Source organism: Paenibacillus sp. AK002 (assembly GCF_053903045.1).
In genome coordinates this window covers 215,172-330,514 of sequence record NZ_CP096377.1, presented here as the reverse complement: position 1 = coordinate 330,514, position 115,343 = coordinate 215,172, and the positions used below count along the sequence as shown (strand labels likewise).

General features: G+C 52.2%; 91 protein-coding genes, 1 tRNA gene and 1 other RNA gene (1 of these 93 only partly in view). 24 read left to right on the top strand and 69 right to left on the bottom strand.

Annotation, left to right across the window (positions count from 1 at the left end):
* Window positions 1–239: 239 nt before the first annotated feature.
* The 4 genes from M1D70_RS01505 to M1D70_RS01490 all read right to left on the bottom strand — a co-directional run bounded on the left by M1D70_RS01505 (window position 240) and on the right by M1D70_RS01490 (window position 5,035).
* On the bottom strand, window positions 240–1,853 hold the full coding sequence (locus M1D70_RS01505; protein ID WP_456288930.1) for a hypothetical protein: 1,614 nt from the start codon (window positions 1,851–1,853) through the stop codon (window positions 240–242).
* A gap of 32 nt (window positions 1,854–1,885) precedes the next feature.
* Entirely contained in the window at window positions 1,886–2,719 is an 834-nt protein-coding gene (locus tag M1D70_RS01500; RefSeq protein WP_009593380.1) for a carbohydrate ABC transporter permease, read from the bottom strand.
* 19 nt (window positions 2,720–2,738) lie between these two features.
* A complete protein-coding gene (locus tag M1D70_RS01495) occupies window positions 2,739–3,635 on the bottom strand; it encodes a carbohydrate ABC transporter permease (RefSeq protein ID WP_456288929.1) in 897 nt (298 codons plus the stop codon).
* Between the two features lie 86 nt (window positions 3,636–3,721).
* A complete protein-coding gene (locus M1D70_RS01490; RefSeq protein WP_009593392.1) occupies window positions 3,722–5,035 on the bottom strand; it encodes an ABC transporter substrate-binding protein in 1,314 nt (437 codons plus the stop codon).
* 269 nt (window positions 5,036–5,304) lie between these two features.
* Between M1D70_RS01490 and M1D70_RS01485 the strand changes: the two genes are divergently transcribed.
* Together M1D70_RS01485 and M1D70_RS01480 are read left to right on the top strand one after the other, a co-directional pair.
* On the top strand, window positions 5,305–7,032 hold the full coding sequence (locus M1D70_RS01485; protein WP_456288928.1) for a cache domain-containing sensor histidine kinase: 1,728 nt from the start codon (window positions 5,305–5,307) through the stop codon (window positions 7,030–7,032).
* Window positions 7,025–8,527 carry a response regulator transcription factor gene (locus tag M1D70_RS01480; protein ID WP_456288927.1) on the top strand — a complete coding sequence of 501 codons (1,503 nt, stop codon included), beginning with the start codon at window positions 7,025–7,027 and terminating at the stop codon, window positions 8,525–8,527. The genes M1D70_RS01485 and M1D70_RS01480 overlap by 8 nt, the downstream gene beginning before the upstream one ends.
* A gap of 290 nt (window positions 8,528–8,817) precedes the next feature.
* Here M1D70_RS01480 and M1D70_RS01475 read toward each other — a convergent pair whose 3' ends face one another.
* The 20 genes from M1D70_RS01475 to M1D70_RS01380 form a co-directional block, all read right to left on the bottom strand.
* The gene (locus M1D70_RS01475) at window positions 8,818–9,612 is read right to left on the bottom strand and encodes a sensor domain-containing protein (protein ID WP_456288926.1); all 795 of its coding nucleotides are present in this window, start codon (window positions 9,610–9,612) and stop codon (window positions 8,818–8,820) included.
* Window positions 9,613–9,811: 199 nt separating this feature from the next.
* Window positions 9,812–10,177 carry a hypothetical protein gene (locus M1D70_RS01470; protein WP_213579958.1) on the bottom strand — a complete coding sequence of 122 codons (366 nt, stop codon included), beginning with the start codon at window positions 10,175–10,177 and terminating at the stop codon, window positions 9,812–9,814.
* A 172-nt stretch (window positions 10,178–10,349) separates the two neighbouring features.
* A complete protein-coding gene (locus tag M1D70_RS01465) occupies window positions 10,350–10,946 on the bottom strand; it encodes a hypothetical protein (RefSeq protein ID WP_009593373.1) in 597 nt (198 codons plus the stop codon).
* A gap of 165 nt (window positions 10,947–11,111) precedes the next feature.
* Complete coding sequence (locus M1D70_RS01460; protein ID WP_012818510.1) at window positions 11,112–11,969, bottom strand: hypothetical protein; 858 nt, start codon at window positions 11,967–11,969, stop codon at window positions 11,112–11,114.
* A 668-nt stretch (window positions 11,970–12,637) separates the two neighbouring features.
* Window positions 12,638–13,243 carry a response regulator gene (locus tag M1D70_RS01455; RefSeq protein WP_456288925.1) on the bottom strand — a complete coding sequence of 202 codons (606 nt, stop codon included), beginning with the start codon at window positions 13,241–13,243 and terminating at the stop codon, window positions 12,638–12,640.
* Complete coding sequence (locus tag M1D70_RS01450; protein WP_456288924.1) at window positions 13,244–14,416, bottom strand: sensor histidine kinase; 1,173 nt, start codon at window positions 14,414–14,416, stop codon at window positions 13,244–13,246. It abuts the gene before it with no gap.
* Entirely contained in the window at window positions 14,417–15,160 is a 744-nt protein-coding gene (locus M1D70_RS01445) for an ABC transporter permease (protein WP_456288923.1), read from the bottom strand. It lies immediately after the preceding gene.
* Window positions 15,161–15,186: 26 nt separating this feature from the next.
* A complete protein-coding gene (locus M1D70_RS01440; protein WP_456288922.1) occupies window positions 15,187–16,092 on the bottom strand; it encodes an ABC transporter ATP-binding protein in 906 nt (301 codons plus the stop codon).
* Window positions 16,093–16,612: 520 nt separating this feature from the next.
* Entirely contained in the window at window positions 16,613–17,026 is a 414-nt protein-coding gene (locus M1D70_RS01435) for an HNH endonuclease (protein ID WP_456288921.1), read from the bottom strand.
* Between the two features lie 480 nt (window positions 17,027–17,506).
* Window positions 17,507–17,871: a transfer-messenger RNA gene (gene ssrA, locus M1D70_RS01430) on the bottom strand.
* A 309-nt stretch (window positions 17,872–18,180) separates the two neighbouring features.
* The gene (gene smpB / locus M1D70_RS01425) at window positions 18,181–18,660 is read right to left on the bottom strand and encodes an SsrA-binding protein SmpB (RefSeq protein WP_009593386.1); all 480 of its coding nucleotides are present in this window, start codon (window positions 18,658–18,660) and stop codon (window positions 18,181–18,183) included.
* A 151-nt stretch (window positions 18,661–18,811) separates the two neighbouring features.
* Entirely contained in the window at window positions 18,812–21,454 is a 2,643-nt protein-coding gene (gene rnr, locus M1D70_RS01420) for a ribonuclease R (protein WP_456290378.1), read from the bottom strand.
* 195 nt (window positions 21,455–21,649) lie between these two features.
* Window positions 21,650–21,880, bottom strand: coding sequence for a preprotein translocase subunit SecG (gene secG, locus M1D70_RS01415; RefSeq protein ID WP_009593367.1), 231 nt, complete (start codon window positions 21,878–21,880; stop codon window positions 21,650–21,652).
* 323 nt (window positions 21,881–22,203) lie between these two features.
* The gene (locus tag M1D70_RS01410) at window positions 22,204–22,563 is read right to left on the bottom strand and encodes a hypothetical protein (RefSeq protein ID WP_456288920.1); all 360 of its coding nucleotides are present in this window, start codon (window positions 22,561–22,563) and stop codon (window positions 22,204–22,206) included.
* Between the two features lie 159 nt (window positions 22,564–22,722).
* Window positions 22,723–23,172, bottom strand: a complete 450-nt coding sequence (locus M1D70_RS01405) for a PaaI family thioesterase (RefSeq protein ID WP_009593381.1) — start codon at window positions 23,170–23,172, stop codon at window positions 22,723–22,725.
* A gap of 101 nt (window positions 23,173–23,273) precedes the next feature.
* Window positions 23,274–24,950, bottom strand: a complete 1,677-nt coding sequence (locus M1D70_RS01400; RefSeq protein ID WP_456288919.1) for a long-chain-fatty-acid--CoA ligase — start codon at window positions 24,948–24,950, stop codon at window positions 23,274–23,276.
* Window positions 24,951–25,050: 100 nt separating this feature from the next.
* Window positions 25,051–26,841: an acyl-CoA dehydrogenase family protein gene (locus M1D70_RS01395; RefSeq protein ID WP_456288918.1), complete on the bottom strand. Its 1,791-nt coding sequence runs from the start codon at window positions 26,839–26,841 to the stop codon at window positions 25,051–25,053.
* Between the two features lie 594 nt (window positions 26,842–27,435).
* Window positions 27,436–28,626, bottom strand: a complete 1,191-nt coding sequence (locus M1D70_RS01390; protein WP_456288917.1) for an acetyl-CoA C-acyltransferase — start codon at window positions 28,624–28,626, stop codon at window positions 27,436–27,438.
* A gap of 343 nt (window positions 28,627–28,969) precedes the next feature.
* Complete coding sequence (locus M1D70_RS01385) at window positions 28,970–31,411, bottom strand: 3-hydroxyacyl-CoA dehydrogenase NAD-binding domain-containing protein (RefSeq protein ID WP_456288916.1); 2,442 nt, start codon at window positions 31,409–31,411, stop codon at window positions 28,970–28,972.
* The gene (locus tag M1D70_RS01380; RefSeq protein ID WP_456288915.1) at window positions 31,408–33,588 is read right to left on the bottom strand and encodes a heterodisulfide reductase-related iron-sulfur binding cluster; all 2,181 of its coding nucleotides are present in this window, start codon (window positions 33,586–33,588) and stop codon (window positions 31,408–31,410) included. The genes M1D70_RS01385 and M1D70_RS01380 overlap by 4 nt, the downstream gene beginning before the upstream one ends.
* Window positions 33,589–34,069: 481 nt before the next feature.
* Between M1D70_RS01380 and M1D70_RS01375 the strand changes: the two genes are divergently transcribed.
* From M1D70_RS01375 to M1D70_RS01365, 3 genes are all read left to right on the top strand, one after another.
* The gene (locus tag M1D70_RS01375; protein ID WP_009590197.1) at window positions 34,070–34,660 is read left to right on the top strand and encodes a TetR/AcrR family transcriptional regulator; all 591 of its coding nucleotides are present in this window, start codon (window positions 34,070–34,072) and stop codon (window positions 34,658–34,660) included.
* Window positions 34,661–34,698: 38 nt separating this feature from the next.
* On the top strand, window positions 34,699–35,466 hold the full coding sequence (locus M1D70_RS01370; protein WP_009590186.1) for an electron transfer flavoprotein subunit beta/FixA family protein: 768 nt from the start codon (window positions 34,699–34,701) through the stop codon (window positions 35,464–35,466).
* 271 nt (window positions 35,467–35,737) lie between these two features.
* Window positions 35,738–36,715: an electron transfer flavoprotein subunit alpha/FixB family protein gene (locus M1D70_RS01365; RefSeq protein ID WP_456288914.1), complete on the top strand. Its 978-nt coding sequence runs from the start codon at window positions 35,738–35,740 to the stop codon at window positions 36,713–36,715.
* A 185-nt stretch (window positions 36,716–36,900) separates the two neighbouring features.
* Here the strand turns inward: M1D70_RS01365 and M1D70_RS01360 are convergent, their stop codons facing one another.
* A complete protein-coding gene (locus M1D70_RS01360) occupies window positions 36,901–37,218 on the bottom strand; it encodes a MazG nucleotide pyrophosphohydrolase domain-containing protein (protein ID WP_192570056.1) in 318 nt (105 codons plus the stop codon).
* 216 nt (window positions 37,219–37,434) lie between these two features.
* Here M1D70_RS01360 and M1D70_RS01355 point away from each other — a divergent pair, with 216 nt between their 5' ends.
* Window positions 37,435–38,013 (top strand): LOG family protein, encoded by a 579-nt coding sequence (locus M1D70_RS01355; RefSeq protein ID WP_456288913.1) that lies wholly within the window; start codon window positions 37,435–37,437, stop codon window positions 38,011–38,013.
* Between the two features lie 184 nt (window positions 38,014–38,197).
* Here the strand turns inward: M1D70_RS01355 and M1D70_RS01350 are convergent, their stop codons facing one another.
* The 4 genes from M1D70_RS01350 to M1D70_RS01335 all read right to left on the bottom strand — a co-directional run bounded on the left by M1D70_RS01350 (window position 38,198) and on the right by M1D70_RS01335 (window position 41,296).
* Window positions 38,198–38,941: an SDR family oxidoreductase gene (locus M1D70_RS01350; protein WP_009590202.1), complete on the bottom strand. Its 744-nt coding sequence runs from the start codon at window positions 38,939–38,941 to the stop codon at window positions 38,198–38,200.
* A gap of 288 nt (window positions 38,942–39,229) precedes the next feature.
* Window positions 39,230–39,832 (bottom strand): TetR family transcriptional regulator, encoded by a 603-nt coding sequence (locus M1D70_RS01345; RefSeq protein WP_009590179.1) that lies wholly within the window; start codon window positions 39,830–39,832, stop codon window positions 39,230–39,232.
* Window positions 39,833–40,088: 256 nt separating this feature from the next.
* Window positions 40,089–40,817 (bottom strand): SAM-dependent methyltransferase, encoded by a 729-nt coding sequence (locus tag M1D70_RS01340; protein WP_456288912.1) that lies wholly within the window; start codon window positions 40,815–40,817, stop codon window positions 40,089–40,091.
* A gap of 98 nt (window positions 40,818–40,915) precedes the next feature.
* Window positions 40,916–41,296 carry a hypothetical protein gene (locus M1D70_RS01335; RefSeq protein ID WP_456288911.1) on the bottom strand — a complete coding sequence of 127 codons (381 nt, stop codon included), beginning with the start codon at window positions 41,294–41,296 and terminating at the stop codon, window positions 40,916–40,918.
* Window positions 41,297–41,393: 97 nt separating this feature from the next.
* Between M1D70_RS01335 and M1D70_RS01330 the strand changes: the two genes are divergently transcribed.
* Window positions 41,394–42,155, top strand: a complete 762-nt coding sequence (locus tag M1D70_RS01330) for a kanamycin nucleotidyltransferase C-terminal domain-containing protein (RefSeq protein WP_456288910.1) — start codon at window positions 41,394–41,396, stop codon at window positions 42,153–42,155.
* A gap of 160 nt (window positions 42,156–42,315) precedes the next feature.
* Window positions 42,316–44,082, top strand: a complete 1,767-nt coding sequence (locus M1D70_RS01325; protein ID WP_456288909.1) for a M28 family peptidase — start codon at window positions 42,316–42,318, stop codon at window positions 44,080–44,082.
* Between the two features lie 103 nt (window positions 44,083–44,185).
* Here M1D70_RS01325 and M1D70_RS01320 read toward each other — a convergent pair whose 3' ends face one another.
* On the bottom strand, window positions 44,186–44,632 hold the full coding sequence (locus M1D70_RS01320; RefSeq protein WP_009590174.1) for a DUF3888 domain-containing protein: 447 nt from the start codon (window positions 44,630–44,632) through the stop codon (window positions 44,186–44,188).
* A 236-nt stretch (window positions 44,633–44,868) separates the two neighbouring features.
* On the opposite strand from M1D70_RS01320, the gene M1D70_RS01315 reads away from it, so the two are divergent.
* Window positions 44,869–45,801 (top strand): alpha/beta hydrolase, encoded by a 933-nt coding sequence (locus M1D70_RS01315; RefSeq protein WP_302621992.1) that lies wholly within the window; start codon window positions 44,869–44,871, stop codon window positions 45,799–45,801.
* A gap of 153 nt (window positions 45,802–45,954) precedes the next feature.
* Here M1D70_RS01315 and M1D70_RS01310 read toward each other — a convergent pair whose 3' ends face one another.
* On the bottom strand, window positions 45,955–46,428 hold the full coding sequence (locus M1D70_RS01310) for an Lrp/AsnC family transcriptional regulator (protein ID WP_009590183.1): 474 nt from the start codon (window positions 46,426–46,428) through the stop codon (window positions 45,955–45,957).
* Between the two features lie 293 nt (window positions 46,429–46,721).
* Between M1D70_RS01310 and M1D70_RS01305 the strand changes: the two genes are divergently transcribed.
* Complete coding sequence (locus M1D70_RS01305) at window positions 46,722–47,402, top strand: alpha/beta fold hydrolase (protein ID WP_456288908.1); 681 nt, start codon at window positions 46,722–46,724, stop codon at window positions 47,400–47,402.
* Window positions 47,403–47,687: 285 nt separating this feature from the next.
* On the opposite strand, the gene phnX is transcribed toward M1D70_RS01305, so the two are convergent.
* The 5 genes from phnX to M1D70_RS01280 all read right to left on the bottom strand — a co-directional run bounded on the left by phnX (window position 47,688) and on the right by M1D70_RS01280 (window position 53,263).
* Window positions 47,688–48,506 (bottom strand): phosphonoacetaldehyde hydrolase, encoded by an 819-nt coding sequence (gene phnX / locus M1D70_RS01300; protein WP_456288907.1) that lies wholly within the window; start codon window positions 48,504–48,506, stop codon window positions 47,688–47,690.
* Entirely contained in the window at window positions 48,503–49,597 is a 1,095-nt protein-coding gene (gene phnW / locus M1D70_RS01295; RefSeq protein WP_456288906.1) for a 2-aminoethylphosphonate--pyruvate transaminase, read from the bottom strand. Before phnW ends, phnX begins: the two co-directional genes overlap by 4 nt.
* A gap of 22 nt (window positions 49,598–49,619) precedes the next feature.
* Window positions 49,620–50,615 carry an extracellular solute-binding protein gene (locus M1D70_RS01290; RefSeq protein ID WP_009590160.1) on the bottom strand — a complete coding sequence of 332 codons (996 nt, stop codon included), beginning with the start codon at window positions 50,613–50,615 and terminating at the stop codon, window positions 49,620–49,622.
* Window positions 50,616–50,901: 286 nt separating this feature from the next.
* Complete coding sequence (locus M1D70_RS01285; protein ID WP_456290377.1) at window positions 50,902–52,518, bottom strand: ABC transporter permease subunit; 1,617 nt, start codon at window positions 52,516–52,518, stop codon at window positions 50,902–50,904.
* Window positions 52,511–53,263: an ABC transporter ATP-binding protein gene (locus M1D70_RS01280; RefSeq protein WP_456288905.1), complete on the bottom strand. Its 753-nt coding sequence runs from the start codon at window positions 53,261–53,263 to the stop codon at window positions 52,511–52,513. The genes M1D70_RS01285 and M1D70_RS01280 overlap by 8 nt, the downstream gene beginning before the upstream one ends.
* A gap of 251 nt (window positions 53,264–53,514) precedes the next feature.
* Here M1D70_RS01280 and M1D70_RS01275 point away from each other — a divergent pair, with 251 nt between their 5' ends.
* On the top strand, window positions 53,515–54,279 hold the full coding sequence (locus M1D70_RS01275; protein ID WP_456290376.1) for a DeoR/GlpR family DNA-binding transcription regulator: 765 nt from the start codon (window positions 53,515–53,517) through the stop codon (window positions 54,277–54,279).
* A 317-nt stretch (window positions 54,280–54,596) separates the two neighbouring features.
* Window positions 54,597–55,655 (top strand): hypothetical protein, encoded by a 1,059-nt coding sequence (locus M1D70_RS01270; RefSeq protein WP_456288904.1) that lies wholly within the window; start codon window positions 54,597–54,599, stop codon window positions 55,653–55,655.
* 164 nt (window positions 55,656–55,819) lie between these two features.
* On the opposite strand, the gene M1D70_RS01265 is transcribed toward M1D70_RS01270, so the two are convergent.
* The gene (locus M1D70_RS01265; protein ID WP_456290375.1) at window positions 55,820–56,704 is read right to left on the bottom strand and encodes a GNAT family N-acetyltransferase; all 885 of its coding nucleotides are present in this window, start codon (window positions 56,702–56,704) and stop codon (window positions 55,820–55,822) included.
* A gap of 229 nt (window positions 56,705–56,933) precedes the next feature.
* On the opposite strand from M1D70_RS01265, the gene M1D70_RS01260 reads away from it, so the two are divergent.
* Window positions 56,934–58,052, top strand: coding sequence for an ATP-binding protein (locus tag M1D70_RS01260; protein ID WP_456288903.1), 1,119 nt, complete (start codon window positions 56,934–56,936; stop codon window positions 58,050–58,052).
* Between the two features lie 303 nt (window positions 58,053–58,355).
* The gene (locus M1D70_RS01255) at window positions 58,356–59,210 is read left to right on the top strand and encodes an alpha/beta fold hydrolase (protein ID WP_456288902.1); all 855 of its coding nucleotides are present in this window, start codon (window positions 58,356–58,358) and stop codon (window positions 59,208–59,210) included.
* A gap of 1,189 nt (window positions 59,211–60,399) precedes the next feature.
* Here M1D70_RS01255 and metG read toward each other — a convergent pair.
* Entirely contained in the window at window positions 60,400–62,040 is a 1,641-nt protein-coding gene (gene metG, locus M1D70_RS01250; protein WP_456288901.1) for a methionine--tRNA ligase, read from the bottom strand.
* A gap of 368 nt (window positions 62,041–62,408) precedes the next feature.
* On the bottom strand, window positions 62,409–62,729 hold the full coding sequence (locus M1D70_RS01245) for a sigma factor-like helix-turn-helix DNA-binding protein (protein ID WP_456288900.1): 321 nt from the start codon (window positions 62,727–62,729) through the stop codon (window positions 62,409–62,411).
* Window positions 62,730–63,122: 393 nt separating this feature from the next.
* Here M1D70_RS01245 and M1D70_RS01240 point away from each other — a divergent pair, with 393 nt between their 5' ends.
* Complete coding sequence (locus M1D70_RS01240) at window positions 63,123–64,040, top strand: ArsR/SmtB family transcription factor (protein WP_009590156.1); 918 nt, start codon at window positions 63,123–63,125, stop codon at window positions 64,038–64,040.
* A 204-nt stretch (window positions 64,041–64,244) separates the two neighbouring features.
* Here M1D70_RS01240 and M1D70_RS01235 read toward each other — a convergent pair whose 3' ends face one another.
* The 9 genes from M1D70_RS01235 to M1D70_RS01195 form a co-directional block, all read right to left on the bottom strand.
* Window positions 64,245–65,591, bottom strand: coding sequence for a glycoside hydrolase family 30 protein (locus M1D70_RS01235; RefSeq protein ID WP_009590147.1), 1,347 nt, complete (start codon window positions 65,589–65,591; stop codon window positions 64,245–64,247).
* A 111-nt stretch (window positions 65,592–65,702) separates the two neighbouring features.
* The gene (locus M1D70_RS01230) at window positions 65,703–67,346 is read right to left on the bottom strand and encodes a sugar ABC transporter substrate-binding protein (RefSeq protein ID WP_456288899.1); all 1,644 of its coding nucleotides are present in this window, start codon (window positions 67,344–67,346) and stop codon (window positions 65,703–65,705) included.
* A 95-nt stretch (window positions 67,347–67,441) separates the two neighbouring features.
* On the bottom strand, window positions 67,442–68,326 hold the full coding sequence (locus M1D70_RS01225; RefSeq protein WP_456288898.1) for a carbohydrate ABC transporter permease: 885 nt from the start codon (window positions 68,324–68,326) through the stop codon (window positions 67,442–67,444).
* A 23-nt stretch (window positions 68,327–68,349) separates the two neighbouring features.
* Complete coding sequence (locus M1D70_RS01220; protein WP_009590171.1) at window positions 68,350–69,342, bottom strand: ABC transporter permease; 993 nt, start codon at window positions 69,340–69,342, stop codon at window positions 68,350–68,352.
* Window positions 69,343–69,464: 122 nt separating this feature from the next.
* Window positions 69,465–70,484, bottom strand: coding sequence for a LacI family DNA-binding transcriptional regulator (locus M1D70_RS01215; protein WP_036671292.1), 1,020 nt, complete (start codon window positions 70,482–70,484; stop codon window positions 69,465–69,467).
* A 176-nt stretch (window positions 70,485–70,660) separates the two neighbouring features.
* Window positions 70,661–71,473 (bottom strand): phosphotransferase, encoded by an 813-nt coding sequence (locus M1D70_RS01210; RefSeq protein WP_456288897.1) that lies wholly within the window; start codon window positions 71,471–71,473, stop codon window positions 70,661–70,663.
* The gene (locus tag M1D70_RS01205) at window positions 71,466–73,685 is read right to left on the bottom strand and encodes a DEAD/DEAH box helicase (RefSeq protein WP_456288896.1); all 2,220 of its coding nucleotides are present in this window, start codon (window positions 73,683–73,685) and stop codon (window positions 71,466–71,468) included. The genes M1D70_RS01210 and M1D70_RS01205 overlap by 8 nt, the downstream gene beginning before the upstream one ends.
* Complete coding sequence (locus tag M1D70_RS01200; RefSeq protein WP_456288895.1) at window positions 73,682–75,019, bottom strand: ATP-binding protein; 1,338 nt, start codon at window positions 75,017–75,019, stop codon at window positions 73,682–73,684. The genes M1D70_RS01205 and M1D70_RS01200 overlap by 4 nt, the downstream gene beginning before the upstream one ends.
* Window positions 75,020–75,081: 62 nt before the next feature.
* Window positions 75,082–76,977 (bottom strand): TerB N-terminal domain-containing protein, encoded by a 1,896-nt coding sequence (locus M1D70_RS01195; RefSeq protein ID WP_456288894.1) that lies wholly within the window; start codon window positions 76,975–76,977, stop codon window positions 75,082–75,084.
* 139 nt (window positions 76,978–77,116) lie between these two features.
* Between M1D70_RS01195 and M1D70_RS01190 the strand changes: the two genes are divergently transcribed.
* A complete protein-coding gene (locus M1D70_RS01190) occupies window positions 77,117–77,779 on the top strand; it encodes a M50 family metallopeptidase (protein WP_009590185.1) in 663 nt (220 codons plus the stop codon).
* Window positions 77,780–77,988: 209 nt separating this feature from the next.
* The gene (locus M1D70_RS01185) at window positions 77,989–80,679 is read left to right on the top strand and encodes an S-layer homology domain-containing protein (protein ID WP_456288893.1); all 2,691 of its coding nucleotides are present in this window, start codon (window positions 77,989–77,991) and stop codon (window positions 80,677–80,679) included.
* A 157-nt stretch (window positions 80,680–80,836) separates the two neighbouring features.
* On the opposite strand, the gene M1D70_RS01180 is transcribed toward M1D70_RS01185, so the two are convergent.
* Window positions 80,837–83,605: a glycoside hydrolase family 2 protein gene (locus tag M1D70_RS01180; RefSeq protein ID WP_456288892.1), complete on the bottom strand. Its 2,769-nt coding sequence runs from the start codon at window positions 83,603–83,605 to the stop codon at window positions 80,837–80,839.
* Between the two features lie 147 nt (window positions 83,606–83,752).
* Between M1D70_RS01180 and M1D70_RS01175 the strand changes: the two genes are divergently transcribed.
* Complete coding sequence (locus M1D70_RS01175) at window positions 83,753–84,685, top strand: ArsR/SmtB family transcription factor (RefSeq protein ID WP_009590169.1); 933 nt, start codon at window positions 83,753–83,755, stop codon at window positions 84,683–84,685.
* A gap of 142 nt (window positions 84,686–84,827) precedes the next feature.
* On the opposite strand, the gene fhuB is transcribed toward M1D70_RS01175, so the two are convergent.
* Both fhuB and M1D70_RS01165 read right to left on the bottom strand, forming a co-directional pair.
* Entirely contained in the window at window positions 84,828–86,933 is a 2,106-nt protein-coding gene (gene fhuB / locus M1D70_RS01170; protein ID WP_036671295.1) for a Fe(3+)-hydroxamate ABC transporter permease FhuB, read from the bottom strand.
* On the bottom strand, window positions 86,930–87,964 hold the full coding sequence (locus M1D70_RS01165; RefSeq protein ID WP_009590159.1) for an ABC transporter substrate-binding protein: 1,035 nt from the start codon (window positions 87,962–87,964) through the stop codon (window positions 86,930–86,932). The genes fhuB and M1D70_RS01165 overlap by 4 nt, the downstream gene beginning before the upstream one ends.
* A 317-nt stretch (window positions 87,965–88,281) precedes the next feature.
* On the opposite strand from M1D70_RS01165, the gene M1D70_RS01160 reads away from it, so the two are divergent.
* The 3 genes from M1D70_RS01160 to M1D70_RS01150 all read left to right on the top strand — a co-directional run bounded on the left by M1D70_RS01160 (window position 88,282) and on the right by M1D70_RS01150 (window position 90,220).
* Window positions 88,282–88,500 (top strand): helix-hairpin-helix domain-containing protein, encoded by a 219-nt coding sequence (locus M1D70_RS01160; RefSeq protein WP_009590178.1) that lies wholly within the window; start codon window positions 88,282–88,284, stop codon window positions 88,498–88,500.
* A gap of 71 nt (window positions 88,501–88,571) precedes the next feature.
* Window positions 88,572–88,979, top strand: a complete 408-nt coding sequence (locus M1D70_RS01155) for an ArsR/SmtB family transcription factor (protein ID WP_456288891.1) — start codon at window positions 88,572–88,574, stop codon at window positions 88,977–88,979.
* A gap of 116 nt (window positions 88,980–89,095) precedes the next feature.
* On the top strand, window positions 89,096–90,220 hold the full coding sequence (locus tag M1D70_RS01150; protein WP_009590167.1) for an NADH:flavin oxidoreductase: 1,125 nt from the start codon (window positions 89,096–89,098) through the stop codon (window positions 90,218–90,220).
* A gap of 109 nt (window positions 90,221–90,329) precedes the next feature.
* On the opposite strand, the gene aroC is transcribed toward M1D70_RS01150, so the two are convergent.
* The gene (aroC, locus tag M1D70_RS01145; protein ID WP_009590146.1) at window positions 90,330–91,388 is read right to left on the bottom strand and encodes a chorismate synthase; all 1,059 of its coding nucleotides are present in this window, start codon (window positions 91,386–91,388) and stop codon (window positions 90,330–90,332) included.
* A gap of 109 nt (window positions 91,389–91,497) precedes the next feature.
* Between aroC and M1D70_RS01140 the strand changes: the two genes are divergently transcribed.
* On the top strand, window positions 91,498–92,382 hold the full coding sequence (locus M1D70_RS01140; protein WP_009590187.1) for a LysR family transcriptional regulator: 885 nt from the start codon (window positions 91,498–91,500) through the stop codon (window positions 92,380–92,382).
* Between the two features lie 162 nt (window positions 92,383–92,544).
* On the opposite strand, the gene M1D70_RS01135 is transcribed toward M1D70_RS01140, so the two are convergent.
* The 13 genes from M1D70_RS01135 to M1D70_RS01075 all read right to left on the bottom strand — a co-directional run bounded on the left by M1D70_RS01135 (window position 92,545) and on the right by M1D70_RS01075 (window position 110,621).
* Window positions 92,545–94,800 (bottom strand): FAD-dependent oxidoreductase, encoded by a 2,256-nt coding sequence (locus tag M1D70_RS01135; RefSeq protein WP_456288890.1) that lies wholly within the window; start codon window positions 94,798–94,800, stop codon window positions 92,545–92,547.
* Window positions 94,801–94,852: 52 nt separating this feature from the next.
* Window positions 94,853–95,680, bottom strand: coding sequence for a carbohydrate ABC transporter permease (locus M1D70_RS01130; RefSeq protein ID WP_009593652.1), 828 nt, complete (start codon window positions 95,678–95,680; stop codon window positions 94,853–94,855).
* Window positions 95,681–95,692: 12 nt separating this feature from the next.
* Complete coding sequence (locus M1D70_RS01125) at window positions 95,693–96,574, bottom strand: carbohydrate ABC transporter permease (protein WP_009593631.1); 882 nt, start codon at window positions 96,572–96,574, stop codon at window positions 95,693–95,695.
* Between the two features lie 211 nt (window positions 96,575–96,785).
* The gene (locus tag M1D70_RS01120; protein ID WP_009593645.1) at window positions 96,786–98,117 is read right to left on the bottom strand and encodes an ABC transporter substrate-binding protein; all 1,332 of its coding nucleotides are present in this window, start codon (window positions 98,115–98,117) and stop codon (window positions 96,786–96,788) included.
* Between the two features lie 152 nt (window positions 98,118–98,269).
* On the bottom strand, window positions 98,270–99,076 hold the full coding sequence (locus tag M1D70_RS01115; RefSeq protein ID WP_009593658.1) for a response regulator: 807 nt from the start codon (window positions 99,074–99,076) through the stop codon (window positions 98,270–98,272).
* A 70-nt stretch (window positions 99,077–99,146) separates the two neighbouring features.
* Window positions 99,147–100,931: a sensor histidine kinase gene (locus tag M1D70_RS01110; protein WP_009593654.1), complete on the bottom strand. Its 1,785-nt coding sequence runs from the start codon at window positions 100,929–100,931 to the stop codon at window positions 99,147–99,149.
* Between the two features lie 300 nt (window positions 100,932–101,231).
* The gene (locus tag M1D70_RS01105) at window positions 101,232–103,082 is read right to left on the bottom strand and encodes an S-layer homology domain-containing protein (RefSeq protein ID WP_456288889.1); all 1,851 of its coding nucleotides are present in this window, start codon (window positions 103,080–103,082) and stop codon (window positions 101,232–101,234) included.
* Between the two features lie 298 nt (window positions 103,083–103,380).
* A complete protein-coding gene (gene eno / locus M1D70_RS01100) occupies window positions 103,381–104,670 on the bottom strand; it encodes a phosphopyruvate hydratase (protein WP_009593642.1) in 1,290 nt (429 codons plus the stop codon).
* A gap of 49 nt (window positions 104,671–104,719) precedes the next feature.
* The gene (gene gpmI / locus M1D70_RS01095) at window positions 104,720–106,264 is read right to left on the bottom strand and encodes a 2,3-bisphosphoglycerate-independent phosphoglycerate mutase (protein ID WP_009593641.1); all 1,545 of its coding nucleotides are present in this window, start codon (window positions 106,262–106,264) and stop codon (window positions 104,720–104,722) included.
* Window positions 106,265–107,017: a triose-phosphate isomerase gene (tpiA, locus tag M1D70_RS01090; protein WP_012818438.1), complete on the bottom strand. Its 753-nt coding sequence runs from the start codon at window positions 107,015–107,017 to the stop codon at window positions 106,265–106,267.
* 79 nt (window positions 107,018–107,096) lie between these two features.
* Window positions 107,097–108,278: a phosphoglycerate kinase gene (locus tag M1D70_RS01085; RefSeq protein WP_012818437.1), complete on the bottom strand. Its 1,182-nt coding sequence runs from the start codon at window positions 108,276–108,278 to the stop codon at window positions 107,097–107,099.
* Between the two features lie 195 nt (window positions 108,279–108,473).
* Window positions 108,474–109,478 carry a type I glyceraldehyde-3-phosphate dehydrogenase gene (gene gap / locus M1D70_RS01080; RefSeq protein WP_009593640.1) on the bottom strand — a complete coding sequence of 335 codons (1,005 nt, stop codon included), beginning with the start codon at window positions 109,476–109,478 and terminating at the stop codon, window positions 108,474–108,476.
* A gap of 99 nt (window positions 109,479–109,577) precedes the next feature.
* Complete coding sequence (locus M1D70_RS01075) at window positions 109,578–110,621, bottom strand: sugar-binding transcriptional regulator (protein WP_009593661.1); 1,044 nt, start codon at window positions 110,619–110,621, stop codon at window positions 109,578–109,580.
* A gap of 257 nt (window positions 110,622–110,878) precedes the next feature.
* Here M1D70_RS01075 and M1D70_RS01070 point away from each other — a divergent pair.
* Both M1D70_RS01070 and clpP read left to right on the top strand, forming a co-directional pair.
* A tRNA-Arg gene (locus M1D70_RS01070) sits at window positions 110,879–110,953 on the top strand.
* Between the two features lie 162 nt (window positions 110,954–111,115).
* Window positions 111,116–111,712 carry an ATP-dependent Clp endopeptidase proteolytic subunit ClpP gene (gene clpP, locus M1D70_RS01065; protein ID WP_009593635.1) on the top strand — a complete coding sequence of 199 codons (597 nt, stop codon included), beginning with the start codon at window positions 111,116–111,118 and terminating at the stop codon, window positions 111,710–111,712.
* Window positions 111,713–112,319: 607 nt separating this feature from the next.
* Here clpP and M1D70_RS01060 read toward each other — a convergent pair.
* The 4 genes from M1D70_RS01060 to M1D70_RS01045 all read right to left on the bottom strand — a co-directional run.
* Window positions 112,320–113,393 carry a PdaC/SigV domain-containing protein gene (locus M1D70_RS01060; protein WP_096777145.1) on the bottom strand — a complete coding sequence of 358 codons (1,074 nt, stop codon included), beginning with the start codon at window positions 113,391–113,393 and terminating at the stop codon, window positions 112,320–112,322.
* 139 nt (window positions 113,394–113,532) lie between these two features.
* Entirely contained in the window at window positions 113,533–113,787 is a 255-nt protein-coding gene (locus tag M1D70_RS01055; protein ID WP_456288888.1) for a hypothetical protein, read from the bottom strand.
* Window positions 113,788–114,020: 233 nt separating this feature from the next.
* Entirely contained in the window at window positions 114,021–115,073 is a 1,053-nt protein-coding gene (locus M1D70_RS01050) for an ABC transporter substrate-binding protein (protein WP_009593633.1), read from the bottom strand.
* Window positions 115,074–115,138: 65 nt separating this feature from the next.
* Window positions 115,139–115,343: the final stretch of an ABC transporter permease gene (locus M1D70_RS01045; protein ID WP_175320787.1), read on the bottom strand. The gene runs 557 nt beyond the window's last position; the window shows 205 of its 762 coding nt (coding positions 558–762); its start codon lies beyond the right edge, outside the window; the stop codon is at window positions 115,139–115,141.

The window sequence follows — 115,343 nt, the reverse complement described above, 5'->3', positions numbered from 1 at the left end:
CATGATCTTCTTAATGGGCGAATCTCAGCATTTAGCATGCCTCTTCCGTCCGCATAAAGCGAGAATGGGCCGATTCCCGTAAAATAACCGATCCTCTGTCCTCGTGATCTTCTTAATGGGCGAATTTCAGCATTTAGCATGCCTCTTCCGTCCGCATAAAGCGAGAATGGGCCGATTCTGTAAATAAGGGACCTCCATCCACTTGCCCACGGAAAGCGATGCTTTCTTGTTCAGGCAGTTTAACGCCACCATTCGTGATCTCTTGTACCTGCCCCCAAGACGGCTTCGCCGTTCCAGCTGTAATTCCGGACCTCCCCGGCAATCTTCCACAAAGAAGGACAACTGTTATACATCCAGTCTAACGGCTCCGCTGCCGGAAGCGGACGGGAAGCAGCCTCAAAGGCCTGCCGCACCTCCCGCTTCTGCAGCAAGCTTAACTCCTTCTGGTCGACCGACACGAAGAGCGGCGTGCCGCTGTTTGCCAGCAGATCGAGCCACTGACGATTGAATTCCCAAGGAACGCTGGAGGTGATGCCTACGCAATCCGCATCATGGCTGAACAAGGTTCCATGCTGAGGCATTCGGAAGGCCAGCGTATTCACGCCCATTCTGCGCGTTCTTTCCCACGATCTGCCGCTGGTATCATCTCCGGTGCGCTGAATTTCAAACAAGCCTGCCGCCAGATGCCCAATCGTATTGCAGCCGATAATCAGACTGTCTTTCGAAGCCTCAGCAATCGTCCGGTACAAGTCGAGGACGATTTCGGCGGTGGTGCGGGTGGTATCCCCCAAGGCGTACGGCAGTGCATGGGCTTTTCCCTTCATCTGAAACCCCCATTGCCCAAACAGATCGAAGGTCGAAAAATCATGCTTGATCAGCTCATAACCCCATTCATTCATCCGACTCATCGTGTCCGCGACATATTCCAGCACATCCGGGCAGCTCGGATCTAAGAAATGCCCGCCTTTCGTATAACGGATCCAGGATTCCGGCACCTTCTCCTGCGTCAGCAGTGGACGACACCAGATGCCGGGTCTAACGCCAGCCTGCTTCATTTCATCCGCTAGTCCAGCCATGTCGGGAAAACCACGATTTCCTATCCATGGACCACCGTTACAGGTGCCGGAACTGATCTGCCAGCCGTCATCGATGACCATGAACGGACGATTCGTTAAGCCCTCCGCCATGGCGGAAATAAACCGCGAATCTTCTACTATTCGATGGTGGGAGCTCTTGCCGTAGGCATAATACCAGTTGTTGCCCCCATACACCGGAACGCTCGGCAGCACCGGCTGCTCGCACATGGAGCTGCACAGCATCCGGGTCGTCTCATACGGCGTCATGTTCTCGCCTCCATGGACCTGCACGAGCTCGGCGAATTTGAGAATCCGCTTTCCAAGGGTGACGCCTTGACTGCCGCTGCTTACATCCGCCGTCAGCGTCACGCCATCGGCGTCCACCTGCCAGCAGCACATCGATCCCGCCCCGGTTTTCACTCCGAACCCGGCCGTCGATGAGCCGTCGTGAATCATGAAATACCATGGCATCGCGCGCTCCGGCTGCAGGCCGGACCAGCCCATGTCTCCGTAGCCGCGTTCCCAGTGATCTCCGAACAGCGTTACCGGTTTCGCGAAGCGGTGGTTCCAACGAATGCGGATGGTATATACCGCCAGCTTTGTAGATTCCAGATAAAGTCCCATATCCGCTGCCGTTTCCCGCTGCTTCATGGTCACCGCGACGTGTCCCGCGCTCCACACCGAATCCGCCGCAGGCATCAGCTTCTCCCAGCCCTGTTCGGTCTCGGCCAGCACCAACGAAGGTGAATTGAATATATTAAAATCCAACCTCTTCACTTCCTTCCAAGCTTGTTAACGTGTTGACAAGGTTATCCCTTGATTCCTGTCATCGCAATGCCTTCAATGAAGTACTTCTGGGCGAAAAAGAAAAGGATGAGCACCGGAGCGCTGACCATGGTCGCAGCTGCCATCATCGCTCCCCAATCGCCGTCCCCGTACTGGTTCTGGAAAGAGCTGAGCCCTACCTGCACGGTACGAAGCTCGTCGCTATTCGTGACGATCAGCGGCCAGAAGAAATTGTTCCATGTCCCCATAAACGTGAATATCCCCAGCGTCGCTACAGCCGGCTTCAGAAGCGGTGTTACGATCGAAGCCAGTATACGCATATGACCTCCTCCTTCAATCAGGCCCGACTCAATCAGCTCTGTCGGGATGCCCGTAATGAACTGCCTCATCAGGAAGCAGCCAAAGGCGCTGGTAAGACCGGGAATGATCAGGCCTGCATACGTATCCACCCAGTTCATTTGCGAAAGAATCATAAATACCGGAATGATCGTTACCTGCGAGGGTACCATCATCGTCCCGATGTAAGCCAGGAAAAGCGTCTTTCTCCCCTTGAATTCCAGCTTGGAAAAGGCATATCCGCTCGCAACGGACGTGATCAGAACGCCTGCCACGGTACTCACTGTATAGAAAACAGTATTCAAAAAGTATCTATTCCAGGGTGCCATCTCCCAAGCCGTTTTGTAGTTGGACCAGGCAAATTCGGTAGGAATCCACTTGGGGGGATACACAAATACCTCTCCCGGCGTTTTGATTGAAGTCGTAATCATCCAAACTAATGGCAGCAGGGTGGTCACAACCGTCAAAAACAGGATCACGTACACGACAAGCATCCCGATTATGTGTGTTGGTCTTCTCATCCGTTAAACCTCCTGCAACTCAATCCTCTTTCTTCTGATACGAGTTCCACTGCCAGATCGTGATGGCGAACAGCAGTATAAACAGCAGCACGCTCACCGCCGAAGCCCTGCCGATTTTGAAAAACTCGAACGCGTATTGGTAGATGTAATAGGCAATCATATTCGTCTGGTTCATCGGTCCGCCGTTCGTCAAGGCATAAATCTCGCCAAAGGTCTGGAAGGAACCGCTAATGGATGTAATCAAGATGAAAAATGTGGCTGGTCTGAGCCCCGGAATCGTAATGCGGAAAAATTTCTGGATGGCATTCGCGCCGTCGATTTCCGCAGCTTCATATAAGGATCTGGATACGCCCTGCAGCGCGGCCAGGTAGATGACCATGTTATAGCCGAACGACTTCCAGATCGAGAAAATGATGACCGACAGCATCGCCGTATCCGGCGAGACAAGCCATTGAAAGGGATGGCTCGGGTTTCCGACCCCTATTTTCTCCAGAAAATAATTCAGGAGTCCGTAACTCGGTTCATAAATCCATATCCAAACCTGCGCCACGGCGATAATCGGCAGGATGGAAGGAAGAAAGAATGCCGAACGCATGAGCTTTCGGCCTTTGATTTTGCTGTTGAGCAGCACGGCCACCACGATCGCAATAGCCATGGAGAAGGCCACCGTAAATATCGTAAACACGGTCGTATTAACGATGGACTTAGTGAACACGGGATCCGCAAAGGATTGCGTGTAGTTATCCAGGCCCACGAGCGTGAATTGATTCGCGAATAAATCGACCTCGGTAAAACTCAAATAAAACGAATAAAATATGGCGAACAGCGTAAATACCGCGATCCAGATGACATTTGGCGCGATCAGCATCCATGCGACCGCCGCATCCTTGCCGAACATACGCTTAAACCGTTTCATGTTTGCACCACCTCGCACGCGCTTAATCAGGAAAGAAGGAAGGAGACAGATGACGTATTATTACACCCAATCTCCCGCTCCTGAGCCTATTTAGATGAGGACCATGTTTTCAATAATGGCTTGCTTTCCTCATACGCTTTTTTCATGGCCTCTTCAGCCGTTTCTTTGTTATGCATGGCAGCTTCGATATGCGAAGTGATAACTTCGGTGATCTCCGTAAGAGTGAGCACGTTGAAAGGCTGGTATCTGCCGTACTGGTACCCGTCGATATGAACCTGAATATCCGGATTCTCTTTGACGAAGTCCTTCCAAACAGCGGCATCCGAACTGCTCTTGCGAATCGGAATCGAACCGTAGCCGACCGCGAATTCAGCCGTTTTTTCCGGCGTGGACAACCAGGTCAGAAAATCCCAGGCCGCCTTTTCCTTTTCGGGAGTCGTTTTGAAAATGAAATTGTTCGTGCCGCCCAAAATCGTCGCCTTGCCCTTCGTTCCTTCCGGCAGCGGCGCAATGCCGTAATCCAGCTTTTCGTTGGCGTTCAGCGTTGGGATCGACCAAGGCCCCGATATGCTCATGGCGATCATGCCGGACTGGAATCCGTTCTGCGGCGGCGATAGGCTGGCCACTTTATGCTTGTTGATCAGGTCGGCGAAGAACTGGGTTGCGGCAATGCCGCCTTCTCCGTTAAACTGCAGCTCCGTACCTTCCGCATTGACATAGTCGCCCCCGGCCTGCCACATAAAGGGTGCCCAAGCGGCATCCAGCGCTCCGCCCTGCGTCGTCGGCAGGGACATTCCCCATCTCTTTTTAGCTGGATCCGTCAGCTTCTGTGCCGCTTCGACCAGCTCATCCCAAGTTTTCGGCGGGGTAAGGCCCGCTTCTTCAAACAGCTTCTTGTTGTAATAGAGCGCACGATTGTTCGTCTCGATCGGAATACCGTAGGTTACTCCGTCAAAACGCACGTTACCGTCAATCAGACCGTTCAGGAAATCATCCTCATTCCACTTATCCGGCTCGGCCTGGATGTATTCATCCAGCGGTTTGACGACATCCTTCAGCGGTCCGAGCCACATCGGCCACATCAGCATCCCGACTTCCGGCAATGCATTGCCTGCAGCCGCCGCGGTTAATTTGGTCACCATATTGTCCGTGTCCACGAATACGAGCTTTACCGTGGCGCTGGACTGCGATTCGTTATACTGCTTAACGATATTTTCTAAAAATTTCGCGCTCTCTCCGGATGCACCATGCCAGGCCGTAATCGTCACTCTTTTACCTGCAGCCGGCTGATCCGTACCGGAAGCTCCCTCTTTGCCCGAAGATCCGGAGCACGCCGATAATAGGGCCAATAGCATAGCTGCAATCAGCGTTAATGCAAGTCCTTTGAAGTTTTTGATCACTCGAAGACCCTCCCATTCGTAAATCTCGCGCAACTCTTTTTTCGATGCGCTGTTCTGCAGTGCAGCGCATGAATAAAGCGTTGATTAAAAACTGATTTTACTGTAGATTAACGGTACCGTATCTACTTTTGACAGAAAACCCAGTATTGTAAGCACTTACATTGAATGTGATGAGTTCATGATATACAAAATCCCTCGGCTGGAACACCGACGAATCTTAGCATTAGGGTGGAAAAATCTTAGGTGCTTTAGGTACAGGAGGTTAGGCTTTGATTGGAAAAACGCATTTTTTCAATTATTTATACCGCAGGACGGTCGCTTACATCGTCTGTTCCGTCATCGTGATTACCGTTCCCCTGCTCATCATGCTTTCGGTCTACTCCAGGAACGAGATCATGAAATACAATAACGAAGCCATCAGCCTCATTAACGATCAACTGGATTCGTTCTTTCGGTCGGTGGAAAACACGCAAAACATCATTACGACCGACAACAGCGTCGTTCTGCCGCTTACGCTCTATTACGCGGTTCCCAATTACGATTCCAGCGCTGCCACCCATGCGTTCCGCAGCATGTCCACCACGCTGAAGAACATGACCATGTTTCAGGACGGACTGCAGTTTTGCGTCGTGGGTCAAAAAGGACATTTGCCCGTCAATTCAACGAAAGAAGACATTAACGATAACTTTATCCCGATGGACGCCGTTTGGTACGAGACATTCGAACAAAATCCGGAGAAGAGCCAGTTTTTCTTCAATAATGAGCGTGATTACTATATCTCGGCCGAAAAAGCCATCTCCATCATCAAACCGATTCCCGACATCCAGACCCGAAAGCCGATCGCTTATGTCATCATGGATATTACCTACCCGGATTTCAGGGATATGGTCGAACGGATTCATCCATCGATTCCGATCCGGATTCACGATCCGTCTGGAGAGATCTTGTTCAGCAATATGGCCCCTGAGAGTCAGCCGTCCTCGTCAGACAGCAAGTTGTTCAGCCGCCAGATTTCGCCGTTTACGGGCATCACGATCGAGAGCTACGTGCCGGAGCAGCTTTTTATCAAGCAGATTAGCATGATCATCGTGGTCATTCTGGCGATCATGGCTGTGTATCTGTTCATTATTTTCATCATTTCGCTTGTTTCCATGAAGCGGTTTACACGCCCAATCTATTTGCTGATGAAAGCCATGAAGCAGGTGTCCAGAGGCAATTTGGAAGTTACCGCAGACTATCAGGGAAACATCATCGAGCTTCATGACCTCAAAAATTCCTTCAATATTCTCGTTGCCGGCACCAAGGACCTCCTGAAGGAAAACTACGAAATGAATCTTTTGAAGACGCAGGCGGAGCTGGATGCCCTGCAGCAAAAAATCAATCCGCATTTTCTATATAATGCCCTGGAGACCATCTCCAGCCAGGCGATCATCGACGGCTCCAAAACCGCCAGCATCATGTGCCAAAAGCTCGGAGCTCTGTTTACCTACAGCCTTCAGCCTCAGGACATCGTGACGCTGGAGCAGGAAATCAGGCATCTGAAAGATTATGTGTATATCGCCGAGATCAGCTCTTTTTATCCGCATATCCACGTGGACATGAGCCTCCATCCAGATACGCTGCACCAGCTCATACCCAAAATGGCGCTTCAGCCCCTGCTCGAAAACTGCTTCAAGCATGGGTTCGGCAAACAGCCGGGCAATTCCCCCTTGATCCAGATCCAGAGCGGCATTCAGGATGGCTATGTCCGCATCGCAGTGAGCGATAACGGCAAGGGGATGTCCTCCGATGAACAGATCCGTTTGAGAGAAAGCCTGAGACAGGTGGAGAAAAGAACGCTGGCTTCTCCAGACACCTCCATCGGGCTGCGACATGTCCATTCCCGACTCGCTTTATTCTATGGGGATTCCTACGTTATGGACTTTCAATCCGCCCCTTTACAGGGAATGCGAATGGTATTATTAGTTCCGATCCGAAAGGAAGATGCTTATGTATAAAGTCATAATCGCGGACGATAACCCTATTATTTGCAAAGCCCTGGAGAGTCGCATTCCATGGGACGAGCTTGGCCTGGAGCTTTGCGGCGTTTGCCATGACGGCAGCGATGTTCCGGATCTGATTAGAAGCCAAGCGCCGCATATCATGATCACGGATATCAAAATGCCCATCCTGGACGGAATCGCGCTTATCGAGCAGCTGCGCTCCCACAGGTATCCCCTGCAAATCATCATCATCTCCGGCTATAACGATTTTATATATCTGAAGAAAGCTATCGATTATGACGTGGCAGGTTATTTGTTGAAGCCGATTCAGGACGAAGAGCTATTGAACAGTTTGCAAAAAGTGATCGGAAATTTAAAAGAGCAGGAAACATTCTCGCAAATGAGCCGCTCGGCCCGTATCCTGGAGATGCTTGAATCCAAGCGGATCGCCAGCGGGCTATTGTCTGCCATCATTCGGGGGGCTGATTCTTGCATACAATCAGGTGAAGCTTTAGCTGATCTTTCTTTTCCTTCCTCCTACCAATGGCTCCTGTTTCAACTGCCGCTTCAAGAGGATGGGAGATTATGCGAATTCTCCATCGAAGATATCCTGGAGTTTGAAGATGCCCTCCGTCATTCTTATCGTCTGGCATGCCATTTATTCCTTCCATCGGACACCATGCTCGCTGTCATTTCTCCATATGAACATTCCGATTCGGTTACGGACCTGGTTTCGCAGCTACTTCGGGAAGACGGTATTCGATCTTCGCATGCGGCCAGCAAGCCCTTTCGGTCGCTGTCCGGCATGCAGCTGGAGCTAATGGAAACGATCAGCGGTTTATACGGGCAGCTGTATCCCGGCCGATTCACGGCAGCCCCTGCAGGGCATGCCCCTTTCTTGACCCTGAAGGATCAGCAGGCCATCGGCATGCATCTCTCCTTGCATGATTACAAAGGCGCACTCGCTTATGTTACCGAACAGCTCGATCAATGCCTCGCCTCAGCTCCGACACCTGGTCAACTCGATACCTTCATCAAAACCGTGATCAAGTGGTATTCGGATTATGACGCTGCCTATTATGACATGCAGGAGCAGATGGATGCAGCACTGCTGGCCGCGCTTGCCTTTTCCTCGAGACAGGACATGCTGGACGCGTTGGCCCCAATGGCAGAACCGGCCTCCGATTCGGGAAGCAAAGCGACGTACGTCATCCAGTATATCGAGAATCATCTGAATCAGCCCTTGACCTTGAACATGCTGAGCAAAATCTTTCATCATAACAGCATCTACCTTGGACAGCTGATCAAAAAAGAAACGGGAATGCCGTTTAATCAGCTGGTGAACAAGCTGCGCGTCGAGCGGGCCGAAGAGATGCTCCGCCGCAATCCCGATGTGAAACTGGCGGATTTGGCCTATCAGCTGGGCTTCTCGGACAGTAAATACTTTTCCAAGGTTTTCAAGAAAATTACGGGAAGACCGCCAAGCCAAAGTGCGGAGTCCGAAATGTAGAAAGGGTGCCACACCGATCTTCGGACCCTTGGAACACCCCTTTTTGCCAAGACCGAAACCATAACACGCTTAAATACTAGCGGGGGTACTCCTAAAAAATTATAAATAGGCAAATGAACCTCAACCGATGGGTTCATTTGCCTATTTAAAAATGGAGAAAACCCGCTCAGTGAGCGGGTTCTATGCATGGAGGCGTCGCGGCTGTGTAAAACCACAATTCACCGCCAAGTATTCCATTTCGTTACTCGTCTATCAAACACCAAGTACTAGGTTTGTATAAAAGAGAGCTTCTAAAGCTCTCTATGGGCTGGCTGCATCATCCCTTGAGTGGGGTGATCCTCTGGGTACTCGTAATATTGCGACTGAACGGGCGCATGGATTTGTGCTTCCATCGGCGGCACTGACGGCTGCTGATAGGGCTCATCCACATACATGATTCTGCGCAGAATTTGCATAAGCCCATTCACAACGCGCAGCGCAACCCAGAACAGGATAAGGCCTACGCCTATATACAGCAGGTATTGCTGATTATAGGTCCAATCGATATGAAAATAACTGAACAAGCTATTCTCCAAAATATCAAGCTGCAGTTCATTCATCAAAATGATATGCACGACCGGAAGAGCAATCAATCCGAGTCCCAGTGAAATCACCGTCACCATAATAACAAAGAATACGATGCCTGTAACAAATCTTAGTAATACGAGCAGCAGATTTCGAATAAAGAGCGCTCCGTCAAATCCGCTAACCATTCGTTTCAACCAATTCTGCCCAGCTTCAGACTGGTGATTGTAGGTATACGATACAGTAGGATTAGGTAAACCTAAAATTTGTCTAATCATGCTTTGTTCAAAAATCACAATCCCATTCAACAGCTTAGCTACTCCAAAAAACAGCGGTATTCCGATAAATATCGGAGTCAAACCGATGGATAATGTAAGTCCCGTTATCGCTACTGTAAAATAAATAATCCCTAACGGGAGAGATAGCAATAAATAGAGAATCGTTGCATAGGTTTTCGGATTAAAAAGCACCCAATTCACCTTGCCTGCCCGCGACATGGCAGTCGCTTCTGTTGCCTTCATATTCAAACACCCCTTATGGCTTTCATAAGTCACGCTCCGAGTTATAAATCCATTATATCCGCGTTATTTGGCTGACATAACCGTCTTAGGGGGTATCTGAACCTAGACTTTAGGCTAGGAATGGGCCTGGCTCTGATGAACTTATTGAAGCGAAGACACTATGACCAACTCGCCGAACGACATTTAAACACAATATTAACTATAGTGAAAAATCGGTAACGCCCTTCTTATAGGCATACTTCAGAGTATAGGTTTCTTCTTCTTTTCCATAGGGCATGGTAGCCATTTTTATGCGGGTATAATCAAGCCGACTCTCTTTTATCACTCTTTTTACCAAGGCTATACCCCGTTCTTCCTCCGTAACAACACAAAATATATTAAGCGCATACTTCTTCGGGTCGGACATGCATGTCCCCATATCAAAGCCGTCGACATGGCCTAAATCGGCATCCGCTAGAGATAATTCTAAATATTCCATTACTTTTTCTCTTAACCAGTGGTCGCGCTGGCTGCCTTTTGCACTTTTCAGAGGATACTGTACCACTAACCAGAATTTTTCGCTCATTCCAATTCACCAGCCAATCTTCAGTTAATGTGGACATTTCGGGTTATTATACCACAAATGGAAAAGTCACCAACCCGAACATCGGCTGATGACTTTTGCATACATTTTATGGACAATTCATACTTCTAAATCAGCAAATAATCTTTGAGTGGGGAATGGAACCTCTGTCCTTTCAATTTTTGTAGGTGGCTTCAAGTTCCTTTAAATCCTCGTCAGAAATGTCTTGGTAAGCCCCGTCTTGTTGGGGAAAAGCCAAACTCGCGATGATGTCTGCCTTGAACGTCAATCCTCCATTCCCGTTGTCTCGCTCCGGCGAGATCCTGACCAGAACCATTCCGGACGAATACCCATCCTGTTTACGAACGACGGTGACCCATGAGGTTCCAATTTCGGCGAGATCAGCAGGAGGATCCCCGCAGAGAGGGCTCCAGTAAAATTGCTCTCCCGCTTTCCTTGAGGTTCCCGTCTTGCTCATGCTTTCAAGCCTGCCTTTGATTTCCGCGCATAAGTAGTCGGTATCGCCTGATATGTCATACGTGATTTCATCACTGCCGCTCAGTTCAAACGGAATGCCCCGAGTGACGCTGATAGCCGGTGACCATCCTTTATTCCAAAGTATGGCGATCATTTCTTCCGCAGGTACGTTTACAACCTCCGGCTTCACATCTTCCTCCGTCTTCGGAGCGCACCCGGCGCCAAGCAGAATCAATCCCAGGCCCGCACAGATGAACAGTAATTTAAGTCCGCCGACTTTGATTATGTTGGACATCAACCCGGCACCTCCTGTGTACGAATAAGGGTAAAATCAACTTCAAATCACCGATAAATTGAAAAGGAAATTCCTTTGAATCCAAAACCTCCAAGAAAAACAATTCCATTCCTTAGGATTAGCTCTTGACGCAGGCGACTACTGGAAAAGAATCGCCTTTTTCACTCAAATTGAAAAATCAATCTTGTCAGGCTGTGGACCGACGTTTTTAGGCCAATAGATGATGTAATAAATGGAGCTATTGTAGGTGATGTCTCCTTGATAACTTACATTATTGTAGGAATATTCATTTGTCCAAGTTTTATACCCAGGCGAAGAATAATTCCATCTCAAAGGATTCGTCCCTCCTGGCTTATGAGTCCAATCCGAAGCCGTCGTCGTTCCTTTCATGAAATGGTAATCGACGCTTCCTTTTCGGATTGCCACCACACGTTCATAATTAGCTAACGATGATGGTTTAGTCGCTGTCTTATAACCCCAATATCCAAGGGCCTCCAGATCATCAACGACTAAATCTGCCATACTTGCAATCGATAGATTCATGTTGAAGCTCTGATTGGAATGATAGCCCGGATTTTGAAAGACATGCACGCCTATGGAATACCCGTAGCAATTATATCCTGTATAGCTGTTCGACCATGTTCCTATTACCGTACTATCTTTTAACGTATAGTTCGCTAAAGCAGATATGCTTTCTTGCCCGGACACATCCAGGATTCTCTTGGCCAGCTCCGCTAACTCCGTATAGTTATACGGTATGCGGTCTACGGTCGTTACTCCTCGTTGAATATCAGCTACGATCGTTTTTACGGCATTTACCGTATACTCGTCCTGTTCAAATGCTTCAGGCAATACGAGTCCATTTTCTAAAAGGGCGTCTAACTGTTCTTCACCGCTTAAATACGACAGCTTTTCGATTGCAACCGGATCACTATCGGCGTTGGCCTGGGCTGCCGGTATAAAGGAAATGAATAGTATGACGAGCGCTAATAACCCAGAAAGTGTTTTTAAACTTTTTTTCACAAGCGTTCCTCCTAATATAGAATTGAAATTTGCTTTATTTTCCTATGTATTGACTGATTTGAGAGCCGCGCACCAAAGTCTTCTTGTTTTAAATAGCAAAAAACTGTTGTATTATTCCATAATATGGGTCACCTCCTGTTATTTAGTATATACTATTTTAGATAAATTGGAATATTTTCCCTCGAAAATCTATTATTTGAACTCATATCAAATTAAAAGATTGCCCAATGATAAAAAGACGTTCTTCTTTTAACTTATACAGAACCATAAATACAACGAGAAAAAACCCGCTCAATGAGCGGGTTTTTATGGGGTATGAAGGGAGAAGGTATAGTATCACATCGGCTTCTACGAGCAGTTTTGATGTCACCCAAGAAACTCCCCGGTACATGGGCAATGAAGAGCGAGAGCATATTTAGTATTTTGAGAGCTCGGAGACATTGCCTCTTCACAGCAAGAAAAGCGACCGATAACGGTCGCTTTTCTGATGGTATGTATGGAGGCGAACCGTGGCTATGCAAATCCACAATTCGCCGCAGTGTATTGATTAGGTTACGGTATGCTAAGCAGCGGATCATAAAAAAGAGAGCTTCTAAAGCTCTCTATGGGCTGGCTGCATCATCCCTTGAATGGGGTGATCCGCTTACCTCCATACCTCGGAGTTCTCCTTAGTCCAACCATCCCTTGCTACGTGCGATATCGATTGCCTCGATCCGTGTATTCGCCCCAAGCTTCCCAATCGCCTCTGACATATAGTTACGTACCGTTCCATAGGATAGAAACAGCTGTGCTCCAATATCTTGAAGAACTAAGCCTTGGGCAGCCAACTTCATGACTTCACGCTCCCTGGGTGATAATGGACATGGATCATCCCATACCGCGAGCGATAATTCTGAATTGATGACACGTTTCCCATCATAGACTCGACGAATTGCATCGGCCAGTTCCTCGCTGCCCGTATCTTTAAGAAGATATCCATAAACTCCTGCCTGCATAGCCCGCTGGAAATATCCAGGACGCGCGAATGTCGTCAAGATGATGACACGACAAGCTGACTTATTTTTTTGAATTAATTCCGCAATATCTAGCCCCGTTTTCAGCGGCATCTCAATATCCAGAACAGCTACATCGGGTTCATATTGCTGAATCATGGACATCACGTCTTCCCCATTTTCAGCTTGACCGACGACTTCAATATCATCTTCTAACGAGAGTAACGTTGCCAGTGCTCCCCTTAATAACTTTTGATCTTCTGCCAAAACAATACGAATCATCTAAGCACTACCTACCTTTTCATTTCGTATTACCCTAGGTATATGTAAGGTGACTTTCGTCCCCTTGCCTGGGGACGAAGACAGCGACATACGACCATCGATCATAACCAACCGTTGCCGCAATCCGGCGAGGCCATTACTGCTAGTATAGAATTGATCCATATCTGCCCCAATACCGTCATCACTTACGGATACACGAACTTCCCCTTCCTGAATGTCGAGGAGAACGCTGCATTTTGTTGCTCGGCTATGTCGAACCACATTAGTAATCGTCTCGCGAAAACACATCGCTAAAATCGTCTCCTGCAAGGGTGTTAAAGGAAGCGGATTGTTCACTAAAGCGTCTTCCGTCCCTACATTAGAAGGTCTGGGATCTGAAATCGATTGATATTGAAATAAAAGCGGTATGCCCGCTGCTGAACATAACGATACAGCATGCTTATATTCGTCAGCGAGATATGTAACCTTCATCTCCGTAACCAATTCCCGCATTTGTTTCAAGGCTGCGCGTGCCGTTTCTCGTATTTCACGAGCCTCTTCTATCGCTCTCTCGGGTTGACGATTGACCAATTTCTCAACGACCTCGCCTTTTAGTGCGATCAATGACAGCGTATGTCCCAATGTATCATGCAATTCTCGTGCGATCCGCTGGCGCTCCTCCTGCTGTGCCATTCGTTCGGCCGTTTCTGCCCGCAGCCGCGCAGACTTCTGTTGAAATCGGGTCGACGTTCGAATAATATACGGCAGAATACAGATGCCAAACATAGGCACCAGCCCTATCCATACTAGGCTGCCCATCCGATCCAAGTAAGGAACAGCGATAAATCCCATAGCTACAGTAAAAACGATCGTTATAGAGAGTAATATCGGCAGCTTTTGTTTGCTCAGCGGAGCAGCTATCATAAAACCCATAAACGTATACATAGGGTGAAATACAGCTGCTAAAATCAAAAGTATACCCACCTGAACGATCAATATTGGCGTGGCCCACTTTAAATAAAAGTAGGATTGTCGAAACAATAGAACGAATATGCCTAACAGAACAAAGCCAAGCCACTGTATACTTGATGGCTCATAGAGTAAAAAGTACATGGGTATCATTACATTTGTTAACAAAATATAAGGAGCGACTCCTTCCGATTTTGGAAAGAGACGCCACTTTTCTCTATTCAATTAGACCGCATCCCGTCGATTATATATATAGATTGATAGTAGCATAAAGAGGAGACCGCATCCTGTCAAAATTATGAAATCGATACTTGCTGGATTTTGTCCAGCGATCATATTCCATGCCCCATTGGCGTAACGGTGAGATGGAAGCCATTCCCCGACCGAGCCCATCCAACTTGGCAAAGTACTAAGCGGCATCCAAAGCCCCCCCACAATGGCAAGCCCCATCTGTAATACATTTCCGATGGCAACGGAGGTGTTCGCATTTTTAAGCGTTCCTAACAAGGCACCAAGCGCCAGAAAAGATATGCTCCCAATCCATAACCATAGTCCGCATAATATCCATTGCCCGGCTGTCAATTGTATATCATGAACAAGGCCAGCAGATACAAATATAACAACAATGACGATCAAGTGAACAGCCATTTGCGATACGATTTTGCTGCCAATCCAGACTACAGGAGATAGTGGAGTCAACTTCAACAAGCGTACCCACCCGTCTTGATGCTCGAACGATAGACGGATACCGAATTGAGATACGGCTGTACCAATCAAACTGAATGCCGTCATTGACATCAATGAAAAGACACCCCAAGTTGTGGATTGAATCGATTGATCTACCCCATTCATACTCGCAAATAAAAAGTAGAAAGCAAGCGGCATCGCAATAGAGAAGAGCAAGAAGAATGGACTACGGATAATTCGTATACTTTCTGCTTTGGTCTGGGCAACAAACATATGTAACATGGCTATTTTCCTCCTAAAAATGTTTATTATCGTATAATCGTTGGTTTATTTGAACCTGTAAGACTTCGGAATGTATCTTCTAAACTGGCGGAATGTATATCAATATTGGAAATTCCCCATTCAGACTGCATCAGTGTAAATAACAATACATCGGTCTCTTGAGCATACAGACGAATTCGCTCGCCGCTACACTCTGCCTTTTCTACACCAGGTAATGTGAGCCATTCCTGCTGGGCTGGCGCGTTCGCCGCTCGAAATGAAACGGTTCTAAGCGCTGTTTGAGCCTTTAAACGTTCTGGAGTCCCTTCCGCAACAACCTGTCCACTGGCGATTACCGCGATGTGATCTGCGACAGCATCAGCTTCCTCTAAATGATGTGTAGTTAAGAGCACAGTACGTCCGTCACTTGCCAGCGCTTGGATGGTGTCCCAAAAGCGACCTCGAGCCTCGATATCCATTCCGACTGTTGGTTCATCCAGCAGGAGAAGCTCTGGATTTCCCGCCAAACTTTGGGCGAAGGCTAATCTACGGCGTTGTCCTCCAGACAGGGAGGATGCGCGTCGTTTCTGATCCGCGTGCAGACCCGAAATGTCTAACAATCGCTCTAGCGACATCGGATTACGATAATAACTGCGGAACAATTGAAGCACTTCTTTGACCGTAAGTCCATCTGCTGCTTTAACATCCTGCAAAAGCGCTCCAACGCGTTGCCGTAATTCTTTTGTTCCAGACGGCATCCCCAAGACCCTGACTTCTCCTGATGTTGGCTTGATCATTCCGAGTATCATGGAAATGGTTGTTGTCTTCCCTGCACCATTCGGTCCGAGCAATGCTGTTATTTGACCTTTCTCAAATGATAGATTCATATGATCAACGGCACAGTAGTCGCCGAATTTCTTCACTAGATTTATACATTCAATCGCCTTTGTCATTTTGTCCTAACCTCCGCTAATTTCTTCTTTCGTTACTTGATGTCCTCATTATATTGAAAAAGCGCGAGAACCAATTAGTGTGGGTTGTCACAAGCCGGTTATGACAAATGTCAGAAAAAAGAAAGCAAAAAAGAAGGACCTCTAGGCCCTTCTTCAGCATAACGTGCATTTAACGCTCTTTGAGTGAGGTGTCTTGCTTTGCAAACTTATGGCTAAGGATTTACATTTTTAAACGTACACAGCAAAAACCACAACTTCATGTGGTTGTGGTTTTACATGGTTAGAACGTGAGATGGAAGCAGATTTCCCGAATCTGCTATCCATCACCTCAATCTTCCGCCTTTGGCGAAGATGCTTATTCTAGCACTGGTTAATATTTGTTCGTTATAATGGACTGCACCTTAGAATGGATACGAAAAAGCCGAAGATTTTACTGTAGATATGGTTAATCATCAATTCGATCGTTAAAAACGGCTGCAATCATTGAAGCTCATTAGATCACGATTCCCGAATCATAAATCTACGCTTTACTTACGTGTCCCTTTTTCATTAGACGATGTTTGTATTTAGCTTTAAAGATACGCCAGTAGAGCTTCATAAGATTTGGAACAAGGTTCGCGTTTTCTTTGAGATAGGATAATGCAGAACGGTCTCCTCGTTTAGTATTGCATTCGCTGCATGAAGCGATCAGGTTATGCGGAAGATCCGAGCCGCCTTTGCTTGCAGGGATAACATGGTCCACTGTCGTGGCGTATCGTCCGCACCACAAACAAGTGTGATGATCTCGTTTCAGTGCGGCTTTTCGATAGTGCCGAAATAAGAACGGATTATAAAGTAGTTGGATCGTCTGCTCATCAATCCAGACAGCTCGCGATCGCTCAACTTCCCGCCAAGCCCGATGGGGCAAACATGGCGTTAGTTGTTGACCATCCATATTGAGTACCGTTATCAGTGGTTCCTCTCCATCATGACTATGATTCATCGATTTCACTCCACCTGTAAGACATGTTCTTGCCTATAGTATTAATATAAAACAAAAACACCATCCTCATACGGATGGTGTTCATCATGGTGGAGGCGAGGGGAGTCGAACCCTTGTCCGAAGATAACGTCATAACTGGTTTTAGCTTATTCATGATATTCGAGCTCATGTCGTTTTCCGGTTGCAGCATAGATGAGATTTCGAACTTATTTCCGTTAGCATCCTCGCGTACTCGTTTATTATTCTTGATATAGTAAATGGATGCCCCTGGCTTCTTGCGTGCATGTTGATTCGCTTTTTTTCAGAATTTCTTGAAGCTGCTCTCGATTGGCAACCATCCTGAGTCCCCTCCAGTTTTCTAATTACGCTTATTATATCATAAACAGAAGAGCCACCAACCAGATCACTGGCTGATGGCTCTATCATTGTTATGTATGGAGGCGAGGGGAGTCGAACCCCTGTCCGAAGATAACGACAACACAAGCTTCTACGGGTGTAGTGACAGATTTAATGTCACCCTAGGAACTCCCTGTCACCGGATTCCCTTCAGGTCAGCCTGATTGTCTTCTTCAGCTAGCCCCAGGCGGAGACTAGACAGCGTATCCCACTAAAGTTGAGCCCTCATCCCGGTACATGGGCGATACAGAGCGAGAGCACGCTCACAGGTTATTAAGCTGCGAAAGCGTAGTTGTTTTGTTGTTTGCCGTTTAATTGGCTTTAGCGTTGATGAAGTGGACGCGTCCCCACTACCCGCTACTCATGCCCGAACTATCCCCGTCGAATCCAAAAACGCCCCCTTAAGTTGGAGAAATGCCGATGCTTCGCACCTTAGCGTTCCTGCCAAAAAGGGCTATCGGATTAAATCAAAGAATATTCAGCCATAGCAGTCGATTGATGCCGCACACTCTTTCCCTCCAAGAAAGAAGAATGCGCCAACTGTATGCCGATTGTCAAAGATCTTATTGATCTCTTACATCACTTAGTATATCACATTCGACATCAAAATGATATATACATTGCAGGTAACACAGCTAAAAGCTGCCATCCCACTGTTAACATTAAACATTATGCTGATTTCTTAAACAGCATACCACGAATAACCGTGATTACCGTGCAATCTTCTGCTTCTCGCGCAGCGCACGCTGGATATCGCGTTGTGCGTCCTTCTTGGCGGCATCGGCACGCTTGTCGTACTGACGCTTACCTTTACCAAGGCCCAGCAACAACTTCGCATAGCCGTTACGGATATAAATCTTCAACGGTACAATCGCGTAGCCATCCTGCTTGGACAGGCCCAGCAGCTTGCGGATCTGCTCCTTATGCAGCAGCAGCTTCCGTGTCCGCGTAGGGTCCGTCGGGTTGTTGCGGTTCCCCTGCTCGAACGGGCTGATATGCATGTTATGAATATGAATCTCGCCATTCCGAATGGTAGCGAACGCATCTCCAATATTGGCACGGCCGTTCCGTATGGATTTGATCTCCGTTCCGGTCAACACCATCCCGGCTTCATACGTATCCTCGATGAAATAATCATGGGAAGCTTTTTTGTTCTGGGCCAGAACCTTCCCGTCACTTTTCTTACCCATGGTCTCACCCCTTGTCATCAACAATGATAATGGAAAAAGGACTTCCGGCAGACCGCCAATTGCAATCTCACCAGAAGTCCATTGTATCAAACGTCCGCCTCCAAAAGCAAGGCGGGGCAAGCGACTCCCTCGATGGATCAGGAGAGCATTCTTACTTTTTCTTCTTGCGTACAAAAGCGGCCGTGCCGTTTCCGCCTTGGCTCTTCCGTTTACGGCCACCGCCGCCTCCGCCGGAGTTCCCTCCAACGTTGCCGCCTGGAGTTGGACCTTCGCCGATGAAAATGCCGCTGCCCGACGTCTTCTTGCGTCGGTTCTTCCCACCGGCACCGCCAGAGCTGCGTGCATTGCGGTCAAAGCCGAGAGCGCCGCCCCCAGCGGAGCTGTATCCGCCTTTGCCGGAGCCAAAGGCGAAGTTCGACGCCTGCTGCTCGCCTGCGCCTGCGCCAGCACTCGCACCTGCCGGCGCCTCGCCGCCGCGCTTGCCGCGGCCGCCCTGGCCTCCGGCGCTGTCACTGCGGCGCCCGCCTGGCGCGCCGCCTTCAGCCGCGCCGCGTTTGCCGCCGCGGCCCTTGCCCCCGCGGGCTGCGCCATCGCGGGCACCAAATCCGCGGCCGCCATTGCCGCCGCGGTCGCCTTCGCCGCGCCCTTGGCGGCGCGGCTTCATGTCCACCATCTCAAAATCGATGGTGTGATCGTCCATGTTCACCTTCGCCACGCGAACCTTCACATCATCACCGATGCGGTATACCTTCGAGGTCCGCTCCCCGATCAGCGCCATATGGCCCTCATCGAAGTGATAATAATCGTCGGTCATCGCGCTGAGACGAATCAAGCCTTCGACCGTATTCTCCAGCTCAATGAACATGCCGAAGCTGGTCACGCTGCTGATAATGCCTTCGAACTCTTCGCCGACCTTATCCAGCATGAACTCGGCTTTCTTGAGCGCTTCCGTATCGCGCTCCGCATCCACGGCTACACGCTCGCGCTCCGAGGATTGCTGAGCGATGTCAGCCATCCGACCGGCCAGATGCTCATGGCGCTTCTCATTAAGCGCGCCGCCACTCTCCAGCACTTCCCGGATGACCCGGTGAATGACCAGATCGGGATAACGCCGAATCGGAGACGTAAAGTGAGAATAATATTCGGCCGCAAGACCGAAGTGGCCCGTGCTCTCTGCATCATATTTCGCCTGCTTCATCGATCGGAGCATCATCGTGCTGAGCACCGTTTGCTCCTTCGTGCCTTGAATGGCTTCCAACAGGTTTTGCAGCGCACGCGGATGGATCGAGTTGCCCCGTCCCTTCACCTGATGCCCGAAATTGGCCGCAAACGCCATAAAGTTCTGCAGCTTCTCCTGATCCGGATCCTCATGGATCCGGTAGATGAACGGTACCTTCAGCCAGTGGAAATGCTCAGCTACGGTTTCGTTGGCCGCCAGCATGAATTCTTCAATGATCTGCTCCGCGATGGAGCGTTCTCTTTTGACGATATCCACGGCTTTGCCGTTCTCATCCACAATGACCTTGGATTCCACAAAATCAAAATCCACCGCACCCCGGCGCATCCGGCGGTTCCGCAGCTTCAGCGCGAGCTCGCGCATCAAGCGGAAATCCTCCACGAGGTCACTATAGCGCTCGATCAGCTCCGGATCCTCATCCACCAGGATTTTTCTCACATTGTTATACGTCATCCGTTCTTTCGTACGGATAACACTCGTAAAGATATCGTGCTTCACGACTTTCATCTGATCGTTGAATTCCATCTCACAGGACATCGTCAGACGATCCACCTGCGGATTCAAGCTGCATATGCCGTTAGACAGGCGGTGCGGCAGCATCGGAATCACCCGATCCACCAAATACACGCTGCAGCCGCGATTGTAAGCTTCCTTATCCAGCTCGGAACGCTCGCGGACGTAATAGCTGACATCGGCAATATGGACGCCTAGACGGTAATTCCCGTTCGGCAGACGTTCCACATTTACCGCATCATCGAGATCCTTGGCATCTTCACCGTCAATTGTCACAATGTTCAAGCCGCGCAAATCACGGCGTCCCTGCTGCACAATCTCATCTTCCGTAATGGAATCCGGCGCTGCATCCGCCTCAGCCAGCACTTCCTCCGGAAAACCTTCCGGCAGCTGATGCTTGCGGATAATGGACAGAATGTCGACACCCGGATCATCCTTGTGACCCAGAATCTCCACCACTTCGCCCTCTGCCGCAGCTCTTCCTTCCGGATAGCTCACCAGCTTCACCACGACCTTCACGCCATCAACGGCTCCGTTCATCGCATGCTTCGGAATAAAAATATCCCGGTTGATCCGCTTGTCATCCGGCAGCACGAAGCCATAGGCTTCATGGTTCTGGAATACACCCACGACTTGGGTGACGGCGCGCGTCACGATACGGACCACTTCGCCTTCCATTTTGCCGCCGTCGTTCTGTTTGGAACTGATCCGGATAAGCACGATATCTCCATTCATCGCACTCTTCAAGTCATTGGCATGAATGTACACATCCGGGTGCTCGCGATCATCGGGAATCAGAAAGGCAAAACCCTTCGCATGTGCCTGCAGACGTCCGCGCAGCAAATTCATCCGTTCCGGCACGCCATAACGCTCGGTGCTGGTCAGAATGATTTTTCCGGATTGCTCAAGCTCATTCAGCAGCTTCAGGAATTCCCTGAATTCATGGGCATCCTTAATGGCAAAATGCTGCTCCAATTCCTGGTACGTCATCGGTTTGTATGCAGTTTCCCGCATAAAATTCAGTAATATTTCTTCAGTTATCATCATTATCACCTCGGGGAACCTGCAATTTCATCGTTCCGCTATCCATTCTTTACCTTCATATACTCATACCCTAGTATACACGAATTTAATCCCCGGTATCCTTCCGAACACCGCCCTTACCTATGTATTCCGAAATTCAGGCAATAAAAAACCCCCGCTCTTCCAAGAGTGAAAAAGCGAGGGTAACATTAATTGTTATTTCAACATAGCAACAACGATGGCCAAAATCATAAATCCTGCTGCAAGACCTACCGTTGTACGCTGCAGTACGAGATCCATACCGCGAGCCTTCGTTTTACCAAAAAGATGTTCCGCACCGCCGGAGATGGCACCGGCAAGACCTGCGCTTTTCCCTTTTTGGAGAAGAACGACAGTAATCAACCCGATGGAGAAAATAACAAGCAACACTTCAAAAAATACAACCATGACTTCCACCTCCTACGTATGTAAACATCTGAATTTATTATCTGAAGAGACATTCTAGATTCTACATGAAAAACAGCATTTTTATTATACCACAGCTTTATCGACCTGACAAGGAGTAAGGGTGAATCACTCCAACCAGAATCATATCATCCTGTTTCTCGGTTATAAGTCACAGCACCTAAATCAATCAGTGTGCATTCCGGATCGTTAGAACAACTTTTCGTCTGACAGAACCTTACCAGCCTGATCCTTAGCTTGAACTGAAAGGCTTAGTGGAGTATCTTCCCAGATATAATACCATAGAGCAAAATCGCTTTCTCTTACTAAATTACCTTTTTCCCATTTACCTCTATTGTCGTTATTTGAGGGTTGGTAATTGTCCCGTAAACAACGCTAAATTGTTCGGACTCAGCAACTTCATATGTAAAACCTTTATTTGAAGCAATCGGTATACCTCCTACTATGTTCGCTTTCATCATTCTATTGTTCTCTAATACACCTAATCCAAGTCCAGGGTAAGTGTTATATACTGTATTTGTATAAAAGGCATAAATATTATTGTTTTTCATGTCATAATGAACCAATTCTTTAAACGTATTATCTTGAATAGTAAGCTGTTCAACAATCTTTGTTTCAATAGATTTGCTGTCGAAAATAATGAATTGAAGAAAGATTCCGAACACGAATAATAAGGTCAATAATGAGATGATTACTTTTATTCTCAAAGTGATTCACCTTTTTCTTCTGTATTCCCTTTAGAGTAGCTGCAGCTCACCAAAAAAATAAATGGCCTGCCCCTCCAGCGTTGGCAGACCACCTGTTTCATAGCAGCCAAGGCTGCTTTATTTCACTCGGAACGATCCTGTGCTGATCGCGACCAGCTCGCCCTTATCGTTCGTTATTCTGCATTCCGTCGTGACCGAACGGTGCGTCTGATGCACGATGCTTGCCGTAACCGTAAGGACCCCGGCCCTGGCCGGCATGACAAAATGCACGTTCAGATTGCTTGTCACCGTCGATTCGCCGGGACGCTCCAGCATGACGGCAATGCCCATGGCGTTATCCATCAGTGAGGAGAGCACACCGCCATGCACGATGCCCATCATATTCATATGATGAGGCTGCGCATCCAGCGTGACAACAACCGCCTCCGAGCTGGCTGACGCAAGCTTGCAGCCGAGATATCCCCAAAAGGTGGGCTCCGCCGCTTTGGTCATGGCCTCGATGTACGCCTCCCGGTCGAATGCCGGCTGTTCGGCCTTCGCGTCGGGGTTGACATTGGTATGATTCATTAGGCCGCCTCCTTTTTTCTTCTGACGTTGTTAGATACTGTATCCATTCCTGCGGGAGAACATGAATCGTAGGTCGTGCCTGCCGCGGCTGTTCTTTCGCTTCAGCCCGTTCTGCCTTCCTCTTCCTCCTCCAGCAGCTTGCGGCGCAGCACCTTGCCTACCATCGTCTTCGGCAGCGAATCGCGGAAGACATATTCACGCGGCACTTTATAGGCCGCCAGCTGGCTGCGGCAAAACTTCTCCAGGCCCGAAGGGTCCGGAGACGCGCCATCCTTCAGTACAATATAAGCTCTCACGGTTTCGCCGCGATAATCGTCCTTCGTTCCGACCACGACGGCTTCCTTCACGGACGGATGCTCATACAGCACTTCCTCGATCTCCCGAGGATAAATATTGAAACCGCTTGCAATGATCATGTCTTTCTTGCGGTCGATGATCGTAAAATACCCCTCTTCGTCCATCGTGGCCATGTCGCCCGTGAACAGCCAGCCGTTGCGGAGCGTATCAAACGTCTCCTCCGGCCGGTTCCAATACCCCATCATCACCTGCGGTCCCTTCACGATCAGCTCGCCAGGCTCGCCGACCGGCATTTCTTCGCCCGTCTCCGGATCCACGACCTTCGCGTCCGTATCCGGAACGGGGACGCCGATGGTGCCGATCTTCCGCCTCCCCCATATCGGATTCACATGGGTAACCGGGGACGCCTCGGTCAGGCCGTAGCCTTCGATCAGCCGACCTTTGGTCAACTCCTCGAACTTATCCTGCACCTCGACCGGAAGCCCGGCAGAGCCGCTGACGCAGGCATTGATCGACGACAGATCGTATTCCTTGATCCGCGGGTGATTTATCAGCGCGATATACATGGTCGGGGCGCCTGGGAAGAGTGTCGGCTTCATTTTTTTGATCAGGTTCAGAATCATCGTCACTTCGAACTTCGGTACCAATATCAGCATGCCGGCACGGTAGATCGCCTGGTTCAGCAGTACGGTCAACCCGAATACGTGAAAACAGGGCAAAACCGCTAAATAGCGCTCCTTCCCATCCTCCACCTGAAAGCACCAGTTCGCAGACTGCACAGTATTGGCGATCAGATTCATATGCGTCAGCATGACGCCTTTGGGAACACCGGTCGTGCCGCCTGTATATTGGAGCAGGGCCAAATCCTTCTCCGCTTTCACGGATTCGCAGACGGGATCATTCGGCGCGCCAGCAAGCAGCTTTTTGAAGGCATGGACGCGGCTTCCGTAGTCGACGACCGGAAGAGGGCCTTCCTTCTTGGCTTTGATCGGGTAGAGAAGATTCTTGGGGAACGGCAGATAATCCGCCACGGACGTGACGATCATATGCTCCAGTTCCGTCTCCTCGATGACTTTTTCAACGCGGGATACGAACATATCCATCGTAATGATGATCTTGGCACCGGAATCCTTCATCTGATGCGCAATTTCCCGCTCCATATAGAGCGGGTTGGTCATGACGGCCACGGCTCCTGCGAGCAGCACGCCATAATAAGAAATAACGACCTGCGGGCAGTTGGGCAGCATAATCGCTACCCGGTCGCCCTTCTTGATCCCTTTGCTGCGGAGCGCATTCGCCATCCGGTATGACGAATCCAGCAGACTCCTGTAGTTGATCGTCTTTCCCATGAAATACAGGGCCGGACGATTCGGAAACTTCTGCGCCGACGTTACGAGAAATAATGCCAAATTCTGTTTCGGATAATCAAAAGCGGGGGCTACTTCGGGCGGATAAAACGGCAGCCAAGGCTTTGTATCCATACAAAACCAACCCTTTCCTAAGGAATGCTCCTTCTTTCCTACTCCAAGAAAAATCTCTCTCTTTTGCGGTTACTTGCATCGTATTGGCGTTGACGCTTAGTTACACCGTGTACCGCTCGTTCTTGACCACGCGGGCTGCGATGCTGCGCTTGAGGGCCACCGTATCGACCGGCGTGCAGCGCGTCAGCTTCTTGAGCACCGACAGCTGCATCCGCAGCATGTCGCCGGTTTCCACCGAAGCCAGCGTTTCTTTGGCGAGTGCTTCAATGCGCTGGAACGCCTCGTAAGCAAACACCTGCGTCATCTCGATCATGCTCGCTGCTTTTTCCTCCGAGGTGCGTTCGATTTGCTTGCGGGTGCGCAGCAATGCGCTTTCGAGGGCATAAATATCAATCATCATATCCGCCAGGTTGGACAAGGCCTCCTGCTCCTTCTCCAGCTTCGCGCCGAACTTCTGAACGGCCAGACCGCCGGCGAGGAGGAAAATCTTCTTGCTCATGTCCAGGAAATGCGCTTCCTGCTCCAGCGTTCCTTCAAAGGTTTGGCCCGGTACCAGCTGGAGCAGCTCCCCTTGCAGGCCTTGCGCTTTTTGCAGGAGCGCGATTTCGCCTTTCATCGCCTTCTTCACGAGCGTGCCCGGAATGAGGAGCCGGTTGATCTCGTTCGTGCCTTCGAAGATGCGGTTGATGCGGGAGTCCCGATAGATGCGTTCCACTTTATACTCTTGGATGTACCCATAGCCCCCGTGAATCTGCACCGCTTCGTCTGCCACGTTATCCAGTCCTTCCGAACAGAACACCTTGTTGATCGAGCATTCGATGGCATAGTCGGAAATCGCGGCCGCCGAGTGGATGCCTGCATCCTCGCTGTTGTAATCGATGTCCTGCATCGCTTCGTCCAGCAGTCCTGCCGTACGGTACACCATGCTCTCCATCACGAAGGCGGTGATGTTCATCTCGGCCAGCTTCTTGCGCATGAGCGGGAACTGCGAAATGGGCGTATCGAACTGTTTGCGGGTGTTAGCATATTTCGCGCTCAGCTCGATCGATTCCTTCGCTGCACCGACAGTACCAGCCGCCAATTTGTACCTGCCGATGTTCAGGATGTTGAAGGCGATCCGGTGGCCCTTGCCGATCTCGCCGAGCAGGTTCTCCTTCGGTACCTTCACGTCTTCGAAGAAGAGCGGACGCGTCGACGAGCCCTTGATGCCCATCTTCTTCTCCTCCGGCCCGAGCGTGAAGCCTTCCATCTCCTTCTCAACGATGAACGCGGTGAAGTGCTCTCCGTCAATCTTGGCGTAGACGATAAAGATATCCGCAAATCCGGCGTTAGTTATATATAGCTTCGATCCGTTCAAAATATAATACTCCCCGTCGTCGGACAGGCGTGCCGTCGTTTTGGCGCCCAGCGCATCCGAGCCGGAGGTCGGCTCCGTCAAGCAATAAGCCGCAATTTTCGCACCGGTCGAGAGATCCGGCAGGTACTTCTGTTTCTGCTCGGTCGTGCCGAAGAACACGATCGGCAGTGTTCCGATCCCCACATGAGCCCCGAAGGAAAGCGCAAAGGACGATCCCTTCGCCAAGTTTTCGTTAATAATCGTAGAGCTGACCTTATCCAGTCCGATCCCGCCGAACAGCTCCGGCACATCGGCTCCAAGCAGGCCCAACTCGCCTGCTTTGCGAAGCAGGTCTACCGTCATCTCGTAATTCAGCTTCTCCAGCTCTTCATCGTGCGGCACCACTTCGCCGTCGATAAAATCGCGCACCGTCTCGCCGATCATGCGATGCTCTTCCGTAAAATCCTCTGGTGTCAGGATGCGCTGCATATCGGGATTGTCGATGACAAAGCTGCCGCCTTTGATTTTCGGTTCTTTGGTTTGGTTATCGCTCATGATTGGTTTCCCCTTTCGGAATTGGAATAAGGTGGAGTGCTATGAAATGCCTTGGTGTTGCTGTGGGGTATCTTTTTCTGGGTTGAGCATAGAGGCAGAAATACCTTCACTGCGGCGCAATATTGGCGCTCCGCGTGCGGATTGTACTTCCGATCGCTGTTGAGTTTGGATTTCCGGGAATGAATTGATCCATAGTAGAAATCCAAACTCAAAGGCGACCACTTCGTTTCTCCAGTACAATTCCGCCCTCTCCGCTAGGTTGGCGTGCACTATGAATCTCCTAGTTCAACACCTTACCCCGGTTATCATTGCACTCCACCTGTGGTTGGAGTGAGTGGTGCCGTGTCCGGTCCGTGTACGGAGCGGACACGGGTATATCGTGCGCACTGCTCCCTGTGCGCACGGTGCGTGGTCCAGGGCATGCTTGGATTGGCTGTCGCCCCTGGTGACCTTGGCGGGCCACAATTCCCTCCTCGGGACTTGCTCCGCCTCTCCCCCAGTCAAAGAAGGAGGCTGCTTCCCTGGGTCTGACAACCGACAGGATTGGTTTTTATTTCAATAACGAACGAGTTACGACTCCTACGGAAGAGGCAATTACGCCCCGGCGGCATGCACCTCGAACACTCCCGCTGCGCCCATGCCGCCGCCGATGCACATACTCACGACGCCGTAGCCGCCGCCGCGGCGGGCGAGCTCGGAGACGAGGCTGACGGTCAACTTGGCGCCGGTGCAGCCGAGCGGATGGCCAAGCGCAATGGCGCCGCCGTTGACGTTGACCTTACTCTCGTCGATCCCCAGCGCGCGGATGATGTGGAGGCATTGCGAAGCGAACGCTTCGTTAATCTCGAACACATCCACTTGATCCAGCTCGATGCCCGCCATGCGCAGCGCCTTCGGGATCGCTTCCACGGGGCCGACGCCCATAATTTCCGGCTCCACGCCTGCCAGGGCAAACGATTTGAAGGTAGCCAGCGGGTCAAGGCCCAGCTGCTCCGCTTTCTCGCGACTCATGACGGCTACCGCCGCCGCGCCGTCGCTCGTCTGCGACGCATTGCCCGCGGTAACCGAGCCGCCGAGGGCAAAGGCCGGCTTCAGTCTGGCCAGCACATCCGGTGTTGTGTCTGGCCGAACTCCTTCATCCGTATCGATGGCTAAGGTTTTGCTGCGCACCTTGCCCTGCTCATCGGCGGCAGCCAGCGTTACGTTCACCGGTACGATCTCGTCCCGGAACTTGCCTTCGGAGATAGCGGCTGCGGCCTTGCGGTGACTGCTGGCCGCGAAGGCATCCTGCGCCTCGCGGGTGATGCCGAAGCGGCGGGCTACCTCTTCCGCCGTATGGCCCATGCCGATGTAAACCTCCGACATCTCTTCGACGATCGTCGGATGCGGTGCCGGCTTGAAGCCGGTCATCGGCACATGGCTCATGCTCTCGACGCCGCCGGCAACGATGACCTCGGCATGGCCGAGCATAATGCGTTCCGCAGCAAAAGCGATCGCCTGAAGTCCGGACGAACAGAAGCGATTGACGGTCAAGGCCGGCACCGTGACCGGATAACCCGCATACAAGGAAATAATCCGCGCAACGTTAAGGCCCTGCTCGCCTTCCGGCATCGCGCAGCCGAGGATAATGTCCTCGACGTCCTCTTTTTTCAGGCCCGGCGCACGCTCAATGACGGCTTCCAGTACGGCTTTGCCGAGATCCTCTACGCGCGTCTGGGCAAAACTGCCCTTCTTCGCCTTCCCCACCGGGGTGCGAGCAAGGGATACTATGACTGCTTCTCTCATGCCATTCACCTCATCAACTAGAAATGGTTGGATCCAATACCGATATGATTGCTGGCCGTTCATCGGCCTTGAAATGAGTACGTACCGGGTGGAACTGATTAAAGTGCCTCATCACCCAAACATCCAGCAGTGCGGGCAATCTGCCACATGTATCGTATGCACGTTCGATTTGATGAATCGCAAAACGAATGATAGCTAATCTGTTAGCTGTGATGCTTTAAGGCCTATACCAACATTAGCGTTCTTCATGTCCTGATTGCTTTTCAAGATGCCGAAGGCAAGGAGAGACCGGAAGGCAAGACGCTCAAAATTTCCAAGGAAGTACAGTCCAAGCTGAACCGTCTTAATTCCGCAGCGGCTTGCCTTTTGCCAGCATATGCTGCATGCGCTGCTGGGTCTTGACCTCCCCGAGCAGGCTGAGGAACGCTTCGCGCTCCAGGTCGAGCAGATGCTGCTCGCTCACGACCGTTCCCGCAGGGACGTCGCCGCCCGTCAGGATATGCGCCAGCTTCTTCGCGATCAACAGATCGTGATCGCTGATATAGCCGCTTCGCTTCATGTCGATCGCGCCCATTTGGAGCACGGCCCGGCCATCGCGGCCGACAACGCGGGCTTTGCCCGGCTGCGGCGGCACATAACCCGCCCGGTCCATCGCTAACACGGCCTGCTTTGCTTCATGGATCCGGTAATCCTGATTCATGACCACCGTATCCCCGCTGCGTCCATACCCCATGCGGATCGCTTCATGTCCGCTAGTCGATGCCTTGGCCATCGCCACCATCTCGAAGATTTTGTTGATCTCCGGCTGGAGGTCGCTGTCCTTGTCGGGATGGCGGTTGCTGGTCATTAGCGCCAGCTCCTTGCAGCCGCCGCCTGCCGGAATGAGGCCGACCCCCGTCTCCACCAGCCCGAAATAGGTCTCCGCCGAGAAAATGATCCGGTCCGCCGGCAGACACGCTTCCACGCCGCCGCCCAGCGTCATCCGGTGAGGCGCGGCGACAACCGGCTTCTCCAGGCCCTTCAGCTTCATCATGCTGCCCTGGAACAGACGGATGATGTCATCCACCTCATCCCAGTCGCCGCTCTGCGCTTCCATCAGCATGAGCATCAGATTGGCGCCGACGCAGAAGTTCCGGCCTTCGTTCGCCAGCACCAGCCCGCGGTAATTGGCCCTGACCTCTTCCACGCTCTGCTGAATCATGACCAGAATATCGGCGCCGATCGCGTTGTTCGGCGAAGTGAATTCAAGGCATGCAACGCCATCCCCAATATCGATCAGATTCGCCCCCGTATTCGAGCGGATGATCCGGTTTTGCGATTTGAGCGCTTGCAGCGAGATCAGCTCAGGCTGAACCTCAACGCCCTTATACTCGCCTTTGAAATAATGGAACACCTCGCCGTCCTTCTCCTGATAGAAGGATTTGTTGCCTTCGGCAACCCACTCCTTCACCCACGCCGGGACGGTCAAGCCCTCTGCTTCCATGCGCTGCACGGATTCCGGCAGTCCGATCAGATCCCAGGTCTCGAAGGGACCGAGCTCCCAGTTGAACCCCCATTTCATCGCGTTGTCGATGTCCTGGATGGAATCGGCGATCTCTCCCAGCTTGCCGGCCGCATAGACGAGCACTTGCTTCAATACATTCCAGGCCAGCTCCGAGTAACGATCCTGCGTCCCCAGGAAAGCCTTGATCTTCCGCTTGGCTCCCTTTACCGCTTTAGCAGCTTCGATGGAAGCGGAGCTCACTTTGGCGCTCGGATTGTACTCCATCGTGGACAGATTGAGCGATAGGATTTTGCTGCCTTGATCCCCTTTTACTTTTTTATAGAAGCCCTGGCCGCCCTTCTCCCCGGTCCAGCCGCGGGCGACAAGCTCATTCATGACGTCGGGCACCGTGAACACGTCTTTCTCCTCGCCGTCCGGTACGGAGTCGTACACGTTTCTGGCCACATGGACAAACGTATCGATGCCAACCAGATCCAGCGTGCGGAAGGTGGCGCTCTTTGGACGTCCCAGAACAGGACCCGTGGCCGCATCTACTTCCTCCACGGTATAGCTGTTCTTCACCATCTCCTGCAGCGTGACCAGAAGTCCGTAGGTGCCGATCCGGTTCGAGATGAAATTCGGCGTGTCCTTCGCAAGCACAACCCCTTTACCAAGGCGCTTCGTGCAAAATTCAACCATAAACTTCGTAATGTTCGGATCGGTATCAAAGCCCGGAATAATCTCAAGCAGCTTCATATGACGCGGCGGATTGAAGAAATGGGTTCCCAGGAAGTGGCTGCGGAATTCCTCGCTGCATTCTTCGACCATCGCATTGACGGAAATGCCCGAGGTGTTCGTGCTGACGATCGATCCTTCCTTACGCACGCCTTCAATCTGCTTGAAGATACTCTTTTTGATTTCCAGGCGTTCCGTAACCACCTCGATGATCCAGTCCACATCCTTCAACAGGCTTAGATGATCCTCGGTGTTTCCCGGCGTGATCCGATCCGCAAAATCAGCGCTGTAGAGCGGAGCGGTGCTTGATTTAGGCAGAGCCGCTATCGCCTTGGCGGCAAGCCTGTTTCGTACCTTCGGATGATCCAGCGTCAGGCCGGCCTTTTCCTCCTCGGCGGTCAAGGCATTCGGAACGATGTCGAGCAGCAGGCAGGGAATGCCTGCGTTGGCAAGATGGGCGGCGATCCCCGATCCCATGACGCCCGAGCCGATCACGGCGGCTTTAGTGATGTTTCGAATTGCGACCCCGGAACCGCTGACGGCTTCTTTGGTAATGGTATTACTCATTGCACAACGACCTCCTGTTCATGGATTTCGGATAGACCAAATACGGATAACTCCAGAATTTCCGCAATATCTCGCGTTTTCACGCTTTCTTCCACTTCCTTCAGCTTCGTGCCGTCCTCCAGCATCGTCAGGCAGAACGGACAGGCGGAGCTGATCATCGTCGGGGATACGGCCAGCGCCTGTTCGGTACGCGCCAGATTCACGCGCTTGCCTGCGTCCTCCTCCATCCACATCTGACCGCCGCCGGCGCCGCAGCACATCCCGTTCTCGCGACTCCGCTCCATCTCCAGGAGCTCGACGCCGGGAATGGCGCGAAGCACGCTGCGCGGCTGATCGTATACGTCGTTATACCGTCCCAGGTAGCAGGAGTCATGATAGGTGATTTTCTCCTGAACCTGATACTTGGGCTTAAGACGCCCTTCCTTCATCAGTTGATCCAGCAGCTCCGTATGGTGGACGACCTCAGCCTCCAGTCCAAATTCCGGATATTCGTTCTTGAAAATATTGAAGGTATGAGGGCAAGCCGTGACGATTCGTTTCACATCGTATTTCTGAAACGTCTCGATGTTCTCCATGCACAGCTGCTGGAACAGAAATTCATTGCCCATCCGGCGCGGAGTGTCGCCCGAGTTCTTCTCCTCGTTGCCGAGAATGGCGAAGTTGACGCCCGCTTCATTCATGAGCCGGACGAATGCCCGGGTGATCTTGCGGCTGCGATTGTCGTAGGAACCCATGGAACCGACAAAGAACAGAATGTCGAAGTCCGGATTCTCCTTCACGGTCGGGATCTTCAGATCCAACGTCCCTTCCGGATCAACCTCCTTCACCCACTTGCTCCGGTCCGCGCGGCTGATTCCCCAAGGGTTGCCTTGTCGTTCGATGTTTTGCATGGCTCGCTGGCCTTCCTGCGGCACGCTGCCCTCCATCAGAACGAGATGTCGCCGGAGATCCACGATTTTGTCGACATGCTCATTTGCGACCGGACACTGATCCTCGCAGTTGCGGCAGGTCGTGCACGCCCAAATCTCTTCCTCGGTCATGACGCCGCCAATCAATTGAATATCCTTCGGGTCTACGCCCTCGACTTGGTGCCAGGAACGCTTCTGCACATCCATCGTCGGTCCGATGTCGGTGACCCCCTCGCCCTTCCAGCCGACAAGCGCCAGATCCGTTGCGCCCATGGAGTGGACGCCCGGCGACCCAAACACGGAGGCAGGCATCCACGCCGATTTGGAGGTGAGCGCAGCACCTTTTTCCGTGAGATGGTCTCTCAGCTTCACGATCATGTGCATCGGCGACAGCAGCTTGCCCGTGTTCGAGGCCGGGCACACGTTGGTGCATCGTCCGCATTCAACGCAGGCATAGAAATCCAGCATCTGCTTTTGCGTGAAGTCCTCGATTTTGCCTACCCCGAATTCCTCGGCTTCTTCATCCTCCAGGTCCAGCTTGCTGAGCTTGCCCGGGGGATCCGTGCGACGAACCAGAATGTTGATCGGTGCCGTAATGAGGTGAAAATGCTTCGATTGCGGCACGTAAATGAGGAACGACAACAAAATCAGCAGGTGAAGCCACCAGAATACGTAATAACACACCGTTATTGCCACCGGCGGCATCCAGGCAAACGCGGCCGCGATACTCGAGGAGATCGGTGCCATGGCCGACCACGCCAGACCTTCCATGAGCCGTTCAAAAGTCATCGTCAGGAGCACCGAAGCCATCAGCGTGGTGATGAAAAACACGACAATGCTTGGCTTCCAGCCTCGCTTGAGCCGTTTCAGCTTCTCGCCATATCGGCGATATGCCGCATAACCGATGGCCAGCAGAATCAGCGCAACCGTAATCTCCTGCATGAGGATGAAGCCCGCATGGCCCGGAATCGGCAGGTTGTGGCCCGACAGCCCTTTCCAGATGATATCGAGCGCCCCGAACTGCAAAATGATAAATCCGTAAAACACGATAAAGTGCATGATGCCGCTCTTGCGGTCCTTAAACAGCTTGCTCTGTCCGAACACCTGGATGGCGAACTGGCTCAGGCGCTCCTTCAGATCCTTCTTCAGATTCGCCGGCTTGCCCAAACGGATATATAGGTAACGGCGATACACCACGGTGGCGAACATGTGCACTGCCCAGCCCGTGATCAAGACAAAGAGCAGCGCGTTGATTAATGTTGGAATCATCCCTCTCAGCCCCTTGCGTTAAAAGATCCTTCTTCCACACCCTTCATTTCGTCTCTGCAGCGTCCAATTCTACAGCTCCTGTCACTCCTTCCAAAACCGGCTCGTCATTGTGTCAAGATTGGGAATATATGAAGCGCTTTCATTATAGAGACAAAAACAAGACCTCCACATCGTGCCGTGCCGACCACTCTAAACCGAACATCATGACTGCTAGCTGCATCTCTTCATCTGTACAACGCTACATCCGTATTTGTGTACTTGCCTGCGGATACCCAGCTATTCGTTTCTTCCGGTTAAACTGCCGTCTATTGCTCTGATATGAACGCCTTATTTTGCTGCTCTTCCAGGTCTGCTTCATCCATTTTTCGCGTCTTCGATAACCCATCGTTGACAATGACATGAACGTATTTTATGATGGATACAAGAAATGAATGAGTATTCATTCATAATTTTAACTGTATTCTAACACCGGGGTGAGCATATGACAAGTAAAAAAAATGAAAAATACCACCTGATCCTCCAGGGCGCCCTGAAAGTTTTTGCCGAAAACGGCTATCACCGGTCCCAGGTATCCAAGATCGCCAAGGCTGCCGGCGTGGCCGACGGCACCATCTATCTGTACTTTAAGAGGAAGGAGGATATCCTGATCCGCCTGTTCCAAGAAAAGCTTGGGGAGCTGGTCGGCAAATTCCACGAAAGCGTGGAAGGCACCACGGACGCCGTGGAAGCGCTGCGGACGGTGTGCAGCATCCATTTCTCGGAGCTGGAGAGCAATCCCGAACTTGCCTATGTCACGCAGATTGAGCTGCGGCAGAGCGATTTGGAGCTGCGCAAGGAAATCGGCAGCGCGCTTAAGCCATATATCGTACTGATCGAGAATATCCTGGAACAGGGCATCCAAGAACAGAAATTCCGTTCCGATCTGAACGTCAAGCTGGTCCGCAACCTGATTTTTGGCGCGATGGACGAAGCGGTAACCTCTTGGCTGATCTCCGGCCGTAAATATTCGTTGTCCGATCAAGCGGATGAGACGCTAAGCTTTTTTCTGAGCGGTGTTTCCGGCGGACAATAAGTCCTGCTGATATTCATATTGAAGGGAGAGTTTAACCGATGAAGATTGTGGTATTGCTTAAACAGACCTTTGACACGGAGGAAAAAATCACGATTGAGAATGGATCGATTGCCGAGGATGGGGTGAAATTCGTCATCAATCCGTATGACGAATATGCGGTAGAAGAAGCCGTGAAGCTTCGGGATGACCACGGCGGCAGCGTGACGCTCCTGTCCGTCGGACCCGACCGTACGGCAGAAGCCCTCCGGACCGCCCTTGCGATGGGGGCGGACGATGCGGTGCTGATCTCCGACGAACGGATTCCGGACGATGAATATGCGGTATCGAAGGTGCTGCATGCGTATTTGTCCAAGGAAAGCCCGGATCTGATCCTCGGCGGCAACTTCTCCGTGGACCGCGGTTCAGGCCAAGTGGCCATCCGCCTGGCACAGCTTCTCGGCATTTCGCACACCGGCTCCATTACCAAGCTTACCCTGAACGGGACCACCGCTGAAGTGCACCGGGATGCGGAAGGCGATCTGGAAGTGCTTGAAGTCCAGCTGCCGGCCATCTTCACCGCACAGCAGGGATTGAACGAACCCCGCTATCCGTCGCTGCCGGGCATCATGAAGGCCAAGAAGAAGCCTTTTCAGACGCTGACCTTGGATGATCTCGGGTTATCCGAACCCGATATTCAGCCGGCAACGAAGCAAAGCGAGCTGTCCTTGCCGCCGGAGCGAAGCGCCGGGCGCATTCTGAAGGGGGAGCCTGCCGAAGTGGCGCATGAGCTGGTATCCTTGCTGCGAACGCAGTCGAAAGTGATTTAATAAAAGGACAAATGAACCTGTGAATTCCTTCGATTCTTATTGTTGAATGCGATTACATGACAGCGGCAGCGCCCCTGCCATCGTGCCTTATGTATTCTGATTGTATGGTTTACGGGATGTCCGTCATGCACGCTTTTCGCTTAATGCGTCTTGGAAATCGGGGGCAGCAGCGATTGGAGGAATGACCGCATTCGCTTTGGACGCTCAGGCTGGCCGACATCGTCAAACTCTCTTTACTTTCAACCCTAAATGGATCTTAGGAGGTTATGATATGAGCAAAACGATATTAGTGTATGCCGAGAACCGGGATGGGAAGCTGCGTCAGGTTGCTCTCGAGACGCTTGGCGCTGCCCGTTTAATTGCAGAAGATGGTGACAGCATCCGTATTCTGGTTGCAGGCTCCAACATTACGGAGGCCGTATCGGCCCTGAACGGCTATGGTGCCGATACCATCTATGCCGTCGAGCATGAGGATCTAGAGAGCTATAATCCCGAAGCTTATATGGCCGCCATCGAAGCGGTAATTAGTCAGGCACAGCCCGATGCCGTCCTCTTCGGGCATACGGCCATCGGCCGCGACTTGGCACCGCTTGTCGCCGCTTCCCTGAATGCCGGGCAAATTTCCGACGTAACCGCGATCGAGACTGAAGGTGGAGAAGCGGTATTCACGCGTCCGCTCTATGCGGGTAAAGCCTTTGAGAAACGCGTCTTTCAGAACGGACCGTGGGTGGTCACGGTTCGACCGAACAATATTCCCGCCGCGGAAGCCATCGAAGGCGCCAGCGCCGGCATTGAGGACATCGCTTACCCGGCTCCTTCCCTCCGCTCCGTGGTAAAGGACGTCGTTCGCAAAACCACGGGAAAAATCGACCTATCGGAAGCCAAAATCGTCATCTCCGGCGGGCGCGGCGTGAAGAGCGCGGACGGCTTTAAGCCGCTGGAGGAGCTCGCCGACCTGCTCGGCGGGGCGGTCGGCGCATCGCGCGGCGCCTGCGATGCCGGCTACTGCGATTACGCGCTCCAGATCGGGCAGACCGGCAAAGTCGTCACGCCCGAGATCTATATTGCCTGCGGCATTAGCGGCGCGATCCAGCATTTGGCGGGCATGAGCCAATCCCGGGTCATCATTGCCATCAATAAGGACCCGGAGGCACCGATCTTTAAAGTTGCCGATTACGGCATCGTCGGCGATCTGTTCGATGTCGTCCCGCTGCTGACGCAGGAATTCCGCAAGGTGTTGGTATCCTAGGACTTCTTAACGATTTATCATATTCAAAAAAGGCTGCTCCACGAGGTCCGAGGGACTTGGAGCAGCCTTTTTTACTACGTAAGTTCTCCGTGCCTGAAGCGTGTTCCTTCGCTTAAGAAGCATTCCGGGGGACTGCCACGTCACACGTCAACTGGATGCGAAACGGGTTCACAAGCCTGTCACCTTTAAGAACCAAACCGTTTCAACAGCTTCTGCTGATGGGCCGTAAACGCTTCTTCCAGCGAAATATCATAGAGATCCGCCAACAGCGAAATATTGCCGAGCACGTCCCCGATCTCCTCCACCAGATCCTGCTTGAGCCGTTCCCTCGACTGAACCTCCTCATCGGGGCGGTCCCTGCCAATCTCATACGCGCGAACGGCACGCGCCGTTTCCCCTGCTTCCTCCATCAAAAATCCAACCCGGATAAAGGGGCCGTAACCGGCCCAGCCTCTTTCACCGTAGAACTGTTTAATCCATTGCTGAGCTTCATTCATATCCATGACGTGTGTTACCTCCGCGATTTCTTGGGATGACTGCATCCTTCTTTTTACACAATCCGAGATTAAATCCATGATAAAACGAACATGCATGCCATAAAATAAATAAGGTGCTATGTCGGCGTCGAAAGGATAGGCCGAACATTCCATGACACAAATCACTATATATAGTATAATTACTCGAACAAAATATCAACATCTTGGTAAGGAGTGTGCAGATTGAAATCCATATGCGTATTTGCAGGATCGAACATGGGCGAGCATCCGGACTATAAAGCAAAAGCGGCCGAACTTGGCAGGCATATTGCCCACAACCAATACCAATTAGTATACGGCGGCTCCAACATCGGATTGATGGGTGAAGTAGCCAACGCCGTATTGCAAAATGGCGGCGAAGTGATCGGGGTCATGCCGAGAGGGCTGTTCAAGGGGGAAATCGTACATACCGGGCTGACCCAGCTCATTGAAGTAGCCGATATGCATGAACGCAAAGCGACGATGGGCAAGCTGGCCGACGGGTTTATCGCCATGCCGGGCGGTTTTGGAACCTATGAGGAATTGTTCGAGGTGCTGTGCTGGTCCCAAATCGGAATTCATCAGAAGCCGATCGGGCTGCTCAGTATCCGCGATTATTTTGAACCGTTCATGAAGCTGATTCAGTACAGCATTACCGAGGGCTTCTCCAACTCCTCGCACTTGAACCTGATCAACATGTCCGATGATCCGCTCAAGCTGTTAGAGCTTATGGACAGCTACACGCCTCCGACGCTGGACCTGAAGTGGAAGGACCTGGATTAAGGCTGCCTTGAGGGGCTTAAAGTGTTTTGAGGGTCTTGAGGGAAATAGCGCCCTCTAGAGAAAAATCCTTGGGTATAAAAATGGGTTGAAGGTCATTATGACGCATTGGCGTGGCCTGCCGCAATTCAAAAATGCACCGGAATCCCGGTGCATTTTTATTTTTTCCTTAGCCATAACGCTGATATTACACGAACCCGCCGTTCACGCGCAGCGTTTGACCCGTGATCCATTTTGACTCTTCGCTGGCCAGGAACAGCACGACCCCTGCAATATCATCCGGTTCGCCCAAGCGCCCGAAGGAGTTCATGCTCACGATCCCAGCAATCTGTTCCTCCGATTTGCCAACGGTAAATAGCTCCGTATTAATCGGCCCGGGCGCCACTGCATTAATCGTGATCCCTTTGGGCCCGAATTCCTTGGCCAACTGACGCGTAAACTGCTCTACAGCTCCCTTCGTCCCCGCGTATACGCTGTAAGTCGGGAACATCTGCCCAGCGACCGACGTCGAGAAATTGATAATGCGCCCGCCGGAGTTCATATGGTGAAAAGCCTGCTGGATCGCAAAATAAGTCCCCTTCACGTTAATCGCGAAATGTTGATCGAAATCCTCCTCCGTTATGGCCGCAATCGGCTTGGTGGTCATGATGCCGGCATTGTTCACGAGGATATCGATTCCGCCATAGGCTTCGATCGTTTCACGAAACAGCCGTTCGATCTCCGCTACCTGACTAATATCGGCTTGAATGGCCCGGGCTTCGCCGCCGCCCTGCTTAATGCAGCCCACCACTTCCTCGGCTTTAGCCGGACTGCTTGCATAGTTTACGACAACCTTGGCTCCGTTCTCCGCAAGTCTCTCCGCAATTTCGCGCCCGATGCCTCTCGATGCTCCCGTTACGATAGCTACCTTGCCCGATAAGCCCTTTGTCATGATAAAACCTCCCGCATATGAATTGAGAAACACGAATCTCTCCCCAGATGGATGTTCTGATCGGCAATCTCTTATTAGTAATTTGATTATAGATCTCTTCATAACAAATTACAAGTGACAGATTTATAACTTTGTCATTTGTAAACGAATCAAAACTAAAAAGACGCTATCCTATGCGAGTATCGCCAAGAATAGCATCTTTTTTACATAAGGAATGATCTCATCATGCTAGCTCCCAAAGTGCCCTGCCGCATTCTGATGACGGCGGTTGGCCATATCCCTATTCCGCTAACCGTTCGTCGAAATCCCGGCCAACAATAACGTCCAAACCGACTCGAAGGCGGCTTCGATCCCATCCGAAGTCCATTGATAGGCATGGGCCGGATGGTGAAACAAGGAGGTTGCCATGAAAAAAGCCTTCGCCGCCGACTCCGGCTGGCCTGGCTTGAATTCACCGGCACGCATCCCTTGATCCATAATCTGGGTGATCTGCCCGATTAACAAATTCACATGCGTATCAATGATCTTGACAGCTTCCAGTGTCACGGACGCGTACATGGCAAACATCTCGGGATCCTCGAGAACGTAAGTCCGCTTAGCCCGGATCAGGGTATCCGTCCATAACCGCAAGCGATCGGTGGCGCTGCCATTCGTCCCGTCTGCAATGATCTGCAGCGGATCCGCAATCCGCTGAAGCCACCGCTCCGTGACGGCTTCTCTGAGAGCGGCCTTGCTGGGAAAATGCCGATAGAGCGAGCCGTGGCTCACCTGCAGCGCTTTGGCCACATCGACAACCGAGGTCTTGTCTGGGCCATAACGTCGAAGCGTCTGCTCGGCCGCGTCCAATATGGCTTCTTTCGTTAATGGTTGGTCATGTGACATAGGTTCCATGAGCAACGGGATTCCGTTCGCCCGCTGCCCACCTTCACGCCCCCTCTCTGTTGAACACATTATAGCAAACAACCTCATCATATCAATATTGAGTTTTTGTCATTTGTCCTTTCCACCATGAAAACCATTCTCCGTGCTCCTGTAGGATTGAAGCATATATGGGATCAATGAAATACGACAGATCCTGCTGCTCTGGCGACAATCACCATCCCCAGAAAAAAAGAGGAAACCGACACATTGCCGGCTTCCTCGCTTCTTACCTTCTAAACTTCTGCAACTTGCGAATGCGTAGCAGCGAATTGCCGTTCTTCATAAACTCATAAGGTACTTTAACTTCCGCTATCCGGAAGCCTTCTGCCTCCAGCTCATGAATCAGACGGTCCAAATGGACGTAGCGGCTCCCCGATAAATCGGTCAACGGGAAGATGCGCACCTCTTCCGAGGCCACTCGCAGCAGCTCCCGGACCGTCTGGACATGAAAGTCATAATCCAATCGGTCGCTGTACATGAACAGAAAATGGGCGGACAGCACCAGGTGAAACTGTTCGTTATCAAAAGGCAGCTCCGGCAGTACCGCAGCGACATAGCGATCCGGAAACTCCCGCATATCCCTAACGCAATCGCGGAGCGCTTGCTCGCGATGCCGGCGGAGCCCCTCCACATCCCCGTAATAATCCCAGACATAATTGCTTTTCGCCTGCTCCATCGTTTCCATGGCATGCCCGATATCCTGCAGTCCCTTGGCCTCCAGATCATCCGGCTTGTGATCATAAGCAATATCACTGGCCGTTATATCGAGACCCTGCTTCGAACCGTGAGCGGTGAACGAACACGCGCCGGAAGGGCAATCCAGCACCCTTTTACCGGCAAGCTCCGGCATCTTCAAATCAAACATGTTCGCGTACTCTTCAAACGTGCGGCCAATGAATACAACCCGGTCCAATGCCTGCTTGGTCTTGCCTCTACTCTGCTCAGCTTTACTCATCTCTTCTCACCTCAGCTATAGATTGGCTGCGGATGCGGCAGCTCCTGCCCACTCCGCAAGGATATATTACCATAATATGGAGTATAGGCATAAGAATATTATGATCCCTGCCTGATCTTTTCAAGAAAATCTATAACCTCATTTAAGTCATCCGTTTTCAAGACGATTTCTTTATCATTCACCAATACAACAATCGGAAATCTGGTTAGTCCTATAACATCCGCCGTTTGCCTGCCGGTCTCGTCCCTTACATTATGTAAAATGGTAGCTTGCAAAACCTCTCGATCGGCATCGGACATATGGATCTCTTCACTCCACCATGCAACATGCGTCTGCTCATTCGGCCCATTCGCCGCATTCGCATCTTCATAGAAATAATGAATTCGTAATTCGTCTTTTTCCGCCAGCAGTTCCTCAGGAACTTCTATCTTGCTCAAACCGGAACAACCGATCACCATCGCCAAGACGAACCAAGACATAACGCTCCTAAACTTCAATAACCCGTCACCCCCTGATACACTTATCCTGTTTATACTATAATATAGATAACTAACTTTCTTCGGAGGGGATTTCCTTATGCTATCTTATCCTGCGGCTACGACCAGAGAAGAGAAAATGAACATCATTCATCACATCAAAGACCGGCTGCTTCACTTGCACGGCGATGACATTCTGGCCATCGGCCTGTACGGCTCGATTGCGCAAGGGATCGATGGTCCTTACTCGGACATTGAGCTTCGGATTGTTACGCAGGACGGAGTCTCCCTGCCCGGGCACGAATTCATATATCCCCCTTTCAAAATCGAAATCGGAATGAAACAGAAACAGGACATCTTCAAGGCTGCTGCGTCTGTGGATGACTCCTGGGCAATTAAGGCCGGCGCCTATGTACACCTGCAGGAAATCTACGATCCGGGGAACCTGCTCGCCGAGATTCGGAAGCTGCCCCTCGAGGTTTCGGAGGAAGCGATCAAAGAAACGATGCGGGAATTCATGATTTGGGAGCCCTACGAAACGATGGGCAAAATCCGAAACAACGTCCAGTCCGGGAACCTTAACTATCTCCCGCTTGGCGCTAAGGACCTGACCTGGCAGACGGCCAAGCTGATTGGACTTGCCAACCGAACCTTTTATCATACAAGAGCGCGGACGTTGGAGGAATCCCTGTCCCTCCCGTCCCGACCTTCCGGTTATGACGAGCTGGCGCAGCTGGTCATGCGCGGACAGCTTCTCCAAATGGATCATGTCTATGAGCTCTGCGAGCAGCTCTGGACCGGACTAAACGCATGGTATGAACAGATGAATATCGAATATAAATTAAGAGAGCTTCCATTCTGATGGAGGCTCTTTTGTTAGGTAGGGAGCCATCGTTCTCAATCTTATATTGACACATGTCATATTCTGGAACTACGCTGTGTAAGGGCCTATTTCTTACATATGATGAAAGATCACACCGCGAATGACCCTGAATGATCCTAAAAGGAAGTGAGTATTGATCATGCAAATTCAATTGAGCAGACCGCCGGACCGCAGACCGCCTTATTGGCTGCCGCTTACAACCATCCTGGCCGTCATACTCTTTATCTCCCTCATGCTGTGGTTCGAGAAGCCGCCGGAAGCCAGAAAGATCGATGCACCCGCAACTGAGTTCTCCGCAGAACGCGCCATGGCACATGTCGAGCGGATTGCCCAAGAGCCCCACCCGATGGGGTCCCCTGCCAATGCGGAAGTCCGGGCTTATTTGGTGGAACAGATGAAGCAGCTCGGCTTGAACCCGGAGGTTCAGGAGTTTAATGACCGTCTGACAACCAAGTACATCGACGCCGACGTGCAGCTTACGAACATTCTCGGCGTCATTAAAGGAACCGGATCGGGGAAACCGCTCCTACTGATGTCGCACTATGACTCGGTCCCTACCGGACCGGGAGCGAACGATGCTTCGGTCAGCGTAGCTTCCTTGCTGGAGACGGCAAGAGCGATCCAGGCCGGACCTCCGCCGCAAAATGACATATGGATCCTGCTGACAGACGGGGAGGAAAGAGGCCTGCTAGGTGCTGAGGTGTTCTTTCAGGATCCGGCGCACCGTGAGATTGGCATGATTGCGAATTTTGAAGCCCGGGGATCGAAGGGCTCGTCTTTCATGTTCCAGACCAGCGACAGCAATGGACGGATCATTGAAGAATATGCCCGGGCCGTATCCAATCCTGTCAGCAACTCCCTCTTGGTGGATCTCTACAAACAACTGCCGAACGATACCGATCTGACGGTGGCGCTGGAGCATGGCCTCCCGGGGCTGAACTTTGCCTATGGCGACGGGTGGGTAGCTTACCATACCCCGATGGACAACACGGAGAATGTCTCCCTTGAGACCATGCAGCATCAAGGCGAGAATGCGCTCGCCATGGCAAAGCATTTTGGCAACCTGGACTTGGCTGACCTGACCTCCACAGGCGACCGCATCTATTTCAATCTGTTTGGCCTGCTGATTCACTACCCTGCGCAATGGGCAATTCCGATCACCGTAGCGATCGCAGCGCTATGGCTGGCTTTTGCTTGGTTGTTTGCCCGCTTCTCCCTGCTTACCGTTAAGGGAGGGCTGATCGGGCTCGGAACTCCGATTCTAGCCGTCGTGCTCTCAACCGCGCTCAGCTACGGCTTGTGGACGCTCATCGATGCGTTGTGGGCAGGCAAAATGACGCAGCCTACAGGCGCAACCTATGATTCGCTTCTGTACAGCGTCAGCTTTGTCCTGGTGACCCTCATCGTTCATGTCGCGCTTACCCGCTGGGTGGTGCGGAAAGCAAATGAAGTGGAGATGCTGCTTGGGGGCGCACTCCTGTTCCTGCTGCTGCTCATCGGCTCGACTTGGTTCCTGCCGGGCGCAAGTTATTTATTCGCGATACCGCTGCTGGTTCATTTCGCGGCTCTGACGTGGGCGGCATTTACCCGGGACCCGCGCGAAACCTTAATCCATCCGGCCGTCGTGTTGGGAACGTCGCTTATCCCGGTTCTGATGTTCACGTCGGTCTTTCACATCGTATTCCTCCTGCTCCCGCCGGGGATTCATCTATTCAGCGTTGTGCTCATCGGACTGATACTGGCCCTGATGTCCCCGGCAGTCCGAATGCTCGCGCATTCTTGGAAATGGGTGCTGCCGGCCGCTTTCATCGCCATCGTTGTCCTGCTCGGCATCGGCTGGAGCCAAGCTGAGCCCGGGCCGGATCGGCCGGTTTATGAAAATCGGCAGGCCCCCCTAAAGCGCTAATCGTTCTTGTTGCACCGATAAGCGCTTGTCCCCCTGCATGCCAAACAAGCAAACGCGAACACTGCGTTTGCTTGTTTTTTTACATTGAACAGTTCAGCCGCCGTTACTTCACGATGTCTTGCCAATGCGAAGGAAGCTCATATGTCTTCAGATGCTTGTATTCCAACAGCTTCACCATACTGCCGGGAATCGTCGGAGCCACCTCAAAAACCAGGTGGTCCTTTCCCACCGGGATATGGGGACCGACCACCGGGCGGGCCTCCAGCGTGATGACGAAATGAAAGCCGCGGAATCCGTTCACTCTCTTCACTTGGATTACGTCCACGAAGTAGGGATAGACAACCGGAAGCTCCTTCAACGTATGGCTATAATGCCGATTGACGACTTCATCGATATGGGGAAGCAGAAACAGCATCAGCATATCCTGATACTGCAGTTGGTCACTGTCTTTTTTCGGTGATGTATAATCGGTCACCTCGGCATGGGATGGCAGCGGCAAGCCGAAAATCGTGACGACCGCAAGGATCAAGCTGATAAAGTATTTATTCATGTTCCTCTCTTCGCACCTCCTGCCACAGCTCTTATGAATTAGGTTCTCCCAACCGATAAGATTGATGTAACGCCATCCGAATCGAACGTGATTAGCCATATAGATGAATCAAGTTACGTACGATATGATAGGTGGTAGGAAGCTATCGATTCGGCGCATTCCTTCCTCTCGGCATGCCTTCGGCGCATACGATCAACACCGGCGGGAGGAAACACATCATTAAGAAAAAAAGGATTATGACCATGTCTGCAGCTATTATCGCATTACTAGCGATCATTATAATTTCAGCCAGCTTCTACTTCTATAACGTCGCTATTGCCCGGGCCGATAAGGCTTTCCTGAACGGCAACCCGGACCTGGAAGCCAACTCGAATATCGATAACCCCTTTGCGGATAGTAAGGATTGGTGGGCCAAGCAAAGCTTCGAGGAATGGAGTCTTACCTCAGACGACGGCTTGAAGCTGCATGCGTACTATATACCTGCCGAAGTGCCCACGGATAAAACCGTCTTGATCGCGCACGGATACTCCGGCCATTCGGAGCAGATGAGCGGATTCGCCCAAATGTATCATGAGGACCTGGGCTACAACGTCCTTCTTCCCGATGCGCGTGGCCACGGAAAGAGCGAAGGCGATTACATCGGCTTCGGCTGGCCGGAGCGGATGGATTATCTCAGATGGATTGAACGTGTCATCCGGCATACAGGGGAAGACGCCCAGATTGTCCTGCACGGCGTGTCCATGGGCGGGGCTACGGTGATGATGACCAGCGGCGAAGAGCTTCCGCCCCAGGTGAAAGCCATTGTCGAGGACTGCGGGTATACCTCGGTCACGGATGAGTTGACCTATCAGCTGAAGCGCATGTATAAGCTTCCATCCTTCCCGCTGGTTCAATCCACGAGCCTGCTCACCAAGATCCGGGCCGGATACTCCTTCGGCGAGGCCTCCGCGCTGGAGCAGGTGAAGAAATCCAAGACGCCCACGCTGTTCATACACGGCGGCGGGGATCTGTTCGTCCCTACCGAGATGGTGTATGAGCTGTACGAGAACGGTCCGGAGCAAAAGAAGCTGTTCATCGTCCCCGATGCAGGCCACGGCCTAGCACGCCAGTTCGATCCAGAAGGGTACGACCGGGAAGTGAAGGAGTTTATCGGCACGTATGTGCAATAAAGATGAAAGAAGGGTAAAAAGAGCAGTCCATGCGGACTGCTCTTTCTTAGCGGAATTGTGTTAGGTGATAGTGTACAAGCAGTGCCGAAAATATCATTTGCTTGGTAATTCCTGCTCTATTTCTAGAGATCTTGCTGCTCCAACGATACCAGCTCAAATACCCGGCGGATTAATGCGTGGAATGGTGTTCGATGCATCCTGGCTTGAGACCAGACTTTTATCCTCGAATCGTGTGGACAGAACGACATGCGTCGATGAATGGCCAAACGTGTTGCACGTTTCAAGGAAGGTTTCCAAGCTTTCACTCGTTGCGGTGACGACCTTCAATAAATAATTGTACTCTCCACTCGTCCTGTAGAAATCGACGATCTCCGGAGCCGACTCTGCGTATGCCTCGAACTCCCTGCAGTTATTCGATTTAAACAGTACGAACGCAGTGGTATACTTGCCGAGTTTCGATGGGGCAAGCACTGCACGATACCCCGTTATAACTCCCTGCTCCTCCAGCTTCCGAAGCCGTTCCGTCACGGCTGGCTGGGACATCATGATTAATCGGCTCATCTCGGAGATTGTTATTCGAGCATTTCCGTGAAGGATCGATAAGATTTTATTGTCTATGTGATCCATAATCCATGCACCTCATTTTTTAAAGTTAATGGCGTAAGCAACGTAATTATTAAGTTTTTTGACCCCAAACTCCTTTATAACTCCATTTCGATTGTAAAATAATTCAAATATAATTTCATTATGAACCGACAAGGGAGATGGAGAATATGACCACGAAGTTACATGAGGGCACAATGATAAACGGGTTAAACTTTTTCACAACCATTGATGGAGTTAGAATTGCTTATCGAATGGATGGTCCAGCCGGTAAACCGGTACTGATGCTGGCGAACTCAATTGCAACCACAATGCACATGTGGGACGGCCAAATAGCTGATCTTTCTGAGCATTTTCTCGTGCTTCGCTACGACTATCGGGGACATGGCGAATCGGATACACCTGAGGTTCCCTATTCGTTCGATCGACTGGGGCGGGATGTCATCGAACTGCTTGACTCGCTTCACATTGACCGCGTGCATTTCCTTGGGCTATCGTTAGGCGGCGCGGTCGCACAATGGCTTGCGATCCACGCTCCAGAGCGGATCGACCGGCTCGTCCTAAGCAATACATCCTCTTATCTGGGACCGGCTGAGCAATGGCAAGGTTTAATCACATCTGTGCTGCAACGCGAGAACCTTCCAGAGTTCGCCGATACATTCATGAAGAACTGGTTTCCTTCACATATGGTGGAGTCAGAAAATGAGATCGTTGCTTCTTTTCGGGAGATGGTGCTGTCGACTCGCCCACATGGAATCGCAGGAAGCTGGGCTGCTATCCGCGATATGGATATGCGCCGGACGGCTTCCCTGATCAGCAGCCCAACACTCGTCATTAGCGGGCAGTATGATACTGTGACGCTTCCGAGCCACGGTGAATTGATCGCTAAAACGGTGCCGAATTCCAAGTTCGTCTTGTTCCCATCCGTACACTTAACGAATGTGGAGTATCAATCCGAGTTCCTGAGTACTGTGTTGGAGTTTTTGCAGTCGGAATAATAAAGTGAATTACGAGGTGGGTATACGTTGATATCATAAAGAACCAAGTATGGGATCGTATACTTGGTTCTTCTATCATTTCTGGGGCGATTGACCATTCGTTTCAAACGCATACAAGATGGCTGTTGAGTTCTTTCTTTCCCGACAGTCTGAGCAGTCCATGTGGACTGCTCTTTTTTAGCGAGGTGAGAGGTACCCTATAGCACCGTTCTCTTTCCTTCAGCGTGCTCGGGTTATATGTTCCCGCAATACTGTACCGGCATATCGATAGGCCTTAATGGTTCCCTAGCGCTGAAACCCCGGTCTTTTTCCCTCAGCCAGCATGCCGTTAATGCTCTCGATTAACTGCGGCAGCTCGCTCATCGTCCGGATCGTAAAATCCGCCCCGTTACGGATAAACGTCTCTTCGGTTTTCGAGATCGCGGTTTCCCGGTCCGACTCTGACAGGGCATGGAACTCTTCCAAGCTCAGGCCCATTTCGGAGCTGCCAATTGCAACGCCAACCGACCACACGCCAGCGTTCACGCCTTCTTTCACGTCGGAGACGGTATCGCCCACCTTAACGACTTTCCATGAAGCCGATAATCCAAGAAACTCCATGTTCCGGTAGATCATGTAGGGATAAGGTCTTCCTTGAGAGTGCGTGTCATCCGGCGTGAAATAGACATCCGGGCTGTACCCCTTTTGCCGCGCATTGGCAACCACGACCTCCATCATGCTGCTCGTATAACCGGTCGTGGAACCGATTTTCAAGCCTTGCTCCTTCAGCGCTTCAACCGCCTCAATGACACCCGGAATCGGGTCCGTGTACTCGGATAAAGAGACCATCAAAGCCGGCTCGAATTCCGCATACAGCCGTTCTACATCCTGCTCACCGAAAGCTCTGCCGTACTTCGCCTCCCATAGCGCAGACACTCTCGGCATAGACAGCATGGCACGAATATGGTCGATCTTCAGCATGCCCATCGGCGCTCTCGCTTCCTCCATGGTTACCTCAATACCCGCATTCTTGAAAATATCGACAAACACGTTCACGGGCGCAAAACATCCAAAATCCACGGCCGTTCCGGCCCAGTCCAATATAACGCCTTCGATTCGGTTCATCGTGCCGTCACCCCCATATATTCTTCAATAATCGTACATAACTGCTCGATATCCTGCTCATAGATCTCCCCGATATTCCCGATGCGGAAGGTATCCACGTCGGTCAGCTTGCCCGGGTAAATCACATAACCTCTTTCTTTAATATAAGCGTAAAAATGCTCAAAGCTGAACCCTTCGCTCGGGAATAAAAACGTGGTGATGATCGGGGATTGTTTGTCATCGGTGATATATGCCCGGATGCCGATCTCCGCCAATCTCTCCCGCAGCAGGCGATTGTTATTCCGGTAACGGCTGAACCTGGCAGGGACGCCACCTTCTTCATTCAGCTCATCCAACGCTTTGGAGAAAGCCGCCACGACATGGGTCGGCGAGGTATAACGCCATTTGCCGTCCTTGTCCATGCCCTTCCATTGGTCGTACAGGTCGAGCGACAAGCTCCGTGCTATCCCTTCGCAGACTGCAAGCTTCTCCAGCTTGGCGATCACGAAGCCAAACCCCGGAACGCCTTGAATGCATTTATTCGCGCTGCTGATCAGGTAATCGATGCCGAGCCCGTGAACATCGATCTCCATGCCGCCAAAGCTGCTCATCGCATCAATAATGAGGGTTTTTCCATATTCCCTGGACAGCTTCGAGATCATCTCCAGCGGGTTCAGAATGCCGGTGGTCGTCTCGCAATGAACCATCGCGATATGCGTAATCCGCAAATCCTCATGGAGTATGGCCCGCAGCTCATCCTCGCTTGGATGTTCATCGTAATTCACCTTGTACTCCGCGTAATTCATTCCGATGTACTCCGCCATTTTCACGATCCGCTCGCCGTAGGCACCGTTCGTTACGATCAGTACCTTATCGTCTTTCGAAATGGCGGACGTCATGACGGCTTCGACGGCAAACGTGCCGCTTCCCTGCATCAGCACGGCGGTGTACAGCTCTGGATCCGCTCCGGCCAGTGCCAGGAGCTGCGATCTGATTTTTTGCGTAATCGATTTGTATTCATCATCCCACGTGCAGCGGTCAAAGAGCATTTCCTCTTTTACCGCCTTGGTTGTGGTCAAAGGTCCCGGTGTCAAAAGCTTGTAGGTTTTCATGTCGCATCGCTCCTAAGTCGGCTTATTCTTTGGATCCGTTGAAGAATTGCTGATGCTCTTCCAGCAGCTCCACGGTCAGCGGCTTCTCGAAGGTCATCGAGTATGCAGGCTTGTTGACTTCATCGACGGTCTCCCCTTCGTACAGGGCCACCGGGTAGTTCGCAATCAGATCTTTGCGGGCATCCTTTACGATGGTCTCGGCCATCTTCATCGCTAGATCGGTCGTTGCATTCTTCTTGTCCACGACCGCAACCGATTCGGTCAGCGAGAAGTTTCCTTCGACCGGATCCACGTAGTCAATCGGTGCACCGGCGGCTTTGGCCGCTACCGCCTGATGGCGGAGTCCAAACCCAGCCGCCACTTCGCCCGCCTGCACTTTCTTGATCGGACCGGAGCCCGAGCTCTCCAGATGCGGTCCCACGTTAGCAATCAGGTCATGAAGCACTTTACGTCCCGCATCTTCGCCGTACTGCGTAATAATGGCCTGAACGAGCAGCCAGCCGGTGGAAGAATCCATGATGTTCGGAATCGATACAAGTCCGCTGAATTCCGGTTTGGTCAGGTCCGTGATGGAGGTAGGCATCGTCAATCCTTTGTCCTTCAGCACTTCCGTATTCACGAAGATGGAGCCGGTATTCGCCAGAATCGGCGTGTAATATGCCGGATAAGAACCGGTAGCGCCTGCGTCAAAAGCCAGATCCTTAAACATCGAATGCTTGCTCTGCGAGCTTTCGATGAAGTAGGAGCTCATCGTGACGAGATCGGCCTCGATTTTGTTCCCCTCCGCCATCAATTTGCCCCCAAGTTCGGAGGTGCCCAGGGATTGGACAAGGTACTGTCCTTCATATCCGGCATTCTTCAATGAGGTCTCCATTGCCGCAACGGCTTCTTCATCCCCATTGGTGTAGATGACTACCTTCTTCGCTTCCCCCGCACTGCCGCTGCCGCAGGCGGCCAAAGCAAACACCATACTGACTGCGATCAATGACAGCAGCATTCCCTTCAGCGTCTTCATCATGATTAACTCCACTCCTTGAATTTTTTTATTTAGTAATGATTTAAAAAAATGAATTAGCCTGCGCATTCCGCGTCAGAATGGCTGGTGGCGATTTCGAGCAAGGAGTTGCTCCTCACTTCAAGTGTCAATACCCAGCGGAGAGGACGGAATCGTATTGGAGAAGCGAATGCGTTCGCCTTTGTATTCGGATTTCTACTGCTTAATCATCTCAATCCGAGAAATCCGAAGACAACAGCGATCGGAAGTACGATCCGGCATCGTAGCGGACAAGCGTAATGGGGCACCTTTAGCGCTGCGCCGTTCTCCTCTGCCATGCGTCGCACACCAGCTTGATGATCAGATTCGTGAAGAAGATCAGCATCGACAGCACGAAGATCTCATTAAACTTGGCGAAATGCTGCAGCTCTTTGATTTTGCTGGCGACGAGCGACGTCTGGGCCGATACGAGAAAAATGATGCCGCTAATCGTCACCATGGCATTGATGAAATAGTAGCTGAACATCTCAATGACGGTTGAGGCCGAGTTCGGGAGGACCACCCGATACACGGTCTTGAACCAGCTGTCCCCCAGCAGTTCTCCCGTGGTTTCCCAGGAGGGATTCATCTTGGACAGAGAGTTCTTGGCCATCAGGTACGGCGTCGTAAAGAAATGAACGATGTTGCACAGAACGATAATGATAAAGGTCCCCTTCAGGCTGCTCCCGTTAAAGAAGAGCAGGTAGGATATCCCGAGCACCATGCCGGGCACGGTATTGGTTATCATGGATATGATGTCTACCGCGGACCGGGCTTTTAACGATGTACGCACATTGAGCAGCGCGGATAAGTACGCCATCAAGGTACCGAACAGCGCCGTCAAGAAGGCGACCCAGAGCGAATTGCGATAGACCCCCGTCAAATCACTCGATTGAATCACATCCCGCACATGCTGGAACGTGAAGGTCATGTCATAGGGGTAACTGCTCAACCAAGGAGCGATGAACATCACCGCAAAAATGGACAGCATGCCCATCACAATGGCCGACGACATCACGCCGAAGGCGATATCCCGAACGCGCTGCCGCGGCAGCTCGATATCCGACAGCTTGTCATAGTGGAAATTCCACTTTTCCAGATAATTCAGCAGCCAGATGCCGAACACGGCCGGAATCAGCATCATCACCGCAATGACAGCGCCTTGATTGAAGTCAGGAATGGAACCCAGCATCACCTGGTACAGCTGCGTCGCCACGACCGGATAGGTACCGCCGACGGAAGCCGGAATCCCAAAATCCGTAAAGCTTAAGATAAAGGACAGCACAAAGGCCCCTCCAAGGGCTCCCGCAAGGGGACGCAAAATCGTATTCATGAAACTTCTCATCGTACCGTCACCCATTAACTTGGATACGATGATGAATTTTTTATCAATGTACTTAAACGCGTTATGGATCAGCAGGAATACCGGCGGCAGCGTGTAAATGACGTAGCCGATGAGCAGCCCGTTCCATCCGTAGATATCGAACAGATTGCGCCCGGCAAGCCGGGTGATCAAGCCCTGGTTACCGAACGAATACATGATGGCGAACCCATAGGTAATGGTCGGGAGCAGCATGGGGACCATGATGACGGTTTTCAGCAGGCCTTTGACGGGCCGGTATATTTTGGTGCAATGAATGGAATACGCGAGTATGAACCCCAGAACGGTCGTGATCACGGCCGTTACGCCCGATACCTTCACGCTGTTGCCGATCGCCTCGACGAATTCCCGATTCGCCCCTATGGATGCATAGTGTCCAAGGGTAAATCCCTGATCGGATCCGAAGGAGCGGATCAGCAATATGAGCAGCGGCAGGAACAGAAACACGGCGAACAATAACAGGATAACGGTAAAGATAACCCACATTTCAGGCTTCGCGCTACGCATACTGTTCACCGAACAGGTTGTAGATGTTCTGCCTTTTGATATGCAGCTGCTTGATAATGAACTGCTTCACAAAATCATTGCTCGGATGATGGACAATCTCCTGAGGCGTGCCGAATTGGGCAATCTGTCCCTGATGGATGATCAGGATTTTGTCCGAGAGCGTCAGCGCCTCTTCCGGGTCATGCGTCACAATGATCGTGGTCAGCTTGAATTCCCTGGCGATCGATTGGATCCGCTGCTTGATCGATTCCTTGATCACGCCGTCCAGCGCGCTGAGCGGCTCATCGAGCAGCAGAATTTTCGGTTTCGTGACCAGCGTTCTGGCCAGCGCCACTCTCTGCTTCTGCCCCCCTGACAGTTCGCCGATCCGCTTGTCCAAGTGGGGCTGGAGCTCGAGAAAATCGATATATTCCCGGACCTCCTGCTCGCTCGCGGTTCCCTTCTTATTGCGCAGGCCGTATACGATATTGTCGTAGGCATTCAAGTTGGGGAATAAGGCATAGTCCTGAAACACGATATTAAATCCCCGCTTCTTCATCGGTATGTTGCTCAGATCTTGACCCTGGAACACGATTTTTCCCTGATCCATTCGGGTGAGTCCCAAAATAATATTCAGCAATGTGGTCTTCCCGCTCCCGCTCGGACCGAGCAGCGATACAATCTCGCCCGTGCCGATTTCTACGTTGATGTCATCCAAAACCACTTTATCGTCGAATTGTTTGCAAATATGCTCTAGCTTCAGCAAACGGCTCACCTCCTTAAACACATCCTCAGTATAAAAACCATATGTAAATAAGAATCATGGGAACTGTTAAATGTAAGTAAATTATGCATACATCATTCATAAATCAATACTAACTATTGACCATATTCATCCTTAACAGATGCCTAACTTATGAATAATGTAGGTAACTGTATTGAACATGGCCGTACGAATCGGTAAACTAGACATGAATACAGGCATCAACCACTAATGCGGATTGAATGGGTGAGCGAATGTTTCCATTGGAGAGGCAAAAGAGAATACTTGAGCTGCTTACGATTCGAAAAGTACTGAAGATCACGGAGCTTACGGATGAGCTGAACGTCTCCGTGGATACGCTGCGACGGGATTTGAACACCCTGACCAAGCAAGGGCGGATTGAGAAGATCTATGGCGGGGTAAAGCTCGTGGAGTCCCGGTTCGGCGAATCCTCCATGGATGAGCGCATGGTCAGCCAGCTGGAAGAGAAGGACCGGATCGCCCGCAAATGCAGCGAATTCGTTCATGACGGCGACTGCATCTACATCGACAGCGGCTCGACCACGTACCAAATCGCCAAATACGTGAAGCATAAGAAGAAGCTGACGGTGGTTACGAATTCACTTCCGGTTGCGATCGAGCTGATGGACAGCGACGTGGAGCTAATTATGATCGGCGGCAAAATCCGGCGGGAGGAGCAATCCGTCGTCGCGTATGAATACATCTTCAACTTTCATGAGCTGAATGTGCTGAAGGCGTTTATCTGCTGCAGCGGCATCACCATCGAAAAAGGCATCTCCGACTACAACCTGGAAGAAGCCATCACGCGCAAAAAAATGATCGAGCTGTCCAAAGAGGTGATTGTCATGGCGGACAGCACCAAGTTTGGCAAAGACGTTACCATTTCCATCGCTCCGCTCGACAGAATCGGTACCATCGTGACGGATGCGAACGTCCATCCAAGCTTTATTCCAACATTCAAGAAGACCAATACAACGCTTGTGATTGCAGATGAATAGAATAGAGAATCACAACAAAAACGGACATTTCCGATCGCCGAACGACAGCGAGTATGGGAAAGTCCGTTTTTTATTTCACACTTGCGGAGACCGGTGCTAGCCTATATGTATCGAGCCTTTTCCAGTATCCTGCATCCATAAGGATTAATCTTCTCTTTGCATGCATCTCCATCTCTTTATTATGTGGATGACGGACCAAGCCCCCTTTGTAAGCGGTTGTACATTAGAAGGGAAGTCCATATAATGATTAAGGAATGAAAATCAGGATATTTTTGTTATTTTCTGCGACATTATGCAGGTAGAGGAGGAATCTGATTATGAACGTTGGATCAGCACGAGCAGCGGCAACAGATTGGGTCTTGCAGCATGCAAGCAGGGAGCCTGGATTCATGGGTGCCTATTTCAGCGGCTCCACGGTCGGCAAGCCGGACGATGCCCAGATGGCTCCGTCATCAGACATTGACGTCGTTGTAGTCACCGCGGATCCGGAGCCCCCGCTGAAACCGGGGAAGTTTATCTACCAGGATGCCTTGATCGAGGTCACCTATCTGTCCTGGCAGGACCTAGCTTCGCCCGAGCAAGTATTAACGTCCTACCATCTGGCCGGCAGCTTCCGCGTAGACACCCTGATGTCCGACCCGACCGGGCAGCTGCGCAAGCTGCAGACGGACGTCTCGCGGCATTTTGCCGACCGGATCTGGGTCACCCGCCGCTGTGAGAACGTGCGCGAACGTATCATGAACGGTCTCCAATCCATAGATCCTACCGCTCCTTGGCATCGCCAGGTAACCTCGTGGCTGTTTCCTACCGGCGTAACCACCCATATGCTTCTGGTCGCCGCGCTTCGCAACCCCACGGTCAGACTCCGCTATGCGGCAGTTCGCGACGTGCTGAAGGAATATAACCAAGAGGAGGTCTACGAGGAGCTGTTACGTTTGCTGGGCTGTAAAGACCTGACTGCCGAGCAAGCCATGAATCATCTCAACGGACTGGCCCGAACCTTCGATGCTGCTGCTGCGATTGCGAAGACACCCTTTTTCTTCAGCAGTGACATTACGCCGGAGGCAAGACCGATTGCCATTGACGGCAGCCGCGAGCTGATCCTAAACGGAAGCCATCGGGAAGCCGTCTTCTGGATGGTGGCCACCTTCGCCCGCTGCCACAACATCTTGGAGGTTGACGGGACTCCCCAATTTCAAGAACAGTATGCTCCCGCTTTCGATGCGATCCTGGCCGATCTCGGCATAACGTCTACCGATGACCTGCTCCGGATGGCCGAAGAGACCCTCCGTTTCCTGCCGAAGCTGTGGGATGTCACGGTAGGCATTCTGGATGCCAATCCGAATGTTTCCGGGGGCGAAGAATCAACCTCATAACTTTCAATTTCGTATAGAAAAGACCACGCCAGGATTCGTTCCTGGCGTGGTCTTTGTATTGTACATCTTGCGTATTACTCCCTGTGCGTACGTTGCGTGGTCCGAGGCATGCTTCGATGGCTGTTAACCAACATGCTTGTCGCACGCATGGCTGTCGATCCTTTTTAGTGGCTTTCCTGCTCCAGCGGCAGGTAAAACCGGTGCTCCTCTTGGTCTATGGCAAAGCCGACCGACCGATACAGCGATAACGCCGTATCATTGGCTGCCTTTACTTGCAGCTTGACCGTGGCGGACCCATGCGCCTGAAGATAAGATATGGCGCGGCAAAGCAGATGTTTGGCGATCCCCCGCCGTCTCCACGGTTCCCGCACAAACACATCTTCAATCACGCCATCCCCCTCCTCCTGCCATGCCATGGTACTGCCGACGATCGTATCCCCTTCCAAGACATTCATGGCGATCCAGTTGGAATGCGCCTTATATTCCCGTAATCGTTCGAGACCCAGCGGCGCTTCCGGCCAAATCTCAGCTTCGAGCTTTAAATACTCCACTTCCTCTTCCGCAGACTCGATCCTCCACAACCGATTTTGATAGCGATCATCTAACGGCAAGGCAGGAATAGGCTCCTCCAATGATCGTTTCATGGCATAAAGGTTCTCCAGCGGCTGAAACCCCTTCTTCACCGTAAAAAAAGCGTTATTGGCGCTCTCATGGACATAATTGCCCACGCACAAATACGTCTCGTACGTCTTCGGCAAAGTCCTCATTAAGACAACCGCCCGTTCATACAGGACCTGATACAATTCGTCCAACAGGCCATCATCCCGCTCACGATGCGGAACCGCCTTGAGATTCACGTAAATATGATGCTTGCAGTTCGGGGCACGTCCCGGCGGAATCACGTTCATGATCCCGACCTGACCCTTAGCTACCATCTTCCCGTCTTCGATAACACAGAACACGTTTTCCCAATTCTCCCGGTCACCCACCCACCAGAACAGCGCATTCTCGGCGGATACCGCCTGATATAACTCGCCTAGCAGAGGCATGTCGCCCTGCCCAAAATTACGAATGATTCTTTCGCTCAAATGAATGTCACCAGCCTTTGCGTTCATTGTAAGGCGATCGGAGTGCCACCAACAGAGAAAAAACAACTATAGACAAACAAGCCGCTTTTTCAAACAACGATCTCCTTATAATGGGTGTACAATAATGGAATTACGTAATATAATAATTACGTAATAACATAATAAACTAAAGTGAGGTTGATGATTCCACATGACACGTGATCTGACCCAAGAGATGGATGTCTTAAAGAATCAAATGGCGGAGCTGCAGCAGCTTGTTTATCAAGCTCTTATGGAACGAAAACCTGCATCCGCATCAAACCCATACCGCCAAGAAATCGCAACAGCGCCCACCATAGATGAACCCAATCCGGAAGATGGCTCTGTCTTCTACTCCGGGCAAGTGCACCTGAACGGACAAAACATCCGCTGGGAGCCACAGCAACGCCGATTAAATCAATTGCTGGACATGAATACCGAGAAGGCGGCCAAAATCCTCGCTGCCCTGGGCAACAAGCAGCGCCTGGATATTTTGAAGGCCGTCATGGCGGAGCCACTATCGGGCTCCGAGCTGGTGGAACGGTTGAACATGGGGACGACGGGTCAGCTGTATCATCATCTCAAGGCGCTGCTCGGCGCAGACCTGCTCGTCCAGGAGCAGGGGGGCCGCTACGCTCTTCCCCAGCATCGAAGCCTGCCGTTCCTGCTGCTGTTGTCCGCTGCCGGCGATCTGCTCGATGCCAGCGATTACCTGGAGATGTCGGAAACCCGCAACAATGCAGGGATGTACTTCGGGCCCTCGCATGGCTTTGATATTCATCAGCTGCTTTGGGCCGTGGTGGAAAATTCGATTTTGGAGCATACGAGCGGGTATGGCGATCAGATCGGCATTTTTCTGCATGAGGATGGCAGCGTGACGGTGACCGACAACGGAAGGGGCATTCCGGTGCAGGCCCTCCCAAATTCCGATGTCCCCGTTGTGCAGTCGATTCTGACCGGTGTCCACCGGTTCAACAACAGCGCGCACTTTCTGGTTCCCGGCGCGGAAAAAGGCATCAGCATTGCCGTGGTCAATGCCCTCTCCAAGCAGCTGTCCGTGGAAATTCGGCGTGACGGGAATATATACCGGCAGGAATACCGGCACGGCATTCCACAGACGGGTCTTTTGACGGTTGGTTTGACTCAAGAGACGGGAACCAGCGTGACGTTCAAGCCCGAGCCGGAATTGTTCAGCTCGGCCTTTGAATTTGACCGCATCCTCGAGCGCAAGGACGCGATTGCCGCGGATTATCCTGCACTTGCCCTGACCCTTCGGAACACCGCTGAATAAGTGGCCTTTCGAAGCGGTCCGAACTTGTATACTTTGCTTTTTTTCAGCAGCGGCAGATATGGTTGGCACCCATCCAAGCATGCCCCGGACCACGTGCCGTGCGCACAGGGAGCAGTTTTGTACGATGTACGAAAGCCTGGTATCTGTTACACCGAGTACCTGTGCTCCTATGCTATACTGAGCTTGAACGAACGCTAATCGAGGTGATTTAGAATGCTGGAACGTTCTATGGAGAATGTAATGGAATCCGAACAGGAAAGGGGCTGGTGCGATTAAAAATTATACGAAACGAGGACGATACAAATGAATACACGAGAAACGATAATGAGCGAAGGTTTTGCATTGAATGTTTCCATTCGCGGAAACGGCAAGCCCATATTGGTGGTGGGAAGCAGCGTTTACTACCCCCGCTTGTTTTCGGAGCAGCTATATATGTCATTTCAATTGATTTTCCTGGACCATCGAGGCTTTGTGGAGCCTCCTCGGACACTGGAACCCGAAGACTATACGCTGAATAAGGTTCTGGATGATATCGAAAGGGCAAGACAAGCGCTGGGACTGGAGGATTTTATCATATTGGGGCATTCGGGACACGCCTTTATGGCGCTGGCGTATGCCCAAACCTATCCGGAACATGTCCGCAAGGTGATCCTGCTGAATACGGCACCCTCCAATAGATCGGAGCGGCAGCAGCAGAGCATCGCTTTTTTCAATGAGACGGCAAGCCCTGAGCGGAAACGGCAGTTCGAAGTGGATATCGCCCTGCTGGAGGAGGATATCCGAAGGGAGCCTGAACGGCGGTTTGCTCATATGTGCATTCGGATGGGAGCCCACAGCTTTTATGATTATGCCTATGATGCGGCTTGGATGTGGGATGGGGTCTTCACCAGCATGCCCGTCTTGGATCATTTATGGGGAGAAGCCTTCGCGCGGCTGAATCTGATCGATTGCCTGGAAGAGGTCAATATCCCCGTCTTCATCGGTCTTGGACGGTACGACTATTTGGTCGGCCCCGTGTCGCTATGGGATGCCGTAGACGGCTCGCAAGCAAACGTCAGAAAGGTCGTTTTTGAGCAAAGCGGCCATAATCCGATGTTCGAGGAGCCTGAGCTTTTTAACGCCGTCTTGACGAATTGGATTCACGAAACGGATCGCTGATCTTGTAAAAGCTTAAATGAAGAGGAGCCCGCGGCATTCCCGCTAGGCTCCTTTTTGTATCCGCCAGTGCTTCAAGCGGCGTACTCTCGCTTCATAAGGCTTCAAAGAAGCATCCTCCGATGCTCTACTCGCTCAAAGTCGCTCTTTTTGGGGTCGACTAGTGATTGCCTGGGGCCGCTAGTCGGCACTTCGATGCGGACATAGGCTTAGGATGCGCTATTTGCTGATATTCGGTCCTTTTTTGGGGTCGATCCGTGGACACTAGTTCCCCTATTTGCTGATTTTTGGGCGGCTTTTGGAACCAACAAGGACTTAAACCTGATTGTCAGATGGGATGTGCATCAGTCTGCGATCAGGTCTTCTTAGAATCCTTTTGGCAGAAACCACTCTGTTTTTGAATCTATGCGGACACTGGTTCCGCTATTTGTGAATATTCGGGCAGCCTTGGGGCCAATGCGGACATAGGATCCGTTAATGCAGCTTTTACACGGTTGGATCCCAGTAAATTTTGAATATAGCGGATCTCCTGTCCTCAAATCCCTGCAATATGGCTAAAAACATAGAAATAACGGAACCATTGTCCTCCAAACGTCACAAATCCAGCCCCATCCAAACCGCAAACCTTCAACACTCACGCGACGTTGCTTCATCAATTTTCGCCCATTGTCGAAGCTCCTCTAGTACTTTGTTCCATCGTTCCTCGACTCATGTTACTTTGCTTCCTCGACCCCCTGCTCTTGTTACTTTGCTTCACCTATCCTTAACCCTTGTTACTTTGTTTCATCGATCCCCAACTCTTGTTACTCTGCTTCACCGTTCCTCGACTCATGTTACTTCGCTTCCTCATCCCCGACCTTGTTACTTTGCTTCACCGATCCTCGACTCTTGATACTCTGCTCCAACAATCCCCGACTCTTGATACTTTGTTTCCTTGCTCCCCACCCTTGATACTTCGCTTCCTCGACCCCCTCCTCTTGTTACTTTGCTCCCTCGATCCTCGACTCCCATACTCTGCTTTCTCATTCCTCGACTCTTGATACTTTGATTCCTGGGTATCCCCGACTAGTGATACTTTGCTTCCTGACTCCCCAACTCTCGATCCCTAGACCCCTTGATCTCTACCCACCTCACAGGGTCCTGGCACGAATACGAATCTGACCCTATGGGTGGGCAGCCGTGAGTTCCCCCATTAAAGGGACAGCTCCCCCAGCCGACGGCTCTCCTCCTCAATCCGGCTTGGATCGATCCGCTCAAACAACAGCTCCACCCCATGAATCGGCCTGCCGGCCGGAACGTGGCACCACTTCCACGCAGGCGGCTCCAGCGAGAGAAAGTCGCGGATCCTATCGCAAGAGAACGGAATGAACGGCTGCAGCAGGTTCGCCAGATTGGCCATAATCAGAATGCAGGTGTACAGCGTGGTCCCGCAGGCGGCCCGATCCTCCTTGACCTGAATCCACGGCTTCCGTTCATCGAAATATTTGTTCGCCTGGCGTACCACGCTGAAAATCAACTCCAACGCTTCTTTCAGTCGCCCCTCCTCAATAAGCGCCCCGGCCTGCTGATACAATGCCTCCAACCGGCCCTGCCACTCATCGGATATGCTACCCTCAGGCACTTTCCCGTCAAACGATTTGTTCGCAAACACCAAAGTCCGGTTGACCAAATTCCCGAACGCTCCAAGCAGCTCGCCGTTATGGCTGTGAATGAACTCCCTCCAGGAGAAATCCGCATCCCGCTTCTCGGGACCGTTCGCAATAAGGAAATACCGAATCGAGTCCGGCTGATAGCGGCGTAACAAATCCGGCACCCATATCGCCCAATTGCGACTGGTTGAGAATTTCTTCCCTTCCAGCGTCATGTACTCGCAAGAAATGATCCGATCCGGCTGATGCAGATCCCCGGCCCCCTTCAGCAGCGCGGGCCAAATCAACGTATGAAACGGAATATTGTCCTTCCCATGAACATAGTAAGCGGTCACCTCGCCCTGACCCTTGCGCCAAAAGGGCTCCCAATCGCCGCCCGTCTCCGCGGCCCACTGCTTGCTGGCGGACAAGTAGCCGCTGACCGCTTCAATCCAAACATAGATTTTCTTATCCTCAAAGCCCGGAACCGGGACGTCCATGCCCCAGGTCAGATCCCGCGTAGCCGCTCGGTCCTGAAGCCCTTCCTCCAAGTATCTTCGGGTCATGTGCACCGCATTATCCCGCCAGCCTTGGGCGTGACTCAAATCATCCGCCAGCTCAGCTTGGAAATGCGACAGCGCTACATAAAAATGCTCGGTGGGCCGCTCCACCGGCGGGTTCCCGCACATTTTGCAGGTCCTGTTCGTCAGATCGGAAGGATCAAGCATCGTGGAACAGGCGTCGCACTGATCCCCGCGGGCCCTGCTCCCGCATACGGGGCAATCTCCTTCCACATAACGATCCGGCAGAAACCGCCGATCGGTTTCGCAATACGTTTGCAGCACGGTTTTACGGTACAGATGACCGTTGTCCAGCAGCTTCAGGAACAGCTCTTGTACTACGCCATGGTGAAACGCCTGATCGGTTCGCGTATATAAATCGTAAGAGAAACCCAGCTGTGCAAAGGACTCCGCGAACTCCGCATGATACCGATCGGCAATATCCCCCGGCGTTACGCCCTCTTGGATCGCTTGCACCGCCACCGGCGTGCCGTGGCAATCGCTGCCCGATACATACAAGACGTGATCTCCCTTCGCGCGGAAATAACGTGCCAACACATCGCCCGGCAGGAGGCTGGCAAGCCTCCCCAAATGTAAAGACCCGTTGGCATATGGCCAGGCACCGCCGATAAAAATGTTCGTCATATCGATTTTCCTCCTTTTTTTATGGACAACAAAAAAAGCCCTCATCCCAAAGGGACGAGAGCTTATGGCTCACGTGGTACCACCCAATTTCATTCATGCCTTGCGGCATTCACCTCTTCGGGTACGACGCCCATATATCGCGTGTATACCCTAGCACGGTAACGGGTGCGGGTTCCGGCACAGCCTACAACCCATGCAGGGTTTCGGTGCACAGCTCAGAGACCATATTCCCGAGGCTCCTTCTTTACCCCTTTTCACCTGCCGGGGCTCTCTGTTCAAAGACGCTGCCAAGGTACTCTTTCTCTTCATTGCTTTTGTCTCACGTTATTCAAGTTACTGGAAATCATACTCGATCTTCACGGAAGAAGTCAAGAGGACGAATAAGCAGCTTTTCTTGCCCTTTCCCGGCCGTCCCGTATCACGCCCAGCTTCTTGCCCAGCATCATTTTAAGCTTCTTGCGGGCTCTGCTCATGCGGTTCCGGACATTTTCGGGCTCAATCTGCAGCACTTCGGCAATTTCCAAGGTGTTGAAATCCTCGTAATAGTACAAATACATCGGTTGTCTTAAGGTTTCGGGCAGCATGAGCACGGCAGACAACAGCTCGTCATGGCTTCCCTCGTTATTCATTATCGATTCAGGCACCTGTACGGCGCACTCGCTTAAACGATTCTCAGCCAAAAGGTCCATTCATTTTCAGCTCCTTTTTTCCACGTGTATGGATATGGGTCGGTTCTTCCTCGTTCCCGTTAGTTCAAATTTTGAGCCCTTTTCTTGACCGGCTGAAATGGACGACTCTTCGCTGGTAAGAAGCGTGCCAACAAACTCACTCGATCATGCGCATATTTCCAGGACTCTCCAGCCTCTCGATCGTAACTCCACCTGCTGCTGCTTGATGAGAGATTCCACAATGAACCAATTGGTCATATCCAGTCACTCCTTTTCCTCCGTACATTAGTTCATATTTTTTTGAACTAATAATTTAAGTTCAATTATATATGAACTTTATTAAAGTTCAATATTTATTTTCCCTAAGATGTGGTAACATGAGACTGGAATGATAAGTACCGGAGGAGAATGCTCATGACCTTTATCAGAGTTGACTATTCGCCTGTTCACGAGCTGATCACCAGCTTGTTCGCATATACGGATAATAAAAATCAAATGCATGATCTGGGGAGTAAATGGAGGAAAGAGATTCAGAAGAATCTGCCCGTTTGGTTTACGGATAAGCTGGAAGGACTGGACCTGTGCGAAACCATTGCTTATCTGCACCTGGTCATCGCAGACAGCCCGGAGAAAGACAATGTGGAGCGCTTTCTTGCCTGGTTCGCCGATTTAGGAGAAGGCCATTTGTACGAACTCCTGGCGCCTTATCTGGAAGATGGATTTCCGATGGGACTAAAAACCTTTCGGGAGCTGAGCCATGAAATCATGTCGGAGTGGCATCGAGCCTATCCCATCACGCCGGAAATTCACGAGCTGTTAGGGCGTTCCGCCGCCCGCATGGAGCTGCTGAGCCGGGAGCTTCCCTACATTGATTTGATCGATGAGGCAACAAGCGGGATCGTGCTCGATCCCGAAGACGAATATAACGCCATTCTGCTCATTCCCACCTATCACATCAAGCCGTTAAACCGGATGGATTACGTGAGCAACCGACAGCTCATCATCAGTTATGCCGTAGACGATGAGCAGCTGGACGAAGATACGCCGACCCATCAGCTGCTGCGCATGACCAAGGGATTAGCAGACGAGAAGAGGCTCGTGCTGCTGCACATTCTCGCTGACGGTCCTGTCACGTTTACGGAATTACAGCAGAAGACCGGTCTTTCCAAGAGCAACCTGCACTATCATTTGTCCCTGCTTAAAACCGCGGGCCTTCTGCGCATGCACTTCAAAATGCCGAATGAACGATATAAATACAGCGCGAGGCCCGAATCTTTCACTCAGCTGAAGGCTTTCCTGGAGTCTTACGTGTTCGGTCTGACAAAAGAATAAGCGCTGCGTAGTCCCCCACCGAATTCGGGAGCACAGCGATAGTCATGTAAGAATAGGACGCAATTGTCTTGCGAGATCAGGGCCACAAGCTGATCTCTAACGAAAACAGAAAAAAGCCTGGAACCATCGTTCCAGGCTTTTTATCATCCAGTTATAAAGGTCGCAACTTTCAAGCAGTTGCTGTTATGACGCTGCAGCCTCCAATCAGTTGCTCTCCATCTTGACTGTCAGCGCACTCTTCGCCGGCATTTCCAGCTGCAACGCCTCTTCCCCGCGCAGCTGGATCGCCACGCTCTCCGAAGCCTCGCTGTCGTTGAACAACACGACGGCAATCGAGCCGTCCGTGTTCTTGAAGGCTACCGAACGGATGGACTCATGGCTGGTAGATGCCACGCGCCGTGCTTTGGGACGGATCACCTTGCTAAAGTGTGCCAGCGCGTAGTAATCCAGCGTATAGGTAAGCTCCTTCGTCTGCTGATTCACCGTCACGATGCCGCGGCAGGTGCTTTTGCCAAAGCCCGGCACGGTAGGTCCGTTCTTCTCGTCCAGCGCCATATTCCATAGCACATAAGACTTGCTGTGATTGCGAAGAATCTCGATTCCGGTTCGCATCACATTGGAGAAGGCTTGCTCAAACGGCGGAATCCACTCCCCGCCCGATCCTTCCGTAAAATGAACCTCTTTCCCCGGGAATGCCTCGAAGACTTCGGATTGGGCCGACGGTTTACCGCCGTACCAGTGCCAGGCAACCCCATCCACAGCGTCGGCCGCTTGCTCAAAGACGGTCAACGGATAGTCGGGCTTGTCCCAGTTATGGTCATAACAGAGTATTTTCGTACCGATGCCGTTCTTTACGAATTGCGGCTTCAGATGGTTCTTGATAAAATCGCTCTGCGCTTCGGGCAGCATGATCATGCCAGGATAATGACCAGGCGAGTATAATGCCTCATTTTGCGGTGTAATTGCATAGATTGGCAGCCCGTTGGCTTCATACCCCTGGATATAACGCACAAAATAATCAGCATACACCGAATAGTATTCCGGCTTCAGCTCTCCGCCGATCATCGACCCGCTCGTCTTCATCCAGCCGGGCGGACTCCACGGGGAACCCATCAGCTTCACGTCCGGATTCAATCTCGCCGCTTCCTGCAGAAGAGGAATGATATCTTCCTCGTCATGCGCAATGGAGAACTGCTCCAGCTCTACATCCGTCTGGCCCTCAGGCATATCATTGTAGCTGTAGAAGTCACGCGCGTAATCCGATGCCCCCATCGGCTGGCGGAGTACGGATAACCCGATCCCTTCGTTTGGATCGAACAGCTGGGTCATGAGCTCGGAACGCTGCTTCGTCTCCAGCACCTGATGGATCAGATAAGCAGCGGAGTCCGTGAAGGACGCGCCGAAGCCGTCCATCTCCTGAAACGTCTGCTCCTCATCGATGACAACCGAATGCTTCGCTGCACCCGTAGTTACGGGCGTCAGCTGCGCCTTGTCTTTCTTCACGAATAATTCTTCTTCACCGTTTGACTGGTAGATGGTGATGTTCAGCATGTTGTTTCCCTCCAGGTTTCTTGTGTCTTCCTACCCATGGCTTACCGAAGATAACTTGGAAAGAGCCCCTCTCCTGTCAAGCAAGGGGCCCTTCCATCCATTAACGCAAACTTATTTCAGCCCCAGCTTCTCTTTGTTCGCTTTCATCTTCTCGTTGCGGACTTCGACGATTTTATCCCAGTTGTTATCGTCCAGGAACTTTTTATATTCGTTCAAGAGGCTATCGAAGGCTGCGTCGTCCTTCGAGCGAATCATGCTGACGAGCGTGGAGTTCCATTTCGTATTGATGGCCGTCAGGGAGCGCGCTTCCGGCGTGCCCTGATCCGGGTTGATATTCTCCAAAATAAAGTGCGGCGTCAGCTTGCCTTTGCCCCATTCCTGCATTTGCTTGATCGCATCCGGGAACGCATCCCCGCTCAGGGCCTTGTGGCGGTCATGTCCGAAGAACATGAATTCGCCCATGCGGTAGTCCTTCTTGAACGTATCCGGATTGTTCAGCTGAAGCTCCTTCACGTCCGGCAGGAATTCCACCGTGCCGTCTGCGTTCACTTGGTAAGTCTCGCCTTCGATGCCATAGTTCATCAGCATTTGTCCTTCTTCGCTTAACAGGTACGTGAAGAGCTGAATGGATTTGGCAGGGTCTGCATTCTCTTTCGTGATAAAGCTGATCATCCAGCCCGTAATACCGGATTGGTTCAGGGTCGGCGCATGTCCGACCGTGCTTTGCGGTCCGTCAATTGCGATGTACTCTTTGCCTTTGTTGTTGCTGTAGAAGCTCTGCAGGTTTCCGCCCTGCTGCGGCGTGCCGTCCAGCATGATCGTTGCGTATTTGCCCGCCTTCACCTTCTCTTCAAAAGCCGTTCCGTCATCGGCAAAGCTGTCATCGCTGATCGCGCCGTCACGGTATACGGTATTGAACGCCTTCACCCAAGTCAGATAGTCTTCATCCAGGTTCCGGTTATAGAAGCCGCCGTTCTCGTCTTCCAGCGGCACGCCGATGAAATCCTGCAGCACGTCGCCGAGCGAGCCCGTACCTTCGCCGATGGAATTGAAGCCCAGTGGAATCAGGGCAGGGAACTGCTTCTTGATATCCGCGAGAGCAGCCCGGAACTCCTCAGGCGTTCCCATCGCAGGCTTGCCGATAGCCTCGTACACGTCCTTGCGGATGATAAATGCCGTTTTGGCAGGAATGTTGCCGCTGTCATAGTCTTCCTGCGTATTGGAATAATTCGGGTATCCGTACGTTTTGCCGTCCTTCAATTGGAACCAGTTGAGGGTATCCTGCGCCGCTACCTTATTGAAGTAAGGGTCATATTTCTCGGCCAGATCGTTCAGCGGCAGCGCCCATGTCGCCGCTTTCTGCACGACCGGGGAGTTCGAGTCAAACGTCGTGATCAAATCCGGCATCTCCCCGCCGGCAAAAAACGTATTCAATTTGGTATCGTCGCCCGTAATGAATTTGATATTGATATTCAGGTCTTCCTTAATTTTCTTGGTGACAACGTCCTTGCCGAAATCCGTGTTCCACCAGTCTGCATTCACGTACCAAGTCAGCTCGGTGGTCTCTTCTTTTTTGTCCAGCTGCCAAGCCGGCTTTTCCGGATCCGGTGTATACCGGTCCTCGATCGAAATCCAATTCTCCTTCTTGGAGCCGGACCCCCCCGATCCGCCGCAGCCGCTCACAACCAGCACAACGGCCATCAATGCCGTAAGCAGCGTAAGTCCTCTCTTACCCATAGCTTTGTTCATTAACATCCTGTAACCCTCCCTTTTAATAAAAGCGCTTTCTCAATAACCCCTGTCTTTACAGGCTTGCTTCTGTTCCACTCCCTTAAAGAGCTGCAGCTTCGCTACTCTTTAACAGCTCCGAGCATCATGCCGGAGATAAAATATCTCTGTAATATTGGATACATCACAACAATCGGCAGCGTCGTCACGACAATTGTTGCTAGTTGGACCCCTTTGGTCGTCGTCTGAATCGCGACCGAACCGATATTTTGCATCGATTGGGTCTGGGACTGCACAATAATCTCATACAGCATCATCTGTAACGGATACAGCGACTGATCCGTGATATACAATTTGGTGGTCATAAAATCGTTCCATTGCCCGACTCCGTTAAACAGGGCAATCGTCGCCATAGCCGGCATGGAAAGAGGAATGAAGATGCTGAGGAATATTCTCCAGTCGCCCCCGCCGTCGATCTTCGCCGACTCTTCCAGCGAATCCGGCACGTTGCGGAAGAAGTTCATCAGAATGATAACGTCGTAAAAACTTAACAGAGCCGGGATGATATAAACCCAGAAGCTGTTTAGCAGCCCCAAGTCTTTGATCAACAAGTACGTCGGAATCATGCCGCCCGAGAAAAACATGGTAACGACACCCATCGCCACGTAGAACTTGCGGCCGCGGACGTATTTTTTACTTAAGCCGTATCCCACCATCGCACAGAAGAACACGTGCGTGATGACCCCGATCACGGTTTTGGCCACCGAGATGAAGAAGGCATTCCATATGCCGGCATCCCTGAACACGGCCTGATAATTCTCAAGCGAGAACTCGGTAGGCCAGAAGATGAACCCACCCTCGGCAAGGGACCTGCCCGAGCTGAAGGATGAGACGACGACGTTCCATAACGGAACGACGATGATGATCGTAAACGTAACCAGTAAAATGATGTTGATCGTATCAAAGATCCGGCTGTCGAGATCTCCTTTTGCTGCTTTGAAATTCACCGTTATACCCCCTTCTGCATGACCTATAGAACGGATTGATTATCGTTTAATTTACTGGTCACCTTATTCGCCGTAACGAGCAGAATGACGGAGATGATGGATACGCCCAAACCAACGGCTGTGGCGTAAGAGAAATCTCCCTGCGTCATACCCATCCGGTACACGTACGAGTTAATGACTTCGGCCTTTTCCCGGTTCTGCGAATTCATGAGCACTAAGGTTTGATCCAGATTCGATCCCAATAAACCGCTTACAGTCAGGATCAAATTCAAGCTGATAATCATCTTCATGTTCGGCAGGGTGATGTTCCAGATTTGTCTCAAGCGGCTGGCCCCGTCGATTCTTGCGGCCTCGTAGTAGGTAGGATCGATCTTGGCCATGATCGCCAGGTACAGAATCGTTCCCCAGCCGGCCTCTTTCCAAATATCCGACAGCGTTGCAATCCACCAATACTTGCTTGGATCAAGCAAAATGTTTTGCGGCTGCGAGATCAGCCCCAGAGCAAGCAAGATTTCGTTGAACAGGCCGGATGTCGAGAACCAAGTAATGAGCATGCCGCCCAATACGATCCAGGACAAGAAGTGGGGCAGGTACGAGACGGTTTGGACGAATTTTTTGAAGCGCCCCATGCCAACCTCGTAAATCATAATGGCCAGAATAATCGGAATGACAAAGCCGATCGCCAGTTTCAAGAAGCTGATGCCCAGCGTGTTGACGACGGAGTCCCAGAAATACTTGTCCGACATAATGATCTTGAAATTGTCCAGGCCAACCCACGGCGCGGAATCCAGCGTATCGATAACGGTGTAATTTTTAAACGCAATCGTCAAACCGTAAATCGGTATGTAGCAGAAGATGAACATGAAGATGACGCCGGGAATGATCATCGATTGAAGCTCCCATTGCCGCTTGTAATCAATAAAGAATTCCTTGATCCTCTGCCCCATCGGCTTCTTCCCGGTGGGTTGAACCGCTCCCTTTCCGGTTGACTGAACTGCTGCAGCTGTTTTGCTCACCTGCTTAACCCCCTTTGATCAAAAACGTTTCATATAATAAAAACGTTTTTATTTTCCGCCAAAAAACCCCGAATTTATAAAACCATTTTTAAAAAACCGTTTGATTCGATCCTTCCCCACGGTTAAACCGGTTCATTCCGATTCATCTTCACGTGACTGGAGCCGCGAACGACCAGTTCTCCCGGCAGCTTCTGAATCTTGCCCTTCTCTTTCTTCTGAATCATGCGCACCAGATGATCCACGACCAAAATCCCCTGTCTGGCAATCTGGTTGCGAACGGTCGATAGAGGCGGCGTAAAATACTGCGCGATATCGATATCATCGAAGCCCACGACGCTGACGTCTTGCGGAACCTCGTATCCGTGGGACTTCAGGGCCCGGATGCAGCCGATGGCGCTCACGTCGTTACCGGCGAGAAAAGCATCGGGCACTTTGCCTGGGTGTAAGTGAAGAAACGATTTGACGGCGTTATAAGAACCCTCTTCCTCGAAATAGCCTTGCAGTATGTAGTCTCCGTCGACCGGGAACCCGCACTCCCGGAGCGCAGCCAGATACCCTTCCTTCCGCTGCACGCTGTCAAACATCGTATCCACGCCGGAGATGTAGGCAATCTTCTTATGCCCCAGGCTGATCAGGTACTTGGTTGCTTCATAACCGGCTACGTAAGAGTCGAATATGATGCTGCCCATCGTTTCGTTCTGAACCTCGCGATCCAGGAATACGGCCTTAATCTTATCCTTCTCCATGGCAGCGATGTCTTTGTCGTCGATCTTCAGCTCTTCGAAGATAATGACGCCGTCCACACGGCCGCCCATAATATTGCTCATGATCACCTGCTTATCCTTCGTCACAAACACGTTCAAACCATAACCCAGACGGTCACATTCCCGTGACATCGACTCCACCAACGTGTAGAAGTAAGGCCCTGACACGCTTGTTGTAAAAAAGCCCAGCATCTTGGTCTTGCCCGACTTCAACAGCTTTCCGTTCAGGTTAGGTACGTAATTGAGCCGCTCCGCCACCTTCAGCACATGGGATTTGGTCTCCGGGTTCAATACATCTACGTCGTTCAATGCATTCGAAACCGTAGAAATGGAGACTCCGGCTTCTCTTGCCACATCCTTGATCGTTACTTTACCCATATAACCATTCCATTTCCTTTGCGATAAAAACGTTTTTATGTTCATAAGTTACCACATATGTGAGGTGAACACAATGCTTTTTTGGAAGGGGTTACAAATATTTTTTTCAGTTATGCTCAACGACTATTGGGGGATAGATATGAAAAAAAAGCAGACACTCTTCAAATCGGTACCCTTCACCGGTACCACTCTTCGAAGTGTGCCTGCAGAAATTGAATCTCTCGTTCGTAATGGGCCACATGCCCCTCATCGATCATGTTCTGGTAAGCCTTGTTTCCTTGTGCCGCACCGGTTGTAAGTGTATCGCATAATGCCTTCAGGCGTCTTATAGTCCATTCTTTCAAGTTGGGAGGCGGTGATATGCCATAGGACTTAAGGAACAGCGATATTCTATGCGTGCGATCCGCAGCATGTAATTCCGATTGATAAGGTATCGATGTCCCTGTAGTGTAATCTATTGCAAAGCTTGCCAGCGGGACTGAGGTATACAGCATATAAACCATGTCCCAGATTCTTGGACCTGGCGCAGCCAAATCAAAATCGATCAGTGCAACCGGCACTTCATCTTGAAAAACGATATTGTATGGCGCGGCATCATTGTGACAGATCACTTCATCGACCCACTCCCCCGAAGCCTGAGAGGTATGTGCAACCTCGGGTTGGATTGAAGTTGCAGCAAAACCCTGTACGGCGTCATGATAACGCCGTAACAACGCTGCACTCTGGATAAGGGCATGGTCCGACCATATATAGGGTTTAAAATCAGGATATTGGTTTCCCGGCACTTCGCCAGGAATGTAAGACAAAATCTCCCGACCGCTATGATCAATGCCTATGAACTTGGGGGCACCTTCGAACCCCTGCTTATCCAAGTGTCGAAGCAAGTCATGCACGAAAGAACTCCATTTCGTAGTACGATGAACGTTATTACCGATACGTACGACTTCGTTCACATTGCCACCAGGAAGTATTTCTTCCTTGTCATTCATTCGTAGCTCCCCTTCCCGCTGCACCATGTGCCATCCCCAGCGCCTCAGCCAGTCCCTCCAGATCCAGTCCGTCGGCGGCAAAAGCGGTGCGAACGAGCTTCGGCGGGACGAACTCGTCATATTTGCCGAGATACGGCGCTTCGTCGGGATCGAGAAGCGCGCCGGCGTCCTCGCAGTTCGCCAATTCCTGCTTGATTTCTTCCATCAGCGTTTCGTTATCGACCTTGCCCGCGACCACCATGTAATACGGCTCCATCGGCACGATAGAGCGGAGAGCCAGCCTCTCCGACAGATTATGCTTAAGCAATCGCTCCAGCGTGCGAAACTGCTTGCTGCCCGCCCAAGGCAGAATGAACAGGGAGTCGCCGCCCGCCGGTATGACCACCTGTTTCAGCAGTCCGCTCTCCCGAGCAAGTCGGCGGGCCCGCTCCAGGCGATTCACCGCACCCGGCGCCAGGTACGGATAGATGGCGCTGTCAGCGAGCACCTCCCGCATCTTCTGCACCACGCGGGTATGCACATCGCCGCCTGCGCCAAGCCACAACGTATCGACCTTGCCCTTGGCCGACTTCACGTACAGGGCCTTATGCTTCGTGTCGACTTCCTCTACCTTCCACAGCTTGCCTGCCAGCGAGAAGCAGTAGCCTGGCGGCGGCACGGTCGTAATCGATCCGATTTCTTCCGACCCGTTATAGACGACATGCTCTTCATCGTCCTTAAACACCGCATAGAAGCGGTAATTGTTCACGATTCTCTCCCCGCCAAGGCCGATGATCAGGCTGCCTTCCTCCGTACGCTGGATGTGGTCCGTCTGGAGCAAATACTGCAGGAACTCCTTGTATTCCTCCGGCTCGATGCCGCGGAAGGCCGGGAGCGTGAGCACCGCTCGAGCCAGATCCGGCGGCTCGGCCTCGCCCATGCTCTTGAGCGTGCTCATCGTCTGATGGTAAAGCACGCCGACCGGTTTCTTCCGCAGGGCCAGCGGTTCGACCCATTTCTCGCGAATATACAGCTCAATGACGGCAATGGCCCGGAGCAGCATCCATGGCATGCGCGCAGGCAGCATAGCCTCCTCGTCCTCGTCCTCCGGACAGAGGAACATCATCTCGGAGGCCTGATCCCCGCGCCGGCCCGAGCGGCCCAGCCGCTGAACGAAGCTGGAGCAGCTGTACGGAGCGCCCAGCTGGATCACCCGCTCCAGCTCGCCGAGATCGATGCCGAGCTCCAGCGTCAGGGTAGCCGCCGCGACCGCCGGCCCCGGACCTTCGCGGAGCGCGGCCTCGGCTTCCTCGCGCAGCATGGCGGAAATGCTTCCATGATGCACATGGAAGACATCCCGCTGCTCGCGCTTGGCCGCAATCCGCCGCAGCTCGAGCGTGGTCAGCTCGGCATCCGAGCGGCTGTTGGTGAAGACCAGCGCTTTTTTCAGGTGGGTGTTGTCGTATACGAAATCGTAGTAGGCTTTGCGCGCAAGCTCCAGCTGCTCCGCCTGCTTCTCGTCCCGCGCATCCGGGAAGGAGAAATGCTCGACCGACAGCCGCAGCTTCCGCCCCCCTTGCGGCGAGACAACCTCGACCGCGTGCTTCGTGCCTGCGCCCAGCCAACCGGCTGCGGTCTCGTAATCGCTGAGCGTCGCCGACAACCCGATGCGGCGTGGCGAACAGGAAGCCATCCGCTCGATCCGGGTCAGCTGGCTCAGCACCTGAATGCCCCGGTCGGCTCCCATGAAGGCATGAACCTCGTCAATGATGACATACCGCAAATCCTGGAACAGCGCCGGGATGGCGTTCGGCCGGTTCATGAGCAGCCCTTCAAGCGATTCCGGCGTAATCTGCAGCACGCCCGACGGCTTCTGCATCAGCTTCGTTTTCTCGGCTTGGGACACGTCGCCGTGCCAATGCCATACCGGCACCTGGCCTTCCTTCAGCAGATCGGTGATCCGTTCGAATTGGTCGTTAATCAGTGCCTTTAGCGGCCCGATATACAGGATCCCGACCGAGCTGGAAGGCATGTTGTACAGCTCCGTCAGCGCCGGGAAGAATGCGGCTTCGGTCTTGCCCGATGCCGTGCCGGAAGCGATCAGCAGATGATTGGACGTGTCGAACATGACGCGGCAGGCTTCCACCTGGGCCTCGCGAAGGGTGTCCCATCTTTTTTTATAGATAAACTCCTGAATGAACGGGGCCAACCTGGAAAAAGGATTCGCTCTCATAGCTCAAACTCCGCCAGCAGATCGTCCAGATCGTCCGAAGGAGCATCGCTTTGCCCCTTGCCCTGCGGCTGCGCTGCGGCGCGCTCGCCTAGCAGCTCTTCAAACGTCGCCTCCGGATGCTGATGCAGCGTATGCAGCAGATCCATGAAATCCCGCACCACCTCGCGGGTGGTTAGCAGCTCCTCAGCTCCCAGCCGATTCACGGCCGTCTGCATGAACGCGATCAGCTGCTCGTCCGTCAACTGCGCTTCATACTTGAAATGCAGGGCATGGATGTCGCGCAGCTTTTGCAGGAGGATGAGAATTTCCTCATACGACAGCATGTCCAGCTTCAGGATAGGCGACGTGTAGGTTCTCAGCGAACTGCTGCCGTAGCGTCCGTCGATCAGGCGGGAGCGCAGCGCGTCATAACTGAACAGTCCCCGTCGCTCATCCTCGACAAACTGCGGCGTTCCGCCCATATAGATGCCCAGATGCTCCGCTTTGCCCTGCATCGTGTCGTTGAACATGGTCAGCAGCTTCTCGTAGTTGCTCTGGCGGGACACGCTGTTGGTGATTTTGTAGAGGTTAACCCCTTCGTCAATGAACAGCAGCAATCCCTTATACCCGATGGCCGCCGTAAATTCGGACCACAGCTTCATGTAATCGTACCAATTGTCGTCATCGATAATGACTCCGACGCCAAGGTCCTTGCGGGCCTCCGTCTTCGTCGGGACTTCCCCGCGGAGCCAGCGCAGCGCCGCTCCCTTGCGGTCATCGTCGCCAATCTTATAGCCGTTCCAGTAAGCAGCGAGAACCTTTGCAAAATCAAAACCGTGCACCAGATTCTGCATGCCGTTCGTCACGGCATAAATCTGCGTTTCCACCTTATCGTTCAGCGCAGGGTCATCCGGGCGCAGGCCCGTCTCCTGCATGATGTCCTGCTGGATCGCGGCGATCCATTTTTGCAAAATAGCCTCCAGCGCGCCTCCGTCCGGACGCGTTCTCGTGGACAGATGGGTCATCAGCTCGCGGTATGTGGCAAGGCCCTGCCCTTTCGTGCCCACAAGCCGCCGCTCCGGCGACAGATCGGCATCCGCCACCACAAAATCGCGATCCATCGCGTAGTTGCGGATGATCTGCAGCAGGAAGCTTTTGCCGCTTCCGTAGCGGCCGGTAATCAGCCGGAAGGCGGCGCCGCCCTCGGCGATATTATCCATGTCGCGCAGGATCGACTCCACCTCCGGCTTGCGGCCGACGGCGATGAACTCCAGCCCCACCCGCGGCACGACCCCTGCCGTCAAGGAGTTCACGAGGGCGGTCGTGAGCCGCTTCGGTATTTTCAGTTCCGTCATGGTTTCACCTCTTTCAAGCATCTTACAGTCTTAACGATTTCAATCGATGTCAATCCGTCCAGTTATACGGACTTCAATGTTTCCAGCATATCTATATAATCATCCGCAATGGACTCCCCATCGATCAGCAGATCGCCGACGGTATCCATCGCGGCCTCGTTGATCTCATCAAGCAGCAGCGCCGGCATGGAGCCGGCCTGCTCCGCAATCCGCTGCAGCTGCGTTCGGTTCGGTCCGGACTTGAGGGCGTGCAGGACCTCCAAGTGTATAAGGTTAAGACGCTCACCTAGCTCCTGCCATTCCTCATCCAGTCCGTCCGTATTCCAAACCACCGCACCCTCAGATGATTTACCAGCCGCCGGGACGGATGGTTCCTTACTCTCGGGTGCAGCGAGCGCTGTTCCTTCATCCTCCGATGCAGCGATTGCCTTTTCTTCCCTCTCGGTCAAAACGAGCGCTGCCTTAGCTCCATTCTGGCCTGTCTCTGGAACTTTCGTCTCTTCATAAATAATCGCATCAAAATCCATCACGGCCTGGAACACTTCAGGGTTCTTCGCCGCGGATTTTGGAGAGGAATGCCCCTTTGAAGACGCATCCGTTCTCCTGTTAGTTGCTGCATGTCCCCCATAGCCCGAAGAGGCTCCCGCATCCGTTACAATTTCCGCTGCAGGTTGGCTGTTCTCCGCTTCAACCTCCTGCTGCCCGGCTTCCTCCGTAAGCAGCATGTCGCGGACCTGGTCCGATTCCCGCTGCAAGCGGCGCAGCTTCCCTGTATCGATCTGAACCTCAGGCAGGCTCTGCTTGCGCTCGGCCTCCATCTGCTCCTGAATCTCTTTTTTTAGATACCGGGTGATGATCTCTTCCACTTCGGGTTCTACCGCATCCGCCCCGCGCAGCCGTCCCTTGAAGCCCTTCAATTCCCGCAGCTTATTCTCGGTCAAGCGGACCAGCCCGGTTATATAGGAGCGCAAAGGAGCGTGCTCGCTTAAGGACACCACCGTCAGCACGACGGTCCGGCCGTATAACCCGTGATCGTACACCGCGCTGCGGAATAAATGCCGTTTCACCTGCCGGGGCCGCGGCTGAAAGCGGTCAATAAGACGCTGCCCCTTCATTTTGGCTAAGTAGCTGTCCACGAGCGCAATCACCTTCGGAGCGTACCGTTCCAGGTCCTTGCGGCCCTTCTCTTGGTAAAAACGGCTCTTCTCCACGTCATAATCCAGCAAATCGAGCAGCAGCTCCCACGTCAGCTCCACCGGCTGGAGGGAGAATCGGCGCTTCCATTCCTTCTCCTTCAGCTCAGCGGATAGGACGCGCGGAAAACGCTGGTACGTCTCCCGGATCGGCATATCCAGGGCATGGACGATCATAAAATCATATAACCACTCCCGCAGATACGTATCCAACTTGGCATAACGCTTGCGGTAGGCCGTCCACACTTGCTCCATCAATGCATAGCCCTGCAGGGGATCGCTCCAGCCCACGCCATGGATCAGCTCGTAAAAATAGACAAAAAGATAGGAAAGGTCCGTATCCGGATATCGCCCGGACCTTACTTCCTCCCGCCAGTAAAAATACCATTTGAACTGGTCGCTGGCCATCTGGTCGTAGGTCGGCCAATAGCTTTTGAAGGCTACGAAAGGGGCCTCATCCTCCACATGCCATGCGAGTTCCCTCGCCTTCTGCACGAATTGCTGTTCCTTGGTCACATAGCGGAAGTCCTCGCCCCAATTCATGTCCAGCGGCTGCTGCGGCTTCACAATCAGGGAATTCTTCGCTTGCGCGTTAGGATTAACGATCTCCTGTTCCTGATGATTCGGCCGCTTGTCCGGCAGTGGAATATCCTGCTCATCACCGGCCAGCTCGAATTCGGCAAAGCGAATCCCTTGGTCGGTCACGTGCGTAGTATGTCTTATCGAATCTATGTGATTGTCGTTGTTAGGCTTATCGTTTTTCATCGAACATGAACCTCCGTCACAACTTCAATTATACCATTTAACCTATAGGAGCCACCTGAGTTTTCACATGTTTCTCATCTGTATTATAATGGACGGAATGATAGTCTAGCGAATGACTTTATGCTGAAAGGACCTTCGAATGAATAAATGGCTGAAAGCATTGTTATTTCTGGCGGGCGCGGCTTTTCTGACGAGGCTGATCCCCTTCTCTTCCTGGTTCCGTATCCTGGATACGATGATCCATGAGCTGGGGCATGCCGCCATGACCCTTCTCATGTCGGGCCGGGTGCTCAGCATCGAGCTGAATCCCGATCACAGCGGCGTCACCTATTCCATGCTGGCTTCCGGCGGCTGGAGTCCGATCGTGGTCTCGCTTGCTGGCTATACGTCGGCCTCCCTGTTCGCCATTCTGATGTTCTACGGCTATGCCAAGAAAAAACAGGCTACCGGCCTGATCACCATTACCGTGCTTGCCCTCATCATGATCATCTTCTTCGTTCGCGCCGGTTACGGATTATGGTGGCTTATCATATTTATGATCGTGAATCTGATCTTCTATTTCCTCGGCGATAAGGTCCGCAATTTCTATTATCTGCTGCTCGCCTTTCTCGTGCTGGAAGAATCCGTGGTCGGTCCGCTGACCCTCTTGACCATGGCGCTGACCCAGCCCAAGCAAGCGGGCGACGCGTCCAACCTGGCCAACATGACCGTGCTCCCGGCGTTCGCCTGGGCGCTGCTGTTCCTGCTGTTCTCCCTATGGTGCGCGAAGGTGGCGCTCCAGCTGTTCTGGAAGAAGCGGTAACGCATCGTGATTGCTTTATATTTAATATAAAAGACCATTCCATGATGGAAATGGTCTTTTTTTGTTCCAATATTTTCTTTGACTCTATCAATATTCCAAAATATAATAACATAGTCCTAGTATTTTAATCCCATATTAGGTATTTAGAAATGATTGAAGAGGGTTTTAAGAACTATGTTCATATAAAATCTTACCAGGAGGCTACTAGAATGCACATCACGAAAGCGCTAAAGAAACCCGTCTTTGTCATGATCATGCTCATCTTCTCGCTGTCCATCATGACGACGGCATGGGCCGCACAACCGGATGCTTACGATCTTCAAGGACATTGGGCGGAGACCCGGCTGCGCAGCTGGTCCGATCAGGGCCTGCTTCAGGGCTATAACGGGAAATTCAACCCCGATCGTCCAGTAACGCGGGCCGAATTGGTAACGCTGATCAACCGTTCTTTTGAAATAACCGAACCAAGCAGCATCTCGTTTAAGGACTTGGAAGCTTCTCATTGGGCTTATGACCAAATCGCCAGAGCCGTGAAAGCAGGCTACATCGATGGATATAACGACAATACGGTACGCCCGGACCATACGGTTACTCGCGAAGAAGCCGCCGTCATGGTGGCCAAATTGACGGAGCTTGTCTCCGCCGAAACCGTGCCTGCAACCGATTTTAAGGACGACTCCTCCATTTCCAAGTGGAGTAAACCGGCGGTTTCCGCTTTGGCTGAGAAAGCCGTTATCACCGGCAGCGCCAAAGGGAACTTTAATCCGCAGGGCAAACTTACTCGCGCGGAGGCCGTTACCCTGCTCGATAAATCACTGGAGTACAAGGTTCCGACGGAAATTACATACGATAAGGCTGGGACTTACGGACCGGCTGCCGGCATCGAAACGATCAAAGGGAATGTCATCGTAGCCGCGCCGGGCGTTACCCTTCAAAATGTGGTGATCGAAGGGAATCTTACGCTGACCGAGGCCGTCGGAGAGGGTGATGCCTTCTTCAAAAAAGTAAACGTCAAAGGCACCACGACCATTCAAGGCGGCGGAGCCAACTCGGTCCACTTCGAGGACTCAGTATTGGTACGCGTATCCGTTGACAAGCAAACCGGCACCGTGCGTGTCGTTGTCGTCGGAGAATCCGCGATTCAGCATGTGGTTGTCCATTCTCCGGTCAAGCTTGAGGAATCCAGCGTGACCGACAGCGGATTCGCCAATGTGGAAATCGCGAAGAACATGCCTCAAGGCTCCGAGGTTCAGCTTGTCGGCCAATTCGAGGATGTTCGCGTGCTTTCATCGGACATCAAAGTCAGCATCCCTAGCGGGTCCGTTAAGCAGTTGAACGTGGAAGAAGGAGCAAAAAATACGGAGATCAACGTCAATGCCAATGCTTCGGTCATGGATCTCGTTCTGAACGCCGTTGCCAAACTGCTTGGTCAAGGCACCATCGCCAATGCAACGGTTAACGCGGATGCCGCCGGCTCTACATTCCAGAAGCGCCCTGGCGCGGTTGCCGGCGATGCGGCAAACACGATAACGGCACCGCCCGCAAGCGGCAGCACGACGGGCAGCGGCAATAACAGCAGCAACAATGGCGGCGGTGTGGTGGATGGCGGCTCCGGCGGAAACGGCGGCGGCAATAATGGGAGCGACCCGGGACCAGGCAACGGTGGCGGAAACGGCGGAGAACCCGTTCCTTGCACAGGAACGGCAGACCAGTGCAGAGACGCCCGTCTGGTGGATCTCACCGTATCCGGCTTCACCATGAACCAGTTGGATGCGAACGAGTACACTACGGGAGTCACCGGCTTTAGTCCGGACACGTTCGAATACAGCATCGTGACGGACCGCAGTATGACGCAACCCGTATCGGCTACGGTATCTGTCACGAAAGCGACTTACAACAAGGTAGACTATATCGTCTGGGAGGATGGAGCGAATACCTTGGCTTCCGGGACGATCACCGACGAGAATCCTGCATTCAACCTGGAGATCAAAGGCATGAAGGATGTACGGGTTCGCTTGACCGTCACGAGCGGAGACGGAATCGGCAAGAAGGTCTACGAAATTTTCATTCAATACCCAAGAACGATCCAAGAGGGTCTAAAGATTGGTTCCCACAAGGGGACGCACAGCAACAACGGAGTGCTGGTAGGGGAAAAGATGTACTACAACCTCATTAAAGGCAATGTAGGCGGAATCAAGCTGGGGGAACTGTACACGGTTCTCTTATATGAGCCGAACGCTTCCACGCCGTTCCTGACCTGCCAATATACCAGCTGTAACCTGCCGGACGGCAAATTTGCTAAGGATACCGCAGGTACCTGGAGGGTAGAGATTCTTCGCGACGGTGCGGTTGTAGACTCCGGCGATTATCAATACGATTTCATGACGGCGCCGGTGCTGAGCAACGACATCGGATTGCGGGCTTCTGCCGTTACCAAGCAGGAATTGATCGATTTCTTCTTGAGCGGAGGAAACTTCACCACGCCGTTTAAGTACGGTTATCTCGTCTACGCGGACATGTCCAAGCTTCGCGCCGAGTTTCCGACAGCCAAATTCTTCGTGGAAGGGTCGTATGAGATGTACATGCCGACATCCTCGCTCCCTTCGGGATTGAGCGTAGACGAATTGAAGGGCAATTTGCAGCCGTACGGTTACCAAGCTTACCAAATGAGCAGCTTGCGCCCGATTCCATCCGGTTCGGGAGAGGTACAGCTCACCGGGGGATACTACCACCAATCCGACTATGATAATGAAAAAATAGTCAACGATAAAGTCGTATACCTAAGTCTATACGATGAAAATCACAACATCATCGGTCAATACGTCACCATCCTGCAGTTTGACCAGGACCATGTTGCTGACGGTTTTACGCCGTCTGAAACCTGGCAGCCGACTCCGTAAGTAGGAGTTAACTAAAAGAGGAGCATCGTTGTAGCGTACGCTACAACGATGCTCCTTTGCTGTTCTCTGGGTCGGTCCATGGGGCCGGTCGCAATTGATCGCCTCCCATATTCCTCACCACGAAATTCAAGGCTGCCATGCATCAACCTTTCTTATATCACCGGCACCGCACCAGCAAATCGATCGGATAGCGGCCCGCATTCCGACCATACAAACTGATGCCGCCCTCCTCGGTGCGCAGCTCCAGACGGAAGCTCCGCTTGCGGTCCAGCTCTGCCGCGAGTCTGCCCGGCACCTGCGCCTGGCACAGATAGCCGTACGAACCGGCCTCTTCCAGAAGGTTATGAACCGGCTGATAGTGCCACGACAGCACGCCCCGGCTGTCGGCAGGGTCATCCGCGAGCACGGCCTCGCCGATTTTGACATCGTCCACCCACACCGATACACGGGATTCATGCAGCTCTTCATCCGTCATATAATAGGTGCTTGGATTATATTCCACGTCCGCCGAAGCCCCGTGCATAAAGTCGATACCGTGAGCGCGATGCCGCGCCCCCTCGATATTTCTTGCCAATAAGCGCTTCGCGCCTGCCTCGAAAACAATGTCGATATCGCGGATCAGCGGCTGTTCCTCTTGGTCCGGCAGCTGCACGTCATAGACGAACCGCCCTTCACCGCCGCCGTTTACTTTGGAGCCTAGAAGCGCCTCCCACATGTAGGCAAAGCTTTGCTCACGGAACGAGTTGACGGGAATGCTTAAGGTAGTGACATCCGCTCCATCGTTCCCTTGTTCCTCCGCACCACGCACATCAAACGTCGTAAAGTTACGCGTTACTACGCCGCCCACAGCATTTAGGAGACGAACACCGAGGATCGCGACCGCATCGGTCTCCGGCATGCGAAGCTGCAATTCGGTCAGCGGCGCCACGCCGTAGCCGTTCCATGCTACTTCCAGACTTCCTTGATCCGCCACGACCTTCGTGCCTAGCCGGTCATAGGATAACTCCCAGGCTACGGTCAGCTTCTGCCCGTGATATCGATCTGAATAACTGGAACGCAGCAGCGGTATGGTCTTCTCAGCCCCTTGGTCCAGCGTCTGGCACGGCGGCGCGTCGATCACGATAAAGTCCGGCGTATGCAGATCGGCGATCGTCATGCCCGGCACAAAATCCTCGTACCCGAATTTTTTATCCGTCCCATCCAGCCGATAATAGCCGTTGAACTCGTTCGTGACGTCGCGGAATTCCGTGAATACGAAGCCGCATAGCTTATCATGGCGGCGGAATTCGTTCAGCATGTAACGATAGTGCCACGCGAGATCGCTGTCCCCGGCTCCCCCGTCGATTCCCCACACATTTCCGCATTCGCTGTTCATGAGCGGAGCATCGCCTTGCTGGTTGCCACCGATGTAGTTATGCTCCGATCCCGGATACGTCTTCTGTACAATTTCCTCGATATGATTCCGCAGCGGTTCATAACCGTTGATATAAAAATGCCAAGTGTTGATATCTGTCTCCACATGATCATAATTGCATGGCGAATTGTCCTCCACGATTCGGGTAGGGTCAACACTCTTGGCCCAGCGGTACTTCTCCCGCACCCACTCCTGCGTCTCCTGGAGATAATAATGTTGCTGTCCTTCTCCGCCTGTCAGGCCGGCAGCCTCGCTATCCGTGCGAAGCCCCCAAGTTTCGTTGAACATAACCCAGGAAAAAATCGACGGATGATTCCGGTCCCGTTCAATCACTTCCAGCGCCTCGCGCTCATAGGCGGAACGCGCCGCCTCGTCCGGATTGCCCCAGAAGCACGGCATATCCTCCATCACCAGAATCCCGAGTTTATCCGCCCAATACAGCTTGCGGGGCTCCTCCGGCTTAATATGAATCCGCACGAAGTTCAGCCCGAGCCGTTTCATCAGGTAAATCTCGTCCCGCATCTCCGTATCCGTCGGGTAAGTGAAGAATCCCGTCTGATGGTAAGACTGGTCCAGCGTTCCGTTTAAATAAACCGGCTTCCCGTTCAACGTAATCCAGCGGTAATCCCGGCCATCGAACTTCGCCGTCCCGATCTCGCGTATCCCAAAATAAGTATGAACGACATCCTCGCCGGCGGAACCCGCCAGGCGCAGCTCCCCTTCGTATAAATGCGGGGTTTCAGGACTCCACAGCTGCGGATCGTCAACCTGGAACACCGTTGTCATTTCATTCGGGCCTTCTTGCAGCTCCCACTCCGCCTGATGGGTGATCGAGCCCCCAGCGAACGAGAGCCCGAGTGTCACGGCGCCTGCTTCCAGCGCCTGGATTTTGGACTTCAATTCGACGCGGCCGTCCATGGAAGTCGTAAAGGTTGCTTGCTCCAAGTAGGTTTTCGGCCGGGCCTCCAGCCAAACCGGCTGCCAAATCCCTCTGATCTCGCCGTACCCCTGTTTCCCGCGGGCTTGGTAGTTATGGTCGTAATCCTCTGCACGAATCACGAGAACATTGTCTTGTTCCGTATTCCAAACGGTTGTCACCTCAAACTCGAAGGTTCCGTATCCGCCTTGATGCGAGCCGACATGCTTGCCGTTGACCCATACGTCGCACAAATAATCCACGGCACCGAATCGCAGGAAGATCCGCGATTGCTTCTCGGCCGGCTCCCATTTCACGGACCGGCGATACCAGCCAACTCCCTTCTCGTCTCGTGCAATGCCGGATAAGGGACTGACCCACGAGAACGGCACCGTGATCTCCGAATCAAAAAGACCGGCCTCTCCCCCTTGCAACTGTTCCGAGCCCACGCCGCCTTGCTCCAAAGCGCCGCTGGTCTCGAGCGTGAACGACCACGGCCCGTTCAAATTCAGCCAGTCTTTTCGTTCAAAATCCGGTCTCGGATACTCGGGACGTGGAATGTCCGTACGGATGGGCGCTGCCACAGGAATCTTCATGAAGCGAACACAACCTTTCCTTGTTCTGAATTTGCCCCTATTCTAGCATCTATATATAATTATTGCAATGTACATTATACTTTTACAATATAACAAATTTATTGTACACTTGGAGTCACTATAACGCTTCAGAAAAGGAAGGGAATTATGAACGAATCGAAGCTGGAAACCAACCGTTATCCGGCATCCCGGATCGTGGAAGTCGCCAAGGCCTTATCCAGCGATGTCCGGGTCCGCATCCTTGAAGCGCTCGGCGATAAACCGATGAGCGTCGGTCAGTTGGCGGAGGCGCTGGGGATTGCCCAGCCTACAGTGTCCATTAATGTCCAAATGCTGGAGCAAGCGGAACTGATCGTCTCTTCGCAAGGTGCGAATCGGGAAAAAATCTGCGCCGTCACCTGCCGCTCCATTCTTCTCGAGCTGCCCTCGAAGCCGGGAGAAGGGCTGCAGCGCACGGAAGAAATCCACATGCCGATCGGCATGTTTTCCCACTGCTGCATCGAGCCTACGTGCGGCATGGCGGCCCGGGACGGCTCGCTGATCGGATCGCCTGACGATCCGCGCGCCTTTTACATGCCGGAACGAACGGAGGCTGCGCTCCTCTGGTTCTCGGGGGCGGGATACATCGAATATTATTTTGCGAACCCCATGCCGCCCGGTGCGGCCCTCGATGAGCTCCGCATCCGCGCGGAGCTAAGCTCGGAAGCGCCTTCCTTCCAGCAGGAATGGCCATCCGACATCACCGTCAGCATCAACGACCTACCTGTAGGCACTTGGAGAAGCCCCGGTGATTTTGGCGACCGCAAAGGGAAGCTTACCCCGGATAAATGGAGGAGCGGCAGCGAGTACGGCATGCTGACGGAATGGCGCGTGACGAAACAAGGCAGCCAGGTCGACGGCCATGCATCCAGTGCCACGACCATTGATTCGCTGGACCTTGCTTTTAACCGGCCGATCCGCGTCCGCTTTGAGGTGAAAAAAGACGCGGAATATCCAAACGGACTGAATCTATACGGTTCGGGCTTCGGTGATCATCCGCAGGATATCATCCTGTCGTTTGTGCGCTACACGGAAGCCTGATCCTCATACGCCACGTCGAACGAAACGATCATCAGCTTGGCCGTCCCCAGCAGTCCAGGGGCGATGGCACGCAAAAAGGCTATTCCATGTCACCCCTTGGCGACGATGGAATAGCCTCTTTCACTATTACAATCCTAACGGTTTATTTCTTCTTCAGTTTATTGGATTTCCCCATTAAATATAACAGATACGGTGCTCCCAGGAGCGCGGTAACGATACCCGAAGGCAGCTCCTTCGGAATGATGACCACCCTGCCGATCCAGTCTGCCCCGGCCAGCAGAATTCCGCCGAGCAGCGCCGCAATCACCATCGATTGCCGATGACGGGCACCGACCAGCATTCGGGCGGCATGCGGCGCAAGCAGCCCGATAAAGCCGACCGAGCCGACGTTCGCGGCAGCTATGGAAGCCAGCAGCACCGCAATGATGGCGACATACATCCGGGTATTCCGCACATTCAGTCCAAGTCCGGTGGAGCTTTCTTCGTTAAACGTCAGCAGATCCACCTTCCGTCCGAGCCATGCCGCCAAAGGCAGCAGGATGAGGATCGCCGGAACAATCCGCTGCACCTCCGTCCAGCCCCGGTTATAGGTACTCCCCGCCATCCAGGATAAAGCGGGCGCAACGTCGACCTTTGCATGGACAATCATCAAATTGATGATGGCCGAACCCAGCGCGGCGACGGCAATGCCGACCAGCGTAAGAATTGTCGGGTGAAGCCCTCTCTTCCAGGACACCGCGTATACCAAAGCAGCGGCAGCCATTCCCCCGATCACCGCGCCGACCGGTACCCAGCCGGCCGACAATTGCGGGAAGCCTACCATCAGGAGCAGCGCCCCGGCTCCAGCCCCGCTGGTTACCCCGATCACCTGGGGATCTCCCAGCGGGTTGCGGACCGCATTCTGCAGCAGGCTGCCGCTGACAGCCAGCGCTATGCCGGACAAGCCGGCCGTGAGCAGCCTTGGCAGGCGGAAGTCCAGCAGAATCTGGCGATACATCTCCTCGCCGCCTCCGGTAAGCACGGCCACCACTTCCGTAAAGGGGATGCGCAAGCTGCCGCTCACCAGACTGAACACCCAGACGAGCACCAGCAGCACGCTGAACAGTGCAACCAGGACCGGATATGGAATCCGGCGCAGGCTTGTGCCCGCCATCATCGATCCTCCCGAGGCTCCGCGTCCCCCGATCAACGAGCGGGATACCCGAAGCGCAAGCCAGATCAGGCAAGGGGCACCGAGCATGGCCGTAATGGCTCCGACCGGAAGCTCCCCGTAGGCATTCACGAACATCCTGGCCACCGTGTCGGCCCCGACAAGCAGAGCAGAGCCCCATAACGCGGCCAGCGGAATTAATCCTGCATGCCGGACTACGCCGGACAAGCGGACCAAATGGGGAGCAATCAACCCGATAAAGCCGATCGGACCGACAACGCTCACGGTCACGCAGGCCAGCACGATAGCTGCCCCCATGGCAAGCAAGCGGGTGGTGCCGACTTTTTGGCCGAGGGAGCGCGCCGATTCCTCATTGAGCGTGAGAATGTCCCATTGGCGTACCGCCATGCATAACACGACTAACCCGCCGATGATCCACGGCCATGAAAAAGCTACGCCATCCCAGTCGTTCTGGATCAGCGAGCCCGAACCCCACAGTAAAATCCCCTGTGTTGTCTGCTGATTCAACAGCAGCAGCGCGCTCGTGACGGACGAAAGAACCAGGGTTACGATCATGCCGGACAATGCAATCCGCAAGGGAGAGCCGTGCGTCCTGCCAGCCAGCGCATAGACGGCTACAGCCGCCAGCGTTCCGCCTGCCACTGCCAGTGGAAGGGCATATTGGTGCAGCAATCCCGGCCAGAAGATCATCCCGGCCACGACAGCCAAATAAGCGCCCGCATTCACGCCAAGCGTCGTCTCCGAAGCAAGCGGATTGCGCGTTACGGTCTGCATAAGCACGCCGGACACCGCCAAGGCCGCGCCCGCCAGCAGGCCCATGACCGTTCGCGGAAGGCGCACGCTGCGGATGAGATGGTGATCTGCAATATCCTGCGGAGACACCAGCGCCTGCACAACCGTTTTGACCGATATATCCGCAAGCCCTTGCGTTAAGCTGATAAACGTAAGAAATAGCAGTGCCGCAAGGCCTCCAGCCAGCATCCATAACGGCTTCCAGCCCCTACCTGAGGCAACAGGCGGGGCCGGATGGATGCTCACCGGCGTGGAGCCTTGAGCTGGTTTCTCGCCGAAACTCATTGCGTGAGCAGGTCAGCTGTCTTTTGAGCCATGGTCTGGGCAGACAACGGGCCGCCGTAAGGCCACATGTCACCGCCAAGTGCATACACGCGGTCTTCTTTAACAAAGTTCAGGCCTTTCCAAACCGGATTGTCCTTCAATTGATTCTCGATGATGTTATCACTGTCCTGGATAATGTGCAGGAAATTCGCGTCCTGAAGAGCCGGCAGCGCCTCGACGTCCGCAGTGGTGAATCCGTAGACTTCAAATTGACCTGGCTTATGAGCGTTGGTCAGCCCGATGTGTTCAAGAATTTTTACGGCCAGGGAATTATCCGTCGATATTCGGAATACCGCCGCATTCTGGTTGCTGTACCCCATCGCCAGCGCAAACGGTTTTTCCGTCATGCCCGCAGCTTCAAGCTTGGCTTTGGCATCGGCATAGGTTTGATCCAAATCGCTAAGCACGTTTGCGGCTTCGTCTTTTTTATCAAGCACGTCAGCAATCGTATTAAAGGTATTGATCATCTCTTCATACTGATCCCCTTGTCCCTCAGCCGGATAAGGATCAAACACCAATGTTGGCGCGATGTTGTTGTAAGTTTCAAAACCGGCTTCAAGATTGGATTTCAAACCGATGATCAGGTCCGGCTTCAAGGAAGCGATAAGCTCCAGATTCGGCTCTTGGCGAGTGCCGACATCGGTTACGTCGGAACCGATCTCTACCGGAATGTTCACCCACTGTTTCATCCCTTCAATGTCCGCAATGCCGACAGGCTGAACACCCAGCGCAAGAACATCTTCTGCGTAAAGCCACTCCAGCGCCACCACGCGCTTCGGAACGCCCGTAATTTTCGTTTCGCCCAATGCGTGCTTGATGGTTCGGGTCTCCGGCGTGGCCTCGGTGTTATCCCCGCCCTGTGCGGCCCCTTGATCCGAATTCTGCGCTGTCGTAGAACCGCTTCCTCCATTGGATGCCGCACCCCCGCCGCAGCCGGCTAAAACCACAGCAAATATCAATACAATAAATACAAGACCCTTCATACTCCGCATTGAATTTCTCCCCCTATACCCTCTATGTATTGTAGATATTGTTTATTAATAATAATTATTGAGAACAATTATCATTATCAATACTCAGCACAATGATAATCATTCTCATTGATAATGTCAATAGATTTATGAAGATTATCTGAACCCTTCATGAATCGTGTGCTTTTTGCCATGAAGATCGGATTAACTCTTTACAGCCAAGTCGTTCTGTAACATAATCTTACTGATTGTTTTATGCACGCTTAATCTCAGCCATCGACTCATTCACGAAAGTCCATGGCTCTTTTGACAAATAACCGAAAAAGTGAGGGATTTCCATGCGTGACAACCCCCCTGCAGCTGCGGCCGAGAGCGACTTTCCCGTTAAGGCCGGTAATCCGGCACGGCGAGCCCTGATCGTTGCCGGCTATCATCAGCTTGCCGATCTTACCCGGGCGACGGAGAAAGAACTGCTTGCGCTTCACGGAGTTGGTCCAAAGGCGATCGGAGTATTGCGCGCCGCTTTGGCCGAGAAGGGTCTGGCCTTCAAAGAATAAAAAAAAGAGTGAATACATAAGGTACCTACATAGGATGGATCCCCAAGCCGTAAAAAGGTTCCGGGTCCATCATGTTTATGTTTGCTCCTATATGTCAAACCTTACCGAAGGCAGAACATTCACAAAAAACATATTTACATTTCTATAAAAATAGATATAATAAGCTTATGGATACCTTACAAACCATCAAAGCACTATCAAACGAGTCCCGGTTCAAAATTCTGGAGTGGCTGAAGCACCCGGAAGAACATTTTGATCCGCAGGATCACATGCCTTCCAAATGTGATTTTCATGGCGGTATCTGCGTGGGCTCCATTTCAGAAAAAACAGGACTCGCTCAGTCGGTCGTTTCTGGCTACCTCGTCAAATTGCAAAAGGCTGGTCTACTGGAATCCCATCGAGCGGGCCAGTGGACGTATTACAGACGTAATGAGGAGGGCATTAAGCGTTTTATCGAACAACTCAAGGAAGAGCTTTAAGCTTAAAAAGCAAATCAACCTGAAGATTAAGCTTAAAAGCTCTTTCTTTTTATCATATATATCTATTTTTATGAAAATACAGAAAAGCATATTAAACATATTGGAGGATTCCATACATGAGCAACCAAAATCAAAGCGTCCAATCTACCGCATCCCTATTCGAGCCCTATACCATCGGTAACCTTACCCTTCCTTCCCGCGTGGTGATGGCTCCCATGACCCGAGGCTTCTCCCCGAATGGCATTCCGGGCCCGGATGTTGCCGCTTACTACCGCCGGCGTGCGGAGAACGGCGTCGGATTGATCATTACCGAAGGAACGCTGATTAACCACCCGGCGGCTACCGATAACCCTAATATACCTAATTTCCATGGAGAGGCCGCATTGAACGGCTGGGCCGAGGTGGTCCGTCAGGTCCATGAAGCCGGCGGTAAGATCATGCCGCAAATTTGGCACATCGGCATGACAAGACCGCTAGGTGCCGAGCCTAACCCGGAAGCACTTCCGATCGGGCCATCCGGACTTGACCTGGACGGCAACGTCGTCACGAAACCCATGACCAAGGATGAAATCGAGCAGGTGATTCAAGCTTATGCCGATGCAGCCGCGAATGCCAAACGCCTTGGCTTTGACGGCGTAGAAATCCATGGTGCCCACGGTTACCTGATCGACCAATTCCTCTGGGAAAGAACGAACCGGCGTACCGATGAATACGGAGGCGACATGCTGAAGCGTGCCCGCTTTGCGATCGAAGTCGTAAAGGCAGTCCGTCAAGCGGTAGGTCCTGACTTCCCTGTTGCCATCCGTCTATCCCAATGGAAGACGACCCAATATGAAGCAAAGCTGGCGGATACGCCTGAAAAGCTGGGGCAGCTGTTAACCGCGCTGTCAGACGCTGGCGTCGACATATTCCACTGCTCGACCCGCCGCTTCTGGGAGCCTGAATTTGAAGGCTCTGACCTGAACTTTGCCGGATGGGCCAAGAAGCTGACTGGAAAAACGGTCATCACCGTCGGTTCCGTCGGCCTCGATGAAGTATTTACCAGCCTCTTCACCCAAGGTAAGGGTGCCGGCCAAAGAGACCTCGAAGAGCTGCTGAATCGTCTTGAGGAACATGAATTTGACCTGGTTGCCGTCGGCCGTGCTCTGCTGGCGGATCCAGAGTGGGCGGCCAAGGTTCGAGACGGGCGTTTCGACGAGCTTGCCCCATTCACGCCGGAATCCTTGCAAACCCTGGTTTAATGCGATTTCAACTCCCTAGCCCCCTTGGGACCTGAGAGCCGCATTAGATCTTCAAATACAAAACCGGAAGCAGACTGCTTCCGGTTTTTTTGCCGTATGCTGTTCATTGCTATTCGTCATGCAAAGCGGCTTGCCGCTTGTAATGATCCTCGATGACCATGCAAGCCATCGCTTCGATTACGGGTACGACACGAGGGCAGATGCATGGATCGTGCCTGCCGATCGTCGTTATCTCCCGTTCGTTCCCCTCCACATCGACTGTCCGTTGGGGAATCGATATGGAGGATGTCGGCTTGACGACGACTCGGAACACGATGTCCGCCCCGGTGCTGATACCGCCGATGATCCCGCCGGCATGGTTCGTCCGAAACCCCTCCGAGTCCATCTGGTCGTTATGTTCACTTCCCCGCATGGAGGCGGCTTGGAAGCCCGTCCCGAATTCAATGCCCTTAATCGCTCCAACGGACAACATCGCCTTTGCCAGCTCAGCGTCAAGCTTGTCGAATACGGGTTCTCCTAATCCCGCAGCGATTCCGCTGATACGGCATTCGACGATTCCCCCGCAGCTGTCGCCCTCTTCGGCCAATCGTTCTATCCTTTCGATCATGCGAACGGCCGCTTCAGGATCACAAGCCCGAACAGCATTGCGTTCGATGGCATCGACGTCGAATTGCTCGCATCGAATGCCGCCGATCTCCGTCGTATAGGCCAGGATCGAGACGCCCCGGCGTTCCAGAAGCTTGCGCGCCACGGCACCGGCTGCCACTCGCGCAGCCGTCTCCCTTCCCGAAGCTCTTCCGCTTCCTCGATAGTCGCGTATCCCGTATTTTTTCTCATAAGTGAAATCCGCGTGCCCGGGCCGGTAGGCCGATTTGATGGTGTCGTATGCCGACGGGCGCATGTCGGTGTTGTTCAGCATGATGCACAGTGGCGTGCCCGTGGTTCGCCCCTCGAAAAGTCCGGATACAATGCGGATCTTATCGTATTCCTTGCGGGGAGTCGTAACGGAGGATTGCCCCGGCCTTCTGCGATCCATCTGAATCTGGATGTAGGCCTCATCCAGCTCGACGCCAGGCGTGACGCCCTCCAAAATGACGCCGACTGCTTCTCCGTGCGATTCCCCGAACGTAGTCATTTTCAATCGTTCTCCAAACGTGCTTCCTGCCATGTCCCTACCTCCCGAATACTTTCGATTCCTTTTCATTTAGTTTAAAGGTATAGTTGAGATAAATGAAATCGTAATATCGTAGAGATGCCATAGAGAGGATTGATGACAAATGATCGCCAACACCGAATGGTATCGAGTGTTTCTGCATGCCGCCGAGACGTCCAATTTGACGAAAGCTGCACAAAACCTCCATATGACACAGCCTTCTGTGAGTTATGCCATCAAGCAGCTGGAAGAAGCGCTCGGCGTGGGCCTGTTCGACCGGTTATCCAAGGGCGTCCGCCTGACGCAAGAAGGCCAAGCCCTGTATCAGCATGTACGGCAAGCCTTTGATGAACTCGATTCAGCCGAGCGCAGCTTGAAGAAGCTGAAGCAGTTCGGCGAAGGCAGGCTGAGGATCGGCGCGAACGGGGCTATCGTTAAGGACTTTCTCCTCTCCTTGCTCGACCGATTCCATGCCCGCTATCCCGACATCCGCATTCAGCTGTCACAGGAGCGAACCAGCAGCATCGTGGAGCGTTTAAAGAAAGGCTCGTTGGATCTCGGCTTTGTTCACCTTCCCGTATCGGACGAGGAAATCCATATCATCGACTCCCGTACCTCGCCTTATTGCGCCGTGGTCGGAACGGCCTTCGCAGATTGGGCTCGCAGGCCTCTACGGACGGAAGAATTGACGGAGCTCCCCCTCTTGATGCTATCCCCCGGCAGCTCGACGCGATCCTTCATCGAAGGGTGGTTCCGATCGCACGGGGTGGAAGTGGAAGCCGACTTCGAGTTGAACAGCCTGGACATGTTAGCGGAATTTGCCGAGCGCGGTTATGGAACGGCCTTCTTGCCGCGGGCCTTTGTCTCGCCCCGCATCTCGGACGGTTCCTTGTTGGAGCTTCGAACCGACACTCCGTTACCGGATCGATATATCGGCGTCGCCGTTCGAAAGCACCAGTCGCCATCGCTGGCGGCAGGGGCATTTTTGGAGATGCTGCAGCAGAATTGACGATCTTCCGCGACATTCCTAACTGAACAAGGCAGCCGGATGAACGGCTGCCTTTGCTTCGTTTGTATTGACTAACGGTTTAGCAGATATAAGCTTGCTGCTCACCAAATCCTGTCCAAGCTGGCACCTGTTGAATACACAGGCAGCTGTTAGCTTTGAAAACTAACCGTAAGCCCTCACTTCAATAACCTCGGCATAGTCCGAGCCGTTCGTGCGCTCCACCACCAATCGAAGCGCCGTGCAAGGAACGGGCTCCTCCAAACGGTGCACGGTTCTCCGGCGGCGGTTCGACGCCTCCGAAGCAAGCGTGATCCATTTCCCCTCCGAATCCAGGGCTTCTAATCTGTAGGCACGAACCAGCTCAGGGATGATCTCGAACGGCGTACGATGATGGTGCAGATTGATCAGATCCTCGTTGACATCATCGTTGAAGATAAGATGAACCTCGCGGACCGTCTGCACTTCCCCCCACTCCAGCTTCAACCAAGGCGTCTCCCCGTCTGCGATTCGCTCCGATACCCACATATGCGGACCGCCGTAAGGGCGCTTGTATCCATCAATGACATGCTCGGGATGATACGCCCTTGAACCGATCGTCGACCGCAGGCAGAACAGCTTGCGGACCATCCCCTTCATGCTCCACTCCACCACCGGCTGGCTGTCATCATGATCTTCCAGCTCCTTGGAGACGCGGGCTGGCGTCCCCCGTTCGAAGGCAAGCAGCCCGCTCATCGGCTTGGACGACAAATACAGCGTCAGATCCGGATTTTTGCGCACGATGATAAAAGCGTTTTGCGGCTCCGCCGGCTGCCAATCCAGCTGGACGGGGGCCCACTGTCCCTGCCCCGGCATAATCCGGACGGAGGTGCGAAATTCTAACGCTGCCGGCACGTAATTCTCCGGACGTCCCGTGCTCCAAACCTCCACCGTCATGTCGGTCTCCTGCTCCGCATCCACCAGCCATGCCACCTCGCCCGCCAGCCCCGGATCGGCCGGCATCAGCACGGCAATGTCCCGCTCCAACGGGTAAGGCGCCTCCGCCTCCTCGATCGCGATCCTGGACAGATGGGACGATGCGCTGACCTTGGCGCTTCGGGCCAGATCCAGCGGATCGCGGTTCGCAACCCCGAGCACGGAGGCATCCTGCTTCAGCAGCGTCTGCTGAAGCTCTCCGCTCCGACTGCTGGACAGCTCGCGCGGGGAAAGGCCGTGCTGAACGCACAGCGCCGCAGCGGTGCCGGCCGCTTCGCCCAGGACGGCGCAGGTCGCCATCACCCGCGTGGTGCCGAAGGCCACGTGGGTGGCGCTGATGTTGCGCCCGGCGAACAACAGGTTGACCACGTTCGCCGAGTACAGGCTGCGGAACGGTACATGGTAATTCCCGTCCGCATGCATATGCTTCGAGCCGCTCTCTTCGGCGTACATGCCCTGCGGCGGATGCAGATCGATCGACCAGCCGCCGAAGGCGACCCGGTCCCCGAACGGCTCTTGGGCCATAATATCGTTTTGCGTGAGCACATAGTCGCCGATAAAACGGCGGTATTCCCGCTTGCCCGGCTGGGCGCCGACCCATTCCAGCGTCATATTGGCGGCATCAAACTTACCGGAATTTTTGATATAGTCCCATATGCCATATATGACTGACCACAGCTCATCGCGGATCCGCTCATTGTCATGCACGGTGTCGAGCTCGCCGCCCCATTCGATCCACCAATAATGGCAGCCCGAGTCGCCGCTGCGGATGACCCGCTTGATCGGGATCGGCGTCTGCGTAATGTCCTTGGCAAAGACGGGCGGCACGAATTTCACCGGGTGTCCGGCATCCTTCGTGTAGAACAGCAGCGTGCTGCCGAGTGTCACATCGTCCGCCGTCTCCGGCGCCCACTCTTCCCCGTATTCATCGCGCGCTTCCCGCCCGAGCCGGTATTTCGCTCCTGCCAAGAATCCGACCAGCCCGTCCCCCGTGCAATCCAGAAATACGGGACTCTCAAACCGGATGCGCCGCTCCGAGCCCATCATCCAACCGGTAACCGATCGGATCTGCCGCGCGTCAGAATCTCCGTCCGCCTCTACCTCATGCACGTCCGTATTCAAGAACAGGGTGATGTTCGGCTCGGCCCGCACGGTCTCCAGAATGATCAAATCCCATAGATACGGGTTGCCGTCCGGATTCCGGTACTGGTTCTCCACGAACATCTCGCCCATAATGCCGGTTTCCCGGGCATAGCGGTTGATCCCGTGAGCCGTCGCGCCGCATACCCATACGCGCACCTCGCTGCTGGAGTTGCCGCCCAGAACCGGGCGGTTCTGCACGAGCGCTACCTTTTGTCCGAGCCTGGCGGCCGCCACCGCCGCGCAGACCCCTGCCAAACCGCCGCCAATCACCGTTATGTCGCTTACTTCCGTTTCGTTTCTCATGCTCCTTCTCCTTTCATTTTCGTCCAGCCCATCTGTGGACCTGGATTATGGGCTATCCTTTAACAGCCGAGCTTGCCACGCCCTGAATGATATATTTCTGACCGATCAGGAATACGAGGATCATCGGAATGATCCCTGCGGTCGCCGCCGCCATCATGCCGTTATAATCCACCGTATTTTCGAGGATGAAATTTTGCAGCCCCAGCGGAACGGTATACAGATCCTGATCGATCAAGAACACCAAGGCGTTCTCGTAATCGTTCCAGTGCCAGGAGAAATCGATAATGGCCAGCGTGGCCAGCGAAGGCTTCGCCATCGGCAGAATGATCCGGGAAAAAATGCGGAAATGTCCTGCTCCGTCGATAAAGGCAGCTTCCGAAATTTCATACGGTACGGAGAGGAAGAACTGCCGCATCATGAACACCCCGAATATCGTGAATACGCCCGGCAATATAAGAGCCCAATGCGTGTTGTAAATGCCGACCCAGTCGAACATGATGAACTTTGGCACAAACAGCACTTGAGGAGGGACCATCATCATCGACAAATAGATCATGAACATCGCATTCCGTCCCTTGAACTCGATCCGGGCAAAACCGTAAGCGGCTAAAGCGGACAGCAATACCGCTCCGACGGTGCTGATCAAGGCGACTTTAAGCGAGTTGAGGTAGTAGTGGCCAAAGCTGTTCGCTCCGGTCCACACTTTCACATGATGATCCCACATGAATTGGTTGGGAATCCACTTAATCGGGTACTGGAATACTTCCGCCGGCATCTTGAACGAGGTGCTGATCATCCAGAGGAAAGGAACGATCATAACCACGCTGAAGAACAGCATAATGAGCGTGACGATTATTTTGGTGTATAAGGCTTTGGTCATTGTCCTTCCTCCTTAATAGTGAACCCAGCGCTTCTGACCGATCCATTGAATGACGGTGAAGATCATGATGATCAAGAACAGCGCCCAGGAGATCGCGGATGCATAACCCATTTCGTAGTAGCGGAAGGCATTCTGGTATATGAACAGAGATAGCACGGTGGTGCTGTTGCCCGGGCCCCCTTGCGTAATGGCTTGAATGATCCCGAACTGCTTGATGGTCATAATGAGTCCGGTAATAAGCAGCAGGAAGGTCGTGGGGCTGACGAGCGGCCACAGGATGCTGCGAACGGTTTGCCAGGCGCGGGCCCCGTCGATTTTGGCGGCCTCCAGCAGTTCGGTCGAGACCTCCTGCAGCGCGGCCAGGTAGATGATCATGTTATAACCGAGCATGAACCAGATCCAGATGATGTCGATGGCATACATGGAGGAATCCATGGTGGACAGCCATCCCGGGGGATTGGTTATGCCGAACGACTTGAGGATTCCGTTGATCGGGCCGTTGTTCGGATGGAACAGCAGCATCCATACGAAAGCCACGGCGACGCCGCTGGTGATGTAAGGCATGAAATATAAGGCGCGGAGCAGCTTTTTTAAATACACCGAGCGGTTCAGAACCACGGCGACGATGAAGGCCAGTCCGATCGATATAGGAACGGATAACAGAAAGAACAGCGTATTTTTGATCGAAATGTAGAAGACCTCGTCGCCCAGCATTTTTTGAATGTTGGCCAGGCCCACGAACTTCGTGTCCGAGCTCATAAATTTGTAGTCCGTGAACATGAGATAGAACGAATACAAGGCTGGCACAATAAAAAACAGCATCACGCCGACCATGTTTGGCCCTATAAACAGATAGCCGAGATACTGCTGCCGTTTCATCCAGGATGTTTTCACATAGCCCCACTCCTCTTGGTCTTTTTCATCTCAAGCATAGCAGTCGGGACCAAGCGGGGATAAGGAACAAAACCTTCGAATTTATGCTACAGAAGTATGCAATTACAGTGCCGCGGCCTTCGGTCGCTCCATAGATTTGTTCTATGATTTAAGCAAAAAAGGGGACCGCCGCCCGAAGCGATGGTCCCCTTCTATTGGAGCCGACAGCCCCTTATTTGCCTTCTTTTAAAAACGTATTGTGCCGGTTCACCATGGCCTCCAGCGTTTGATCGAGCGATTGGGCGTTAAGGAAATACTTCTCATACTCCTGAGCCCGCATATCCATCACCTCTTGCGGCAAGCTCCTAACGTACGTAGGCGTTTTGTCTTCGAACATGACGTGCATCAAGGAATCCAGGTCATACGTGTCTTTCTTATCACCGAGCAGGTTGTTTAACGCCTCATCCTGATCGGCGTCTTTCGAAGCCGGCAATCTTCCGCCCGCAGCCATAGGAGCCATGCCTCCGTCCGCATACCACTTCAGGAATTCCCAAGCTTCCGCTTGTTTTTTGGATTTGGCATTAATGGAGATGTAATCACCGAGGCCGCCCCTTGTCACGTAGCTGTCCGCACTGTCCGTTAATCTCGGCACTTGGGCGAACGCGATGGTGAAGTCGCGCGGAAAATCCGTAAAGTTATTCGAGCTTCGCAGCAGCCAAGCCCCGATATTCAGCATAGGCACTTCCCCGCTCAGGAACACTTGCTCCACCGGCATTTTGGAAGTCAGCTGCTCTCCGAGCGGCGGCGTGGTCTTGTCCTCCTTCATCATGACGTTCAGGGTTTCCAGCCATTTTTTGACCAGCGGGTGGTCCAGATTCGAAGTTCCGTCCGCCTTGGTGTACCCCTCTTGCGATAACACCGAATCAATCGGATCGACGAACGGCTCCATATTTTGAATAAATCCGTAGTTATTGCCGACTTTGAGCTTCTTGGCATATTCGCGCAGTTCATCCCACGTCCAGTCCTTCGGAACGGGCAGGCCGGCCGCATCAAGGGCATCCTTGTTCAGCGCGACGAAGAAGGCGCTTTTCGTGGTCGGCATCCCGTAATACTTCCCGTTGATTTTCCAGCCTTCGGCGTCAGGCCCCATTTTCTCGTCGATATTGTAATCGTCGAACTGGCTCAGATCCAAGGCCAGGTTGGACTCCACCCGTTTGGACGTTTGAGAAAGCGTGTAATTCACGAACAGGTCAACATCCTGCCCCGTAATCATGGCTGTATCGAGCTTCAGGTTCCCGTCATCGTCATTGACGTAGCGGACATACTCGACTTGAATATCGGGATGCTCGGCATTCCACGCGTCGATGACCTCTTGCGGTCCCGCCTCCGGCGGTACGCCGCCCCACATGGTTAGTTTGACCGGATCGCCGGATGAAGGCGCTTTCGAATTGTCCGTTCCTTGTCCCTCATTCGCGGATGACGCTGTTTTGCCGCCGCAGCCTGCAAGAAGACCCATTAGCAATACACCGATGAGAAGCATCGCCCATCCTTTTTTATTTTTCACATTAGAGACCTCCCCGAGAATCATATTGGTGTGATGCCCTCTCATCGTAGCAGGGAACGGGAGCCGCTTTTAAGCTACATATCCATTCAGATAATGGAACAAAACGATGGAATTCCTGTTTCGGAGAATCCTATGCCCTGCATAGAATCGTTCTATTTAGCGTCTTTGTTGTGTTGCCTGTATTTGCTCGGCGTGAAGCCGGTCAACCGCTTGAATATTTTTATAAAATAATTGTCGTTCACGAACCCCACCCGAAGGCCGATCTCGTGAACAGGGAGGTCGGTTTGAAGCAAATACGCGATGGCTTTATCCACCCGGACCTGGTGCAAATAATGAATCAAGGTGCGTCCGGTCTTTTTCTTGAAGAGCGCGCTGACGTAATTCTCACCCATCATCACGTAGCCCGACATCGATTTTACCGTAATGTCCTGCTCGTAGTGCTCATGGATGTACTGCAATATTTTCTGTACTTCCGGGTGTGATGTGATTTCCTCGGGGGAGGCATGATGCGCCGACTGTGACGGCATCGTCTCCGTGGACGCGACCGGAATCGAAACAGGTTGGCTTGGGTTCGGGTTACTCTTGGTCAGCTCGGCATTCATTTTGTGCAGCGTCTCCCGCAGCGTATTCACGCTCATCGACAGCTTCAGGATATAGTTGGATGCCCCGTATTCCATCGCTTGCCGGACATACTCGAATTCACTCATACAGGTCAGCATCACGAACCGAGAAGCGTATCCCTCTTCCCGGGTTCTGCGGAGGAGCTCCACACCATCCATTTCCGGCATCACGATATCGGTCAGCACGAGATCGGGCGGATTGCTCCGGATCATCTCCAGCGCCTCGGCGCCGTTGCCTGCCTCTCCCGCCACCTTGAATCCAAGCTCCTCCCACGCGATGATCTCGCGCACGGACTCTCGCACAAATACCTCGTCCTCCACCAGCAGCACCTTCCACATAGGTCTCTCCTCCTCGCAGCTTTCAATCCGGTTCCAAGCCTGCATAGGCCAGTGGCGAATCATCTGCCCGTTATGATGAAATCAAGTGATCGTTCTGATAAGGCGTTGAGATTAACAACGGGATAGAAAATCGAATCCGCGTTCCCCGCTCCGAAGAAATAATCTCCATGCTGCCCTCTTCTTTAAATAACAGCCGCAGCAGCTCTTGCACATTGTTAAGACCGATGCCCGGACGTTTACGCATTCCGCCCGCCTGCCGGGACTGCTCCATGCCGACGCCGTTGTCCTTGATCTCCACCGCCAATCGATTGGGTCCCTCCCGGGTAACCGTAATTTCAATGAGACCCTCCTGTTCCGGCAGCGGCCCGATTCCGTGTAGGATGGCATTCTCCACGAGCGGCTGCAGACAGAGCTTGGGCACAAGCGCATAGAGGATGTCCTCATCATACGCAAAGGTCACGTCAAAACGGTGATTATAACGCACCTGCTGAATATGGACATAGGCCTGCACCAGCTCGATTTCATCCTTCAGGTGCACCAGATCCTTCTCCGTATTCAGGCTCGCCTCCAGCAGCTTGCCCAGAGACAGGGTGATATTCGTGATATCCTCATTCCCATGGCGAATGGCACTCCACTTGACCGTATTTAGCGTGTTGAGCAGAAAATGCGGGTTCATCTGAGCCAGCAGCATATGAAAATGCACTGCTTCCTTCTGCCTTTCCTCGGCCTTCAATCGCTGAATCAGCACATCCATGTCGTTGAGCATGGAATTGAACGTCTGCGTCAGCTCCAGAATCTCGCCCCGGAACTTGTGCTCCGGCAGCCGGATTTTTAGATTGTTGCGGACAACCGCCTTCATCTTATTCTGCAAATGGGATAACGGCCGGGTAATCGTGGCGGCAATAATGAAGGTCATGATGAGAAAAGCGCCGGTCAGCAGGAAAAAGGTCATGAAATATTGGCGCTTCAGCTCCTCGATCTCGTTAAAGAGCACCGTTAGCGGAATCCGGTTCACGATATACCAATCCAGCGATTCCACGTAAATGTAATTCACCAGGGTGTTGGAGGTTTTATCGATAAAATACTTCTGCCTGGGCTCGGCCGCAATCCTGGCTTTCACCTCGCCGGTCAGACTGCTGTTCAAAATCGATTGGGACACGTTCTCGCCGGCGCTCGTAATCAAGAAATATTCCTGGCGCAGCGTCGACTGCTTCAAGACCGATTGAAACCAAAAGGAGTAATCGATGCTGATCCGGGCCATGCCGTACGGCTTGTTGCGGGGGGTTTCCATGTAAGCGTACAGTGACAGCAGGTAAGGACTCGTCGAGATATCCCGCAGCACGTAGTTCGCGTCGCTCGAAACCCAATGATACGACACGCCCTCCATCTGTTCCCGATCAAAGCCAGGGTTGTCCCGCAGCTTCCTGTAATCGAGCGCCTCCCTGGGAGAATAAGAAGTGTAAGCGTTGCCATGAAAGTCGAGAATCGTGAAGTAGACCGACGGATTATATAGGAAAAAGCTGTTGTTCAAATTTTTGAACTTCTCCTCCATCAGGTTTTTGTTCTCGAGTCCCTGCCGCTGCCCGGGATGGGTCAGCACGGAGGCCACCGTCGAATCCTGCTCCAGAAATATCAGCGTTTTGAAGGCTACGCTCAACTGGTCCTCCAGCGTTCGATACATCTGCTCCAGCTGGCTGTGGCTCTGCTGGCTGATTTTCTCCTGGACCAAGGTCTCGATCCGCTGGTAGTTGTACAAATTCAAAATGCCGAAAGGCAGCAATATGACCAGGACGAACGCGGCAAACAGACGGTATTTCAGCTTGTGTGGAAACAGGGATCGTATTCGGTTCAGCACCCTCCCGCACTCTCCTTTTCGCTCGCTTGTTCTTCAATTATATCAGCACCGGTTCGCTTGAGAATGGCAATGCCTGAAATTGCATGGATATGTGCGGTCGATGCAGGGGCAGACGGTGTGGATGTGTAGATTTGTTCTATTTTATCAGACAAAAAAGACCAAACTCTCCGTAAGAGAGCTTGGCCTTCATCTACTGCATCAACACATTTCGTGCTCAAGCGCTTTAACGATTACGCCCAATACGTCGAGGTCAGCCACTCCCGATCATGCGTGCCACGTTTGATATCGGATTTAAAAAACTTACTTTTCCATCAGCATTTCAAAGCAATTTAACAACAGCACATAGGTCTGCTCGAAAGTGAGCTCGCCTTTCGGGTTGAACTGATTCTTGGCCATGCCGTTCATTAAAGAGAGGTTTATCGCTTGGTATACTTGTTCCTTCGCCCATGGCGAGATGCTGCTATCGTCCGCGAACCGAGAAGCCGAAACGGATCCGGTTGATACCAGTCTGCCTTTCAATTCATTCGTCTTGGCATACACCTGAAGGATCAGCGCGGCGGCCTGTTCCCTGGTGATGGTCGCTCGCGGCGAGAAGGATTGCGGCGATGTGCCGTTGATGATACCATTTTGGCTTGCCCACGTCACGGTCCAATCATCGACGTCCTTAAACGGGGTCTTAACGCCAGAGACATCCATATAAAGATCCTGTCCCAGCATGGTTTCGATCATATGTACCGCCATCTCCGTAAACTCCACTCTGGTGATCGGCTGCTGGTAGGATCGGTCAAACGGCCAGCCGATAATGCCATTGGCTTTTGCCTTCATGTAATCCGCTTGAGCCCAGTTGCTCACTTTGCCATCAGCCGGACCATCATTCACGTTAACGTAGACAAGGCTTCTCGCCCCCAGATAATCATTGGCTGAGATCCATGTCGATCCCTTGCCTACGGCTTTGACCTTGCCGTTTGCATCAATCTCAACGATCCGGTTATCTCCGCTTTTGAACGTATTGCCGCTGGTCTGCAGTCCGTCGGTAAGGCCCATTTGAAGGGTTTCCCCTTTTTGAAGCTGAATATCGTAGCGGGCCAATAAACCAGGCATCATTTTGAAAAACGTCGTGGTGAACTCAACCTGTGCCGCGCTTCCGGAAGCGCTATATAGACCCGTGATCTGAACGGTGAAGGCATCGTCCGGCGCAAAATCGCCTATGCCGTCAGGCCTGAAAATGACGGCAAACGGCACGCCGTAATAGCTGGTCTGCACATTGAAATATTTGCCCGATTTATCGTTGTCGCTTTTGTCAAAGCTCCACTCTTTCCCGTCCCTGACACGGGTCAATTTCACTTGAATCTGATCCGTTCTTGTCCGGTCATACTTTTGCGGGTTCAACGACACCGACCATGGATCGTTTGTCTTAAAAACCTCTTCCGGAAAATATCCTGCAGACGGCCAGGCGATGTAATCATACTGAACTTCGGAAGCCGGGCGGCCCTTGTCCATCGAGTACATCGACGCATAGGCTACGTTGTTGGCGTTATGTACCATGCCGAACATGGTCTGTTTCATCTCCGGATTGATGATCCACCGGCGGTGTCCGACGCGGTCGATATTCGTAGCCCCGCTATCCGCCATATAACCAAGAACATTGTCATAAAAGGTCGGGCTGCCCCCGTAAAGGTTGCTTGTCCTCGCTCCTTCCTTCGCTGAAGTATACAGCGAATCGTCCATGCCTTCCGGCATGGTTGGATAATGGCTCAGCTTTTGATGCAGAGCGTTTACTAGCGCTGCCGCCTGCTGCTGCCCTGCAAGCGAAGGGTTGGCTGTCACGTCATCGGGCAGGCCGGATAGGTATCTTACAAAGTTGACGGCGCGAAGGCCGTCCTCGATATATTCCGGTTTTATCGTCCCTGCCTTATAGGGTACGGCGACGTTTGGCGATTCCATGTAAATTCGTTCAGGCCCCATGTAGGATGTGCCAGTATCCATGGGTTTGAACTGCTGCCATTTATTCAGGATATCCTGCTTCGTTCGATCTCCCGTCAGCTGCTGAACGTCAGCTGCATGGGCATCGGGGACCGATAAGACTGCCGCGATCAGCATAGCCGCAGGCAGAATCAGCCATTTTCTCGATCGTTGGAGTGATCGTTTCATAGATTCAAGCCACCTTACTTCTAGTATTTTTCCTATAACTTCCGTCTTCATCATTATAACGGCAAATATAGGAAACTTGAACTATAAAAAGATAGGCTTGTAGATCTACCAGTGTATCCCGGTCGTCGCACAGCCTATTCTATTCCGGCCTTCCCGATTTTAACAGCGACCGGAGCCGATATACGCACCGCCACACGGCACGATAACAGAGTGTGCAGCCCTAACCCCGCAGCTCTCAAATGAACGCAAAAAAGCCCAGCTCCCTCAAAAGCAGGAGCCGGGCTTTCTCTTATTTCAATTATTTTTGCTTCAGGTTGTAGAACGACTTCAAGCCGTTGTATTGAGCAAGCTCGCCCAATTGGTCTTCGATGCGAAGCAATTGGTTGTATTTCGCCACACGGTCGGTACGGGAAGGAGCACCCGTTTTGATCTGACCTGCGTTAGTAGCCACTGCGATATCAGCAATCGTGCTGTCCTCGGACTCACCGGAACGGTGGGAGATGACAGCCGTGTATCCTGCGCGTTTTGCCATTTCGATCGCATCGAAAGTTTCAGTCAATGTACCGATTTGGTTTACTTTGATCAGGATGGAGTTGCCGATGCCTTCGTTGATGCCTTTTTCCAGACGCTCCGTGTTCGTAACGAACAGGTCGTCGCCCACGAGCTGAATTTTGTTACCCAATTTCTCGGTGAGCAATTTCCAACCTTCCCAATCGTCCTCGGAGCATCCGTCTTCGATGGTTACGATCGGGTATTTGTCTACCCAAGAAGCGAGCAGGTCAACGAATTCTGCCGGCGTGAAGGATTTGCCTTCGCCTTCCAGAACATACTTGCCATCCTTGAAGAACTCGGTGGAAGCAACGTCCATACCCAGCAATACATCTTCGCCTGGCTTGTAGCCGGCTTTTTCGATCGCTTCGATGATGGAAGACAGTGCATCTTCGTTGGACGTGAAGTTAGGAGCGAAGCCGCCTTCGTCACCAACCGCCGTGTTCAGGCCTTTGCCCTTCAGAACGGATTTCAGGTTGTGGAAGATTTCAGCGCCCATGCGAAGAGCTTCTTTGAAGCTAGGTGCACCAACAGGCAATACCATGAATTCTTGTACGTCAACGTTGTTGTCCGCGTGAGCGCCACCGTTCACGATGTTCATCATAGGTACTGGAAGTTGTTTGGCGTTGAATCCGCCAAGGTATACATACAGCGGAAGATCCAAAGCATCAGCAGCAGCGCGAGCTACAGCCATGGATACGGCCAAGATGGCGTTCGCACCCAATTTGCCTTTGTTTGGCGTACCGTCCAAAGCGATCATCAGCTTGTCGATGCCGAGCTGGTCCAGAGCGTCCATGCCGATCACTTCAGGAGCGATGATTTCGTTCACGTTCTCAACGGCTTTCAGAACGCCTTTGCCCAGGTAACGGGATTTGTCGTCGTCGCGAAGCTCAACAGCTTCGTGAACGCCAGTGGAAGCACCGGATGGAACGATAGCGCGACCGATTGCACCGGATTCCAGGTATACTTCAACCTCTACGGTTGGATTGCCGCGGGAGTCAAGGACTTCGCGTGCATATACATCAGAAATAATAGTCATGTGTATAGTCTCCTTTGAAATGTTATGTTTATGTTCCATTATGAACTACTTATTTACGTGCTGCAATCATGGAGGTTCCCGTCATCTCGTCAGGCTTCGGCAGCCCCATCAGATCAAGAATCGTTGGTGCGATGTCGGCCAGAATACCGCCTTCACGCAGCGTTACGTTCTCATCCGTTACGATGAACGGAACCGGGTTCGTGGTATGCGCGGTGAATGGACGGCCATTCTCGTCGAATACCATGTCCGCATTTCCGTGGTCAGCCGTAATGATAACCACGCCGCCTTTGGCAAGAACGGCATCCACCACTTTGCCAACGCACTCATCGGTGGTTTCTACCGCTTTAACGGTAGGCTCCAGCATACCGGAGTGACCAACCATGTCCGGGTTCGCGAAATTCAAGATGATCGCATCATGCTTATCCGCTTCGATTTCTCTCACGCAAGCATCCGCCACCTCATAGGCGCTCATCTCCGGCTGCAGATCGTACGTCGCCACTTTCGGCGAGTTGATCAATACGCGCGTTTCGCCTGGAAGCTCAACATCGCGTCCGCCGCTGAAGAAGAACGTCACGTGCGGGTACTTCTCCGTTTCCGCAATGCGAAGCTGCTTCTTGTTGTGCTGAACCAGCACTTCGCCCAGCGTGTTGTCCAGATCCTTCGGCTTGTAGGCGACGAAGCCTTCCACCGTCTCGCTGAACAGCGTCAAGCAGACAAAATGCAAGCTTTGCGGGAATTTCGGTCCGCGATCGAAACCACGGAAATCTTTGTTCGTGAACACTTGGGACAGCTGGATCGCACGGTCAGGACGGTAGTTCAGGAAGATGACGGAATCTCCGCTCTCCACCAGGCTTACCGGTTCTCCCGCGCCATTTACCATGACGGTCGGCTCTACGAATTCATCATAGACCGACTTCTCGTAGGATTCGGTGATGGCTTTCAGCGGATCCGTATATTTAGGGCCTTCGCCGTACACCATCGCACGGTATGCCTTCTCGACGCGGTCCCAACGCTTGTCGCGGTCCATTGCGTAGTAACGACCGGAAAGCGTAGCAATTTGGCCAACGCCCACTTCCTCAATCTTCGCAATCAGATCCTTAACGAACTGCTTGCCGCTGTCCGGTGCCACGTCGCGTCCATCCATGAAACCATGGATGTATACGTCATGGAAATCTTCCTTCTTGCAAAGATCCAGCATCGCAAACATGTGCTCAATGTGACTGTGAACGCCACCGTCGGATACCAGCCCGTACAGATGCAGCTTCTTGTTGTTGTTCTTGGCAGCGCGAACGGCTTCCACCAGCGTTTCGTTCTCGAAGAATTCTCCTTCGCGAATCGACTTCGTGATGCGGGTCAAATCCTGATACACGATCCGGCCTGCGCCGATGTTCAAGTGACCCACTTCGGAGTTCCCCATTTGACCTTCCGGCAAGCCTACGGCTTCGCCGCAAGCGGTCAACGTGGTGTTCGGATATTGCTTCAAATACCGGTCGTAGTTAGGCTTGTTCGCTTGAGCGACCGCATTGCCCACCTCGGTGTTGCGAAGCCCGAAACCGTCCATGATGATCAGAGCTACGGGTTTTGGAGCAGACATTTACTTCGCCCCCTCAACGAGTGCGATGTAGGAAGCCGGTTGTAGACTTGCACCACCAACGAGCGCGCCGTCGATGTCGCTTTGTCCCATATACTCCGCTACATTTTCAGGCTTCACGCTGCCGCCGTATTGAATGCGAACTTGGTCTGCAACGGTTTCGCCGTACAGGCCTTTAACGAGTTCGCGAATATAGGCGATGACTTCATTCGCATCCTCTGCCGTGGAGGATTTGCCCGTTCCGATTGCCCAGATTGGCTCGTAAGCAATAACGACATGAACCGCTTGATCAGCAGGAACACCTGCGAACGCTGCTTCTGTTTGTACTTTGCACACGTCTTTGGTTTGGCCGGCTTCGCGTTCTTCCAGCTTCTCGCCAACGCATACGATCGGAAGAAGACCATGACGGAATGCCGCATGTACCTTCTTGTTCACGATCTCATCGGTTTCAGCAAAATACTGACGGCGCTCGGAATGTCCAATAATGACGTAGTCCACGCCCAGGTCTTTCAGCATCAAGCCGCTGATTTCACCCGTAAAGGCGCCATTGTCTTCGAAATGAAGATTTTGTGCACCGATTTTGATATTCGTGCCCTTTGCCGCTTCAACCAATGCAGGAAGATTGGTAAACGGCGCGCAGATCACGCTTTCCACGCCTTCTACTTCCGCTTTGCCCTTCACATCTTCAATAAATGAAGTTGCTTCCGGAACAGTTTTGAACATTTTCCAGTTACCAGCTATGATAGGTGTTCTCACACGATTCACTCCTTTATTCCCCCGAAGATTCTCCAGGGTCCAAACTTCATCCACTTGCTATCCAATGCAGTTCCTCAATCTATTTATCGTTCAGTGCCACAACACCAGGAAGTGCTTTGCCTTCCATGAACTCAAGGGATGCACCGCCGCCTGTCGAGATGTGATCCATCTTGTCGGCAAGGCCGAATTTCTCCGCTGCTGCAGCCGAGTCGCCGCCGCCGATAATCGTGTAAGCTTCCGTTTCCGCACAGGCCTGTGCCACTTCACGAGTACCGTTGCTGAACGGAGCGATTTCGAATACGCCCATAGGACCGTTCCACACGACAAGTTTGGAGTTCTTGATCACTTCTGCATACTTGGCGCGAGTCTTAGGACCGATGTCAACGCCTTCCCAATCGGCTGGGATGCCGTCGATATCAACGACCTTGGTATTCGCGTCTGCGCTGAATTCGTCCGTAACGACGATATCTTCCGGCAGGTAGAAGTTTTTGCCCAGCTCTTTGGCTTTTTCGATGAAACCGAGTGCCACATCAAGCTTCTCTTTATCAAGCAGAGATTGACCGATTTCATGGCCTTGAGCTTTGAAGAACGTGTAAGCAAGTCCACCGCCGATGATGACATTGTCAGCAAGCGTAAGCAGGTTGTCGATCACGTCGATTTTGTCCTTAACCTTGGATCCACCGATGATGGCGGTAAAAGGACGGTCCGGATTCGAAAGGGCTTTGCCGAGAACGGACAGCTCTTTCTCCATCAACAATCCCGATACGGCCGGAAGATGATGAGCAATACCCTCTGTCGAAGCGTGCGCACGGTGAGCAGCACCAAACGCGTCGTTCACGAACAGATCGGCCAGCTCAGCGAATTGCTTCGCAAGTTCTGGATCATTCTTCTCTTCACCAGGGTAAAAACGAACATTTTCAAGTACGAGCACATCGCCGTTTTGCAGCTTCTCGACTTGAGCTTTAACGGCTTCTCCTACCGCTTCATCCGCTTTGGCTACCGGTTTGCCGAGCAGTTCCGACAGACGCTGACTTGCCGGAGTCAGGCGCAAAGATTCTACGACCTCTCCTTTGGGACGACCCATGTGGCTGGCCAGGATGACTTTTGCTCCTTGCTCCACCAGATACTTAATCGTCGGCAAAGTCTCGCGAATACGAGTGTCGTCTGTAATTTTACCATCTTCGAGCGGTACATTGAAATCGACGCGGACAAACACCCGTTTGCCGCTTACTTCTACATCACGTACACTTTTCTTGTTCATCTCCACGTTCCTCCTAAGAAAACTATTCTCCTCACCGACAGCATGCAGTTGCTCTCGTATCTCTCTCTATCGTCTAACCAGCGCCCGGATTCTTATCTATTCTTCCCAGTGCTCTGGCATGAAAACAAGGAAAAACCATGAACCAAAGAGGAGACCCGTGAACGGAACTCCTCTTCGATTGAATGGCTAGATCAATTACAGACCTTTGCTTGCGATGTAAGCAGCGAGGTCAACGACACGGTTGGAGTAGCCCCACTCGTTGTCATACCAAGAAACAACTTTCACCATGTTGTCGCCAACTACCATAGTGGAGAGCGAATCGATAGTGGAAGAAGCTGGATCGCCATTGTAGTCGCTGGATACAAGCGGCTCTTCGGAGTAGTTCAAGATGCCTTTCAGCGGGCCTTCAGCAGCTGCTTTCAGAGCTCCGTTTACATCTTCAAGGGTTACGTTTTGGGACAGCTCAACTACGAGGTCCGTTACGGAAACGTTCTTCGTAGGTACACGCATTGCCATACCGTTCAATTTGCCTTTCAATTGTGGCAGAACGAGGCTAACCGCTTTAGCAGCACCTGTTGTGGATGGAATGATGTTTTCAGCAGCTGCACGAGCACGACGCAGGTCTTTGTGCGGAAGATCAAGCACTTGCTGGTCATTCGTGTAGGAGTGAACCGTAGTCATCATGCCTTTAACGATACCGAACTTCTCGTCAAGAACTTTAGCAAAAGGAGCCAAGCAGTTTGTTGTACAAGATGCGTTGGAGATTACAGTATGGTTAGCTGCATCGTATTTGTCTTCGTTAACGCCCATAACGATGGTGATATCTTCGTCAGTAGCTGGAGCGGAGATGATAACTTTCTTAGCGCCGCCTTTCAAGTGAGCGGAAGCTTTGTCTTTCGCCGTGAAAATACCAGTGGATTCTACAACGATTTCAACGCCGTACTCAGCCCAAGGCAATGCTTCAGGGTTACGCTCAGCGAATACTTTCACTTCGCGGCCGTTTACAACGAGTGCGCCTTCTTTAGCTTCAACAGTTGCATTCAGTCTGCCATGAGTCGTGTCATATTTCAAAAGGTGTGCCAGCGTTTTTACGTCCGTCAAATCGTTGATTGCTACGATTTCAACTTCGCTGTTGTTCAGCGCAGCGCGGAATACGTTACGTCCAATACGTCCAAAACCGTTAATACCTACTTTAACCATGAGTAGTTCCCTCCATATTTGTAAAATTTATATATTCAAGATTGGCCGTTAAGCCAATCAAGACAACAATAATGAAAAATCAGTTGTACGCCCGCGGACTCAGATGCCGGCGTCAATTTCCTTCTCGACTTCCAATGCCGCGGCTTCATCCGTAACGAGAATGTCCTCGTGCCCGAATTTCAGCACCGCGTGGATCGCTTTGCCCTTGCCTTGCCCTCCGGCAATGCCGATGATGGTCTCCGTCCGCATAATATCCTCAAGCCGGAGTCCAAGGGTAAGCATTTTGTGGACAACTTCGCCATCTTCGCTGAAATAATAGCCGAAGGATTCCGCGATCGCGCCATCTGCCTGCAAGTTCCGGATAGAGCCTTCATCCAGCTTGCGCCGTCTGGCCATCTCCATGGCATCTCCGATGCCGTGAATAATGACGCGGCTGCGCCTGATCACATCCACGATCTCCTGGATGTGCTGATCCTGAACCAACGATTGATAAGCATCCTCGCTGAGCAGATCCGGTACATGAAGCAATCGGTACTCAGCCCCAACGCGCTTAGCCATTTTGGAAGCAATGGTGTTCGCTTGAATCTCCATGCTCTCCCCGAGGCCGCCTCGCGCCGGCACAAACCAAGTGCTTGTCAACGGTTCTCCGCCAGGCAAAGAGGACATCTGCTCTGCCACTTCGGCGAGCGTGGAGCCGCCTGTAACAGCAATCGTATCTCCATCCTGGACAAAGTTAAGCAGCGTTCTTGCTCCGGCCCGGCCAAGCTCACGTTTGACTTCCGGAGATGACTCGCTGTCACCGGGAATAATGACCACTTTACGAAGCCCGTAAGCCTGACGAATCTTCTCTTCCAGTTCAACCAGTCCGAACAACTCATTCATGACCGGTTCCAACTCCTCCAGCAAGCATATCCCTGAGCCGCTGATCCGCATGCCGAGCGTTTCAATCTCGATCAGCCCTTGCGCTTTCAGAAGATCAGTCTCTGCTCTGAGAACACGCTCGGTCATCGATAGCGATGAAGCCAGTGTTCTTCGGCCAACAATTCCGGACAACTTGATCTGATGAAGGATGGTATACCTTCGTTTAAGAGTGTCCATCAGATCCGGCAGAAGTTGCTCTTGTATTTCTAATAGGTTACGCATGCATTCCACTCCTGCAAACTTCGTCTCGGCTCTCCTACCTGGTCGTAAAATGTCCCAGTTAAACTTTTTAAGTCCCACCCTTATTCTAACCAATAATCATGCCGGTTGCAAGTGTCCGAAAGTATATTTCTCTACCCCAGGCATTCTTATACATTATGGCCAACTACCGGCTCGTCTATATAATAGGAACAAAGTTTTGTCCGCTATTGTATTTTTCAAATAGATGCGGTATAATCAACTTCGTTGCTGATTTTTGTGCGCCCGTGGTCCAATGGATATGACGTAGGCCTCCGGAGCCTGAGATCGAGGTTCGATTCCTCGCGGGCGCGCCATTATAACATTTATTCTCTATACTGATTACCCTAAAGTGCCCATAACGGCTCTTTTTTTTACTCAATAGTTTGACTTTCTTTGACTTTTTGATTTAAATTGTTTATCATGTGGGTAATACGGTAACAGTATTTATATGAGGTACTTAAGAGGAGGTTTTCCACGTGAGTTTTATACCTATGGTCGTTGAACAAAGCAACCGCGGTGAGCGGGCGTACGACATCTATTCCAGATTGCTGAAAGACCGCATTATCTTCCTCGGCTCCGACGTAAATGACGTGGTCGCCAATTCCATCATTGCCCAAATGCTGTTCTTGTCGGCTGAGGATCCCGAGAAGGATATTCATCTTTACATCAACAGCCCTGGCGGTTCCATTACCGCAGGTATGGCGATATTCGATACGATGCAGTTCATCAAACCGGACGTCTCGACGATCTGTGTCGGCATGGCTGCTTCCATGGGCGCATTCCTGCTCAACGCAGGCGCCAAAGGCAAACGCTACGGTCTGCCTAACAGCGAGATCATGATTCACCAGCCGCTCGGCGGCGCACAAGGTCAAGCCACGGATATTGAAATCCGTGCCCGCCGCATTCTGAAAATGCGCGACAAGCTGAACCGCATCCTGTCCGAACGCACCGGCCAACCGCTGGAGCGCATCGAGAAGGATACTGATCGCGACTACTTCATGACGGCTGACGAAGCCAAAGAGTATGGCCTGATCGATCAAGTACTGGAAAACACACCACCGCAAGGCTTATAAAAGAAGAAGTAAAGGGCAGGCGCCGTTATCCGGTGCCTGCCCTTTCTTATCCTCTGAAGGGGAGTTATTGAAAAAGTTCGATTCAAGAGAGTGAGAATATCCCCTTCGGTCGCTGTTGAAATCAGGAAACTGGAATGAATAGATATGGAGGTTTCCCGATTTCAAAGGCGAACGCGTTGCTCCACCAGGGATATTCTCACTGGAGGGGACAACTTTTTCAATAAAACCTAAAGCGGTAAGACTCCCCTCCTAAAAGGCCTGCCTTAACTTGAGGGGAGGGAAAATAAAAGAGTACCACCCTCACTGCTTTCATGTAGGATTTCACCGAACGGCTTGCTTGCCACGGACTACGAACCATTCGTGTACAGGGAGCAGAAACAGTGTGCAAGATGTACAAGACAGGCATGTTGTCATCGAGGCAAGCCTCTCGATAACGCGAAAATCCCCTGACCGCAGGAAGCAGGAGTATACACTCCACGCTCACGTGATCAGGGGACTTTTCACAACTGGTTCCGGCACAGTGTTACATCAGGACAGCATCATGTATCTAGTGAAACTTTATTAATTAATAAATGATTGCAAGTTACACAAATCGCTATCGTAACTCTTACTTCCACTCTTTCAGCTTCAGCTCAAACTCAGGAAATCCATAGGCATAGGCGGTGTACTCATAAAGCTGGAAGTACAGCACCGCCGCGTTATCCTTCACGTAGAAGTCGGCATCGGCAGGCACTCCCTCAAAACCGCCGAGGTAACCTCCCTCTTTCTTCATCTTGCTCAGCACAAGGTTGTTCAGCTTCTGCTTGTTCTTGCCCTGCATGTTGATGAAATCCCCCAGCTTCATTTGCTTGCCGTCCTTCAAGGAGAACGTGAAGCTTTTACGGAAGGTCATGCCATGGGCACCGCCGGTGTACGAATAATCATACGCCGTAATGCTCAGGATGTCGTTCTGGTTGTAATGGACCACGAAGTCACCGCTGAATTCGTAAGGGAAACTGGATTCCGACGGCGGGAATTCCTCGGCGTTTCCTTCCGCACCGGTGATTACGCCGGACGCATTTTCTTTCAACACTTTGTTGATTTCGGCTTGGACCTCCGCATTATCGAGTCCGCTGATTACAGGATAATTCACAACAGCGTCTACGCCCTGAATATTCTTCTTGAGCGCAACCGATTTAATGGTAATGTCATTCAGCTTCTTCTGTGTCATGCTCAGTGTTTTCAAGGAAGGATTCCACTGTCCCTGAACACCCATGTATTCGCTGATCGTTTTGAACGGCAGATACAGACGTCCATTGATGATCTGTCCGCCAGGCTCGCCGGCATACGAACCGTTCACCAGAATGCCGATTTCGCTTGCAGCATACACGGCGGCGCTCAGCTTGTTATAGCCGTTACCCAGTGTATACGTGCGGTTTTTGGAATCATATTTAAGAGGCATCCCCAGACCATCCCGCAAAGCGGTCGCTGGCACATAAGTTACCCCATGCAGCACTAGACCTTTTTGTGACAAGGTTTTGCCGTTCCATTTCAGTACAACTTCATTCTTCGACGTTTTTTGGCTGGCGGAAACGGGTGCCTTAGCGGCGCTTGCATCGATGACCTGTCCGCTCAAACCAAGACTACCAAGCAGGACACTAGTAGCAATTAATGATGCACATACACGAAATTTAGGATTCATATCAGAATTCCACCTTTGTTAAATTAAGTTTCCGTTAGTTGTTAATCTATTACCCTTAATCATTATAAGGAAAGCTTTCAATGTATTGGTAACAAAGTGAATGACAATTTTGACTCCATGCCATAGGACCTATACATTCTCATGATTCTTTCCGGACGAACGCCGCTGCGCTAAGAAACACACCGAACAAGAGAGCACTTGAACCCGCAAGCAGCAATAGTTCACTGCCTTGTACAACGTAAGCAAGAAGAATCAAGCCGATGCCAACGAGTGCACTGTGAATGCTCGTCAGCAGCAGATGCAGCGCGCTTTTCCCGAAAAAATTTAGAAATAAAACAGCCGCGATTCCTGCAACAATCAAAGCAATAAACCCCATGCTCGTCAGATCACTCAAGCTGCTTCTTCCTTTTCGGGATACCCCATTTATAAAAAACGGGTCTAAACGGTATACACCCTCCTTATATATAACAACGAAAGGGATCCTGAAGTTGTGGTGGAATTCCTGAAAATCGGCCAATTCTTCCCACTTCGGGACTAATGTCTCATTCTGCTCTGCAAAAAAAAGAGCCCATCCCCTTAGGGGACAGGCTTCCTTTATTACAAAAATATGAAGAACCGAAGCTTATACTAACGACCGCTCTTCAGTTCGGTCCATAAACGATCATAGACGGAGAGCGAGTCACCGACATTATCAAGCCACTCGGTACGGCCCAGCTCTTCTTCCGTCAGGTTGATCATCGTATTGGCGCGGTATTCCTCGCTATGGAATTCCATCGCTTTGGTGTTCGGATTGCTGTATCCGATAAATTCATAGTTTTTGGCGCTGACTTCAGGCTCCATCATGAAGTTGATGAATTTCTCGGCCAGCTCCTTATTCTTCGCACCTTTAGGAATCGCATAGTTGTCCGAGAATATGGTCGCTCCTTCTTCAGGCACCACGTACGCCACATCCGGATTCTCCGCCGCGATGAACGCCGCGTCTCCGGACCAAACCGTGGCAATCCAGCCTTCCTCCTGAATCATCTTCTGCTTGATATTGTCCGTATCAAACGCAAGGACATTCGGCAGCAGTGTCTTCAGCTCATCGGATGCAGCCGTGATTTCCGCCTCATCCGTGCTGCTGTTGGATTTCCCCTGCTTTTTCAGCGCCATGCCGATCATTTCCCGGTTGTCGTCCAGAAGCAGGACTTTGCCCTTGTATTCCGGATTCCAGAGGTCTTCCCAGCTGTTGATTTCGTCCTTCACATACTTCTTGTTATATGCAATTCCCGTTACGCCGGACGTGTAAACGATCGAATATTTATTGCCCGGGTCATAAGACGGATCTTTGAAAGTATCCGTAATATTGACGAAGTTCGGGATATTATTCATGTCAAGCGGCTCAAGCAGCTCCGATTCAATCATCGTTTTGACCATATAATCGGACGGCTGAATGAGGTCATAACCGCTGCCGCCAGCCTTGATTTTAGCCAGCAGGTCTTCATTGTTCGCGTAGTTGTCGTAGGTTACCTTCACGTCGAACTTCTCCTCAAAGTCCTTCAGCACCTCGGGATCGAAGTTATCCGCCCAGCTGTAAATATGAAGCGTCTCCTTATCCGAGCCGCAGCCGGCCAGCAGTCCTACAGACAATACCGCAACCATGCCTGCCGTCAGCAGGCGGGTCCATCTTGATTTTTTCAATTCAATATCTCCTCTCTTTCCACTTGCATGTTTTCATTTTATTTCGAAAAAAGCGTTTCTATCGCTTAGATCGGTAATGTTTTGTGTTTCTTCTGCCCATTGCCGCGGTTAAGAATATATTGGGCTAACAGGATCAGCGTGATGCTGACCAGTATGAGCAACGTGCACAGCGCGTTGATCTCTGGCGAGATGCCGCGCTTCACCTGAGCGTATATATAGATCGGCAGCGTTGTTGAGCTTGGGCCGGCGACGAAAAAGCTAACCATAAAA

Bases quoted from the DNA above. Each gene is read 5' to 3' on its own strand.
- M1D70_RS01060 (WP_096777145.1), bottom strand. From the start codon at position 113,393: ATGAATCCTAAATTTCGTGTATGTGCATCATTAATTGCTACTAGTGTC.
- phnX (WP_456288907.1), bottom strand. From the start codon at position 48,506: ATGAACCGAATCGAAGGCGTTATATTGGACTGGGCCGGAACGGCCGTG.
- M1D70_RS01315 (WP_302621992.1), top strand. From the start codon at position 44,869: ATGACCATGTCTGCAGCTATTATCGCATTACTAGCGATCATTATAATT.
- M1D70_RS01205 (WP_456288896.1), bottom strand. From the start codon at position 73,685: ATGAGAGCGAATCCTTTTTCCAGGTTGGCCCCGTTCATTCAGGAGTTT.
- metG (WP_456288901.1), bottom strand. From the start codon at position 62,040: ATGACGAACATTTTTATCGGCGGTGCCTGGCCATATGCCAACGGGTCT.
- fhuB (WP_036671295.1), bottom strand. From the start codon at position 86,933: ATGAGTTTCGGCGAGAAACCAGCTCAAGGCTCCACGCCGGTGAGCATC.
- M1D70_RS01435 (WP_456288921.1), bottom strand. From the start codon at position 17,026: ATGGATGGTCAACAACTAACGCCATGTTTGCCCCATCGGGCTTGGCGG.
- M1D70_RS01340 (WP_456288912.1), bottom strand. From the start codon at position 40,817: ATGAGTAAAGCTGAGCAGAGTAGAGGCAAGACCAAGCAGGCATTGGAC.
- M1D70_RS01210 (WP_456288897.1), bottom strand. From the start codon at position 71,473: ATGAATGACAAGGAAGAAATACTTCCTGGTGGCAATGTGAACGAAGTC.
- M1D70_RS01360 (WP_192570056.1), bottom strand. From the start codon at position 37,218: ATGGATATGAATGAAGCTCAGCAATGGATTAAACAGTTCTACGGTGAA.
- M1D70_RS01285 (WP_456290377.1), bottom strand. From the start codon at position 52,518: ATGCGTAGCGCGAAGCCTGAAATGTGGGTTATCTTTACCGTTATCCTG.
- M1D70_RS01160 (WP_009590178.1), top strand. From the start codon at position 88,282: ATGCGTGACAACCCCCCTGCAGCTGCGGCCGAGAGCGACTTTCCCGTT.
- M1D70_RS01275 (WP_456290376.1), top strand. From the start codon at position 53,515: ATGTTTCCATTGGAGAGGCAAAAGAGAATACTTGAGCTGCTTACGATT.
- M1D70_RS01350 (WP_009590202.1), bottom strand. From the start codon at position 38,941: ATGACAAAGGGCTTATCGGGCAAGGTAGCTATCGTAACGGGAGCATCG.
- M1D70_RS01440 (WP_456288922.1), bottom strand. From the start codon at position 16,092: ATGACAAAGGCGATTGAATGTATAAATCTAGTGAAGAAATTCGGCGAC.
- M1D70_RS01405 (WP_009593381.1), bottom strand. From the start codon at position 23,172: ATGAATCATACCAATGTCAACCCCGACGCGAAGGCCGAACAGCCGGCA.
- M1D70_RS01390 (WP_456288917.1), bottom strand. From the start codon at position 28,626: ATGAGAGAAGCAGTCATAGTATCCCTTGCTCGCACCCCGGTGGGGAAG.
- M1D70_RS01115 (WP_009593658.1), bottom strand. From the start codon at position 99,076: ATGTGGAAGGTGCTGCTGGTGGAGGACGAGGTATTTGTGCGAGAGTCC.
- M1D70_RS01495 (WP_456288929.1), bottom strand. From the start codon at position 3,635: ATGAAACGGTTTAAGCGTATGTTCGGCAAGGATGCGGCGGTCGCATGG.
- M1D70_RS01320 (WP_009590174.1), bottom strand. From the start codon at position 44,632: ATGAATAAATACTTTATCAGCTTGATCCTTGCGGTCGTCACGATTTTC.
- M1D70_RS01400 (WP_456288919.1), bottom strand. From the start codon at position 24,950: ATGGATACAAAGCCTTGGCTGCCGTTTTATCCGCCCGAAGTAGCCCCC.
- M1D70_RS01260 (WP_456288903.1), top strand. From the start codon at position 56,934: ATGACACGTGATCTGACCCAAGAGATGGATGTCTTAAAGAATCAAATG.
- M1D70_RS01130 (WP_009593652.1), bottom strand. From the start codon at position 95,680: ATGACCAAAGCCTTATACACCAAAATAATCGTCACGCTCATTATGCTG.
- M1D70_RS01365 (WP_456288914.1), top strand. From the start codon at position 35,738: ATGAGCAAAACGATATTAGTGTATGCCGAGAACCGGGATGGGAAGCTG.
- M1D70_RS01310 (WP_009590183.1), bottom strand. From the start codon at position 46,428: ATGGATCACATAGACAATAAAATCTTATCGATCCTTCACGGAAATGCT.
- M1D70_RS01395 (WP_456288918.1), bottom strand. From the start codon at position 26,841: ATGAGCGATAACCAAACCAAAGAACCGAAAATCAAAGGCGGCAGCTTT.
- M1D70_RS01085 (WP_012818437.1), bottom strand. From the start codon at position 108,278: ATGAACAAGAAAAGTGTACGTGATGTAGAAGTAAGCGGCAAACGGGTG.
- M1D70_RS01465 (WP_009593373.1), bottom strand. From the start codon at position 10,946: ATGTCCAACATAATCAAAGTCGGCGGACTTAAATTACTGTTCATCTGT.
- M1D70_RS01265 (WP_456290375.1), bottom strand. From the start codon at position 56,704: ATGCCTCTGCTAGGCGAGTTATATCAGGCGGTATCCGCCGAGAATGCG.
- gpmI (WP_009593641.1), bottom strand. From the start codon at position 106,264: ATGTCTGCTCCAAAACCCGTAGCTCTGATCATCATGGACGGTTTCGGG.
- M1D70_RS01290 (WP_009590160.1), bottom strand. From the start codon at position 50,615: ATGATGAAGACGCTGAAGGGAATGCTGCTGTCATTGATCGCAGTCAGT.
- M1D70_RS01240 (WP_009590156.1), top strand. From the start codon at position 63,123: ATGACCTTTATCAGAGTTGACTATTCGCCTGTTCACGAGCTGATCACC.
- M1D70_RS01155 (WP_456288891.1), top strand. From the start codon at position 88,572: ATGTTTATGTTTGCTCCTATATGTCAAACCTTACCGAAGGCAGAACAT.
- M1D70_RS01325 (WP_456288909.1), top strand. From the start codon at position 42,316: ATGCAAATTCAATTGAGCAGACCGCCGGACCGCAGACCGCCTTATTGG.
- M1D70_RS01330 (WP_456288910.1), top strand. From the start codon at position 41,394: ATGCTATCTTATCCTGCGGCTACGACCAGAGAAGAGAAAATGAACATC.
- M1D70_RS01385 (WP_456288916.1), bottom strand. From the start codon at position 31,411: ATGAGTAATACCATTACCAAAGAAGCCGTCAGCGGTTCCGGGGTCGCA.
- M1D70_RS01335 (WP_456288911.1), bottom strand. From the start codon at position 41,296: ATGTCTTGGTTCGTCTTGGCGATGGTGATCGGTTGTTCCGGTTTGAGC.
- M1D70_RS01215 (WP_036671292.1), bottom strand. From the start codon at position 70,484: ATGGGTAAAGTAACGATCAAGGATGTGGCAAGAGAAGCCGGAGTCTCC.
- M1D70_RS01075 (WP_009593661.1), bottom strand. From the start codon at position 110,621: ATGCGTAACCTATTAGAAATACAAGAGCAACTTCTGCCGGATCTGATG.
- M1D70_RS01245 (WP_456288900.1), bottom strand. From the start codon at position 62,729: ATGGACCTTTTGGCTGAGAATCGTTTAAGCGAGTGCGCCGTACAGGTG.
- smpB (WP_009593386.1), bottom strand. From the start codon at position 18,660: ATGGGTAAGAAAAGTGACGGGAAGGTTCTGGCCCAGAACAAAAAAGCT.
- M1D70_RS01375 (WP_009590197.1), top strand. From the start codon at position 34,070: ATGACAAGTAAAAAAAATGAAAAATACCACCTGATCCTCCAGGGCGCC.
- M1D70_RS01445 (WP_456288923.1), bottom strand. From the start codon at position 15,160: ATGTTACATATGTTTGTTGCCCAGACCAAAGCAGAAAGTATACGAATT.
- eno (WP_009593642.1), bottom strand. From the start codon at position 104,670: ATGACTATTATTTCTGATGTATATGCACGCGAAGTCCTTGACTCCCGC.
- M1D70_RS01270 (WP_456288904.1), top strand. From the start codon at position 54,597: ATGAACGTTGGATCAGCACGAGCAGCGGCAACAGATTGGGTCTTGCAG.
- M1D70_RS01235 (WP_009590147.1), bottom strand. From the start codon at position 65,591: ATGCTGAACATCACCATCTACCAGTCAAACGGTGAAGAAGAATTATTC.
- M1D70_RS01370 (WP_009590186.1), top strand. From the start codon at position 34,699: ATGAAGATTGTGGTATTGCTTAAACAGACCTTTGACACGGAGGAAAAA.
- M1D70_RS01195 (WP_456288894.1), bottom strand. From the start codon at position 76,977: ATGAAAAACGATAAGCCTAACAACGACAATCACATAGATTCGATAAGA.
- M1D70_RS01190 (WP_009590185.1), top strand. From the start codon at position 77,117: ATGAATAAATGGCTGAAAGCATTGTTATTTCTGGCGGGCGCGGCTTTT.
- gap (WP_009593640.1), bottom strand. From the start codon at position 109,478: ATGGTTAAAGTAGGTATTAACGGTTTTGGACGTATTGGACGTAACGTA.
- M1D70_RS01185 (WP_456288893.1), top strand. From the start codon at position 77,989: ATGCACATCACGAAAGCGCTAAAGAAACCCGTCTTTGTCATGATCATG.
- phnW (WP_456288906.1), bottom strand. From the start codon at position 49,597: ATGAAAACCTACAAGCTTTTGACACCGGGACCTTTGACCACAACCAAG.
- M1D70_RS01455 (WP_456288925.1), bottom strand. From the start codon at position 13,243: ATGATTCGTATTGTTTTGGCAGAAGATCAAAAGTTATTAAGGGGAGCA.
- M1D70_RS01305 (WP_456288908.1), top strand. From the start codon at position 46,722: ATGTGGGACGGCCAAATAGCTGATCTTTCTGAGCATTTTCTCGTGCTT.
- M1D70_RS01470 (WP_213579958.1), bottom strand. From the start codon at position 10,177: ATGAGCGAAAAATTCTGGTTAGTGGTACAGTATCCTCTGAAAAGTGCA.
- rnr (WP_456290378.1), bottom strand. From the start codon at position 21,454: ATGATAACTGAAGAAATATTACTGAATTTTATGCGGGAAACTGCATAC.
- M1D70_RS01500 (WP_009593380.1), bottom strand. From the start codon at position 2,719: ATGAGAAGACCAACACACATAATCGGGATGCTTGTCGTGTACGTGATC.
- M1D70_RS01200 (WP_456288895.1), bottom strand. From the start codon at position 75,019: ATGACGGAACTGAAAATACCGAAGCGGCTCACGACCGCCCTCGTGAAC.
- M1D70_RS01255 (WP_456288902.1), top strand. From the start codon at position 58,356: ATGAATACACGAGAAACGATAATGAGCGAAGGTTTTGCATTGAATGTT.
- M1D70_RS01175 (WP_009590169.1), top strand. From the start codon at position 83,753: ATGAACGAATCGAAGCTGGAAACCAACCGTTATCCGGCATCCCGGATC.
- M1D70_RS01105 (WP_456288889.1), bottom strand. From the start codon at position 103,082: ATGAAACGATCACTCCAACGATCGAGAAAATGGCTGATTCTGCCTGCG.
- M1D70_RS01475 (WP_456288926.1), bottom strand. From the start codon at position 9,612: ATGAAGGCAACAGAAGCGACTGCCATGTCGCGGGCAGGCAAGGTGAAT.
- M1D70_RS01480 (WP_456288927.1), top strand. From the start codon at position 7,025: ATGTATAAAGTCATAATCGCGGACGATAACCCTATTATTTGCAAAGCC.
- M1D70_RS01230 (WP_456288899.1), bottom strand. From the start codon at position 67,346: ATGTTAATGAACAAAGCTATGGGTAAGAGAGGACTTACGCTGCTTACG.
- M1D70_RS01380 (WP_456288915.1), bottom strand. From the start codon at position 33,588: ATGATTCCAACATTAATCAACGCGCTGCTCTTTGTCTTGATCACGGGC.
- aroC (WP_009590146.1), bottom strand. From the start codon at position 91,388: ATGGCAGGAAGCACGTTTGGAGAACGATTGAAAATGACTACGTTCGGG.
- M1D70_RS01150 (WP_009590167.1), top strand. From the start codon at position 89,096: ATGAGCAACCAAAATCAAAGCGTCCAATCTACCGCATCCCTATTCGAG.
- M1D70_RS01345 (WP_009590179.1), bottom strand. From the start codon at position 39,832: ATGGAACCTATGTCACATGACCAACCATTAACGAAAGAAGCCATATTG.
- secG (WP_009593367.1), bottom strand. From the start codon at position 21,880: ATGGTTGTATTTTTTGAAGTGTTGCTTGTTATTTTCTCCATCGGGTTG.
- M1D70_RS01165 (WP_009590159.1), bottom strand. From the start codon at position 87,964: ATGCGGAGTATGAAGGGTCTTGTATTTATTGTATTGATATTTGCTGTG.
- M1D70_RS01180 (WP_456288892.1), bottom strand. From the start codon at position 83,605: ATGAAGATTCCTGTGGCAGCGCCCATCCGTACGGACATTCCACGTCCC.
- M1D70_RS01140 (WP_009590187.1), top strand. From the start codon at position 91,498: ATGATCGCCAACACCGAATGGTATCGAGTGTTTCTGCATGCCGCCGAG.
- M1D70_RS01135 (WP_456288890.1), bottom strand. From the start codon at position 94,800: ATGAGAAACGAAACGGAAGTAAGCGACATAACGGTGATTGGCGGCGGT.